We start from the raw sequence: 115,343 nt of genomic DNA, 5'->3' as shown, positions 1-115,343 counted from the left end.
GGTGAGAAATTCACTAGTACTGTTCGAATTGACGACGCTGTACTGACAGAAATCGAAAACCTGTCGGATCTAGCTCCTCTACACAACCCAGCTGGTGCAAAAGGTATCCGTGCTGCAATGACGGCTTACCCATCTCTACCTCAGTTTGCTGTATTTGATACTGCATTCCACCAAACAATGCCACAAAAGGCGTTTACTGGTGCTATTTCTCATGAGCTATACAAAGAGTACGGCATCCGTCGCTACGGTTTCCACGGCACAAGCCACTACTATGTAAGCCGTGAAGCTGCAAAAATGCTAGACAAGCCAATTGAAGAGTCTAACTTCATTACTGTTCACCTTGGTAACGGTGCATCGGTTTGTGCAATCTCTAATGGCGAGAGTGTTGATACTTCTATGGGCTTCACCCCACTTGCTGGTCTAATGATGGGCACGCGTTCTGGTGACCTTGACCCAGGTATCATTGAGTTCCTAATGAAAAAAGGTTGGACTCCAGAGCAAGTATTCGAAACTCTAAACAAAAAATCAGGTTTCTTGGGTGTATCCGGCGTAACTTCAGACGCTCGTGGCATTCTAGAAGCGATGGATGATGGTCACGAAGGTGCTAAGCTAGCATTTGAAGTATTTACTTACCGTGTAGCTAAGTACATCGGTTCTTACATGATTCCACTAAGTTCTTTGGATGCAATTATCTTCACTGGTGGTATCGGTGAAAATGCTCTAGATATCCGTAGCGAAATCCTAACTAACCTAGGCCTACTTGGTTTTGTTGAAGACAGAGCGGGTAACGAAGCTGCACGCTTTGGTGCTGCAGGCCAAATTGCAGAATCTAAGCTTCTAGGTGCGAAAGTACTAGTAGTACCAACGAACGAAGAATTCGTAATTGCTAAGCAGTCTGTTGAATTGCTGTAATCTTTAGCAGATTCTGATTGTAAAAAAGCGAGCCTAGAGCTCGCTTTTTTTCGTTTAGCAACTGATGAATATTAATAACAGTTATTTGTTGTTAGAGCGATAGTCTGGCTGTGTCCAGCAGCGAGGAAGCTCTTCACCTGACATAAATACCAAGTCGGACTTTTTAAACGTTTGAGGATCTTGCTGTTCTTCCCCAGCTTGAAGTCGCCCTTTAACACTATCCCGAAACAAGTTCGTTAAATTTGTCATTTCAACTACGTCGACTAAGTCGCCGCTTTTTCTGTCTTTAAAAAACATCTTATTACCCTTAATCGAGTCGACCCCCTCTAATTATAATGGCTATTGAGAAGTTAGTGATTTTTAACAGCGCCCGTTAGCTTGACTAAGAAACCCCTGTAGCTAGGCTTATCAATGTTTACTACTTAAATCCATGGATTAGCGGAGCCTTTATGCCAAAAACCTCTATAGCAAATAGTGTCAGTGAACTCATTGGAGATACTGACCTTGTCAGAATCAACAGCCTTTCTGATATATCGGGGTGCGAGATCCTTCTCAAGTGTGAGCATCAAAATCCTGGAGGATCAATAAAAGATAGGGCGGCGTTACAGCTTGTCCAAGATGCTATAGAGGAAGGCAAGCTTAAGCCGGGAATGACCATAGTAGAAGGGACCGCAGGCAATACTGGAATAGGACTAGCGCTTGTGGCTAAAGCCTTGGGTTATAAAATGCTGGTGGTAATGCCAAAAGGGCAAGCTCAGGAGAAAGAGCGCATGATAGCGCTGCATGGCGCAGAGTTACTCTTGGTCGATCCTTGTCCTTTTGCCAATCCTGCACACTTCTACCACACAGCTAAGCGTATAGGAGCAGAGAACAAGGACCACTGGTGGGCGGATCAGTTTGAAAATCTTAGCAATTATCGAGCGCATTATTTGAATACTGGGCCGGAAATTTGGAGTCAAACACAAGGTAAGATTGATGCTTTAGTCTCTGTTGTAGGCACTGGTGGCAGTATTGCTGGGAATTCACACTACTTATCTGAAAAACAGCCGAATCTAAAAACCTGGATAGTGGATCCAGACGGTTCTGGTATCTATGCCTATCTGAAAAGCGGGCAATATCAATCGTCAGGAAGTTCCTTCACCGAAGGGATAGGTATTATGCGAGAGGTTGAAAACTTTAGACAAGCGAAAATAAATCATGCTATCACCTTACCTGATCAGGACCTTGTCACTATCTCCAGGCTTGTTGCCGAACATGATGGGATTTTACTGGGAAGCAGTTCGTCACTCAATGTGGCTGGCGCTTTATACGCTGCTGCGAGGATGGGTAAGGGAAACACCATAGTTACGTTCAGTTGTGATCTTGCCGAACGCTCTTATTCGAAGCTTTACAACCCAGAGTTTCTTAAAGAGAAGGGGATAGATTTGAATAAAGAAAACCTAGCTGAAATCTGGGCGCGTTACCAAGCTGATGGGGATCAGAAGGTAGTTAATGTATAGCGGGTCATTTTAGACCCCAAAAGTCGGTTGAACGATTGTTGCTGATTTAGCTGATTGGCATTGAACCTAGGTGGCTCGCTTTTTTTCATCGGTACAGTGTCGCTAAACGCATTGGTTACCTGTACACTGCATTTTTGAAAATTGTGAGAGAAGTCATGTCTAAATTTTTCTATCGTGGTACGCCAGATATTATGAGCAACTACGGAAAAAGTGGTTACAACCCAGAACCTACTCTAAAGCTGGGTAGTGAAGGGGCACCATTGTCTCTTACAGTTGCTAGTGAAGAGCGTAAGCTTGAGGTAGAAGCCTTGGTTAAGCAGAACGACTTGTTTGCTAATATCGAAGTAGACTCGACAGCAGATGAAAACATCGCTGAGTTAGACGCTATGCTCAACAAACCGAAGACTCAACGCTTTGAGAAAACACCTGAGCGTAACGACCCTTGTAGTTGTGGTAGTGGCAAAAAATACAAAAAATGCTGTGGTCGTTAACGACTAAAGAGAATCACATTAAAACCGTCCATTGGACGGTTTTTTTATATTTAGTGACACCATAGCCATCATGTTCGAACCAACACCAGTTAATACAGCTCCACAGAACACATAGGCGATAGAATAAAAAAAGCTGATGGAGTCCATGATATTATCAACTATTGAGTTGCTGTTTTTTCGATCTTGATTACTGGAAGCTCATAGGTAGGTTCGACAAACTCATATTGACCCGCCACAGTTTGCAACTCATAGGATTCATGTTCTTTGGTGATCTTTAAAATGCCGTACGTCGCATTGCAAGTGTGCGAGAATGCGCTGATAGGATTAACACCATTGACCAGTGAAGCGGCAAATACTGCTGACACAAGATCGCCTAAGCCAAGAAGAGGCTCAGTAAACTCGAACTTTGGCCATTCGACTTTAAAGCTGTTGCGTAAAGTCACCATAAGTACGGTATCTAATTCACCAGAAAGAATCTGCAGATCCTTGACGATGACATAGCGTGCACCAAGCTCTAGTATTTTTTCGCAGGCATGGATAACTTGCTCTTGGGTGCTAAATGTCGAGCCAGTTATAACAGCAAGCTCATGCTGGTTAAGCACAACGATATCCGCAATAGGTACAAGGTCGCGAATAACGGCTTCTTTAACATCGTCAGAGATAAGTTGTGTGTTATTAGATAGGTACATTGCTGCGTGGCAGACATACAACGCCGAGCGATTGCGCTTTTTTAGCATGGCGACTGCGAGGTAAAGATCCTCGACTTGCTTTACACTGTCCAAGTATCCAGACACTAGTGCTCCGCAGTGTTCGAGTTCATGGATACTATCCACTCCTTCAATGAGTGTAGCAATCCCTCTTTCTATGCTTTTGTAGTTCGTCCAGTCTTCGTCAGTACGGGGTGCTTTAGCCACTTGTAAGGTGTCTAATTGCAGCACCTCAATGCCCATTCTTTGCATCGGAAAAACAGCAGAACTGTTGCCTACATGACCGTAAACAACTTGGGGCTGTACTGAAATAATATTTGTCATTGTTAAAATAACTCTTAACGGTGTTTGATTATGTTTCAGGAGAGTCTAACGCTACATTAAATGAGTTATGAATACCTTTTGTAGGATGAGAGCATTCATAGTACGTTATGTTAGATAGGAGAGGGGGATAGTCGCATTGCTAAAGTAACCACCTTACAGTTAATGATAAGTGACAATAAGGCGGTTTGAACGTTTACCCAGTTTTTGGAAGACTATTTAAAATCTGGGTTTAGAGAGCCACCTGCTAGATATTTAAGTTCACGCCCGCCATATAGGTCGTACTCAACATCATGAGAGGTGCCGTAGTTACGCACTGTGTAGTTGAAATCTTCACCATTAGTTTCTAGGTTGTTGATTGCATCTTCACCACAGCCAAAGCTAATCGTTACCGTGCCATCCTCATTTTTATCCCACTCATACGAGTTGATTGAGAATCTACTTGTATCAAGCATGTAACCTGCGGCGTCATACAAGGTAATAGACGTGAAATACTTATTGTCTGGCTCTTGGAATGTCGTAGTCTGGCATTGTGAACCATCAAACTGCTTGGTGTTACGATAGATATTTGAAACACCTACTTCTATTGGCATACCACCCCAGCCTTGAGCATTAGAGCGCATTTGGCGGCCATTGTTAGCGTCGGCAGCATCTGAGCTTGCAACGTAAAAGAAATCTTCGTTGGCCTCTAAAAATTCCTTCTTCAGTCTTTCCGTCATCGCTTCGCGTTGAGCTACGTCATAGTTAGGGGCTATGTAACCTTCAGGAGCAAACTCGTGGGTGCCTGAGTAGTCAACATGAAAGCGAGATTGTGCTGCTAATGCGTCGGTCAGATCGCTTTTGTCTTCGACGCCTGCTCTAAAAATAATAAAGGCAAAATCGGTATCGATCTTAACTGAGTATTCACCAGGGCCTACCTTGTACATTGGTGACGCAGAGGTTTCATCGAGAACATGCACTGAAGTATAAACATCCTCAGTACCAAGCTCGTTTTCAAACGGGTCAATGGTGACATGGATATAGCCATCTTTATCCGCATGAGCAATGGCTGACGAATAAAGTGAATCCTGATTCATGCGAACAACCGGGGCTTTGTCGCCTGCAGGCACCAGTATAGGAAGGTGAACTATTGCTTTATCCGCGCCACGCTTATCCCAGTTTCCCATGTATTTAGCAGCGGCTGCTTGGTTATAGTTTTGCTCAGTAACTGCGATTGTGTCCGCTGCCAGTACTTGAGTTGTAAGAGCAGTAGTTGCCAAAAATAGAGACGATACAGCTGTTAGTTTAAATCGTGTTTTCATAATAGCTCCTAGTTTTAATCTGGATTCACATTGTGTTGTTGGAATAAATACTAAAGGCTTGCTTTAAATGCGTCTAACGACTTAAATTAATTATTAATTATGACTGAAGTGAATAATTGGAGTAGCTATGAATCGATCGTTATCTAGGGTGGACCTTAATTTATTAGTAACGCTAGATGTTCTTCTCAAAGAAAAAAACGTGACGCGAGCTGCAGAGGTTTTGTTTGTTTCTCAATCTGCTGTGAGTAGGGCGTTAGCTAGATTAAGGGACACGTTTGAGGATCCGTTGTTTACCAGGGTAGCGTCAGGACTTGTTCCTACGGAGAAAGCTCTTGAGTTAGAAAAGCAACTACTGATTCTTTTGCCTCAAATCAGTGAAGTATTCAGTCAGGAAACCTTTACTCCCCAAACCGCAGATAATGCGTTCGCAGCTTCTCTTCCTGCACTATTATCCAGTGCCTTGATACCTGCGTTAATGAAAGAACTGCATCAAGTAGCACCAAAAGTAAGAATTTCAGAATATGCGGCAAAAGCCAATCCGTACTCTTCCTTGGATCAAGGGCATATCGATTTTGCGATACACTTTGCAGACTCACCTAGCCAGCGTTATGTATCCAAGAAAATAGGTACTCTGAAGCCTCAATTGTTCGTGAGACCAGGCCATCCACTATTAAGTAAAAAGCAGATACTCATTGAGGATACCTTTGCGTACTCCATGGTAGGTATGGTGGTTGAAGAGGATCAATACCATTCATTTACAGCGCCAATTACAAAAATATATAAAGATCTGATGATCGAGAGGTGCCCTATACTCAGAAGCTCCCAAACCCAAGTTCTCATAGATGTGGTTACTGATTCAGATGCCATCCTATTTGGTACTAACTGTTTGAAGGGGTTAAGGGGTTATCAAAGTGACTTTGTAGAGCTCAAATCTAGCCAGATTGAAGGCAATGACGATTACACGGTGCCGGTGCATTTAGTACACCATGAACGAACGCAAAATAGTGCAGCGCATCAATGGATGAATCATTTACTCTCAGAACAAATATCTAAATTGCTAATCTAGTCACTATTACGCCATAGCCCAACTGAGATTCAAATGGCGTTATAGGGTTCTAGTTGGTTTGATTCAGCAAGTGTCTGAATCAAATTAATTTTTCATTGCATAATTATCTAATAGTCGATAATTTGTTTTGTCTTGCTCGCTCGAAAAAGAGACTCGTGTGTGGCGCTTCGGATGCTTTAAGTAAAAACCTAAAGTCTGCCTAAACGGCCATCTGAGTGCCTGTAGTAGAGTGCTAAATCATTGAACGGCAAACGCGATGACAAACATGTAAAAGGATAATTATCACTAATGGATTATGCATTACTCGCTGCATTCATACCGACATTCTTCTTCGTTTCTATAACTCCGGGAATGTGTATGACTTTGGCTCTAACCCTAGGTATGAGCATTGGCTACCGCAAAACGCTATGGATGATGATTGGCGAGTTGGTGGGTGTCGGCGTTGTATCCGTAGCCGCCGTATTAGGTATTGCCGCGGTTATGCTCAAATTTCCTTGGTTATTCGAGATATTAAAGTGGGTGGGCGGTGGATATTTATTTTATATCGGTATAGAAAGTTTCAGATCAAAGGGAAAGTTGGCACTAGATACTAGTGGTAATACTCAGCAGAACATTGAACCTATACCTCTTATATCTCAAGGCTTTATGACAGCGGTTTTAAACCCAAAGGCCTATGCATTTATGATCAGTTTATTGCCTCCGTTCATTAACCAGAGCAAAGACCTCGCTCCTCAATTGATAGTGCTTGTTTCAATTATCCTTTTGTTCGAATTTATCTGTATGTCTATCTACGCAACCGGCGGCCAGTCATTGAAATTGTTACTGAAGAAATCCGATAACGTGAAGGTGATGAATAGAATCAGTGGCGTGCTTATGATGGGCGTTGGTGTCTGGCTGATAATGACTTGATGGTTAATTAAACGCGATTGCTTTGAATGGTGTCAGGCTGTTTGTGAGTTGAGTGATAGATCTCATTAGCCTAACTGCGTCATACGAAAATTTGTGCTAATTTAATCGGTAAATCAACAAAGAATGTGGAAATAAAGATGTCTTCTTCATCAGATTATACTGGCAGTAGCGCTGCTTATGCTCGCAAAGAAGCGGGTTATCGAGACAAAGCCCTTAAACTTTATCCTTGGGTATGTGGTAGTTGTGCAAGAGAGTTTGTGTACTCAAACCTACGTGAATTAACCGTTCATCATAAAGATCACGACCACACCAACAACCCAGAAGATGGCAGTAACTGGGAACTGCTGTGCTTGTATTGTCATGATCATGAGCATTCTAAATACACAGATCATGAGCGCTATGGCGTTGATCCTGTTGCAAGAGCTGACGAACACCATACGGCAACGCATAACCCGTTTGCTGATCTTGCTAAGATGATGAAAAAATAGAAAATTTAGTACTGTTTTCAATAAGGCCTGCGCTTATAACGCAGGCCTTAGTTTTTTAGGCGATATAGTTTCTAAGGTCTTGCTTTACATTTTCGTTTGCAAAGCTTTGCTCAACACTATTTAGATAGATGGCTTTGTAATCCGAGTCAGTAAGCCCAAATAATTCACAGACCTTTTGCACTTCTTTAGTCATAGTCGTGTTGGATACTGTTCTATTGTCGGTATTGATCGTCACTGCTAGGCCCTGCTCGTAAAAGCGTTTTGCCGGATGTGATTCAATGTTTTCCACTGCTTTGGTTTGAACATTACTGCTAGGGCAGGTTTCAAGTCCAACGTGGTTGTCTTTAACCGCATCATAACCACCAGCATGGTTAATGATATGAATGCCGTGTCCGACACGCTCAGCTTTAAGAAGCTCTACAGCATCTTGAACGTTCTGACCATCGCCTTGCTCACCTGCATGTATGGTGACATGAAAGCCTTTGCTTCGTGCATATTCTGTTTCTTCAACGAAATCATGGCAGAAGCCTGATAGCTCAGCGCCAGCCAGATCAAAAGCAACTACACCATTTCCTAGCATCTTAGCGCCTTCATCAATGACTAGGTTGATGTCATCTTTTGGCATGGTACGCAAGATACAAAGTATGTAGTTCCCGCGAATATCATAAGCTTGTTCAGCACGCTGCATTCCCTTGACCACCGATGAGATGATCTGTTCAACAGTCAGGCCTTGGTTGATATGTAGAAGCGGGGCGAAGCGCACTTCTAGGTACTTAACATTTTCTTTAGCGGCATCTTCAAACACTTCATAAGAGATTCTTTCCAGAGCGTCTTGGGTTTGCATTACCTGAAGGGGTAGATCAAAGCGAGTAAGGTATTGCTGAAGGTCAACACAGGTTTCTGGAGCAATCATAAGATCGCGAATTACATCAACATCTTGGCTTGGAATATCAATCTGCTGAATATTCGCAAGGTCAATAATGGTTTCAGGTCGAACACTGCCATCGAGATGGCAATGAAGGTCAATTTTTGGGAGAGAGAAAAAATCCATAAGTCGTCACCTTTATCACGAGAGAGGAACAAATAAAGACAATGACTTCATAATCAAAGGATAGGCCTTTGGTAGAGACTCCCACACCATATCAGAGGGATTATATGAAGCATATTCGTGGCGTGATTCTAGCAACTGATAGGGGCGGTTACAATTGTCAGTCATTCCTGCGAGAAGAAATTATTCAGGTATTAAGCGGGGAAAATAGAGGATTGGCAGTGCCAGATAGGCAAACGTCAAACGCACAAATATTTCTTGATTTCAGTAAAAAAATTACGACCAAATTCAACTTTGCGACGTGTGTCGTTACAAATTGTTTCAAGTCAATGAGATACAAAGACACTATGAATCAATGACTTAATTGTAGTCTTGTATGACAAATACCCAAAAGGGGGTATATTTTTGTGAAATTGATCTCAGTCAATTTCCAAAAGCGGTTCCCTCATACAATCGCGCAAGTTTTTATATTTTTTAAGGAACCGCTATGAGCAAGATGAAGCTAGTTATCATCGGTAACGGCATGGTGGGACACCGTTATATTGAAGACCTTGTTGAGAAAACAGATGTTTCTAACATGGATATTACAGTGTTCTGCGAAGAGCCACGCATCGCCTACGATCGTGTTCACCTATCCTCTTATTTCTCTCACCACACCGCTGATGAACTTTCTCTTGTTAAAGAAGGGTTCTATGAAAAGCACGGTATCAACATTCTGTTGGGCGAGCGTGCTATCAACGTAAACCGTGAAAACCGTATCGTACACTCAAGCACTGGTCGTGAGATCGAATACGACAAGCTTGTCATGGCGACGGGTTCTTTCCCATTTGTTCCACCTATCAAAGGTAATGAGAGCAAAGACTGTTTTGTTTATCGCACAATCGAAGATCTTAAGTCGATTGAAGCTACAGCGAAAAACAGTACTGTTGGTGTTGTGATTGGTGGTGGTCTTCTTGGCCTTGAAGCTGCTGGTGCACTGCGCGCTCTGGGTGTAGAAACTCACGTTGTTGAGTTCGCTCCAAAGTTAATGGCTGAGCAACTTGACCAAGCGGGTGGCAACCAACTTCGTCAAAAAATTGAGCGTATGGGTGTAAATGTTCATACGAGCAAAAACACGCTTGAGATTGCGCCAGAAGGTAAAGAGCTGCGCAATGTGATGCGTTTTGCTGATGGTACTGAGCTTGAGACTGACTTCATCGTATTCTCTGCGGGTATCCGTCCTCAAGACAAACTTGCTCGCCAAATGGGTCTAGATATCGCGCCTCGTGGCGGTATCGCAATCAACAACCATTGCCAAACTTCAGACGAAAGCATCTACGCTATCGGCGAGTGTGCTTCATGGAACGAAACCTTCTTCGGTCTAGTAGCTCCTGGCTACAAGATGGCAACCGTTGCTGTTGACCACGTTGTGGGTAACGACAGCCAGTTTGAAGGCGCAGATATGAGCGCTAAGTTGAAGCTACTGGGCGTTAAAGTAGGCTCAATTGGTGACGCGAATGGTCGTACTCCTGGCTGTAAGAGCTACGTTTACCAAAACGAAGAGCAAGAAGTTTATAAACGTATTATCGTTTCTGAAGACAACAAAAAACTGCTTGGCGCGGTAATGGTGGGTGACACTTCTGACTATGGTGATCTTCTTCAGCTAATGCTGAACGATATGGACCTGCCAGAGCACCCAGATGCATTGATTCTTCCTGCACATGCTGGCGCAGAAAAACCAACGCTAGGTGCAGACGCTCTACCTGAAACTGCTGTTATCTGTTCTTGCTTTGATGTAACTAAGGGCAAGATTGCTCAAGCTGTTGCAGATGGTCACCACACTATTGGTGATGTTAAGGCGGTGACTGGCGCAGGTACTGGTTGTGGCGGTTGTATTCCATTGGTGACATCAGTGCTTAACGCAGAGCTTGCTAAAGCGGGCGTGGAAGTGAAGAGTGATGTCTGTGAGCACTTTGCGTACTCTCGCCAAGAGCTATTTCACCTAATTCGCATCGAAGAGATCAAAACCTTTGACGAGCTTTTAGTTAAGTATGGTAAGGGCTACGGCTGTGAAGTATGTAAGCCGCTTGCTGGTTCTATCTTAGCGTCTTGCTGGGGTGAGCATATCCTGAAGCCAGAATTGGTTAAGCTGCATGATACCAACGACAATTTCCTAGGTAACATCCAAAAAGACGGCACTTATTCAGTCATTCCTCGTATGGCTGGTGGTGAAGTAACACCTCAAGCGCTGGGCGCGCTGGCTAATGTTGCTGCTGAATACGATCTTTACACCAAGATCACTGGCGCTCAGCGCATTGGTCTATTTGGTGCTCAGAAAGATGACCTTCCTGCTATCTGGGGCAAGCTAATTGATGCTGGCTTTGAAACGGGCCAAGCGTATGCAAAAGCACTGCGTATGGCGAAGACGTGTGTGGGTTCTACTTGGTGTCGTTACGGCGTTCAAGACTCTGTGGGCCTAGGCTCAATGATTGAGAACCGCTACAAAGGCATCCGTACCCCTCATAAAATGAAATTTGGTGTGTCTGGTTGTACTCGTGAGTGTGCTGAAGCACAAGGCAAAGACTTGGGCATTATCGCAACTGACGCAGGCTGGAACATGTATGTGTGTGGTAACGGTGGTATGAAACCTCGTCATGCAGACCTACTTGCAACAGATCTAGACCAAGAAACACTGATTAAATACATCGACCGTTTCATGATGTTTTATATCCGTACGGCAGCGCCACTACAACGTACTTCTGTATGGCTTGAAAACCTAGAAGGCGGTGTGGACTACCTACGTGAAGTTATCGTTGAAGACAAACTGAACATCAATGCTCAACTTGAGGCTGATGTTGCTAAATTAGTTGAAGAGTTCCGCTGTGAGTGGACCGACACTATCAATGATGAAAAACAACTGACTCGTTTCTCTCACTTCATTAACTCAGACCTTCGTGATGACAACGTGGTGTTTGTGAGTGAGCGTGACCAACATCGTCCGGCAACCTTCACGGAAAAACACCCTGAAGCAAAAGGCGATATTTTTCACGCAGCCGTTACTGAGTAAGAGGACGTAATCATGAGTTTTGAAAAAGTTTGTAAGATTGACGATATCGTACCGGGAACTGGTGTATGTGCGCTAGTTGCTGGTCAGCAGGTTGCGCTATTCCGACCTTCGGCAGATGAGAAAGTATTTGCTATCTCAAACACGGATCCATTTGCTCAATCTAACGTGTTGTCACGTGGTTTGATTGTTGAGCACAAAGACGAGCTATGGGTTGCTAGTCCATTGAAGAAACAACGCTTCAACTTAAGCACGGGTGTTTGCATGGAAGATGAACGTTTTAACGTTAAATCTTTCAAAGCACGCGTAGTTAAAGGTGCCGTAGAAGTTTCTGCATAAGAGATTTAATAGCGAAAGGGTTCCTTGTTTTCGTTCTTTGTATAAAGAAGTAAGAGCAAGGGCAGGGAGCCTTTGACTATTCAATTTCAACTTTAAACTTTAACTTTTATATGGATAGCAAAATGAATGATCTAAAACCTGCAGAATTTGTGCAAACGATGGTAGACGTTGGTGAAGCCAAGGTGAAAACAAGCACGCGAGATCTTCTTCTCCGTGGCACCATGGCGGGTATCATCCTGTCTCTAGCTGTAGTGGTAGCAATTACTACAATTGTTCAAACTGGCGTGGGCATTGTGGGCGCACTTGTGTTCCCAGTAGGCTTCTGCATCTTGAGTCTAATGGGTTACGACCTTGTGACTGGTGTATTTGGTCTAGCGCCTCTAGCAAAATTTGAAAACCGTAAAGGCATCACTTGGGGTCGTATTATGCGTTGTTGGGGCCTTGTTGGTCTTGGTAACCTAATTGGTTCTTTGATTGTCGCTTTTCTAATTGCCGTTTCACTGACAGGTAACTTCTCTCTAGATCCAAACGCAGTAGTACAGAAGTTCATTGCAGTTTCAACGGCTCGTACTGTTGGCTTTGAGAACATGGGTATGGACGGATGGATTACGTGTTTTGTGCGCGGTATCTTCTGTAACCTTATGGTTTGTCTGGGCGTAATCGGTAACATGACAGCACGTACCGTTGCTGGCAAGATTGCGGCGATGTGGCTACCGATTTTCATCTTCTTTGCTTTGGTATTTGAGCACACAGTAGTAAACATGTTCCTGTTCCCACTAGGTATGATGCTAGGTGCTGACTTTGGTATTGCGACTTGGTTGAACTTTAACCTAATCCCAACCATCCTTGGTAACATCGTTGGTGGTCTGCTATTTACGTGTATTCCGCTGTACTTAACTCACGCTAAAACTGCTCCAGCAATTGATGCTGAAAAGAAAGTAGAAGCTGAGCTAGCAATGCAGCGTTAATTTCAAACATTGCCCTACCTTTGGTGGGGCAATTGTTTATAACAAGTGGTCGATAGCTTCGTTGTTGGTCACTTCTTATAAATAATTGTGTCGCTTTGGAACGAGAGTTCTAAGGCACTTTGCATTAGAGAGCTTTCTATGACGTCTAAATCAATCTCTTCAAATCAAGGTGGATTTGTTTCTTTGGTCGGAGCTGGCCCAGGTGATCCCGATCTTTTGACTGTGAAGGCATTACGTCTGATCCAAAAAGCAGAAGTGATTGTGTATGACCGTTTGGTATCACCTGAAATCATGGAACTCGTTAACTCTGATGCGGAACTTATTTACGTAGGTAAGCGTCTAAATCATCACTGCGTACCGCAAGATCAGATCAATCAAGTATTGGTTGAAAAAGCGCAGCAAGATAAACATGTTGTTCGCCTTAAAGGTGGCGACCCGTTTATCTTTGGTCGTGGTGGTGAAGAACTAGAGAAATTGGCTCTAGAGCAGATCCCATTTGAGGTGGTACCGGGTATTACTGCAGCTGCAGGTTGCACCGCTTATGCCGGGATCCCATTAACCCATAGAGATCATGCGCAAAGCGTTCACTTTATTACCGGTCATCTTAAAAAAGAAGGCATGGATATCGATTGGGCGAGCTTATCCAAGGGAAATACAACATTAGTGTTCTATATGGGCCTAAAAGAAAGCGGTAATATTCAAGATAAGCTAATAACTGCCGGTTTATCGGAAGACACTTCTATTGCAATCATTGAGCGTGGTACCACACCTCAGCAGCGAGTGTTAACTGGAACACTTTCTCAGTTATCGGCAATAGCTCAAGATGCAGAAAGTCCGTCTCTGATTGTAGTAGGCAGCGTAACAAGCCTACATTCACAACTGAGTTGGTTCGAATAAAAATACTTCAAACGATTGGTTGGGGTAGGAGCGCTTATGAAATGGAGCTTATAAGAGTTGCACAATTTAGAATGGTTGTTGTGAGCGAGGTAGTAAATTCGCTTCCAAATGGTGCAAATGATCCTAACTCGATCTATTGTTATAACTGAAAGCTGTAATGAGAGTTTCAGGAAGAAACCTCGAATAGCGCAGTTACGCTTTAGCAAGGAAAGCTAAATATGAGAAAACGAATTCTGGGAGCGACATCGCTTTCAGGTAGTCTAGTGTATTTCCTATTCGGATTAGCACTGGTTACGTCTTTGTCTACCTATCAAGGGTATTCGGCGCCACTGACACACGCGTCGTTTTTTGCCAATAGTTGGCAATGGCTCGCTAGCATTTTATTTTGCTGGGGTTTATTGCTGATTTTCTTTACCAGTGCTCGTCGTACGGTTAGAGCAATATGGTCCTTAGTGATTATTATTGCGGCTCTAGGTATCGGCCGTTTTATTGGTTCACACTCCGTATCCCAACAACAATATCAAGAGCCCAGCATCTCTATCGTTGTCGCGCCGTCACAGATTCAGCAAAATCAAGACCCAATCACCTTACCGCAACCTACAGACCTCAATCAGAGCTACCAACAGGCGGTGATGGAGTCAGGTTGGTATTCGATTTTGGATATTTCTCGACTTCAAAACGATACAGATTTAGTGGAAAGCTACGCCATTATCAAAGACACTAAATCAGCCATATTGAATCATTTATTGCAAACCCAGCAGCAGGTCCATGAGTTAGAGCAGCAACTGTATGACAATGAAGCCAGTGCTCATATGGAAGATAATTATATCGATTCGCAGATTCTCCATTCGAAGCAGCAAAATGAAATGTGGAAAGCCGAGCTTTCGGCTCTTCAAGAAGTGAAAAGTATCATTGAAATGCTAGATCAGAATCGAGATGGGTGGACTATTCAAGACGGGGCCATTGTCTTTTATTCTAATGCGGATAAAAAGCACTTCGAAGATATTGTAGAAAGAATCAAAGTCATTGCTGAACATCAAAGAGCACTCACCGAGTCGGCTAATTAAGCTTCGGTTTCTAATAAAACACGACCAATTTTAACAACCGAGTTGATTAAACCTTGAACATGCTTAAATTCCGTTCTTGCACCTATATAACAAGGTCTGATGGCGAGGTTGCCATTGACCTTGGTGGTGCTGGGCAGATAGTTATTTTCGCGTATCAGTTGTCGATGAAGTTGTTGGTTAAATGTATTCAGGTCCTTTACTTTGGGATCGTTAAACCGAAAGCAGCAAATAGATAACTCTGGATTTCCAAGTAATTCTAGCTGCGCATGCTGACTAACAAGGTTAGCCGTTTCATTTGCCATATCATTGTGGCGCATAATGCGCTCTCGCATTCCTTGTACCCCAATTTCTTTAATCATCGCCCAAACCACAACGCCACGACACGGTGCGCTCAGTTCTACGCTGTAGTCAAAAAAGGGAATGCCAAAGCTATCCAGAGAGTGTTTTAATTGCTGAGATTGAGTTGAGTGATCGTGTTGACTGGCCTCAACGGTGCCTTCCAAATAATCGGCAGGTTCTTGAGTAAATGCACGAGCTAATAATTCTCTATCTCTAACGAAGGTTGCAGCGATACCTACCGATGCTCCAAGCCATTTGTGCGGGTCAGTGATTACCGAGTGTGCAAGTTCTAACCCTTTATATGATTCTTTTAGTCTCTCATCTAAGATACCTGGCAGGCCATAGGCACCGTCAACATGAAACCAAATATTGTGTCTTTTAGCTAGCGTGCCCATCGCAAACAAAGGATCTATAACCCCTCTATTCGTTGTTCCGGCGCTGACTATAATGGCCATGGGCAGTTTTCCTTGTGAGATATCTTTATTTAGCTTTTCCTCGAGATCACTGATTTGTATGCGGCCTTGCGAATCAACGTCAATTGACACCACGGATTTTCGGGCTAGGCCTAGTACACCCATAGAGCGTTGTATTGTGTGATGACATTCTTCGCTAGCGTAAACTCTCACCGGCTTATTTACGCCCTCTGCTGCGACATCGATGCCTAATTTTTCAAATGTAAACTGACGGGCTCCTCCCAAGGCAATTAGATTAGCAACGGATCCACCACTACTGTAAACACCTTTCATATTATTGAGTTGCAACATATCCGCCAGCCAATCTAACGAGAGCTCTTCAAGGTAATTAAACGCCGTACGAGTGTATCGTTGAGGAGAGGCAACAGAGGCTGCGGTGCTCGCTACGGTTGCAATTGTGGTTGCGCCAGTGGTGATATAGGAAGTAAATCCCGGCTTAACAATGGCAGAGCCATTTGGAATAACGGTATGATTGAGCAGTTCTATTACAGGATCAATTCCTAGTCCTTTTTGTGGAACAGTCTCTGATAGTTCTTGTTGCCAAGTTGCTGATGGGCACAATGCGTCTTGATGTTCAAAGCGTAAATACTTATCCAGCGATTTACCAATACGGGTTAAGTAATGCTCAACGTGCTCGGTTTCCGCTTTATCCTGTTTCACATTCTTCGCCTTTTTTGGGGGGCATTAAAGCATGATGCATAGCCAGAGTGCTAAAGGAGTATAAAGAATAGGTTATTTGTGACTAACAAGGCTGATGATTTATTTAATGTCCTGTTCAATGGTGTGAGTAAGTCTAAGCCTCCCTTTAGGGTTAGATTATTTCTCAAACACATTGGAATCAAAGGAGAGATGGCATTTTCTTTCACTTGCTGTCTAAAAAAGCGCATAAAAAATGCCACCATTAACGGTGGCATTGTTGTAGTGTATTCACGATTAGCTATTAATAAACGATGTCGCTGTTATCTCTAGTAATGATTTGTTGAATGGGCGCTGTACCGTCGTAAAACCAAATTTCGGCGAGCAAACTTGTGTACTCCTTAGCGTAGGTGATGGTCAAATCGCCCGTACCGTTATTAAGTGCGCCGTTAGCAATGCGATAAGCGTAGTCTGGTGTAAGTGTCCCATCATTGCTTTCGTTGTATTCGCTATATAAGGATATATAGGCACGTTCAGTGCTAACACCGCTGATATCCACTAGGACATCGACAGACTGTGTTGGATTGTAGTCGAAGTCATCTGGAACGGCTAAATCTTGCATTGAGCGAAGCGGTACTTGTGGACTTGATGAGCCTTCTGCTTCTGCAGTGTCAGAGCTCACGACGGGTTCGTCAACTTGCGCTGCACCTGATGATGAGTCAGAGCCACCACCTCCTCCTCCACACGCTGTCAGCATCAAAACCGCTAGAATGGATGTTGTTTTAGTCAATGTATTCATAATGAAATCCTCTATAGTCCTAGCTTAGTTTGATAGGTCGTAAATTTTTGAGCGATTAGAGCGGTTACGCTTGTGCCATGTGGTTTTTTCTTTACCACCTGATTCTGCATATTCTGCAAACTCAGGGTAGGCATGAACTAGGTCAGTTCGCTCTAGAGGCCATCTCCATTCTTCGGTCATTAATAGCGCCCAAGGTAGATTGTTGTCGGTTTTAAAGTAAGTGCCTTGTTCTGGATTACTTGCATCTACTCCTAGGTTATACATGGCATCACCATTAAATTTCTCGGTAGGTGCATAATCGGCTAAGTGAACTTCCCATTGACGTCCTGGCTGAAACGGCAGCCCTTCACCGTGGTAGTATCCAGGTGTCGCGAAGATGAAGGGGTCATAAGGCATAGCGATAAGGCTACTACGGTCGCTGTTGCTGTCTAGAGTAATATGCAGCTCAAAGCTAAAGTTTTCGTCTTCGACACATTCAATCTGAGTTCTGAAGAACGAACAGGTATTGGTTTTATAGTCTGTAAGATCATTTTCTATAATGAAAATGGCTTCATTACTGTCGAGCTCTAAGCCGTTATTTTCAAGCAAAACACCGTTGTGATATTGACGGGTTAATAGCGCATCTATATCGCTTTGTTGTATACCTTGTAAGCGCACTGCAAAACCATTGTGATAATCAGCGCCAACGGCGGCTAAGCGGCCCTGAACTAAAGATTTCTCTACCTGATTATCACGCAGTACTTCTGTGATTCTGTAGTGCATTACTACATCGTTCATGTCGTAATCGGCTGTATATGGCCAGTTATCTTCATAGGCTAGGGTGGCATAACCGGTTTCGCTTGGGAAATGTCTAATTGTGATTCCAGCAGTTGAGACATTGATAGGGTGATCTTCTACCTCACCTGAGGTTGCGCCCCCAAAGTAATCTAGCCCTTGTTGTTGACTAAATCTAAAGCGCGTCCAGGTGCGTCCATCTACCGCGTTGTAATCTACGGTAAACGGCAACGCGTTTAGACCTGCAGAGAGTTGAACATCTGAAAAAACCTTTTCTCCTTCGTCATCGAAGTCGCCGTCCTGGTTCCAGTCAAACCATGCAGACAGGTAGCCTTGTGTAGAGGCATTGACGCTCACGATTGAGTCTAACCCCGGCTCAATGGCAGTAACAAAGCCAACGCCAGATTCATCTGCAATGCCTGTTGTGTCGTCGCTTAATGGCGCGATAAGCCCATCTTGTTCACCGTCGGGTGCTTGATTGCCTAAATAGGTGACACCATCAAGCTGATGTCGAGGACCGTTGCTCATTAATGTGGTTAAGTAACTGTCTGGAGCGTCACCAAAATCAATCATCGAGTCTTCATCAATCAGCGGGGCGTTGGCACAGCGTGCACCGTCATTTTGAGAAGAAGCAGGCCCGTCAGCAAATTTCACCGCTGGCACATCACCTTCTGCGATTTTTGCCGGATCAGAGAGATCCACGCGATAGATATTGCCATCGTTATTACGTGATACATAGTAGTTGCCGGTCACATCAAAATAACCTGCTCCAAAGGTGCCTGTTACACCAGTATCACCTATAGCCGTAGCTGCTCCCGTTGATGTGTCAAAGCGATAAAGAATGCCACTGCCGTTATCAATACCATAAAGCGATTCGTCACCGGGATGAAATGCAAAGTCAGTCAATTGGATAGTTGCTGTGTTACTGATTTGTTCTACTACAAGATAGGTACTTGGATCATCGTCGAGAGGTGCAAGATCAATCTTAAATAAGCCTTTGCCTTTACGATAAAGAAAATAAACATTATTGAAAACATCACCCACATAAAAGGTGTGGTCAGTAGGCAAACCTACGGTGTTAAGTACTTCTGCTTGAAAGTTATCACCTAGGCGTACAATTTGTTTATTGCCTGTGTCGTAGCCATAGATATATCGGCTCTCGAAGTCAAAGCCAACGGCGTTGATGTTAGTGTTAAGTCCGGTGTCTCCTTGTAACAGCGCTGTCTGGCCAGTGACCAAGTTTACTCCGTATACCTGAACCGGGTTTGCTTGAAACAAGTAGGCTTTACTTGGGCAGGTTTCAAATGCAGCTGCTTTGGTTTCAGGAGCGATGAAGGTCGCTCCTGTTGCAACTAAAATGCCCAAAAGACTTTTGTTGAATCCTTTGCGGTTTGACATGTTGATTTCCCTATACGTTGATGGCCGCAGTAGTAGTGAGTTACTGGCTGGTGTTGTTCGTACTAAAGGTATTCCAAGATGCGTGCCAACTTTAAAGGGCATAAAAGAGGGTAAATATAGATATTGTTGCTTATTTGATTCTCATTTTGAGAAAACCCAGCAAATCCTCACTCTACAATTAAAAAAAAGCCCAGCTAGGTTGGGCAAAAGGAGATTCTTACAACTTAAAATGAAGTAGCTTTCAGGAATTACTGTCCTCTTCCATCAACCATGATGCGCAGCGTTTTAACTGTGATTTGAAAATCAGTGACGAACCAATTACGAACAGAGTTATGAGATAGAGCGTAGCTATGATCGTATCCTACCTTGGATCGCACATCTTCTATAGAGGTATCGTAGCCTTGATTTACTTGGGCAAGTCCAGTAATTCCAGGTAGTACGCCATAGGTACGGTCAGCAAAAAATGGGATCTCTTTTTCTAAGGTTTTGTAAAATACTGGGCGCTCAGGGCGAGGGCCAATTAGCGACATTTCGCCCTTTAGCACGTTAAACAGTTGTGGTAGTTCGTCTAAGCGAGTCTTTCTTAAAAAACGACCTACAGGAGTGATGCGAGGGTCGTGTTTAGTTGCCCACGCCGCGCCTTTGGTCTCTGCATCTTGATACATGGTGCGAAACTTGATGATTTCAAATAGCGCCATTTCATTCGGTGTAGACTTTCCTACTCGTAATTGACGATAGAATAATGGCCCCTTGGAAGTCCCTAGGATGGCAATCGCGATAAATGGCAGCAAAGGTAACATCAAGGTGATACCGATAAGTGAGCCAGTCACATCAAAAAAGCGTTTGCCGAAGGTGATGGTATTGTTCTTTTTAGTTAGCGTGTACATAGCTAATTCCTTTTAAACGAGTAAGTTAGTGACTGTTTTTGATAACAAGATAGCGTAGGCCGCCGATTAGATTGGCGGTATGCCCTAATAAGATGTAGTGGATAAGTCCAAAGGGTTTGAACGACAACAAAGGAGGGCAAACCCAACAGATCAGGCTAGTGGCATAAACCGCTAGCTGTAGATAAAACGCTACCTGAAAAACAGCGTACTGCTGTAATAATGCGCTACTGACAAGGGTGGCAAACATTAGGTATGGCATTAGCAATCTCAGTCCTTTCCCAGAAAAGAAAGCGAAAGCGATGGCTTTAAACTTGGGATGAAACAAGCCAATGAGGGTAATGGCCTGTTGCATGTTCCCCGCCGAGATTCTTAGTCTACGTGCAAAGTCGTCGCTAAGTTGTGTGGGTTGCATTTCTGTAGCGATTACATTGGTGTCGTAATCTGCTAAGTAGCCCTTCTCAACGATACGCATTGGTAAAATAAAATCGTCATTGATGCTGTTAGAAGCTAATGGTTGGAACAGGTGACTGCGAAATACGTAGAATGCGCCGTGTGAACCAATAGAAGTTGCAAGATTTGCTTCTGCGGACTTGATGCTGCTTTGATACTGCCAATATTTCTCTTCCCCTTCACTTCCACAATCAAATAGGGAGTAGGTGCCGTTGACCACACCAACTTGTTCATTTTGAAAGTGGGACTCTGCGATCAACAAGGCGTCGATAGATATCAGCGAAGTAACATCACTGAGTACGGTGAGGTCTGACTGGATCGACTCCATGGCTTCATTGATGATGGCGACCTTGCCTCTATTCTGCTTGTGCTCAACGACTTCGAATAGCGTATCAGCACAAATAGCTTCTTGTATGGTCGCGGTTGCAACATTCACGGTCTGGTCGCTACACCCATCACAGATTATTTTTACCGATAGCTTTTGCGCGGGGTAATCTAATGAGGCAGTGTTGCGGATTTTGTCTGCAATCCATTCTTCTTCATTGTATGCAGGGATAACAATAGTAATAGACGGGCGTTCATTGTCTTGCGCCGTGTGTTGAAAATGACGGCCTGCAACAGTAGCTTCTTGTTTTGCTGTGCGCTTAGCAATGAGTTTAAGTAGTAGCGGGTATCCCACGTGGTGGTAGATGATAAGAAAACTAGCGACAGTAAAAACGGTAATCAGTATTGCGTGATAAGTCGACATAATTAAGCTCCAATATTAGCGAGTTGTTGGTAGCGAGAGACTACGTCACGAATATCGTGTTTTTTAACAACATGGGCTCTAGGTGAGGTGCTAGATGGCTTGAAGGCGTTGATTGCTTCTGCGAGTTTCTTAGAACAGTTTGCTTCTACCAATAACCCGCTATCTGGACACAGGGTTTCGGCAGAGGCGCCAACATCAGTTACCAAGGTAGGCGTTCCACAAGATTGCGCTTCAATGGCGGTTAAAGGAAATCCTTCATGGCGAGAAGGAAGGCAAAACAAATCCAAGCTCTGATAAAACCGAGGCATATCTTCCAATCGGCCGAGAAAAAAGACTCGTTCATTTAGGCCCAAGGAAGCGGTGAGGGTTTTAAGTTTGTCATGTTGCGAACCGTCTCCGGCAATCGCCAGTAGGTAGTGATGAGGTAGCTCGTTGACGGCTTTGATTAAGAGATCATGCCCCTTCACCGATTCTAATCTACCTGCTGTACCTACAATCGTTTTGTCTTTGGGAAGGTTTAACGCTTCTCTAGAGGCTTGTTTTTGTCCCTCCACAAAGCGCAAGGTATCAATGCCATTATGGATGGTTGTGAGTTTTGAGTGGGTGAATAGTTCATCCAGTCGTTTTTCCACTTTAAACGCATCCGCAACAACCATGGGCTGTACCCACATCAATAAAGCACGCTGCAGTTGGCGGTGTTTAAAGCTGTTTAGATGCCATACGTCGTGTTCTGTATGGAGTTTCGATTTGATACCACACTGCTTTGCTGCCAAGCCCGCGTACAGCAGGGGACCAATATGATGAGTATGTACAACGTCGACGTGTAATTCTTTAAATAAAGCGCAAAGATCGGATATCGTCTTAAGACTAAAGGCATCGGGTTTATTGAGGAATACTAACTGTTCTGCAAATGCTTTTAGCTTTGGCCACTTCGCTAGGGCTTGTTCTTTGGTTCCCTGCAAACTGACAATGTAAACGTCGTGGTCGCGACTACTAAAAGAAACGAAGTCCAGTGCCAAGCTCTCTATACCGCCAGGGGAGAGATGTTGAACTACGTGAACGACTGTTTTCATATCCTTGTTCATGACGATTCCTTGTATAAAGTCTTAGAGTGTTACTGGCAATGTTGTTATCTAATGACTGGGTGTTGCAGGAGTCGTGCCAACTTTAAGTGACTGTTTTAACTTTGTTTTCTCAGACTGGAAACAGGATTTCTTACTTTGAGAATCATTTTGAAAGGAAAGGGAGAGTATTTTGAAATGTTGGAGCGGGCGGAAGGGTAAGGCGACGTCCAATGAAAGACAAAAGTAAAATCGACAGGCCAATACCTGTCGATTTTCTACTCATTGATGATATCAAACCGGTTTTATGGGTTAAGCCGCCAATCAAAACCTTCAGGTTTTGATGTGGATTCCGTGTTAGTGACCGCACTGAGCAAAATCTGTGCTTGTTGCGGTGTCAGCGGTTGCTTGTGTTTGTCCTTAGCAAAGGAATAGCTCAGTAGTTGCTTCCAGATCAAGGCAGATTCGCTATCTAGTTTATCGGAAAATGTGCGGTTTCCTGCTATCAGATAAAGGTGGTCGACCGCTTCTGAGAAGCGTTGACCTTCGATGGCTGATTTATACTGCTTAATTTCAGTATTTACGTCGATTTTGGCTGGCGTCTTTTCTTCAGAGTTTGGCCTCGCTCTACGTTTTAAAACGATATCGATACTAAGACCGGCAAAACAGAACAGGCCAAGGAAGTACACGCCGTATTGAGACCCAAACTTGGTAATGTCTGCAACAAGATCATGATCTTCAATGAGCGCGCCACTAGCACCGACTTGAAACTCGATTGGTTCAGTGGTCAGTGTCTTTAGCTGTTTAGCTTCAGTATCCCACCACTTTATTGACTGCGAGGGGATAATTAACTTCCCGGATTCTTGGAATACCACCGTAACGGCTTGGGTCAAAGCCGCAGTATTTCGCTTGCTTAGACGATCAAAGATATTCTCTTTAGCTACTGGTTTTTCGTAGACCTCAACACCGCTAATATCTGGCACCTTTACATCAGGAAGAAGCATCATATGTGAGTTCTTTACCGTTAGTTGGTAGGTTAATACCACAGCTTCACCTACCTCAAAGGCATCACTGATAGGTTTATCCGTTGTCAGTGTAAAATCAGCATTGGTGCCTGTTACAAGTTCGTTAGTCGTCTCCATTGAAGAAGGCTTTTGAACACTAAAGGTTGTTTCTTTTGAAGAAACACTGCCTTTCAATGGACTTCCCGATTCGTTATTAAGCGCTACTGCAACGTCAAAGCTTGGTATTACAAATGTTCCTGCGGTAAGAGGATAGATATACAGCTTGGTTGTTTGTGTATACCACTTTTCGCCATCTAGCATCCGTGCGGAGCGCGTAACTTGCTGGTCGTCGTTTTTTACTACTGCGTTTTTCAAATCGAGGTAGGGCATTACCATTGCATCTTCAAACGGCTGCGTGCTACTCATCTCAACCTCAACCAAAACTTGTTGCTTGGGAACAACGCTTTCGTTTTTAACCTGTACCGAAAGTGTCAATTGCTCGTCATCAATGATCGGCTGAAGCACATTGGCAAAAGAGATATTGCATACCGACAGCAGTATCAACCCCAACGATACTGATGAAAGCCACTTAAAAGCCCAATTCATCGAGTGATTACTCTTGCTCATTCGCGTATTCCTGTTGAAATTTTTGTCGCAAGAACTTTGAAGGATCTTGTCTAACCTGCTTTAACCAAACCTCATTAGAGAGCTCTGCTGGCGTGCCTTCCGAAGCTTCTTCTTCGCTGGTGGCCATGTTTCTGTCATCAATGACTTTCTCGCCTTCTTTTTTATCCAAAGGCGCATTTTTTAACTTTTCGATGGCAGCGTTCATCACTGCTATGTTTTGTTGCATCTCTTGCGATAGTTCAGGGTTTTGACTCAACTCAACATAGAGAGCTTTGGCTTGCTCAAACTGATTTGAATAGGCAAATACGTTCGCTAGCAGGTATTTTGATTTTGCATCGTCACGTCCTTTAAGCAACGCCATAGCACTCTGAAAGTCCCCTGCAAGGTAGGCGCTGTGAGCTTGCCAACTCTCTGAATCAAATGAAGCCTGAGCTTTGGCATATTCCCCTTGCTCGAAGTAAAACTGTCCCTGTTGATCCTTAGTCAGCCAAAAGTCCATAAAGCGTGCTGGGGACATGACTCCCCAAAACGTTATGGCTACTGCAACTATGAGTGTCCATTGCCAACCTGATCTTCCCTTGAACCAGTGGGTGGGAGATTTCTTCTTGGTTACCATTGCAATGTCCATCCTCGTCTAAACCACATTAGTTGAATAGGCAGTAACAAAAACAACAGCGGATAGCCTGAATCAACCCACGGTTGGGCTTTGTCATTTACAGCAAATAAGTTGCTCTGAATATCTCTATACACCTGTTCAACATCTGTTGAGTCATGGGTAAATAGGGTCATTGAGCCGTGCCCAGATTTAGCCAGGCTTTCAAGTTGTTGTATCTGCGTGTTTGATAAACCTTGACCCGCGTCTCGCCCACTGTCTGGGTTTTCTCCCATTGCCCAGACCAATACTTGATGCTCCAAAGAGGAAAACTCTTGTGTCATTTTGTCGATCGCTTTCTGGTCGGTTTTATCGGTGACGATAAGTACGGTCGATGGCACCTTTGACTCAGTTAATAGTTGTACGATCGGTTTAATCACTGATTCTGGTTTACTTTGGTTGTCAGGTAACAAAGTAGGGTCCAGCACATCTAAGAAGTAACGAAACAACTCTCTATCTTTGGTTACGGGCATAGCAACGTGAGAGCTTCCGCCGTAAACCACTAAGCCAGTTTTAGCATCGCCTCTTAGGTCTGCCAACTGGGAGATCTTTTGTTTGGCGCGTTCAAGTCGTGAGGGCTGAATATCCGTTTGCGACATAGAGCCTGATACATCTAACGCGACGATTAACTCAGCATTATCTTCAAAAAACGGTGAAGCTTGTTTTTTCCATGTTGGACCAGCCATCACGATTGTTGATAACACTGAGAAAATCAAAAACAGTTTCAGAGGTGTTAGCCAACTACCGCGCTGTTGATTCAGTGTCAGATGCGCAATGATGTTTGTTGACATCACGGACTGCCACTGAGCAATTAAGTCTTCTTGTTTGGTCATTAGGCGCTGTATCGCGATTAACGGTATCAGAGCTAATAACCACCATGGGCGCATGAAATGGAAATTGCTGATGTCACCCATTAGTCCCCAATCTAATACATTATTCATTTGGACCCTCTTGCGTGCGAGTGAGCACCTCTTTTACACGCTTGTTGCGCCCTGCGTGGCTTGCAAATACAAGCAGTGCAGCTAGCAAATTAAACATGAAACTAATGCCAAATGCCCAGTGATGCAGACTATGACGAGGTCTATGAGTCAATAGTTCGAATTCTTGCTGTTCTAGTTCATCGATAGTGGCGTACGCTTGGTTAAGTTCAGCTCGGTTCATGGCATGAAACATTTGGCCACCTGTAATCTCTGAAACCTTCTCAAGGGTAGGGAGATCCATCTTGTATCGTCCCTCAGTACTTGGGTCACCAATGGCAATGGTATAAATTTTTACTCCATATTTGGCTGCAATTTCGGCAGCTTTTACTGGAGGCATTTTTGAGCTGGTGTCGTCACCATCAGTCAATAAGATCATGACGCGTTGCTTGCTTTGCTCTTGTTCAAATACTGCAATAGAAAGGCCGATAGCATCCCCAAACGCTGTTTGAAACCCTGCATAGCCAAGCTGTACATTTTCCAACAGTGACAACCAAGTCTTAGTATCTTCAGTGAAAGGGGCCTGAACGTATGCGGCATCCGCAAACAAGATAAGCCCTAGTCGATCGTGCTCACGTCCTTTAGCGAAATCACTAAGAACTTGTTTCGCAATGTATAAGCGATCGTGTTTATTGCCTTTATCATCTGTGAAGTCTTTTTCGGACATGGAACCAGATAAGTCCAGTGCAACCATGATCTCTCTAGCTGACTTTTTTTGTTCTATGGGTTCACCCACCCACATAGGCTTTGCTATTGCGGCCACCAAAGACAGGTAACTAATGACGACTAATGCCCATTGGATTTTTCTTCTCTTTAGCAAAGTCGCGCTTTGCGAGGGTTTATCCTCTGAGACAGAAACGAGACGCTCAAAAAATGGTACTTGAAGTGCATTTTTAGATTCCTTATAAGCAGGAAAAAAGCGATAAACCAATAGTGGTAATACGGCTAACAAAAAGGCGAGAGGGTATTCAAATTCAACCATGATTTACCTCATGATGTTGTATCCAATGAGCCACTTGTGCATACAAACCTTGACTCTGATGTTGGTCGATACTTACTTTTGGTGAGTAAGATAATGAAGCCAATAGCCCATTAAACTGTGTTGAAAATTGACTACCTTGGCATTGTTCATCTAACCACTGCTCCCATTGAGATCCGAGTAATGGAGATACTAGGCTGCGCGGGTATGCATCCAGTGCGGTTTTTCGAAGCAAATGAGGTATTTGCTTAACCCCTTCGGAGTGTTTTTGTAGTTTATCTAGTTCAATCAAAGCCATGCGTCGGTAAGCATTGGCTTGATATTGACGGTAAGCAAGGTAGGCGCGATACAAGACTACGCAGATGATGATACCCGCAACAACATACCAACCCGGTGCATTGGGAATCCATGATATGTTTTCTGGTAGCGACGGCTCTGCCAACCCTGACAACATTGAGTTCATACTCATGGGCTTCAGTGTTTCAACGGTGGTACTCATCAGAATTAAGCTCCAAGTGCTTTTCGTAACTGCTGATCCGCAGGTTGAACGGTATTGATATTGATGACCGGAATTCGATATTTTTTGGCGACTCGGGCAAAGTTATCTAGTGTCTCAGTAACATCTTGTGCAAAGCGCTCTTTAAGCTGGGTCTGCTTACCGGTAATGGCTAATTGCATTTCGCCATCGCTGAGTACCATCTTGTCCAGCTCCGCTAGGTTATGCTCTAGGGGATCAGTCACATGGCACAACACGACATCATTGTGTTTACACAAGGTTTTGATTTGCTCTTCGCTTTGTTCGTTGTAGCCATAGCCGTCAGTGATCAAGATGACTAAGGCATCGTGCTTAACCAAACGGGAGGCTTGATGAAACAGTTTGCTAAATGAGTTGCCTTGAGAGTCCTCGGCAATGCCCACCTTCAATTGATGATTCTTAATCACAATCTCATTTAAGATTTTTAATACATGATTCGCACTGCGTTGCGGGGCGATAGGCACTGCAACAGTATCGTTATAAATGATGGCACCAACACGATCTGTCGAGTCAGTGACTTTCCACGCAATCAGAGCGGCGATTTCAGCGGCGATGACCGATTTCATTTTCCCTGTGCTACCAAAAAACATATTGGTTCTTTGGTCAACAAGTAGGTAAACGTTTCGTTCCCGCTCTTCAGAGAATATCTTTACATGCGGCTTACCCGTTCGCATGGTGACTTTCCAATCCATGGTGCGAATGTCGTCACCGATGTGGTAGTGACGCATTTCTTCAAAATTTAAGCCGCGCCCTCTAAGCTTTGATACGTGGCGGCCAGTCAATAGGCTGTTCACGGGCTGAGGTGGCAGAAAATCAAAGCCAGTCGCCTTGTATTTCATTAAACGCAACGACTTCAAATCGGTGTAGATTTGTGGGTCTAATTGCGGATCTATGGAGTTGGATTTGGCCATGTTGTTCTCTCTTACGCTACCGCGACTTGAGATAGAATTTCATCAATAACTCGATCTGAGCTGATACCTTCAGCCAACGCATCGTAGGATAGAATTAAACGGTGTCTAAGGACACCATGTACCACTTCTCTCACATCATCAGGATCAACAAATTCTTTACCCTTTAGCCACGCCATAGCGCGAGCACATTTGTCGAGAGCGATCGTTGCCCTAGGGCTTGAACCTACTGCTATCCAGTTGGCAAGCTCTGAGTCTGGGTATTTCTCTGGTTGACGCGTAGCGACAATGATAGACACCAAGTATTTGAGAACCGCATCGCTGCAGTAGATCTCTTGTATTTCCTCACGTGCTGCAAAAATACAAGCCGGATCGATAGGCTCAGGTTTTTCCGATGAAGGCTTTTCTTCGCCGCGCACCATTTTTATGATTTGCTCTTCCGCATCAGCATCTGGGTAGTCCAGATTGATTTTCATGATAAAACGGTCCATTTGAGCTTCAGGGAGCGGGTAAGTACCTTCTTGTTCAACGGGGTTTTGAGTGGCAAGTACCATGAATAAATCAGGCAACTTATAGGTTTTACCTGCTACGGTTATCTGGCGCTCTTCCATTGCTTCCAATAAAGCAGCTTGTACCTTGGCAGGAGAGCGGTTGATTTCATCGGCGAGTAGTAAATTATTAAATACAGGTCCCGGCTGAAAGGTAAGCGTAGGTTTGCCATCTACGTCTTGATATACCTCAGTACCTGTAACATCAGATGGAAGTAGGTCGGGGGTAAACTGCACACGACCCAGATCAACGGATAAAGCTGAAGCTAACGCCTTAATAGAGCGAGTTTTAGCTGTTCCAGGTAGACCTTCTAATAACACGTTACCGTTAGTAAGTAGGGCGACTAACAGTGTATCGACCATATGCTGTTGGCCGATGACAGACTGCTCCATCTGTTTCTTCAGTTGCATTACTGATTCTAAATTAGAATTCATTTGGTCACTCTCTTAAGATTATATCGTTAATAAATACAATAGGTTAAACATAGTTCGTTCACAGGTGTTATGCTGAATATGTTCGAGAAATATATGCTACCGCTTGTTTAGTTATAAATATAATGACTAATTTGGATAATGTAATATGCTTTATGTGGATATCATGTATGAATGTAAGTCAATAGCTTTGGAAACAGGAATTCGTAAACTGTGAAACGTGAAAGGCACAAATCAAGTCAATCTCAAGGGAAGCGTTCGTTGGTTTGAAGTGTTCAATTTGGATGACATATACAGGAAGCACATCAAGAATAAATCAGGTGTATTTAATCTCGATTTCCGTCACCACATTCCAAGCCAAAAGCTGCGTGATGACTTCCGATTACAGCCTTTGTTAAAAAACGAATAATAGGGGCTAGGTTTTAAGAGCTAGCCCTTAGGCACTGTAATATGCGCCCAGTGCATACCATATATAGAAAACTGTAATTCGATTAAATACCACTATTTGCTTATTCTCTCTTTAGAGAGGCAGTGAGCACTTAGGGATGGAGAGACGGCTTACGCCTATTATCTTTGATTTAGCGGAGTACATAATGAAAAAACTGGCACTAGCAGTATCGATTGGTTTAGGTATCACAGCTCTTCCTAGTTTTGCAGCAACAGAAGTCTCAAGCGAAGCTGATTTCTTTAGCAAAAATGGTGCAATCACTACAACAGATAATTACGCGGTATTTGAAAGTTCACGCCAAATTCTAAAAAACCAGGATCTTGCTGGTATCAATAAATTTCTCCACAAACGCGAACTGACTCCCACAGATCAACAACCTGTTGTTCGAATGAACCGTGATACATACTACTCGATGGCGGTGGTTGATGTTTCTGAAGGTGCGACTATTACGCTTCCTGAAGTTCCAGAGGGTAAGTATCTTTCTTATCAGGTGGTGACTGAAGATCACCGAATCCAAGCGATGGGTTATGGTGCGGGTACATTTGAGCTGAAAACTCATACAGGCAATCATGTTTATATTGTTGTTCGTTTAGACGCAACATTCACAGAGGCAGAAGCTCGTCAGATCCAAGATAAAATGAGTATTGATGCTAACTCAAATAAAATGTTCACAGCAGAACAAGTGAATAAAGCGTCATTTGAGCAGGTAGAGAGTGAGCTAAAATCACAGATGCCAACTATCTTAAAACGTGACGGTAGCCAAGCGTTAACGGGTATGTTTACCGATCCTAACGATGAGTCAAAAGAGCTATATACCGAAGAAAAATACGCAGTTGGCGCAGCGATAGGATGGGGCGGTGCTCAGATGAAAGACAACATCTATGAAGTATCAGGAAACTACCCTGCTAACCAATGTCACCAAGCAACGTTTGAAGATCCAAAGAACCAAGCATTTTGGTCTATCACTGTGTATGACAAAGCAGGGTTTATGTTTAACGACGTAGCAAACCTTAGTTCAAACACAGCAACGCCTAATAAAGATGGCTCATACACAATCAGCTTCGGTTGTGGTGATGATGCGCCAAACAACATTAAAACAGCCAATGATTCTGGTGTATTTAACCTAGGTATTCGTCACTACATGCCTAGCCAAAAAGTAACCGATGGTTACCGCATCTTACCAACAGTTAAGGTTGTAAAATAACCGATTGATTAGATGACGTAGGGCTAATCAATGTTACGCCCCGCTCTTTAAAAGAGCGGGGCTTTTTTTTTAGTTTAAGAGGTCGGTTGGCTTTCTAGAGTTTCGCTGGTGGACTGTTGTTTCGATAGAACAAGATAGACCGCAACTTGCACGAGTATCGCGACTAACACGACTAGGGGTGAAGCGAGAATGCCAGAAACAACGAAACTGATGAATGCAATAGCGCCGTTAACCAGAGCGTAAGGTAGCTGAGTTCTAAAGTGCTCGTATTGATCACAGCCTGCGCCAGTAGAAGAAAGTATGGTGGTTTCTGAAATTGGTGAGCAGTGATCGCCAAATAAACCACCGGATAAAACTGCGCCAATACAGACTAACATAGGTGCATCAATAGCGAAGGCAGTCGGTATCACCAATGGCATTAAGATAGCAAAGGTTCCCCACGATGAACCCGTAGCAAAAGAGATTATTCCAGCTAACAAAAATGCTACTGCAGGCACCAACCAATAAGGAAAACCCGCTTGGGCTTGTTCTGCAATATAGGCGGCGGCGCCCAGTTCTTTACCTACAGAGCTCAGTGCCCATGCAAGTATAAGAATAACTGCTACAGACATCATATTAGACATGCCTTTTAGATACACTTGAATGCCGTCGGACAGCTTTCTTACTTTGTACACTGCCATTAGGCCGATAAGTGTGAATGCGGCAAAAAAGTAGGCAGAAGACAATGCTGCTCTGAACGTAGAACCTGATACTTGTTGGAATGGGAAGCCGTGAGGTATAAGAATAGAGCACAGTACGACAAGCATGACCAGAAGTGGTGCCCATACAAAGCTTGTTTTGGCATTTTCGTGCTCAAAGACATTAAGAGAATCTTCAACCTTACCAAAATCAGAGCCTTGCTTAGCCAGTCTTTCTGCTTGAGCCATTGGACCAAAATCCAGTTTGAAAAAGGACAAGATAGGCACAATCGCTATGGCTAGGAAAGCATAAAACTGGTACGGGATTGCGCCAATAAAGGCATCCCATTCACTCATTCCTACCTCTAGAGCAGCGAACTCTTTTTGAATAAGACTCATGATGTAGACGCCCCAACCAATGAAGGGAATCAAAATAGCCACTGGAGAAGAGGTCGAGTCGATAATAAACGCGAGTTTTTGACGTGAGACTTTAAGTTTATCAAACAGTGGTCTAAATACTGGCCCTGCAATCAATGGGGTACCAAGATCAGAAAAGAAGATAGCAATACCACCAAACCATGTAGCAAGTTGCGCTTGGCATTTATTGGTTACCCACAGTGTCACTCTCTTAGCGAATGCAACACCACCACCAGATTTCTCCATCAAAGCAACGAATCCACCAATGAAAACCAAAAGCAACAGTACGCCCGCATTGTAACTGTCTGTCAGTTGAGGGAGAAGATAGCTTTGCATCAATGCACTAAATGAGTCTAGCGGCCCTTTGTCGATAAAGGTGCCCTCTAACATGGCAACGCCACACACTACGCCAGAGAAGAGCCCAACTACTACGTTTCGAGTTGAGAGCGCTAAGGCTAGGGTGACAATAATTGGGAGAAGGGATATAAATTCAGGCTGTTCCATAGCAAATACCGTAATACATAATCAGTCATTTTGTGTGAATATACATGCACTAAATCTCTATGTATATAACATAGTGCTAATACTTATATATAAGGGTTTTAAGTGTTGTTTTTATGAACGGTAGAGATGCGTTTTGTAACAAATGTAAAGCTTGGCAGATTTGTTAAATAGGCATAGTAGTGGTGGATAGCTTTGCAACAAGTTGGCTTTCTCATTTGTACTCACACGCATAATTAACGAACGCATGAAAGCATGGATTTAGACCAACTTAGCATTATTAAAAAAAGAGCGCTTAATGCTTTAGTTTTGCACTAGGATGAATTAACAACATGATATTAAGGGAAAAATAATGTGGTTACACGAGACACAATTAGAGTCTAAAACGGTCAAGTTAGTGCCTTTGCAATCAGAACATGCTGATGCATTAGTTGCTGCAGCATCCGATGGTGAGCTTTGGAATTTGTGGTATACCTTTGTACCCAGCAAAGAAACGGTGAGTAGCTACATTGAAACCGCTCTGGAGCAACAAGCTTTAGGGTTAGCGCTCCCTTTTATTGTGATTGAGAAGTCTACAGGGGCAGTGATTGGTTCGACGCGATTTTGCAATGCTGATTGTGTGCATCATAGAGTAGAGATTGGTTACACCTGGTATTCAAGCCGTTTTCAAAAAACGTCTATAAATACAGAGTGTAAATTACTACTTCTCTCCCTCGCTTTTGAAACTCTCGAGGCTATTGCTGTGGAGTTTCGCACTAGTTGGTATAACCAAGCTTCAAGGGCTGCAATAGCCCGATTAGGTGCTAAACAAGATGGTGTATTGAGGAATCATCAAACACTACCCAATGGTGGCTATAGAGACACAGTAGTGTTTTCAATACTTAATAGTGAATGGCTGAGTGTAAAAGCTAATCTCGAATATAAGCTATCTCAGTACCAGAATTAATGGGTTTTTAGCGAAATGGGCCATCTTCAAAAATGCCATCAATAAATTTCTCCACTAGAGCGACTTCATTGGTGGCTCGGGCGAAGGTTCTTAGCCCAATAATTTGTATTTGAACGTAACGGGCTAGCTCAATAGGATCTTTTCCTGGAGGGAGCTCTCCTGCATCCATCGCTTTTGTAAGTATTGCCGCTAACTCTGCTTCTACATCCCCTAGTAGTTGCTTAGCCAGTGCTAGTAACTCTGGGTTGTCTGTTTCAGTTAATTCAGCAACAGACTTTACGACCATGCACATGCCACTTGGCGCGGAGTCTCTGCCTTCGATTATGATGGCCTTAATAAATGCTTTTAAGCCGTCAACGTTAGAGTCAGCATTATCCAAGCTTCGGTGTAGGATCTCGCCACTTTCCTCGGAGTAACGTTGAATAGCCTCTTTAAACAAATTATCTTTGCTACCAAATGCGGCATAGATACTACCTGGACGCATATCAAGAGCATCTTGCAGTGCCCGCATTGAAGTGCCGTGATAGCCTTTTTCCCAATAAAGGTCTTTGGCTTTATTGATGACATCATCTCTATCAAAGAGTGCACGTTTGCCCATGGTAATACCTACTGCGTCTAAAATTGTTCACACCGGATTATAGCGGTTAAATTAACGATCGTTCAATATCAATCTAGTGCTTTGCTCAATTCAAGCAAGATCTGCTTATAGTTTTCTACTGGATGGGCACCAGTAACTGCGCTCTCTCTATTAAAGATAACCGTCGGTACGCCGGTGATTCCCATTTGTTGCCATTGAGTTTGTTGGTTCTTAACCTCACTTTTAAGCTCTGGCTTGTCCAACCAAGCCATCCCTTCATCAGCATTCAAACCTACAGCAGCGAGTTCTTGCTTTAGGATAGTGCGGTCAGATACATCTTTTTGTTCACTGAAGAAGGCGTTGAATAGCCTGAGTTTTAGCTGGGTTTGCTTACCATGTTGCTTGGCGTAATCTAAAAGCACGTGAGCCTCTAGGGTATTTACCATCTTCATGTCGTCAAAATAGTTGAATTTAAAGCCGTGTTCAGCGCCGGCCGCAGCGATTCTTTCTCTCGCACTAGCACTATCTTCGGGGCTACTTCCATATTTGCGAGCGATATGCTCTCGAAGGTTTTCACCTTCAACTGGCATATCAGGGTTTAACTCAAACGGTTGCCATTCAATATCAATCTTGTCTTGTAGTTCTAGCTCTTTGATTGCCGCTTGTAGGTTGTTGTAACCAATAATGCACCAAGGACAAACCACGTCCGACACGATATCTAGCTTTATTTTACTACTCATCAACTAATCCTTTTTCGTTTCCGCTATTTTGAACGATCGTTACAAGTAAAAGCATACACCGATGCAGATGAAAGGAAAGAAAAATGTCATTTTATGAGTCCTTGAAACTGCGACGTATTTCTTGATTTTTAGTTGATAGGTTTCTAATGCTCTGAACCGAAAGGAAACATGGTTCTTGTAGAAGTCGAGCTTTTTGTACAGATTGGAATGTAATGAAGGTGGGGTGGTAGACTCATTTGTGCCCCATTCGAAGTTATGCCTGACTAGCTTCTTACTCCATTTAAACATCTTTTGACTTACTTTTCGTAATGTCAGCACTTAGACACAAAATCAGACTTTAAAACACCAGTGAGATCAACACGATTCACGCAGTTTAAGCGTGCTCTGGCGTGTATGGTTAATTTTTATTTCTTTACAATGATATGTTTTGTTTCATCTATATTGGCAATTAACCGGCTGTTTCCGTGAAACATTGCATTTCACCGTAAAACTAAGGGATTGAGCAGTACGGTTGGACTATCGAAGAAGTTCGAGGTTTCCTAGGTGAAAACGTTCTAGGTTTTAACGAGCAGATTTGGGATGAATCTTCTGCAGAACAAGTGACAAAAAATAGTCTCGAATAAAAGGACACTAAGTAACACCTATAGCATCTTACGGGGTGCTTTTACTTATTATAGATAGGAAAAGATACAAAAGTAAGCTGAGTGATATTAGTGTTTTTAATATATAGCTATCAATATAATTGGTTCAAAAAATGGAAAGCCGGAGGGCTTTGTTATTAATAAATTAATTGAGATGAAAGTGATTTTTTAATCAATAATCCTTTTTTACAACGTCGGAGAACAGCAATGAAATATAATTTTTCTACAGCAGCAATTCGCAAGGATACTTATTCTGGGAAATGGGCAGCAATGACCTCTTGGTCCTCTTATGCAAATGATGAAACCTTGCCATTTTGGGTTGCCGATATGGAATTTGAAGTGGCTCCAGAAATTATTAAAGGTATGAAAGCGGAGATTGACCGTTTAACGTTTGGCTATTCTGTACCGACGGCTGAGTATTATGACAAAACACAAGCATGGTTAAAGCGTCGCTACGATTGGACGATCAACTCAGATGATATTCGTGTCGCTTCCGGTACAATCAATGGCATTTCAACGCTGATTAAAATAGCGACTAATGCAGGGCACGGGATAATAATTCAAAGCCCGGTTTACCATAAGTTTGCAGAGTTAGTAACCAAGTATGATCGAATCGTGGTGGATAATCCATTAAAAGAAGAAAACGGAAAGTATGATATGGACTTTGAGCAACTAGAGATGCTTGCAAGTGATCCAAATACGACAATGATGTTACTTTGTTCTCCGCATAACCCGATAGGGCGTGTCTGGACAACTGAAGAGTTAGCCAAAGTCGTTGATATTTGTGGACGTAATAATGTTCTTTTGGTTTCTGATGAAATTCATTCAGATTTAACACGTGTAGGTATTACTCACATACCTACAGCAAAAGCAATTTCTAATCCAAATCATGTTATTACTCTCAACGGTACGGGTAAAACCTTTAACTTAGGTGGTATGCACATTAGTCACACAATTTTCTCAAACGCTAAATTAAAGGCTAAATGGGATACGGAAATCGGGCTGGCACTGCCGAATCCAGTGTCAATGGCTGCTGTTGAGGCCGCTTATACTCAATGTGACCAGTGGGTAGACGAATTACGACAAACCATAGATGGCAACTTAGAGTTTACTAGAGCCTATCTGGCCGAGTGTTTACCTCAAGTTATGATGCAAATGCCAGAAGCGACATACTTTGCTTGGCTTGATTTTCGTGGTTTTGAGTTATCGGACGAAAAACTGGATGAAATTATGATTCAAGAAGCGAATATTTTGTTAGAAGGTGGTGCTGTATTTGGTGCAGGTGGTTCCGGCTGGCAGCGTCTAAACCTCGCATGTACAAAATCTATGTTAGAAGTCGGTTTGGAGCGTATGTGTAAAGCATTTAGCAAATACGCATAAAATAACAAACGAAAATTATATGAAGTAAAAGGCGGTGGTTACCGCCTTTTTTATGGGCCGTTAGAGGTCGCTCAGAATATTTTTTAACGAAGATTGTTGTATTAGTGGCGACGATGTGTCGAAAAAAACCTTCAGCACAAGCTGAAGGTTTTCTTAGGACGAGAACGCTCACTTAAATAGAGTGAGGGACTCAGATTATAACGTGTTCTTGTAAATAACACCGTCTTTCATAATGAGATCTAAGCTTTCTTTAGGCTTAGTCAACAGTGAAATATCTTTTAGTGGGTTGCCGTCAACAATAATCATGTCAGCATAAGCACCTTCTTTGATTACTCCCAAGTCACCGTCTTGGTATGGATTACGAAGGCCAGTTTCTTCTTTTAGCATGCGGCCATTGTTGTAAGTTGCTTGCTTTAATACTTCAACAGGTTCCCAATATTCAGCTCGTACGGCAAACTCGTTATTTGCTTTTTGTTGAACTTCTAGGGGGCCTATAACGTCAGCACCGAACGCAATTTTATCGTATCCAGACTCTTTTAAAATTCTAATTTGGTTTTTCGCACCATCAATAACTTGTTTTGATTTTTGAGCATTTTCTGGACCAACATAAGCGACAATCACTTCCCATGGTAGAGATAACATAGTGAAATATGGAGAAATCCACGCATCTTTTTCCATGATAGCGTCCATGCCTTTTTCTGTCATCAACGTACCGTGTTCAATTGAACGAACACCTGCATCCAAACTACGAATTATTGATTCATCATGATATGCATGCACCATTACATAAGCTTCGTAGTCATCTGCTGCGCGCACAGCTGCTTCAAGCTCTTCTGGTAGATACTGTTTAGAATATAGAGGACCATAACTTGATGACGTACCACCACCGGCCATCACCTTAACTTGAGTAGCGCCCCCACGTAATACTTCTCTAACACAGCGTAGTACTTCATCTTTGCCATCACATATCAGTTCAAAACCTTCAGTAGTTTGTATTTTAGCTGGGGTATTACCCTGAAAATTTGGATGGGGAGTATTAAAACTACGATGATCACCGTGACCAGATGTTTGTGAAATAACTTGGCCAGATGAGTAAATTCTAGGACCGATTACACGGCCATCTTCTACAGCTTTGTGGATGCTGGAAGCAGGTCCGCCTGCGTCACGTACCGTTGTATATCCTCTCATTAACCAGTCTTCAGTTACTTGAGCTGTAGAAATACCCCAGTACATCCAGTCAACATCATCCTTCAATCTATCTAATTGTTCAGGAGCAGCAAGGTGAGTATGAGCATCGATAAGGCCCGGCATTAGAACTTTGCCTTCACCATCAATAATAGTTGCGTCGGCATGAGCGTCACTCTTGTCGGCTTCAATTTTTTTGATTAAGTTATCTTCCACCAATACATTGATTTTCTTAGTGACTCCATCGCTTGTACCGTCCCAAACATGGACATTAACGATCAAAGTTTGAGTGGGTAATTCTGTTTTATCTAGTTCAGCAAAAGCGCCAACTGATAGTACAGATAAACCCATGGAGACTAATATTTTGTTTAATTTCATGAAATCACACCTGTGTTTAATTTAATGATGGACAATCTATTTACGAATGAGTAATCAAAATTATCGACAACTTAATGGTTTAATTCGTGGTTTTTCCTGAAGCCATTCAAATTAACAGTCAACACTATTGTTACTTCTGTCATTACTTAACTTCAACTCTGGTAACTAGTTGTCGTTAACTCTTTTCTATTTTTAACGCTAAAATGCAATTCATCGTGACGGAGATTTGTTGAACTTTATATGTTTTTAAATTGGTTCTACCACTTAAAAGCCTTCTAGGTTGAGACTCCAAGTCTAGCATTGGAGGATTTAGTAAAATTATCTATTTACGCCATAACTGCATGTATTTATTATAAATGGCGATTAAATTAAACGTGGGTCTAAATAGAGTTATTGCAATGTAAGTGATGGCTTGAATCTGCAGAACGAGTTGCAAGTAACTATGGTGACTAGCTTCTATGTACGGGACTTGGTGGTTGCGCTGCCTGTCCTCAATCATGCCTGCTAAAAAAGACTTAGGTCTACTATAGTATGAAAAGGCTACTGGATTGCCATGGAGCCTTTTTCATAAGCATTTCATACAGATGTCAGACTTAAAAGGATTTTCTATTTTGATGGTGGTTGCGAATGATATTGATTAAAAAGTGCCTATTAATAAGTATGTTTATTTTAGTGAGCAGTGTTGTTACTGCTCAAGAAATGAAGGCAATTACTTGGTATGACTTACGTCCTCAATTAGAAACTGTCGAAGACCCCTTTGCAAAACTAGATCCTAATCAACTCTACCTTTTAGGAACAATTTCTCGTTACCGAGAAGAATTAGAAAAAGACAACTTTCAATTATCAGAGAAAACAGTAGCTGAAGTTAAGAAGATTGAAGCAGACTTTATTGAAGCTGGTATTGATGTAGATGAACTTTTTGCAAAGCAACAAATAATCACAGAACAGAGAACAAAACAAGCTACGCTACCCAATGATAAGGTGTTGGGTAAAACACTTCGTATACCGGGCTTTATTACTCCTGTTGAAATGGAAGGGACTAAAGTTACTAAATTTTTCTTAGTACCGTCACCTGGTGCCTGTATCCACACACCACCGCCACCCCCAAATCAAATAGTGTTAGTCTCGTTTCCTGATGGCATAGAATTGAATGGATTAGACACGCCATTTTGGGTAGAAGGGGAATTACTTAATCAAAATGTAACAGCTGATGTCAACTATAGCGATGGTGCCAGTAATGTTGAGTCTGTTTATCAAATGTCTGCGCAAAGTGTGGAGTTGTATAAAATTAATTAATTCATAATTAATGATAAATATTGTTGCTATTAGCTGAGTTGAAAAATAGATTCGACTCAATTGAATAGGCACCGACTCTAACTCATTTCTATCCAAAAATGAGTTTGTTCGATTAATCACTACATAGCTTGAATTGAGTCTTTCCCTGCTTTTTATCATCCGGTTGTTGGCTCTATACTTGGGGAAAAGTCAAAAGACGTGCTGGTGCGAGTTCTTGTAACACGTCTTTGTTCACAGTGAGTTTCAAAAGCTTGTACATCAAATACAAAGGGTAAGTAATTGCATTAAGCTAATTTACCAACGCGATTGAATGTATTGATCAAAATTGCATACTCAATTAGCGCAACATCATAATTATCAGCATCGATAGTTTTGCATCTAACAACCCCTTCAATAACCGCATTTAATTGGTCTTTATTTAATTCAGTTATTTCTTTCTCTGAAAACTTTGCTAATTCTTCGCTGTGCATATCAATACAATAGCTACAGCCGTTTTGTTTTGAGATTTCTAAAGCTACATAAGTCGCAGAAACTGGATCATCACACGCTTTAAGCAAGTCACTGTAGATAGTTCCGAGTTTTTGTTGAATGTTAGATAGTCGCATAATTGTTTCCTCTTGATGAAAATTGAAGGATTGAAACCAGAATAAGGTTCGCCCCGAATGAGCGTGAGTGAGGGCGTTTGATTTCCATCACCTCCTACTTGATGCAGTAAATATAACTCGACCAATACATGACTTAAATGATACGTTGGCTATATTATTTATAGCCATGAGGTTATATATGAACATCCCGTCGCTTTATGATCTAAGTATTTTTATTGCTGTTGCCGAAGCTAAAAGCTTTAGTGAAGCCGCGAGCATTAAAGAAGTCTCTCAACCTGTTGTAAGTCGAACTATTCGAAAGCTAGAGTCGACAGTTAACGCTTCATTATTTAAACGCACGACTCGAAAGGTAAGTTTGACTGCTGAAGGAGAGTGGCTTTTATTACGGGCTAGAGCAATTCAAAGTGAGCACACCGCTATTCTTGAGCAATTTCAGCGTCAAAGCGGAGAAGTGTCCGGGGAATTAATTGTTGATGCCGCCACACCTTTTGCGTTGCATGCCATTATTCCTTTGCTAATGGAATTAGGTGATCGGTATCCAGAGTTAAAAGTCACACTTGTTAGTAGCGAAGAGAGAGCTGAACTCCTAGACACCAAAATAGATATAGCGATTCGAATTGGAGAGCTAGAAGACTCGACAATGAGAGCGCGGAAAGTAGGGGTAACGAATCGAGGGCTCTATGCTTCACCCACTTATATCGAGAAGTATGGTATTCCAAAAACGGTGAAGGAGCTTCGAGATCATCAATTACTTGGGTTCTACCCGTTTACCCGGCTAAACAAGTGGCCATTAGAAGGCGCGCTAGATGGCAATATTATTTCAGAGGTTGCCTCCAACTTGAGTAATAGCGGTGAATCACTAAAACAGATGGCAATCAACCACTTGGGAGTGGCTTGCTTGTCCCGTTTTACTGTTGCTGCAGATATCAAAAATAAACGTTTGGTACCTGTTTTAGAGAAAAAGTGGAAGGATGAAAACATTCCCATTTATGCAGTATTCTACACGAGCAAAAAACAGAGTTTGAAGACCAAGGCTTTCATCGATTTCCTTATTGAACGAATTGAACTTTAACTAATAAAATAGACTACTGATAGAATGCGACTTGAGTTGCATCAATGTGATAAGCGGCCTCAACGTTAGCTGACCCGTCGGACAACACTACATTTTGTTTTGATCTCTGTGTTGATAGTTGCCCGTGCACCCAGACAGGGGTGTAAAGATCAGTGATCTTGAACCCTTGGTCGAACTGCACCAAAACAATTTGGTTCATCGGAGGAGGAGGAGTGTGAATACACGCACCTGCAGTCGGAACCAATAAAAACTCTGTAGAACGCCCACCATTTAGGTCTAATGGTATGAGGTATCCAGCTATCTTCACTTTTTCACCAAGTAAAGTGGAATCGATCATAGTGCTAGCCTTTTTTAGTTTCTCTTGGCGGATCTTAATGATTTCTTCAACATTGATGCCAGAGTCTTCTAAGGTCTTTTGGGCTCGAGAAGCTTGTTGTCGCTGTTCTTCTGTCGGTGAGTTTATTTGAGAAATAGTAATGAGTTGTTGAAACAAGCTCTTGTGCAGAATGCTCAACTGAACAATTGAGTCGGGCATCGTTATTTTTGGTGCTAACATTGACCAGTCTACTTCACGTGTTGCAAAAGCTGGATTAGATAAAAGTATGGCAAGAATAGGAAGAACTAAATGGCGATGCATCGATATTACCCCAGTTTGTAAACAGGCTACAAAGGTATAGCCTGCATTAGTAATCGGAAATTAAAGTTGAATGTTTTCGCGAAGACTATCTTTTCGCTCTGGATAACGTACAGCCAGCCCAGCAAACTTGTCAGTAGACTGGTTATTAAATTTCACAAAAGTACCACCGACCATTACATGAGGTATTCCACGAGGAGGCAGACCGTTTGTTCCTGTCGCGTAGCCTGCCATATCTTTCACCAATGATGGGTCAAATATGGTAATGTCTGCAACTTTCCCAACTTGTATACGTCCTCGTTCATTCATAAATTCAAGTCCAGTTTGTCCTAAAAATTTTGCTGATACGAAACTCAACTGGTTAACTGCGTTCATTAAAGAGATGTCGTGCTCTCGTACTAAACGTAATACCCGACTGTGCGATCCTGCTGTACGAGGATGTCCTTTAAATTTAGAAGGATCGGTGCCCCAGTGGTGTGTCGGATCAGTACTCCACATTGCGTCACTTGCAACCGACATATTTTCTTCTTCTAGCCATTCAGGGAGCCAAGCTTTACGAGAGGGATTAAATACGACTACGGATCTTCCTGGCTCTTTTTTAACAACTTTTTCGTAGTCTTCTCGATCTAAATACTTGTCTTGAACTGGGTCATACATGGTTTCGCTATAACTCATGCCAAATACATCTTCATAATATTTAGGTTGCAATAAGTCGGCTCCAATTGAAGTCGATAATGCCTCGTAGGGGTAATATTCTCCCCATACGATATGCCCTTGAGAACGAGCTGCTTTCATCTTGGTTTCAATTTGTTTCCACCCATAATCATTGTTGTGTGAATAGAGAAGTGGTGCACCTAAAGCCATTGCGTTTGTAAACAGTTCGTCGAAGCCAAGGGGCGCTTCGTTGGGTGTCTTGCTATATCCATGAAATCGCGAATGACCAGAGGTTGGACGTTGGTATTGTGCTGCGATTTTTTGAGCTTCGTACATTTCCTTAGTAGAAACGCCATCTTTGGCATAGCCGACTGTGGTTCCCACGCATAGTGCACCTTGCTGAAGATTTTCATCAAGAATTTTAATGATGGCGCTCAGTTGCTCTTCATTGGCAACGGTCACTGACCAATCGTCAATACCATCTTCGAACCTAGAAGCACCGCGCAACGTAAATAATTCATTAGCATCAACAGGGTCAGTAATAGCCATTTTGTCCATAACCATCATTCGAGCCATTTCATGAGATACGCATGTCCCGTAATTGATAGGCCATTTGCCTTCCTCTCGGTCATACCACTCTCTAATGTTCATAGCACCCACTTCATAATCCATCGCGGTGGTAACGCCATCCATCATAGCCATCTTAATATTGAACTTATTACTAGAGTGTGTGTGGGTATCAATGAAGCCTGGTGCGACAACAAGTCCTTTTACATCGACCGTATTATCACTAGGCAATTCCTGTTTACTGATAGCGACAATCTTTCCATCTCGTATGCCTACGTTTCGAACGCCATCAAATTGACACTCTGGGTCCATAACTCGGCCATTGGATAACACAGTATCAAATCGTTGGTTTTGTACGTTTGTATTGAATTGGCATTGCTCTTCTTTGTTAAAGGTGTACGCAACCTTGTCGAGAGGAGTTGAGTCTGCATTAACAGCGAAAGGCGAAAGTACCGTAGCAAAAATAGATAGAGTGAATTTGTGCATATTAATTCCAATTTGACGAGGAGAGTTGGCCATAGTTTATGCAGTTATCTCAAATCACTATTAGCATTTCACGCCAATTGAGTGTTAGGGATTAGTAGATAGTATTAACCCTCTGCAACAGAAGCATCTTGGGCTATTTCTTACAGCGTAAAAATTGCTTAGATGACCTTTACGTACCTAAGAGTTAAATATGGCGCTAAATGCTAATTAAACTATTTGGTTATTCCGTAGCATCCACTAGACCCTTTCAGCCATTCGGATGAATCAGACAATTCATGATCCGGTGACTGTCTTTTGGATTAAATAACTATTGGAGATCAAATCATGATCAATTTTTTTAACTCGCATCCAATGTTTTCTTTATCTGCAAGTTCTGTATCAAATCAGGTGGCAATGACGTCAGGCTGTTTTGACCCTAACCACGCCAATGTTAGTTCAGTCTATGAGCAAGCAGTGAATACATTTGGCGTGCTAGATAAGCAATTAAAAGAGATGAATTTAACTAAAGATCACATTATCGGTGCCGATGTCTGGCTGCTACTTAGAGCAAAAACAGAAGAAGGCACACCATACATTGCTCCTGAAGACGCCAAGCAACTGAACAAAGCATGGATAGAGTACTTTAACGATCGTCCAAAACCGACAAGTGCAACCGTTGGTGTTGGGTTCATGATTCCCACATTTTTAGTAGAAATTCGCTTTTACCTAGCTAACTGATTGCGTTTCAACTTACCGAATTCAAAGGACAACTGTCATGTCAAAACATCTTTTACGTACTGGTATGAGTAAATTACCGAAAGCAAACCTAGGATTTTTCCCCACTCCGTTACACAAGCTTGACAATATATCTAAAGATATAGGGGTAAACATCTTTATGAAACGCGAAGACTTTTCGGGTCTAGGTATATTTGGGGGGAACAAAATTCGCAAACTGGAATATCTAATGGGTGAAGCGATAAATAAAAACTGTGACACCGTGATTACGTATGGCGCAACCCAGTCAAATCATGCCTTACAAACCATAGCTGCCGCCAATAAGCTCGGATTAAAAGCAGTTGTACTATTGGTAGAGTTTGTTAAACCGAAAGAATTAAAGTCAAACTTTCTGTTGAATCATGTAATGGATGCAGATATTCGAACGATTCCCGTTGGCGATATGAATATTGAAGAAATTACTAAAGAAGTAATGGTTCAAGGTCGTGCGATCGTAGAAGAGTATCAAAGGAGAGGGCATAAAGTATTTGACTGTCCTGTAGGTGGGAATAATGAGTTGGGGTCAATCGGTGCTATTGATACCTACCTTGAAATATCAGAACAAATGCATGGGTACGGCGGAGTCGATTATATTGTTCAAACCACAGGAACTGGCGGATCGTTATCTGGATTGCAGGCCGCACGTACTGTAATGGGCGAAGACAACGCAATCGAGATTATTTCTATATCTGCTGCACCTCGAGAGGATCTAGAGCGCTATTGTTTGGATATTTCAACGATAGCCTCTGGTAGCTTAACTAAGTTAGGGATTGATAAGAACTGTACGCCTTCTCATTTGAAAGTTGATTGCAGTTTTGTTGGTCAGGGTTACGAATTACCTTCAGAAGGTGGAACTAACGCCATTCATTATGTCGCTAAACGCGAAGGAATTACATTAGATCCAACCTATACGGGTAAAGGATTTGACGGGTTACTTCATTACGTCAACTCCGGTGTTATTCCTCAAGGTTCAAATGTGGTTTTCATCCATACAGGTGGCTCTGTAGCGCTTTTCAGTGAATCTGAAATAGTAGGGGAGCTGGGTAATTCAAAGACGTCTAATGCAAATGATGACTAGTTGGTTAAGTTACCAACAGTTTCGTTGAATAGCGGTGTAGTTCGTTATTGCGCGCATAGGTAGGAGGGCTAATAAAGATTTAGCCCTCACTACGGGTCCTCTACTATCTGATTTTCTAAGGTTTCTAAAATGGTAAAACTAATTTCTGGAGCTACGCTGTTTCTGGGATACGCTCTTTTCTCGGCGAGTATGAAGCTTGGCGACTTTTTTATTACGGCTGGTTCATTAGGAGTGGACTCCGTTACGACACTGTCTAATGGGTTGACTATACTTATCGCCTGTAAGCTTTTCAGTACCATAATTGGGTGTGTAATTTTAAACAAAGTCGATAGCTTCAGCGCGTTTAAGGTAGGAACGTTAATGTTCACTGCTGGTGTGGCAATAGTGGGTGTTGGTATAGGAGGGTTAGCTTTCTCTGAGCATATGCTCAGCAAGGCCTTCATAGGCTTAGGTGGTGGTTTTATCTTGGCCACTATTAACCCGTTAACAGCTATGCTCTTTCAAGAGAAGGAACTCAGTATTGTCAGTGGGGCCAACAACGCGGCGCCTAATATAGGAATTACAGCACTAATAGTATCAGCGAGTTTGATTATGACTCAGTTACATTTGCCAATGTATCTGTTTGTAGGCATCGCTTTACTCCTTGTATTAACGATGCTTGGGTTACGCACCAAAGCAAAGCCTATCCGTCGAGATAACGCCCCCTCAAGTGGTGTACTAAATGGGGTGAAATCATTGTTTAACCTCATATTTGCAGCAGCATTTTCAGCTGTCGTAGCATTTTTTACGCTTTGCTTTACTTTTCTTGAACCTGCAATGGTTACTCCATTTTTGTTAGCGGCAATCGCAGGTAGTTTTGTTGGGACAGGATTAGCAACCATCTGCAACTATCGCGTGGTAGCCATTTCAGCATCTTTAGTTGGTGCAGTAGGTGCTGTTATATTTATCAGTTCGGGTAACGCTTACGCGGGTATGATTTGTGGTTTTTCGCTATTCTCTAGTGTCACAAGCTATATGATGCTGGCATTTAAGAGGGAAGGAGTCACGCCTGCAAGCTTAAGTATTACGTTTATGTTGCTTTGGGTGTTTAATGATCTGTTCGTCCTTGTTACTGGGGCTGTTTATGGTCGACTCTCTGCAACAGATGGGGCGACACTCCTAATTGTTTTTGCTGTAATTTACCCTTTACTGACTTTGATTTTAGTCACTGGAAAACAAAAGAACGTGGAACTGATCCCAATTAATCATAGTTAATCAGCCAAAATCTAAGTTTGTTCTTAATCTATGGAGATCAAACGACTATTGGCTTGTATTCATATAAAAAGATGGCAATTCCAATGACTGATGTTGTACCTCTAATAAAGTTAAGCTATGCAAAATCAATTGTAAAAAGATTCCTAGAACTAGATTCTAGCAATTACGCATTGGCAGAAATATCGGAACTTCCGCAAAGTTTTTATGAGTCTGATAAGGGGTTCATTCCAATAGCACCTATCCAAAATTTCTGGCAGTTGCTGGCAGAAAAATATCCTATAGACATTCTCATCTCTAACTTTAATCAAGTTATAGACGAGGTTTTTGTCCCAGACGTCATAGTACACATGAGACCATCACAGAATATTGAAGCAGCACTGAATTATTTTCCATCCGCGATGAAGATGGCAACTGGCTACACTCGAGTCGAATTGGAAAGTGATTCGCTAGGAAATGCTACTCTTCAAAGAGAATTTCCTTTTGGGAGTAGCAAAGAGACGTTATGGAGTGAGTTGTTCACAGTGTTGTGCTTTTGTCGTGTTATCCAAGCATGTGGGTTACCGAATTTTAAGCCTATTAAAATCTGCTTTCATCACACGGAACTGAGTCCTTTATTAGAATCTAGTCATCTAACTGATATCGAACTGATTGGCGGTTACTTCAGGACTGGAGTTGTAGCCTCGAATAGAGACTTGCAGAAAGATTTTAAACCTCAGATTGAAAAATGCCTTTTTTCTAGTGAAGGCAATATAAACTCATTTCAAGAAAGTGTTGTGAGCGTAGTGCAACTCTATATTGGAACTAACGACTCCATTGAAGCTATTGCCAAACTTATAAATATGTCGAAACGAACATTACAGAGAAAATTGAGCCAACAAGGTACGAGTTACAAGGAAGTACGCGAGATTGCAATGGCAAATAAGGCTAAACCAATGCTTAAGCAGGGGATGAGTTTAGCGGATATTTCAGAAGCGTTAGGCTATAACCACATATCCTCTTTCATTCGTGCTTTTAAGCGTGTTACAGGGAGTCCCCCGTCTAAATGGCGAAATGGGTAATCGACATTTAGTTCAAGGTGAAATGATTTTATTTTGAGCAATTGGCTTTGGCTTTTCATCGTTTTTATTAACTTAGAGCAGATAAACCTGACTGCCTGAAATGCACTTTGGTGCATCTAACTTAAAGCGCACAAAAGTAGTTGATTCAGCACTAACTTAACAAGTCCGCCAGAGTGGTTTTTGTCCAGGTGCGCTGTTAAGGATATTTACCGATGTAGAAGCAAGTTGCGAGCAAATTTTGTAATAGAATCATGGTTATCGATGCTATTCATAATTCTGTGCCTGCTAATTTTCCCATACATCAACTAATCCGTGATTTTCTAAATTAGTAAACTCACTAACTCATTTTTCCCATATTCGAGTCAGCCTATTGCTAGCAAGCATCTACTGCTCCTTTTTATGCGTATAATGCTTAGTAGTCACCCAATTGCTCATGGCATACTTATTTAAATGTTCTGGATAGTCATATTAATCATAATCGCGTTGTGCGTCTTCCTGCCGGGCCTGTGGGTCAAGCATGTGATGGAAAAGTACAGACAACCGGCTGATCGCTACCGCAAGCAGGGAAATGGTGGTGAGCTTGCTCGCCACCTGCTGGACAGTTTTGGCTTGGAGAACGTCGATGTAGAGGAGACCCCAGTTGGTGATCACTATGATCCGGTGGCTAAGGCTGTGCGTCTGACTCCGGACAACTATTCTGGATACTCACTAACGGCTGTAACTGTGGCCGCTCATGAAGTGGGGCATGCCATTCAGGATTCACGTGGAGAGCCGTTGTTTCTAGCTAGGCAGAAGCTCGTAAAGACTGCCATGGTCGGCGAGCGTATCGCCGGAATAATGCTAGTGGCAGCTCCTATTGTTCTACTGCTAACCCGCGTGCCGCAAGCGGGAGCGATAACCATAATAATAGGTGTTGTTTCTATGGCATTAAGTACCATGGTGCACTTGTTGACTCTTCCGGTTGAGTTCGATGCCAGTTATGGCAAGGCTCTGCCAATCTTGCAGAAAGGCGGCTACTTGCATGATGGTGACATGGTGCATGCGGAGAAAATTCTCAAGGCGGCGGCACTGACCTATGTCGCTGCCTCGTTGACCAGTTTGTTAAACTTAGGCCGATGGATCGCGGTGCTTCGCCGGTAATGGTTGCTTAATGCCAGAGGTTCAACGAATGCTATGTCATTTGTCCCAAAAAGCCTTATATGCGTATGTACCTATAAAAGATGTGATAGCTTTTAAGCTCTGTAGGGAAGGAGTAGGCAGAGTTAATCGCAAGAGTTCAATACCTAAAAAGCGACGAAAATTTAGTGCAGGTCAAAATGGTTTGATATGGGCTAGGGTACAGTGAAATATGTCTTTTTTGAGGTAGCGATAACAATGGAACGTTGTGGTCAATGTAAGCAGTTCACTAGAACCAGAGAAAATAACAAAGACCTTTGTGGAGCCTGGGAGCAACCCACTTCAGCCAAGAGGCAGGCCTGTGAGTTTTTTATGCCTAAAGGATTTAGTTTCTTTGATAAAGACTCCACTAAGAGCACTCCTAAAGAATAACGAGAAATATTTCTGCTTATTCGATGAGATCAGTGAGTTTACTTTAAAGAAGCTTCAGATTTGAAGCGAATTTGAATTAGTTTAAGGGAGAAGTTTCCTGCTTGCTTGTCCGCGATTAAAAAGCCCATCTTTTTGATATTTTGTGCAGAAAGATCAGGTGCTCCGGATAGGAGTCGTCCCCTAAACACTGCTTGAAAATCGTCGAGATGAAATTCCTTAGTCTGTGTCTGCCCTTTGCTGGTTGAGAACTCATGCTTATAGGTGACGCTGTCACTATTACTCTGTGTTGATAACCTGAGCTGATATGTCCTTCCATCGCCAATGTATACTAACTCTATCCCAATCTTGTCAGATGATAGTGGTAGTATTGACCGGCTAACAGAGCTGAAACCTCCGTTGTTTGCTAATGAAAGCCCCCCTTGAAACAGACTATGAGAACCATCAAAGGTGAGTTGTCCCTGTGAAATGCCTCCCATTACGTTGTCGTTGGTCGCCCGCCACTGTTTATGCTCGCCGTATTGGGTGAAATCAATCATAGTTTCCTCTGAAGCTGTAGCAAAATGACCAATGAACAGACACAAAAATAGGGAGGCGCTTAAGCGAAGCCCTTGCCTAAATCTTGATGCGATGCTGGGAATGGCATTGTAAGAGTCGTTAGGTGGAGTCATTGTAGTGGCTTGTTTGCTGTTAATGTAATGCACCGATTCAGAAACTCTTCATAGCTAGCCGTCTTGTCGTACTCTATCTTCAAAGACCCATGAAACATGAGAGTCACAGTGACATCCTTGAAGCCCAACCAACAGGTGTATCCGTCATAATCATGCCAGGCGTGAAGGTCTGCAAAGTTGTACTTATGGTCTTCTTTTACTCCTGACGAGCGAATGCTTTCAAACACTTTAAGAAAGTCCATAACGGTCAGGCGATTGTCCATTTTCGTTCCTTTAATTGATTCGCAGACGATATTGGGTACTTACGACTGAGTACTGTGTGTCGATCACTAGTGATTAATGAGCCTTGTGGTTAAATACAAATACAGCTGAGCAGTAATAACTAGAAAATGGTTTCCTGTCTATTTTTGATGCAGAAAAGTACGCTGATTAAAATAAACAGAAATGCAAAGTAATAGCAAAACGAAGAAAGTGACGCTAAAAAGTCTAGATGCTGCTCTATTTGCACTTCAGTATAGTTTTGAGACACTAATTTGTAGTAGTAAGCATATAAAACGCCTATTGAACCGTAGCCGAGATTAAACATCAGCCCCTTAAAACTTAATACTGTTGCCCTGTTGTGTGATTCGGTTTTTCTGTTGAGGTGATAGCTGATGAAAATGTTCATCGTCATGATAATGAATATCAGCAGTAGTACGGGAACAACCCCATAAATTGGCCATCCTAAGCTAATCCAGTAGTAGGTCGCTACGGTAGCTAACCCCGCAATCACGAGAAAGGTCTTTGGTTCAACGCTCTCCGCTAATTTTCTGCTTTGCCCAGCCAAAAGTATTTTAAGAACGCTGACTCCTGCACCTATCAAACCAAAATAGATGATAGGAATATCAATAGCACGATAATACTGACTGTTCATGGTTAAGAACATACGTGAGGTGTGCTCAAACAGGCTGTAATAGAGTAATATAAAAAGCACATAAGGAGTTGAAAGTACCCATTGCCCAGTTTTTAGCGTTAACTTTAGGCTTGCTACTGACGTGGCTAGTTTATTGTCATGCCTGGTTAATGCTTTGCTATCTTCTTGCATATTTATCGCGGCATAAATGGCAACCATGGCTACCAATAGAGTTGCAAAAACCGGTATGCGCATGATGTCTTGGGTGGTTTCAGGTTTTGATAGGCCAATAAAATGGTAGATATGAGTCATAAAATCAACATCATACATAGCTGCGCCGACAAGAGTAACGACAATGCCGATACTTGAAGCGATGCGAAGTTGAATTTGTAACACCAGTGGCCATGCTTCTTCTTTGCCATGTTCTTTTAATGTGTCATAAGCCAATGCTTCGTCAGCCCCGCTCGCCAATGCCATGGCTAAACCGCTTAAGATTCTATTAACTAAGAAAACAATGAACACCAAATCAGGGTTGCCAGTGGGCACCACCGCGATCAACCCGATCTCTATAAACATGATCACCGAAGACAGGACTACCAACTTTTTTCGCCCTAATGTGTCGGCAAACGCACCCGATGGAACCTCTGCGAGGACGATAGTCGCGGCCCACACCACGTTGAGCATCGCAAATTGTGAGAGGGTCAATCCGTAGTCTAGAAAGAGTAGGGTAAAGATGGGATAGTAGAAACGTGCAAAGTAACTGCTTCTAAACATCAGGTAGTAGCGCACATTAGGGATTTGAAGAATTTCTCTGAACGTCATGAATCTTCAGCATTTAGGACAACATACCTTTAGGTATATACCTGATTTGGTTTGATGGTAAAGGTGTTGCTTTTAAAATCTTTCCAGATTCAAGGTGAGATACGTGTGAAGCAATATTACGATGAGATTTTCGTTGGTATAAAAAACGTCACTCAGGCTAACCTGAGTCTAACTTTTTGACTGAAAAGTGCCTTGAAAAAGTATGGGTTAAATGTACTTCAAATACTTAATTAGTTTTTAGTTAACGTCGAGGTGGTAGTGAGCATTATTTACACAAGGATGAGGCATGTACATTCCAAATAAGTTCAGACAAGAGAATATAGAACAGTTGCTAGGAGTGGTAGAACAATACCCTTTTGCCACACTCACAGCACAATCAGAAGACGGTATTGAAGCTGTGCATCTACCTTTAATGTTAGAGCAAGTGGATGACAAATTACTTTTGAAAGGACACATAGCAAAAGCAAACCCACTGTGGAAGAAAGTGCATAGCGGATCCAATGTACTTGTTATTTTCCATGGGCCTAATTGTTATATTTCGCCGAATCATTACCCAACTAAATTAGAAAATGGTCGTGCTGTACCTACGTGGAATTATGTTGTAGTTCATGCAAAGGGTGCTATTTCATTTATAAAGGATGTTGATTGGATATACAGCATGATTGATCAATTGACGGCTCAACATGAAGTTAACTCACCTTATCCTTGGTCAATATCTGATGCGCCTGATGGGTTTATTGAGAAAATGTTGCCAGCCATCGTCGGTATTGAAATAAAGCTAAGAGCTATTGAGGGGCAGTGGAAGCTAAGTCAAAATCAACCCGAAGTTAACCAACAAGGGGTTGTAAACGGTTTGTCAGCACTAAATGAACCCTCGGCACTAGAGGTTGCTTCTTGGGTACGAGCACAAGGCAAATGACCGGGACGACAAGAGTTGAAAGATCATTTTTAGCGTATCGCTGGGTTTTATTACCTTGATGCATAGCTGATATACCCATTAATCATTGTTGAATATCTCATATACAGAATATCATTCTCTTTGTTGGGTTGGTTATGATGATTACACGGTTGATATTGTTCGCAGTGTTAAAAGTGAATAAATAGTCAATGAGTTGGTATCGATAGGGTATGGTAAAGTGATTAACTTCGAAGGTAGTGGAAAAAAGGCAGTAAAAGGTTCATATATAAAATCATCAGATAAACCTGTTGATGCCCTTCAGTTGGCAAATGAGATCATATTAGAACTAAAAAGAGATAACTCCCGATATGTGAGAGAAATAGCGAGCATTAAAAAAGAGAATGCGCACTTGCATAGACAGATCTCACAATCTCTATCTCCTTTGCGTTAAGGCAAGTGGGGCTTATCGCACAGAGCTTGATTGTTCACATCGAGCCAAAATATATCTTTCAAAGAGTGATAAAAAAGGCTGAGAACTTAACTGCTCTCAGCCTTTTTTAGTCATAAAATTAGAAAAATCTTATAGCTCTGAGACCGTGGCCCATACCGCTGCCAACATGTCATGGCCGAACGCGACACTGCGCTCTGGAGACCAGCCGTAAAGTTCATCAGCGTGACTGATATGATCTTTAAATGGCATTTCTACTGTGTATGACAAGCATTTAAATTGTTCAGCTACCCAGTTCGAACCAACGGTTAGGTTCGCTTTACCTGGTTCGTCTTTGTCATAGCCAATTTCATCTTGAAATTCTGGTGTGATGGTCAACAAGGCTTGTTTGAAGTGCTTTTCCAGATGAGCAATGCGCTCGTCGTAAGAGGGAATGCCTTCACTACCCGCTACGAAGTTATATGGAATAGCCTCATCACCATGGATATCTAAAAACATATCGACACCGAGTTCCAACATTCGCTCTCTAACAAGAAACACTTCTGGGCTGCGATCCATTGATGGTGTTTGCCACTCACGGTTCAAGTTAACGCCAATCCCGTTAGTACGAAGATGACCTCGAATGCTGCCGTCTGGGTTCATGTTAGGGACAACACGAATAACCACTTTGTCGAGTAGTGAGCGACCAACCGTATCGGTTTCATCTAACAGGCGTTGTAAGAAGCCTTCAATAAACCATTCAGCCATTGTCTCGCCAGGGTGCTGTCGTCCAATTACCCATACATTTTTCTTTTCGGGATTCGGCTCTCCAATAGTCAGTAGGCTGATGTCATTGTTATCTAGCGTGTGGCCTAGTGTCTCTAGCTTGCAAGCAGGGTGTGTTTGCGCGCTGTGCAAAAGATCTTGGTGGCGGTCGTATGAGTAAGGCGCGAAATACGCGAAGTACATAGAATCATGTTCTGGGATGATATCGAAGGTTAATGCATCGCCATCGAACTTAGCAGGAATGCGGAACCATTCTTCACGATCGTAAGAAGCGACTACATCGTAATCATTCCAACCTTCAGGATAAGCCGATGTTGCTAAACCGCTAATGGTAAAATGGTGATTCTGTTGTGCTTCGTTTTCTAGGCGGAAGTGGAACCATTGTGAAATATCGGTTTGGTTGTCGGCTGGAATGGTAAGTTGAATATCATTTGGTGAAGTTGCTGATACAACGTTGATGTTACCACTTTCAAAGTTACTGAAAATTTTCATTTTGATGAGTTTCTCGTGATTGAGGTGCACCTAGACTAGCACAAATTATCAGAGAACTATCACCGTCTCAGAAAACTCTATATTGACCCTAATTAAAACAAAGAAGGGGCACTGTAGGCCCCTTATTTTCGATAAAAGTTGCTTAGGCTTCACTCTTTAAAGGCACCTGATAGACACCATTGTGATTATTAGCCTTGATTGCCCCAAATAGTGAAATAAGTGACGCACAAAACATGATGCCGACCATAGGCCATAGTGATTCTTTACTTAGCAAGGCCGCGAGAGCACTAATGCTCGCAGCGGTAAAAAATTGCGTAGCGCCAATCGCAGCGGATGCGACGCCAGCGCCTTTCCCAAAGTGCTTCAGGAAGCTAGCGTTAGAGTTGGCCATGATCCCACCGTTGGCGGAAATGCTGATAACAAATCCAATGACCGCAAACCACAAGTTGCCGGGGGCAATAATCTGCGAGGCGATTAATGTTGTTGTGCCAAGCACTTGAAGGCCGATAAAGTTAACCAATAACTTTTCTGGGGAATGGTGGCTCAATAGGAATGAATTGATTCGATTTACAATCGCAACACCGATGACATTTACTAAAAAAAGCACAGAAAACAACTCTGGGGTCACACCAAAATGAATCATGTAAGCAAACGCGCCATTTGCAATAAATGTCATTAGCACAGAGAAACTAAAACTTTGAGAGACCATGTATCCCAATGCTTTGGACTCTGTAAACACGTCTTTGTAGCGTACAGAAGTTGTTGATGAAGGGCGTTTCTGGTCTTTTGGTAAAACGCGAGTAGCCATAAAGGCTACCACTAGAGCCAAGCTGCCAGAGATAATAAATATCCAATGCCAGCCTAGTATATTCATAATTGCTGTACCTACAGAAGGGGCAATAGACGGGGCAATCATGCTAATAAGCGCAATGAGCGCGAACAGTTTTGCTGACTCACTGCCTTCTGTGTTATCTCGAATTGTGGCAGGAACACCAACCACCGCAATGCCTCCGCCTAAAGACTGCAAAATACGCCATAACCAAAAACTATGAACATTTGCTGCTAATGCGAGCATGACGCTACAAAATGCAAATATCACTAAGCCAGCCACCATTACCTTCATTCGGCCAAACTTGTCAGATAGCGGGCCACCAATTAACTGGCCTATGGCTAAGCCGAATACATAAATGCTGACCGTAATTGAGATCATCGCTGTATCTACATTCAGCTCTTTGGCAATGCTTGGGATTGCGGGCAAGTAGCTATCGATGGCAAATGGAGTCATCGCAAATACGGCTGCTAGGAGCACAACGAGACTACGGCTAATAGAATTTTTCATTAATACCTCATTTATCTTTCTAGAAAGATAATAGGTGGATTTTATCTTCCTAGCAAGATATATTTCAATGAGTCGCAATCACAGTGAGTTGTCGAAAATGTCTCAACAAGAAAGCCTAGAAACAATTTTGAAGCATGGAAGAACAAACTGGCCTGAGGCGTTCGATAGCTTTAGGCCTACGATCTTGATGATTCATCGAATACACAGCCTTTTAGATGATGATTTAGAAGAGATCATTATTGAGCATGATTTACAAAAGGCCGATTTCGGTATATTGATGACGTTAAGACGTAGCGCTGAACCCTACTGTTTATCTCCGACTGATTTATATCGCTCAATGCTATTTAGTTCAGGAGGATTGACAAAAGTCCTTCGCCGAGTGGAAAAGTCAGGACTAATTGAGCGATTAGAAAACCCGGAAGATGGGCGTAGTAAATTGGTAAAACTGACTGAGCTAGGACGAAAACTCATTGAGCAGGTAGCGTTTACTCTGCATCAACAAGAGCAACGTAAATTAGATATTTTGACGACAGAAGAAAAACAGCAACTAGATAAACTCCTTAGTAAAGTGCTTGGGCATTGGGAGTGAGGGGTTTCTGTGGAACTACGTTACTGACATAAAGCATCTGAGATGATAGTCAGCATTGAAATAGGGTGCCGCTACAAACTGCTATGGCACCCTATTTTATTTATGCTAGATCAACCCACCAATGTAAATGATAGCGCCGTATATGGCCACACCAGCAAGTACTGGTAAGCCAAGGGAGCGTTTCCAATACCAAATTAGTAAGGTAAACAGTGTACCTACGATAGTCGCTATCCAAGATACAACCGAAGGTGTTGCCGGTATCAGTGATGTACCAAACATCGCCGCTATCATAGTGGGCCCCAATACTGATAGCCAGGTCGGAATATTATCCAATGATCCCCCTTGGTTACGACCTTTCATACGTCGCGACATCCACAACATAGGCAAGAGACGCATTGCGAAGGTTCCCGCAGCGATGAGCATCATGACAACCCATAGTGACTTATCCATGATCAGGCTCCTTAGTGAGTGAGGTAGATCTAACGCCATAATAGAGCAGAGCCCCACACAGCGCAGCCAAGGGGATAGCAGCGTTTGGATAGCCAACAAGCTTTAAAATTAGGGCGACCACACTTGTACCTGCAAGTGAAATAGTCCACAGCAAGGTGTTGAATTTCGGCGCGAGTAGCACTAAAAATAATGCGGGTAGCGCAAATGGCAATACTTCACCGAGTAAAGGCCATTGAGCAATAAGTTCAGCACCAGCAATGGCTCCTAATGCAGTGCCGCCAATCCAACTAAACCAGGCCAATAGAGCAGCACCAGCAAACCAACCTAGGCGTTCGCTTGGGGCAAGTTGCGGCAGACGAGTATGTGCCAGAGCGAAGATCTGATCGGTTAAACCATGAAGAAGCGCTATCCACCAGGGACTCTTGGTTAGGTAAGGCGCAATATTAGGGCCATAAACCACATGTCGAGCATTAATCAGAAGCGTCATAACCACCACTAGCCATAGCGGGGCACCAGAGGCAACCATAGCAACAAACAAGAATTGAGACGCTCCTGCGTAGATGAACACCGAGATGGCGATGGTTTCCCAAACACTGAAGCCTGATTGCAATGCAATGACGCCAAAAGAGATCGCAACCGAGATATAACCACCCATTAGGGCTAAGGCATCGGTCGCTCCAGCAATCCAAGGCTTCCATACTGAAGCTTCACTATTTGCGTTCATGAGCACTTTCCTTGTTGGCATAAATGATGGTGACGAGTAGCGTTGCTCCCGCAGTAGTGGTTCGATAAACATGTGACTTGTCGGCTGGGAAGCGATGAAAGTCACCTGCGGCTAAGTGCTTGATATTGTTTTCTTCTCCAGTTTCAATCTCGCCAGATATAACACTGATAGTTTCAACGGTTCCAAGGGAGTGTGCTTTGGAAATTTTGTTGGTATGCGGCGCGCAAGACATCCAATAAGCGTCTACTTGCGGGTCATCAGTTCCTCTTTCAATAAGCTGGACTTGCATGCCATTGTCTTCGATAGGCGTGTTAACAGAGTCAACTAAGCTACCAAAGGAAGTATCTAACTGCATTGCCAAACGCCAGATCGTATCAAGTGTAGGGTTACCACTGCCATTTTCTAGGCGAGATAAATTGGATTTCGCGATACCCGCATCCGAAGCTAATTGAGAAAGTGAGATTCCCTTTGCTAGACGTAATTGCTGAAGGTTGCGTCCCAAAACAACGAGATTTAGCTCATCCATAGACTTTCCTAAAATGTTCCATATATAGAACGTTCTATATAAGGAACGGATGAATGTCAATCAAAAGTTGGTGTTATTTTGTGCATGAGTTTGCTGTACTTAATAGTAGTTAGAGGGGCAAGTAGGGTGTTGATGTTCTTCGAGCGAACTTGGTGGTTATTGTGTGAGTCTCTATCAAAGAGATTTCTATGAGTTGATCACGGGGTAATCACGACTTACGCTTTACTATCATCATGATTTTATAGAGGTTATCTAAATGAAGTCACTGCTAGCAATACTTGGTGTATTCATTTCCACAGAGATTTTTGCAGAATCAAATATTCAGTTTCAAGCTCCGTTAACAAAAGATACGGTTCAGTTTGCTGTTATAGGTGACCTTACTGGCGGAGAAAGAAAAGGAGTCTATTCAGATGCGGTTAATGCGCTTTCGCTTATGCAGCCTGACTTCATTTTATCTGTAGGTGATTTAATTGAGGGAGGCACAGAAGAACTGGCTACGATGAATTCCGAATGGCGAGCATTTGCCGACATTACAAAACGCAGTGAAATCCCGTTTTACCCCGTTGTAGGTAACCATGACATCTCAAATATAAAAATGCGTCGTTGGTGGGAATCGCAAGTCGGGCCTCGCTATTATCATTTTAAACATCAAGATCTGTTGTTCCTGATGTTAGATTCTGAAGATTTCACAGAGCAACGTTTTAGTGAAATTAAAATCTTGCGCAACGAAGCGGTGAATCTGTATAAAACAGAGGGTGAGGAAGCCTTTGCTGAAACAGAGTATGCCAAGTTAAAGGAGCGACAGTTTGGCAAATTAAGCGATGATCAAATTGATTATTTTTTGTCAGTTCTCGAAAATGATGAAGGTGTTAAATGGGTGTTTGTTCTGATGCATAAGCCTTTATGGGGAGATGCATCAAGTGGATTTTCGACACTAGAGACCGCTTTACAAAAGTTTCCATATACCGTGCTGAACGGCCACGAGCATACTTACTATTACGAAAGTAAAAACGCTAGGGACTACATTCAACTAGGGACGACAGGGGGTGCCTTTACACCTTCAAATCGAGGATTTCATATGGATCACATAATGTGGGTATCGGTGTCTGAAGAAGAAGAGCCCAAGTTTATCAATCTAAAGCTTGATGGGTTAGTTGATAAATATGGAAAGCCTATTTTAACCAATGCGAAGAAATAGCTTATTTGTATTAAGCAACGTTTTACAAATTCGATGAATTAAAAATAGTAGGTTGCAAACGGGTCTTGAGTGCCATTAACGAGTAGTGGCATCACTAAAATATGATATTGCATAAAGAGCGCCTAAGCGCTCTTATTCATCCCTTAAGCAGGCTTGTCTCTCATGTAAAGAACTGCACTAACAACAAGGCTTGCGACAGAAATGGCGAACACTGCATAGATATTTAGGATCCATGCGAGTGTGGCTGATAGAAATGAAATGAATGAAAACATTCTACTGAATGACATTACATGACCTAGTTTTTTTCTTTTCATAACGCCTCCCAAAACTGAGTAGGTCGAGACAATAGGGGTCTCGGATTACCTAGTTATCCTCTCAATTTATGTACAATTTAACCTAAAGAAACAGGTAAATTTCTATCAAAAAAGATAGGAGTTTGAACTCGTAGACAGAATTCAACGTGAGTAGAACTCGGCATGAGAACAAGGTCGCTTAAATCGAGTAGTTTGATAGATCGAGTGCTATTGCATTGCCTAATGCTGCCAAGTAATTACTAAGATAGCATGCCTTATTTGATATGTTGGAAACTCACTTTATTCTCTTTTGTGCAGATACAAATTCACAACTAAGCTAATAGAATTCCGTTAGTTCAAACCACAGGGTAAAAATGAACATAACTTCAAAACGTTGCATCAGGCTTTCATCGTCAATACTACTCACCTTATCCTTTGCTGCATGCTCTAACGAGAAACAAGAATACGTGGGTACCGGCAGTATTACTCAAGGCGCAGCTAAGACTCTCGAAAAGAATATTTTTCAGTGTGAGAATGGACGTAGCCGAGTTGCGGGTATTGGTGAGATAACTGATGCACAGGGCAAGGTTTGGACGGTGCCGGCAGACAATAATTTTGCTTCTGGCCCCAAGGCTGTGGATTTATATGAAGAGTGCAGTGGTATTACTCCGAGAAGCATTGCCGAAGTAGATCAGAATTCAGTTCCAGTGGTAATTGTGGACCCAGATGGAGAGGAAGTTACCGGTTATATTTTTGCGGATAACTATTTTGAACTCTATATCAACGGAACACTCGTTGGTGTTGATAGCGTTCCTTTTACGCCGTTCAACTCTAGTATTGTGAAGTTTAAGGTGAGTAAGCCATACACGATAGCCGTCAAGGTGATTGATTGGGAAGAAAACCTTGGATTAGGCTCTGAGAGCAATAGAGGTAAGGCATACCACCCTGGGGACGGGGGCTTTATTGCCAGTTTTAGTGATGGCACCGTCACTAGCAAAGACTGGCAAGCTCAAACCTTTTATACGTCACCCATTTATGACCTTTCATGTTTAAAAGAAGCCAATGGACAACGTTTATCAGACGAGTGCACTACTCAAGGTACTGACAATGGGCAAGATGCTTACGGTGTCCACTGGCAGACACCGAGTAACTGGATGACCAAGGAGTTTGATTCATCGTCTTGGCCTCAGGCAACTCTGTATACGGAAGATGAGATTGGTGTAAATAACAAGAACGCCTATATGAACTTTATCGAGAAGTTCAGCGGCGCGGGCGCAAGTTTTATCTGGTCAACGAATGTTGTTTTGGATAATGAAGTCTTATTGAGATACCAAGTAAAATAGCTCGATTCTTGATTCATTGCATGATTAGTAAGGCCTGAGAGCAAAACAGCTTTCAGGCCTTATTGATTTCATAGCAGGCGGTTTATAGCACCTAAACGGAGATCAGAACGATGAAGGGATTAACTCGCAGCCGCAATCTGCATTGGGATCTCATTTCTGCGTTTAATGATGTATCGAAGCCTTAATAGCATTAGCACAGCCGCAACGGTTAAGCCCAGGAGTATCCCAATCCAAAACCCCGTTTCTCCCATTGGAGGAACTATGTAGTAGGTTAATCCAAGTATCACTCCAAGAGGGAGAGCTAGTCCCCAGTAGGAAGCGATAGCAAGCATCATTGGCACTTTTGTATCTTTGTACCCACGCAGTGCACCGTTGGCAGAGGTTTGTAGGGCGTCACTGAACTGATAAATAGCCGTTAAGGTCAGCAGGGTCGCTGCCGTGGCGGTGATGGTAGGATCTGAAGTGTATAGCCTAATGAGAAACTCAGGGAACAACAGTAGTGTGGCAACAGAGAGTAACGATACCAATCCAGCTACTACAATGCCTATCGTGCTTCGTTCAATTGCGCTAGATTCCTCTTTTTCCCCTAAGGCATGGCCGACACGAATGGTTATGCCAAATGAGATGCTCATAGGGATGACGTAAGTCAGACTCGAGATATTTAGTGCTATTTGCGCAGCAGCAACATTCTCAGCTCCAATACGTCCAATTAAAAGTGCAATGACAGCAAAAATGCTGCCACAAACTGCTATGTTCATTCCAATAGGTAGGCCTAGCTTTAATAGATGGATCATTTCTTTTGATCTTGGCTTAGCGTCTGTAAAACGAATGATGTTCTTATAGTGGTGATGACCTTTTATATAGCTATACAATAACCCAGACATCAACCAATACACCAAGCTTGTCGCATAGCCACAGCCCACAGCCCCAAGTTCAGGAAACCCAAATTTCCCGTAAATGAGAACATAGTTAACAGGGATGTTAATCAGCAGTCCAATTACCGAGACAATCATGGGTACTTTTGTATTGTTCATCCCCTCGCACAGCCCGTTAAGGGTATAAAACAACGCTATACCTGGAACACCAAACGCAAGAGCAAAGGCGTAATCACTGGCAATGGGAATGATTTCAGACGCTACACCTATCCACTCCAATATCGGCTTCGCGTTGGTGAGATAAGTAATGAGCAATACACTTGCGAGCGAGGCAAGCCATACCATTTGAAAGAACTCTACAGAGATCTTTGGGAAGTTTCTAGCACCTCTGTGATAGGCAACAACCGGAGTTAAAGCCATGATGACGCCTCGTAGCAACAACAGCACAGGCACCCAGAGACTGGTCCCTAGCGCAATAGCAGCGAGATCCGCTGGGCTTACTTGACCGGCCATTGTGGTATCGACAAAACCCATAGCTTGGGTCGCGATTTGAGTCAGAATGATAGGGATGGATAGGTGCATCAATGCACCCGATTCACGAGTAAAAAGACGGAAGTTCGTTAACATGAGATGTCTTAACACCAATATAAATGCACCAGTGATGGCAGGATGGCGATGTGCATTTTAGGGTGTGCCCGTTAGGCGGCGCCAATATAAACACGTTATTTATTTGGGTCAAGTTCTGCTGAAATGCAGGCGATTTCTAACGCCAATGCAACTAACATATTCAGTAGCTTCGCTTAAACCAATCATTAAATGTCACTAGTTTTGTTGAAAACTTCATTTCCAATATGCAGTAGGTATTGATTTTTATAGCATTTTGGGTGAGATAGTTGGTAAGGTTTACTGTCCGTATTGAAAATTTAATCACCATTTTTTATTAGTGGTATAGAGTAAATAGACTATTACAGTTGAGGTGTAGATGAATGATATAGCTGTGGAAAACGCACTGGCAAATATGAGGCTAAAATCAAGAGGCGTTAGCTTACCTGCTAGTTACCCTGTCACTATTAACTTTCATCCAGATCGTTTCACCTCAAATAATCAGCCGCTACTACTGGCAATTGCTGAACAGGGTTACTTGAAGTCGCAATTTGAGACGGGCACTAGTAATGGAGGCCTGACAGCGTTTAAAGGAGGGGAGCGCTGGCTATGGGAACAACGTGTGTTTGATGGAGCTTATGATCTTGCACCTAATACTCTCAGGCCAAAATATGGTGCGCTTAACTTTAGAGGTTATGAATTTGGTGCATCACCGCGATTTGGCTCCGCCTATTTCCAACTTAAGCCACATAGCTTTGAGCGCACCACGTTTTGCTATCCAGACAGTTTCTTTGAGCCAGACGACTTTGCTGTATCTGATCGTTTGACACCTTTGATCGAGAAAGCCAGTCAATCGAATGAAGATTTACTTGATGATTACATTGAGGCGCATATACACGGTGTAGTGTCGATTAAAGAAGATGTTGAGTGTCTAGTGCTAGATCCTATCTATAGAAATACCGCTATTGAAAAGTATGCGTTGCTTCTTGGAATCCCCCTTAGATGGCATAAGGGTTATGAGCTTAGTATTGAACAAATGAGTCAGTATCCAGATTATCGTGGTCAGCAATTTATCGATCTAGCCAAACAGATAGCACACAAGGGCATGATTAACACTTTCTTGCTTGGACGCGCTGTTACTCAGCAGGGCTTTAATGAGCAAGATGTGAAGAAAATCTGGCACTACTTAGCAAGATTTGGCTATAGACAACAGTAAGTGCTTTATAAGAAATTATTTAGATTATTGTTTTAGAATCGAGTGAACACAATGTCCAAACAAGTACAGCAGCAAATTGGCAATATCGCACTAGTTGTTGAAAACTATGATGATGCGATTGAATTCTATACTCAAAAGCTTCAATTCGAATTAATAGAAGATACCGACTTGGGCGATGGTAAGCGCTGGGTGCAGGTCGCTCCACCAAACTCAAATGGGACGAACTTGCTTCTAGCTCAAGCCAGCACAGAAGAACAGCTCCAGGCGGTTGGCAACCAAACCGGTGGCCGAGTATTTTTGTTTTTGCAAACCAATGACTTCTGGCGGGATTATCAATTAATGAAGGACAAGGGTGTTACTTTCAATGAAACGCCTCGCGAAGAAGCTTATGGGACAGTAGTGGTATTTCAAGACCTCTATGGTAATAAATGGGATCTACTACAGCTACATAAAGGGTAATATTAATCTTAAAAATCATCAGGTTATTGAATGGTGATTTCCTAGTCGCACCTGTAATTTGTAGTTTGGTTTACGCTGTTGTTTGTGAAACTGCCTCGTACCTCTAAGAATCCTATTTGCTCTCCTTGATATAATCTCAAGTTGAACCAATATTTTGGAGTGATCTAGTGGGACTGGAAGAGATAAAACGTAAGATGCACAGTGGTGAAGTGTACGAGTCGCATGAACAGGCGCTGGTGGACGAACAGCTTGCGTGCATGGAGGCAATGTATGATTACAATCAAACGCGTCCATCAGAAGGTGACAAACGACAACAGATAATGCGTCGATTATTTGCTGAGGTGGGTGACGATTGCTACATCGAACCACCAGTGCGCGCTAATTGGGGTAAGCATACTCATCTTGGAAAACGAGTGTATGCAAATTTCAATCTCACTTTAGTGGATGATACGCATATCTATATTGGCGATTACGTCATGATTGCGCCAAACGTAACGATTGCAACGGCAGGCCATCCCATTGAGCCTGAAAGTCGAAAAAAAGTAGCGCAGTTCAACATTCCAGTTCGGATCGGTAACAATGTCTGGATCGGTGCCGCTTCTGTAATATTGCCTGGGGTGACAATAGGTGAAAATAGCGTGATTGGGGCGGGTAGTGTCGTAACCAAAGATATTCCACCCAACGTGGTTGCCTATGGAAACCCGTGTCGAGTGATACGTGAAATCAGTGAACGCGACAAAGAATATTATTACAAAGAGCTTAAATTCAACTAGTAGCGTTGAGGCAAAAATATGGGATTCCAAGGCACTTCTTTTCGAACAGAAGCGTTTTGTCCATTTATAGATATTAATAGCATTACCAGAGAATCTAAGTGTAAACCTCTGGCATGAATGTTGGTGAGCCTGCAATGAAGGTAACCTAAAGAGTCTGCTACACAATATTGCGTAAAGGTAATTAGCTGATTTATAGGATATTACCGCTAATTGATCAAAATAAGCGCTATCAACACATTATCTAAGTTTAATACTGTGATTTAGTACAGTTATTGCGATTTAAGATGTATACTGTTTATTTATCCAGTTTTAAAAAGGCAAAGATAGCGATTAGACAAGGCGTTATTAATAGGGAGTGCCCTTAGGTCTTGATGATATAGCGGTCTTTGTAAATGTGATTACAGTGGCTAATTTCAATACACATCTTGGAACAGCCGCGCTGACGAGTAGTTTAGCGGCGACAGCCCTGCTATCGGCAGGGCACATTGTACCCATTACTGCACTATGGTTGATACTGTTAGGTACGATAGGTGGGTTACTACCTGATATCGATTCCGATAACTCAACCTCTATGAGTACGCTCTTTCGCTTGTTTGGGGCGCTGACCACATTCAGCTTCGTAGGTCATATCTATTTGACAGTATCCATGCTGGAGCTGATTGTTTATAGCATATTTTGTTATTTATCGATTAGATACAACCTAAAGGCAATGTTAGAGAAGCTTACTGTTCACCGTGGCTCCTGTCATTCTCTGGCGTTTATAGCTATGTCCGGCCTACTTATTGTCTGGTTAGTGTTCTTACTTGGCTATAGTGATGTGACAGCGTGGCTATCTGGCGCCTTTATCTGCTTTGGTGGGGTAGTTCATCTTGTATTGGATGAGTTGTATAGCGTTGATTTGGCCAATAGACGCATAAAGATGTCTTTTGGTACCGCCCTTAAAGTATTTTCCCCGAAAAATCCTTTTATTAGCGCCTGTCAGTGCCTATTGATCGCGGTTTTATATGTGCATGGTCCTGCGTTAGATAATACTTGGCATAAGGTGAGTAATTGGAGCGAATTTCGCTTTAAACCTGATTGGCTAAATAAAGGGGAAGTTGTTCACTTCTTTGATGAAGTTATTACCTCAACTCGTAAGGCGATGAGCCAAAACACAATCTGAAAGGTTACGATTTTTGGTATGACTGTCGTCTAATGGTAAGAATTAGCTCTGCTAAATGAATAGAATAGCCGCATATCAGCAAAGTGCTTAGGATTGAATCTAAACGTCTCAATTTTCACAATGGACGCCTTTGCTCACTGACAATGAGGCAAAATCATGTACGAACTGACACTAATCCTTAGCTTAATGATGGGTGGCACGCAAAGCACAGCTGAACTAGATGTAAACACTCAATTTACGTCTTTAGAAGAATGTAATAAAGAAGGTGCAGCACTCGCGGCCAAATTAAATAAAGCCGATACTGAAGTCATTCAAGTGCAATGTGAACTAGACTAATAAACAAATAACAACGTCAATGGCTTAAATTAAAAGGACAAACCGCGGTTTGTCCTTTTTTATGGGTAAAGGTTTATTGGTATCTAACTATGCTGTGGCGCAATAGCAATAACAGGGATAGAGGTTATTGACTGCGCATCGGCTTTGTTTCGTAGGGTGGTATCAAACAATTCTAAAAGCACAGCAAGACCCACGCCCAACCCTAAACCGCCAACCAAACCCAAAATAAGATAAATGACGGTCGGCCAGTTTGATGGAGAGCTAGGTGTGAAAGGTAAATCAATGATTTTCACGCGTTTATTCTCTTCAAATACACCTAATGCTCCGGTTAATTGAGCCATTTCATATCGTTGGACAAGCTCCTCATACAGTTGGCGCTTCATTTCAACGTCTCTTTGCAGGCTAAAGATTTCTTTTACGTTGTCACCATAGCCTTGGGTTTTCTGTTCTAGCTCCGCGATCATGGTGGTTAATCGAGCCGTTTCTTCGGTGAGTGCTTCAAAGCGACTTTGAACTTGCTGAAGGTTTTGCAATTGACTCATTAGCAACGGCTGAATCGTCGTAAGGTTATTTAGGTTTTGGCTGCTGGCCATATTTCTAAGTTGGTCGGTGTCTAAAGTGGGTTGCGTGGAATTTAGTAACACTTCACGCTCTTGTTCTAAGCGATTTAGCTCTCTTTTCTTGGCTTGTACCGAGCTATGATTCTCTGTGTATCTTGCTTGTAATAGCGTTAAATCACTGCGTATTTCTATAATTTTGTCTTCAATACGACCCACAACAGGGTTAGTGCTGGATAACTGTTGATCTAAGGTGCTGAGACTTCGTTCCACACCAAATAGTTCTGCTTCTTTTTCGGCAAGGCTCTGTTTTAAGACCGCAATGCGAGCGTAACTTTGTGAACGGATCTCGGGGGTTAATGACGAGTGGACGTTAGTGTATTCAGCGAGCTTTTGTTCTGCCTTTTGCAAATCAGAAAAACGTTTTTCTATATGTTCGTTCAAAAAGGTACTTGAGTCGCGAATTGAAGAACGCTCAGGCGCTAACAATTGCTCTATAAAATGGCGACTTACTGATTCAAGAAGCTCTTTCATTCCATAAGGGGAAGATGCGGAGTACTCGATCTTTAGAAGATCTTTACCTTGCTGAACCACGTTAAGATTTGCCGCAATCTTTGCCATCACCTGGTCTTTCTCATAGTCAGAACTGCTTTCATTAATTAGACCCAGTTCTAGTGCTACGGTCGAAAGTACGTGACGACTTTTTAGTAGTGTTTTTACCGCGTTTAAGCGGTCATTCAGCATGGTTGATACCGCAAGGTCCTGAAGAAACGGGTTCATTTTGGCCGTTTCTTGTATAAGCATGCTGGTATGTGCTTTGTACTTTGTCGGGGCCAGTTTGGAAACACCAATGGCCACTACCGGAAGGATAAGAGCCGGCAGCAGTATGACCCAGCGACGTCTCCAAGTACTCACGATTAATCCAGCAATGCGCAGCTTAAGTTCAATCATAATAGCTCCAATAACCAGTCCACGAACTGCGAACGTTGTTGCCAACTTTCGTTTTCAACACTACGACTATGACAAGGGGTGAGACTCTGGTGACGACTTAAGCATTCAATGAGTTGTTTACTGTCTTTAACCATATTCACTTGGTCTTCAAAGTGCTTTAGGGCAGGGAATTTCGTGGTAATAATAGGGGTTCCGCATGCCACGTACTCCATTAGCTTTAATGGACTGCATGCTTTGATTTGGTCATTGAGAATAAAAGGTAAAAGGCTTACGTCCCAATGCTGGGAATAGCCGGGTAGTTCATGATGAGGACGAGGTCCAAGTAAATGAATATTGTCGAGATGGGCAAACGGATTATGGCTTAACTCGTTGTTGCCAATAAATACAAAATTCCAATCGGGCATCGCTTTCGCAGTCTGATTAATCAGATCGTAATCTAGCCAATTAGAAAGGCTGCCATAGAACCCTGCGATAGGTTTGCCCTTAGGAAGATCTTTCGCACGAGGTGCCGGTGTGGAAAAACGTTCGTAATCCACACCGTGTCGTAATAGTTGAGTTTTACAAGCGGGGAAGCGCTGCTGCATGGCTTCACTCGCGGTTAGGATAAGGTTGGCTTTATCGGTAAGCTTGCTTTCATGATTGATGACCGTTTTATGGTCAACGCCCGCCAATGCACCAAAGTCATCACCGCAATAATACACCACAGATGACTCATTGATATGACCACACAAATCAGCGGCTGTTGGCAATGAGGTCCACAGAATTGGATCGTTAAATTCAAGGCGTTCTAATGTCGGTGCTAATTGCGATGTCATCCAAGCTTTAGCAAGCTTTCGTTCCCATGCAAACCTTGGCGCAGGTAGTGTTTTCAGACTGATTACTTTCATGTTATTAGGAATAGTCTCAGCGTTTGCCATCGCCACTTTGCTGTTTCTAGAAAACAGTTTGTTATATACGCGCTTCATATCAGTTGTGGATAGGCGAGGTCTACGCAGGCCAATTGAATTAACCCAAAGAATGCGTCGCTCAGGGTTCAATCGAGTAATGATGTGCTGAGTGCTAGAAGGAAGACCGCCAAAGTCTTCACCAAATACAATAAGATCACGCATGCTCGCCTCCTTGCTCACAATTAGTCTCTTGAGATATATATTTGATTACTTTTGCCGGAACGCCCGCAGCGATGACAAATGGTGGAATGTCTTCTGTGACCACACTGCCTGATGCAATGACAGCGCCTTGGCCTATAGTGACACCTGACTTCACAATGCAGTTTGTACCTAACCAACAGTCGCGCTTTAAAACAATGTCGCCAATCTGATTTATGTCATCAGGTTCGCCCTTAGCTCGCTTTCTTGCATCTAGTGGATGCCCAGAGTAACCAAATAGGTTCGCTCTGCCGGCAATACGCACGTTGTCTTCAATGACCACTTTAGTACCAACGGCGATGGTGGTTTGCCATCCTATACCTACGTTGGAGCCGATGATTAAGCTTGGATTGCTAGTATGAGCACTGGCACTGAATGTGGTTTGTCCCGAGATACGGCAACGATCGCCAACGGTGATAGATAGGGGACCAGACACAAAGGGAATACCTCCGTATAGATACAGTGCTTTACCAGAGTTCTGACAGCGGCCACGAAAAGCTGGTGTTTGGAAAAGAACGCGCAGGATGAAGTTAAAGGTATCTCTGAAACAAATATATAAGGTGTAGATAAGCTTATTCAGTGCTACCGGATACCGGATATCACAAACGCGTATTGCTTTCGCTAGCGAAAAGAGTTTTTTCCCCAATGGGCTTTGGTTGGTTTTAAGTTTTTGTTTTAGCTGATTCGCATCTAATACGTTCATGGCAACGTTCCTTTGTGCATTTAAGTGAAATGATTGTGTCAATTTGCACTATCAATTTCACTTTCCTTATTTGGGTAATACACAGAACGTGCCAAAAATATAACTCAATAAAAACAAACACTTATATTGGTGCTATTTGACATTCTCAATTTGAGAATCGTTTTGAACAATGCTTGAGACACAAATAATTAGTGCAGCAAGTATATAGATTGGCCAGACGAAAGCCTGAGTAAGAAAGGTGCCGGATACGATAGTACCAATTAACCCAGCAAAGACAGCGTTAGCCGAGCTCTCTAGGTACGGGGAAGCAGTGGGTGATGCCTTAATGCAATCAAGAGAGTGTTTGGCTGTGCGAAGCAGTGAGACAATTAATGCGATAAACACAATGAGACCTAAGAACCCAGTTTCTGCCAATACACCAAACCATGTGCTGTGTACTGCGTGATTCAAGCCGTCCCAGTGCGAACTGTAAAAGTAATAGTTAGAATAAAAGTTATTGATTCCTACGCCAGTTAAAGGATTCTCGACTGCCATTTTTGCCGCTGCCTCCCAGGCATACAAGCGGCCCATTGAAGAAGAATCTATCCCTGCCTCCGCAGCGCCCCCAGATGCTCGATCCGAAATTCCCGCTGCTAAGTACAACAAGGCTAAACCAACACTTCCCACGCTAATAAGTAAAACTTTTGATCGAACAGCTTGGTTAATATAAACAGCGTACACCGCTACCATACCAAGTAATCCGCCTCGACTTTGCGTAGCGATTATGGCCATGGAAAGGAGTGCTAAAACCGTAAAGCCCATAAAGCGACTGATTTTTGATTGTCGATTATTGAAGAAAAAACTGGCAGAAAAAGCTAATGGGAACAGCAGTACTAGCGCTAAATCGTTGGGGTCACCTAACATAGAGCCAAGCTGGCGTCCTATCGTTACTCGGGACCCTTCTACTAATCCAATACCGTTCACAGAGTTAAACAGGGCAACACAGGCCACTAGGCAACCTGCGGCTACAATGGTCCAGCATATTTTCGACAACTGTTCCTTAGTGTTGATAATCCAAATGATAGCTAGGGTCATCAACATGATTTTCCAGTAGATCCCTTTAAAGGTTGATAGTGCCTCACCCCGATTTGTCGCAAATGCTAAACCGATAGCAACTAGGGCCCAGAAAATTACGAGCCATTTCATAGAAGGGTGCCAGTAGACTTTAAGCTGCCTGCTAATTAGCGAGTGCCAACACAAAGAGGCTAAGGCGCCAAGAGACAATAACAATGGGATTTTAAATGGCATTAAAACTGGGATGACTTCGTGGATTCTAAAAAAGGAAAACACAACGAATAGGGTTACGAACCAGAACAAGTGCTTTACAACGACTAACACGGCAATAGGCAGTAAACATAGGGCAACCCCAACTGCCGGGTGAGGGATCTTCCACCAGATTAATGCAATAACCAGCGTAACAGCGACGGTTGCAATGACACTCGGTGCGGTAAGTGAGTTGGCGGAATGATTGATTAACCTAGTCATTACACACCCACCTTTTTAGTTTGGGTATGTTTTGGCAACTCTACAGTGTAAGTCGCAAGGAGTAGTACAAATGAACAGGCTAGGGAGCTAAGGCCTTGAAGAGTAGAACCCAGCTGGATAGCGACTAATCCTGCGAGGGTAATCACTGGGTAAACACTTAACCGTAGACTGCGGTATGGCAGAGTGCAGTGGCACTGAGATAACTTGTAGAGTATTAGTGCTTTTATTAGCTGAGCTACCCCTATGCTCAGCATTATGGACCAGATCCCAAAGTGATAGGTAAATCCACACCATATTAAGGTCACTATAGTCGTCCAAAGATTAACGGTTAAGATTGTCTTAGTTTGTTTGCTTTGAAGTAGTCCTAGGTTCAGTAATTCCGCGAACTCTTTGCCTAACACCATGAATAAAGCACCGACCAATAACTCACCCGCAATCGCGTAATCATCAGTTAAGGCAAACTCCAACAGCCATTGCCCGAACAACCCAATGAATAAGGCGAGGATACATACGTACATGATGCCTAGCTCGGTTGTTCTTGCTGCTTTGTAAGGATTACTCTTTGCCACCATAAAGCGCTTTGGCATCCACCACATACCAAAAGGTTGAACGAGAACGCACATAGCTAAAGCAAACTTTGCTGCGACGGCATATTGTCCCACCATTGCTAGAGATTCCCCCTTAAGCATTAACCAGCGCTCAGCGCCATTGAGGCCAAAGGCGACTAAGCCCGATAACATCAGGGGTAATGAATAACGCAGGGTAGTGTTGATAAATTTCGTGTTTGGAAGGGTTATGCTGAGATTGCTAGCATGGATAAGTAACAGTAGTTGAATGAAATGGGCAATAAAACCTGCGGTAAGTACCCCAACGACGCCATAGCCTAATTGCAATAAGGTTAAGACTAGCGCTACTTGAAACAAGCTGGTGGTGATGCAGATTCGGCAAAACGCTTTGACTCTATCTTGCATTCTTAACCAAGCTAAAGATATGGCAATAGCGCCTTCTATGGTCAAAGAGACCCAAAGCACTAACACTGCTTGTCTAGAAATTGCCCATGTTTCCTTCCATTCAAGTGACAACGTCACTATGAAACCTAAGCAGGCGAAAGAAACGGAGACTAGTAAGGTTAAGGTGAATAGGTTACTTGCTGTTCTAAGTCTCTGATTTTTAGTAGTTTGTTCTGCGCAGTATCGGTATAGCGCTTCGTGTAAGCTAGCAGACAATAAAATACCGATGAACGACGCTGTAACGGCAAGTAATTCCAATTCACCTATTTGAACTGGAGATAAAAAGCGTGTAGTGATTGGTAACATGATCAGGGAGAGCCCTTTCATGAAAAACAAAGCAAACGCATAGCCCAGCATCTGTTTTTGAGCATCCGAAATTGCAGCGAGTTTCATTGCTGTTCTCCCGGTTTTATTTCAGAACATTGTTTTAAAGACGCTTCTTTCTCGCTGCTGCCTTGAATCGCATGTGCAATTTCACGGTAGGTATTACTTGCCAGGTACTGTGTTGCTACTTTTTGACCTTGCTTTGCTACTTCTTGGTATTGGTCTAGGTTATCGGCAATGCGAGTCATGGTTTGACTTAAGCTTTGCGCATCATTTGTGGCGTATTTGATGCAGTTTACGTTATGTTGTAACTTCTTGTCCCAGAATGCTTCGTCGCTTGGGATGATAACAATAAGTCCAGCTGCAAGCGCTTCTAGAGTCGATAATCCAAAGGGTTCGTTGATGCTGGTCGAAATATAAATATCTGATTTCGCTCTTATTTCATCTAGATTTTTCGGTTCTTTATGCCATGAAGTATTCGGCAAGTGTGTGTCCACAGTGGATTGCTCCGCCTGTGAATTTTGAGGCTTGATATAGCAGATATTGGTTGTGAACTGTGAGTTGCTTCCTGCAATTTCAATTGCCTGCTTAAGAGTATCTAACCCTTTCCATTTTAAAAGCGATGCTGCCCAATAGAAATTAACAGTGGTTCTGTTACTGGAAAATCTATGAGTAGATGGGTAATCATTTTCATCTAAACCATTGGTAAATTCTCTGAAGCTAATAGGAAGCGCGTCGGTTTCCATGCACAGTAGCAAACTTGGTTTAGCTGATGCCAAGTAGAAAGTTGGATGACCTTGGCTTAGACACCACTTTGAGCTACTACTTTTACCGACAGGGCCATGGATAAGTTGCAGCAAGCCTATGCTGAACATTTTAGAAACCATGTAACCAGAAAAATCAACGCCGGGTCCTGATGCCATAAGCATAGTGCTGGGTTTTTTCATTCTGCTCATCATGACACAAACTGTGAACAGGAAAAAACAAAGAGTTAGGTAGATTTGCTTGGCCCAGTACCCAATTCCTTGAGTTTGAATAGCAAGGCATTCTGGCATGGCTAAAGTTGTCACTTTAATCTTGTTGCTTTTACTCCAACTAAGAGGCGAGGCGCTAAGCACATGAAATACAGTCAGCTCGTCAACTTGCTTAATGGCGAGCTCTGTAGCGACTTTTGAGCCTCCATGATAAGGAATAGGGTCGAAAACGATACAGTGATTAGGCTTCATGAGCTTCCCTTACTGTTTTGCTTTCTGACAAAAATCGCGTTCTAAAGAAAGTGCCAAATGGGCGAAGTAGGGAGCTAAACCATGATGCCCAGGATTGGTTTATGCCATCTTCTATTAATTGACTATAAATAGACTCTATATGACACGTATTCTGTTCAAGTGAAAAACGCTGCTGGGCAACTGCCTTACCTTGAGTTGCCATGACTTGACGAGATGCTGGATTTTGCATGAGCTGACTGACTGCATTAACTATTTGTTGGATCTCGTTATCACCATTTTCGTAAAGTAGTCCTGTTGAGTTGTGCTCTATGACTTCACTTATGCCTCCAACGTTTGGAGCAACGACGGCGAGTTCCGCTAAAGATGCTTCGACTAATACTAATCCAAAGGCCTCACTTCTTGCACCACTAATAAAAAGGTCGCAACCACCAGCAAGCCAAGCATTAACGTTAGATTGTTCACCGACGAGATGAACTCTTGATTGCAGATTGAGTGACTCAATTTGCTTTATTAGATTCAGACGCTCGCTCCCTTCTCCAATAATGATGAGGTGATGCTGTTCCTGGCTACTGTTTAAGAGAGCAAGAGCCTGAATGAGTTTATCGAAGCCTTTACGTTTAATAAGAGAACCTACGCTGATAAGTACCTTAGCGTTGGATGGGATATTTAATAGTTCTCGAACATTAATCGGTTGGCTTAGATCGATATTTGGAACGCCGTTATGAACCACAGTGAGATTTTGCTCTGGATATCCTTCGTCCAATAATGGCGCAGCAACGGCGTGGCTAACTGCTACTAAGCGCTGTGCAGAGTGCAGTGCAAGAGTAAAGCGGTCATGTAGGTTATAAGGGCTATGAAGTTGGCACATCATCGGGATACGTTTAGCTTTGGCTACAAAAGTCATCCACTGACATGGTGCGCCGCTGTTAACATGTATTAGGTTGATATTGTGCTCAGAAATGAGCGTTGAGGCTGTGTTATACAGCTCGAACAACGCCTTTATATTAAAGGCTGACTGTTGAAAATTGATCACTTCAAAGCTTGATGAATGTACTGCAATTCCCTTTACTGTTAATTCACGTACTAGTACTTGATTGTTAGTCCAAACCACAGGTCTGTAACTAGGAGATAGCGAATTAATAAGGTTTAGAAGACACGCTTCACTGCCTCTGATCCAATCCTCGCCGTAGTGCACAATAAGTAGGTTAGTCGTTGGGTGCATTCCTTTTCTCCCTAACAGTTTGAGATGGTGCCTGATAGGAGTACTGCAAATAGAATGCCAGTTTTAAGTGATTGTTTTAACGCAATGTTTAGTATTCGAAGTGTTTATTCTCAAATTGAGAATCAGATTGACTGGCTCTTAGAAGCAGAGGAGGAAGGGATTAGATGCTTGGAATAAAGAGGGAGGATTTGCGGCACGACAGCTTCGGTAGAAAATTGTGACTCAATGGTCTCTTTTGCGTTTTCAGCTAGTGTTTCTCGCTCGCTGTCCGTGGTGTTGAGCCATTCGTCTAGAAATAGAGCGAGTTCTTCTGTGTTGTCAGATATCCAACCATTATGGCCGTGGTCTATTAAGCGCTCTAATGCACCAATGTTAAGTGTTAGTACTGGAATGCCTCGTGACATCGCCTCTAGTGCCGTCATTGGCAGACCTTCATAGCGAGAAGAGATGACCAGTAAACCAATGTCACCCCAGCAGTGATTCATGTTAGCTTGAAATCCTAGAAACCTAACATTGCTAATATTTCGATCTCGAAGGTCATCTATCATAGGGCCATCGCCATACAAATAAAACGCCACTTCAGAGTGCTCCTGAGCTAGATCTAAGAAGCGGTCTGGGCCTTTTTCATGGCTTAAGCGTCCTACAAAAGCAATTCGTTTTCCTGAGCTTTGTATTGAGCCATCTGTTGAAACAAAATTGTTTAGAAATAAGCTCTTTACAGGAAGTCGAGCTTGAATCTCTGGGCTTACACAAAGGCTGTAATCTGATAGAAAAGAACTGTAGCGATCTAGCCAGTCATATAGGCGAACTTTTCCTTTAGGGACTTCTCCTGCGTGATAGGTGCTTATCTGTTTTGTTTGCTCTGTGGTGGTTTTTACAGCGAGTTTGCTGATGATGCTGGCTTTATAACCGTGCGCATGTACGGCTATTGGATTAAATTGGGCAATGGCTTTTCGTAATTGAAAAGTTTGCCTAATTAATGAGTGATGACTTTCTTCATTGATTAACGAGTGGAGATAGCTGTAAGGGATATTGTGTTGTTCGAGCTTGGCTATGATTGCGGATGGCTGTTTAAAACGAGTAACTAGAATGACACGTAAAGGCACTTTATAAAACGCTATTCCTCGCGCTAACTCTAGTACGTGGGTTTCAATGCCACCAAAGGTAAGGCTGTCTAATAACAGCCATACCTCTTGGGGATTAATAGGATCACTCGCTGACTTGTAAGTCATCTTCTGTTTCCCACTGTTGTTTTTTACGATAAACAGTAGATGGGCTTAGCTCAAGCATCACAGCGGCATTTAATACATTGCCATCACATACCTTGATGGCGTTTTGGATCGTTTCTTTTTCAACTTGCCACATAGGTCTTACCGCGAAGGTGTCAGTTCCTTCAGTATTTACTGAGCTAGCAGCTTGTATCGTCTCTACGGGCACAGTTTCTTCCGTGGAAGCTAAGTTCTCGGTGGGTGGTGGTGCCACAATTGCTGGTGGTGATTGTTGAGCAATAACTGCAGGAGATGGCGTTGCTACTGCTACAGGTTTAGCTGGGTTAACTGCGTTAAGAGGCGGGGGAAGTTGGTTTGCTTCAACCTTAGTGCCATCATTGAGAACCACAACGTTTCGCATGATATTTTGCAGTTGCCTAACATTGCCAGGCCAAGGGTAAGCCTTGAGGATTGATTCCACCTCTGCAGATAATCCAGTAAACCCTTTTCCATCTTGCTTTGAGTAAAGCTTCACAAAATGCTTTGCTAGAGTAGCGATATCTTTGTCTCTTTCGCGCAAAGGGGGAAGCTCAATTGGGATTACATGCACTCGATAATAGAGATCTTCACGGAAGCGACCAGCCTCAATCTCTTTCAGAGGATCTTTGTTGGTCGCGCAGATGATTCGCACGTCCGCTTTTAGTTCTTTGCTACCACCTAGCGGGGTGACACTGCCGGTTTGTAAAAAGCGCAGCAGCTTTTTCTGCATCTCAAGTTCCATTTCGCACAATTCGTCGAGGAACAAAGTGCCACCATGGGCTTGCATTGCTGCGCCTTTTCGGTCGGTTGTCGCGCCAGTAAAGGCTCCTTTAACATGCCCAAAGATCTCACTTTCCATTAAGTCTCTTGGGATTGCACCACAGTTAAGGGCGACAAAGGGTTTATCAGCGCGCTTGCTCTGTTTATGTAGGGCTTCTGCACAGACTTCTTTACCGGTACCACTTTCACCGTTAATAAATACGCTAGCCGTGGTAGGGGCTGCAGACTCAATGATCTTGTAAACGGCTTGCATAGGTAAGCTAGAGCCGATAAAACCGTGGAAGTTAGGTCTATCAAACTTAGTCTCTAACTTACTAACCAAACTTTCTAGTTTGGTACGCTTGAGGTGCAGCGCTACTGATGTCTTTAATCTGTCCGCGGTAATTGGCTTTTCGAGAAAATCGTCTGCGCCTTTTTGGATCAGATTTACGGCAGTATTCACCGAACCGTGAGCGGTGGCGATGATCACAGAGCAGGGGATTTCATTTTCCTTTATCCAATCAAGTATCTCCTCCCCGGTGGTGTCGGGAAGCTTGAGATCAAGAATGACCAATTGCGGAGCATGATGCTCTATAAATCGCTTAGCATCCTTGCCTGTCTCTACATGAAAGAGATCGTATGGCTCGTCTTTAACATACTGTTTATAGAGTATGGCTAGTGAGTTAGAGTCCTCGACTAGTAGTACTTTTGGTTCCATCAAACGTCCTTTTAAACCAATGACTTACTAATTTATAGGCTTTCTTTTAGGCTTTGCAACGCTTGTTGCGACTGAATTGCCAAATCTTTGAGTAAGGCACCGTTTTTTGATGCCTCAGAGTAATCTTGTTGCAAACAGGACTGCTCAACCGATTTTGCCATCTTGCCAAGTGCTGCAACGCCTATGGCCAGTGAAGTACCCGCTAGGGTATGTGTTTCAAATTCTAAGGTTTGATAATCTTCTTCGTCTAATGCTTTGTTGATGACCTCTAAGCGTGCGTGTGATTCTTCCAAATAGCTGTCGATGAGGAGTGGAAGGATCTCGATGCTGGTGTCGCTAATAATTTGATCGATAACTGCGTTGTCTATAAGTAGTTGTGATGGCACGACAATGACTTCCTTTTCTTGCTGTATCTGCTCTGCACTTTGCAAAGGCGTAGCTTTGTAAAGAGAGTGTAAAAAGCGTCTTAACATTTAGTATTCCTTTTATCGCCCTATATTTCTAGTTTTTGTTTCACACTATTTACGTGATCACACTGTGTGATTCAGTATTGAGGCGCTTTTAATGATGTTTTTAAGTGGTTGTTTTATAAATGATGGTAAAAATCTACGTCGATTAATTATGCTTTCTAGCTGTTGGGATAGGGTTTGTTGCGAGTATTGGTTGATGATGATCCCACACACATTAGCATTGGCATCGTCAAGATAACTAAGGGCGTTTGACAGTTCTTCTTTAGTCGTTGCGCCACCAGTGACTGTTAATAGCGTAGCTTCACAGGCGTTGGCAATCACAGCACTAGGCAACTCAGATTGACGGCTGTTAAGAGCGCCAGCATCGACTATGATTCGATCGTAATCGCATAACCAATGTTCCATCTTTTGGCTAAGGGCCCTTGGGTCGCGAAAGCCAATTTGTTCGGATTGTGTCGTCGGTACGGAGCATCCTGAAAACAGCTGCATAGTGGATTTGTTTGCAATCCAGTCTTCGCCGGCATCACAAGGTAACAAAGCAGGTTCAAAAGCGGGGTTATCGAGGTTTAGGTCAATGAGTAATGTTCGGTAACCCGCTAGCATGTAATGCTCAGCTAGTGTCGAAGCAAATCGAGTGACACCGCAACCCGGTTTATCACCCGTGATACAGATACTGCGCGTCTTAGCTAATTCAAGTTTAAGGAACGTCTGTTCTAGCTCTGGGTATAGACGGTTAATGCTCATTACAACGCTCCTATTAACACAATGGTAGTCGCTATCTTTAACACATCATCCAGTCCGTTTCGGGCTTTCTCCATCAAACTCTCTCTTTGGTGAGGGATATAGACAGTGTCTCCAGCGCGAATTACCGGCAGTTTTCTAAAGTTGGCTGTTTTGCTGAAATCAACGAGGTCAAATACTCGCGCTTGGCTTTGGCAGCAAGACATGTTTACGACACTGATTTTCTCAAGGTAAGCTTGCTCACTTGGGCCGCCTGCTTCAGCAAGTAAATCTAGGATGGTCATGTTGTCATCAAACACGTAGCGACCTGGGTTATTCACTGCTCCTAGCACGCGAACGGTGGATTCTTTAGAGCGGTCTAGCCAGTTCTTGTCTTTTTCAGGAATATAAATAGTGTCTCCCGTTCTTACTACTGGAAGCAGTGATTCATCGCCTGTTTCAAAGTAAAGAGATAGGTTGAGTTTGCTCACGCGAGAGTAGCTTTTGTCGCGATGTGTGATGCGAATGTTGTGAATGTCTGCTTCGCCCGTTGGGCCATCTGCTGCAGATAAAATGTCTAGAAAATGCATCTCTTTGGTAAAGCGGTAACGACCAGGTGCATTTACTTGACCAAATACATAGATAGACGCTTCGGACTTTTGACGTACCCATTGTGATTTGTTGTCCGACGGGTCTTGAGGTAAGTCATGAACGCGTACAATTGAACCTGCTGAGATAACTGGAAGCTGCGATCTCTTAGCACCATTGCGAATATAGGCATCTAAATCAAATACTTGAACTTTACGTTCGCTATCTACCACTTCAATGGTGGTTGTATCTGCACGCAGTGTAGGGCCGCCTACGTGAGCTAGAAGGTCCATAAGATCCATTTCGTCTGACCATTCGATACGGCCTGGACGAACCACCTCACCAATGATATTCACAGCGCGGTCAGGAGAGACTTTTAACCAAGACTTTTCGTTCATGTCGGTTTTTTCTGGAACGAAGATCGCGTCTCCATTCTCAATCTTTGGTGGACGCACGCCACCAATACCTTCAGTAAACGCGGTAAGGTCAAAGCGGATGACTCTGCCATTAGCTTTGATTAGTCGAATTTGACGTGATTCTGCGAATCGAGTAGGGCCGCCTGCGTTGGCAAGAATATCCATAAATGTAGCGCCAGGCTTGCCTTCGAATGCGCCAGGGGCAGCGACTTCGCCCATTACATAAACCATATTAGCGCCAGATTTGATTTCTTCTTCCATTTTAGGAACGAACACAATTGAACCAGGGTTTAGCTGTGGCAACATAGAGTCGTCACCGCTGTCTAGGTAGCGCTTTAGGTTGAATGTAGTAGGGTTGTTGCCCGAGATAACACGAATTTGCTCAACACTTGCGTAGCGCGTTACGCCACCAGAGCGCATGATGATATCAACAAGATCTGTGTCTGCTTTAAAGCTAAAAGAACCCGGAGCATTCACTTCACCAAATACCTTGATAGCTTTACGTGAGTCTCCGCTGTCGCCAGCATTAGCAAGCTTGGCAGCGTCGAACTCTTGCTCGATGTTGCCCACCATAGGGGAGGCTGGCACAAAGATAGTGTCTAGAGATTTTAGCTTTGGCAAAGTTGAGTCATCGCCTGAATCCAGAAATTTTTTGTAGTTAAATTCTTTGGTTTCGCTACCACGTTTGATATGCAGTTTGTTTAGCTGAGCGCCTGGACGAATGCCGCCTGCCGCATAAAGCGCCATTTGCACTGTTGATGATTCTGGAAGGGTATATTCACCTGGTGAGCGTACATAACCTTGTATCGACAGTAGGATCTGACGTTCTGCTACGTAAATACTAGCGTTTGATAGGTCGCGAAATACTTTACCTAGTGCGTCTTTAACGACTTTTTGCAGTTGGTCTTCCTCATAACCCGCAACATAAGTTGGGCCAACTTCTGGAAGTGAAATTCGGCCTGATTTGTCTACCTGAAAGCCCTTGTTTAGCGACGCTTCCCCAGGAAGGTTAACTTGAACAAGGTCACCAATCTGTACTGGTTTTGCAAAGACAGAAAAGCTGATGCTAACCATTAGAATAAGTAGAGCCTTAAAGATGTTCATAGCCGCCTCCTTGCGCATTAGTAGATACAATATCTATGCTAACGCGACGGTTGGTTAGGCGAATTGCGGGTGTATCGCCTTCGGTAAGGGGTAGGGTTTCGCCTACAGAAAGGGTTTGGATTCGGGCTGTTTCTAATCCGAAAATAACTAGGTAGCGCTCAACTTGCTTGGCGCGACCCATTGCTAGCTTTTCGTTGTACTCAGCACTACCTGCCATATCAGCATGGCCAGTAACACTCAGTTTTAGGTGTCTGTGTTGTTTTAAGATACTGGCCGCTTCTGCAAGATGGCCCATGTATTTTGGGTTTATTTCGGTAGAGCCCACAGCAAATTGATTATCTACGTTAAGTAGGTCAACCAACTGAGTAATGATGGCTTTATCGCTTTGGAAAGACGCATTTTGCGACGGAGGTACACACTCGGTTTCGCTAGTCACATAATCCAGTTGCAGTTCCAGTTTATTAAGGTTCTTTCTCAAGATGACGATGTCATTGGCTGCATCAAGAAGAAGACCGCCCTCCAGCTCTCTTGCAATGCGCTTCTCTTTTGTTTCAGCCTGTACTACCGATGCGGGAAAACACCACTCAGCACCTTGATTGATAAGGCTATCAAGTTGCAAACGTGCTAAATGAAAGTCAAAGCGTAGACCGTGTTCCGGGCCTAATGGTTCTTCAGGAAATACGGGAGAGAAATCAGACATAGCGGTGTATTCACCCATACCGCCTTGGCCCTCGTCTGGGTAACTTGAACAACCAGCCATTACTAATGCTGCTAGTAATGTAGTGCTTGCTTTTAGTTGGTTAGTCCATTTCATTTTTTCTCTCCTGATTCCCATGTAATAACTGTTCACGTCCATGTGAATAGCGATTAGTGCTCAAGTTCTGCTGTTTGAGTTGTTAGTGGAATGGCTTGTCCAATGCGCAGTAGTTCCATCATTTTTTGCGGTTGGCCATGAACATTCTTGATGCTCATGTTGCGATCGCTTTCTACTAGGCGCTTGTATAGGTAAACAATCGCGCCAATGCCTGACGTATCCATGAAATCCACGTGCTCTAAATCAATTTCAATTTGAGGGTGGTTATCGTCGGTTAGTACATCGTCAATGCAAAGTTGTGCTTCCTTGCTTGATTGAGCATTAAAGTCGCCAAATACCGCTAGAGTAAGTAGGTTTTCACTTGATTCAATTTTGCGTAGTTCCATGATTTTCTCTCCGTTTAAGAATCGCTTCAGTGAGCGTACTTAGTAGATAGCAGGAACCGTGCCAAAATATAAATGCATTAAAAACAATCATTTATCTCCCCGTGTCAAAATGAGAAATGGTTTTTCTTAAAATGAGAAAGGAAATTGATTCAGTTAAATTGAATGCAGAATGAAAAAAGGCTCACGTATAGTGAGCCTTGGTGAGCAAATCTTGATGGGTGAAGATTGTTTAGTTATGACACCATTTGACGAGCATGTTTTGAATGTCCGCTGAGCGATAGGGCTTGGTCAGCACGTCATCCATTCCACATTTGAAGCACATTTCTCTTTCTGTAAGAGTAGTACTGGCAGTCAAAGCGATGACGGGCATTTTCATTCCCAAAGCGCGAATCTTTTCTGTAGCCTCAAAGCCGTCCATTTCAGGCATGCGGCAATCCATCAGTATCATGTCATAGGATTTGCTTTGAGAAGCTGTGACCGCTTCTACACCATTATTGGCAATATCCGGTTTGATATTGAGTTTAGAGAGCATCTCATTGATGATTATTTGGTTCATACGAATATCATCAACGACTAGCACAGATAAGTGTTGGGGTAGAAGCTTGTTGAGTTGTTTTGCGGGGTCTTTGGCGGCACTGGCCAATTTCTCTATCTTTATTAGAGGGATATTGCCAATAAACGTGGTGCCAACATTAATCGTGCTCTCTAACTTTATTGAACCCCCCATCAATTGGATTAATTGACTGCATATCGCGAGCCCAAGGCCAGTTCCCTCGAAGTTTCTTTTGCTGGAACGATCCACTTGAGTGAAAGGTTGAAACAGTTTCTCTTGTGCATTTGAGCTGATACCAATTCCTGTATCTTTAACCTGAAATAGCAGTTTGTTATCTTCCCAGTCCAAACTCAAAGACACTGAACCTTTGTCGGTAAACTTTACGGCATTACCAATGAGGTTTACGAAGATTTGTGTAATTCGCTCCATATCTCCTTCTACAGCTTTAGGAACCTTGTCGGAGACATTAATTGTAAAGCTGAGTGACTTTTCCCGAGCCTTAGACTCAAATATGCTAGATATCGTTTTGAGTAGCGATTGAATTTCAAACTTACGCGGGAGCAATGAAAACATATCCGCGTTGATCTTACTGTAGTCGAGCAGATCGTTAATAATCACCCTTAAAAACTCACCAGATTGAGAGAGATTTTCAACTAATTCCTTTTGATGGTTATCAAGCTTGGTATCTTGCAGGAGCTCAGAACTGCCGAGTAAACCGTTAAGAGGAGTGCGCAGTTCATGGTTTATCATGGCGAGAAAGTCACGCGTAGCGCGCTCTGACTGTTCTGCTTTCTTTCTAGATTCTATGTTTCGATAAATAATTTGTTGTCGGTTAACCGCTCTGCACAATAAGTCGGCAATTAACCGCAAAGGCTGCTCGATAAACTGATTATCTTGTTCGGTGTCTTGTATTTTTAGACTGAGTAGCCCTATTCTTTCTCTGTTTACAATTAGTGGGATATCGAGCTCAGAGCCCCTCCATTGTAACTTGAGGCTATTGGGATCAACTTTAATTTCAGAGCCATAAAACGGTTTTTTTAATCCTAAATTAAGGTCGGAGTTTAATTCGAGATAGCAGGCTCTCACCAAGGTGGTATCGCATACCTTACCCACAAGATTTGATAACAATACGTCATCCAAGTGATGGTCTAGAAAAGCGCGACCAAAATAGATAAGTAGGGAGTCTATTTGCTGTTGAAATTCGAGTTTCAGAATGTCTTGCGCAGAGGATTTTTCCAACTGCGCAACGGCTAACTCAAGTTTTTGATTTGATTCAAATAACTCCAGACTTTTCTGTTCTAGCAAAGTCTCAGCTTGCTTTCGAGAGGCCATCTCCCGGGCAAGCTTACGTTCTATCAATTTAATATCCACGTTTTGCTCAGTCATGAACAGGTATCCACCAAATCAAGGTTAATCAACAAGCGTGATATTAAAGCGAACTTCGCTACCGGTATCATTTAAGGGTTTCATTTTAATATCGAGCTTTTGTCCAAAGTGATTAGCGCAGCCTTTTATCAAACCAAGACAAACATGAGACATGCATCTAGCACTCTTGTAGTTCAAAACCAGTTCAGTTTCGCTCTCGGATATGAATTCAAAGGAGGGTGGCGTAGCGTCAGGATAGAGCTTCTTAACCTCGACATGAATATAATCTTCTACGTGGCGAATAAACTCAAAGCTGTTAGTACTATGGGCAAGAGCGGCCTCTGGCGGCATAGTCGCTAATAGCTTCATGAATACTGATTCTCCAAACACTTCTTGTAACTGATCTGCTGGTACATCGGAGGTCTTGCTCAGATTGACGATAAGCTTTACAAGGTCTTTGTGATCATAACTGCCGACAGAGGTGTAAATTCCTTGGTCTTCCGACATTTCCAGTACTTGGTCTAAAACCTCAAGTCCGAAATGATTCTCTACTAGATTCAGAAATTCGGTGAAAATGATTCCCTTCATTTGCTCTCTCTTAACAATTGCGCATTTGTATTAACGATTCTTGTACAAACTCGCTTAAAAAACAATTAGTTCTGTTGTTTTTGTGCTGACCTTAAAAAAGCGAAAGGTTTTGCATAGGTTCGATAGGTTGCGCTTTGGCAACGAAGGGGACTTGTGTGCTTTTGCTGATCAGCTTTAACGCCTGTTCTGGGTCAACCACCCATTGCAGAGCTTCCTTTTCGTTAAATAATAGTGGCATTCGATGATGATAAGAGGCGTACTCATCATTGGGCGCAGTGGTAAGGGTAACAAATTCATCGTTTCCCATTGAAAGGGCTGCCATTAAGAAACCTTGAGAGATGTTGGCTGGAGTGAATTGGAATTTCTGCTTGCCTGATTCCGTGGTGACCCATTCATACCAACCACTGCAGGGCACGATAATTCTATGCTGATTAAAGGCGTCTCTAAATGTCGGCTTGGAGTCGATTGTTTCAGAGCGCGCATTAATAATGAGCTGTTTTGACCATTCTGGTTTCACTCCCCACTGCATTTGTTGTTGGAGAAGCTGCGATTGCTTGGATGAAATCACAGCTACAGATTGGGTAGGTCGCACATCCTGATTTGTCGAGGGGTGAAATTCAAGACCCAGAGACTCTGATATCCACTGTGCTAAAGGATCGTCTGTGATGTTTAATCGTCCACACATTGATTGTCTCTTTCTCCTGAAGGCCATGTTGTTAAGTTAGCATATTTACTGCCGTGTAAGAGTAATGTGAAAGAGAAATACGTTTGTTCAGGTCTTTACTTGATAAGCCTTTTATTAGGAGTACACGGATGCGTTTTTCAATATTAGTCGCCTTGATAGTCCCAAGTGTGTTGCAAGCTCAGGTTTGGACTCACGAAGGAAAACCTGCCTATGTGATAGAGCTCTTTACGTCAGAAGGATGCTCAAGTTGCCCTCCTGCTGATCAGTATCTTTCCCAATATGCAGAAACTGACAAATTGTGGGAAGAGTATATTCCTCTTGCTTACCACGTTGACTATTGGGACTACATAGGTTGGAAAGACCGCTTTGCTCATCCGTCTTATAGTCAAAAACAGAGGCTATATAGAAGCTATGGTGTGGTAGACAGCGTTTATACTCCAGGCTTTGTGGTCAATGGTGCTGAGTGGAAAGGATTTTTCAGTTATCGAACTCGAACGCTACCTGATATTGAAGCGCCTAACACCAAACAACTCCAATTAGAACGTGATAACAATAATTACACCGTCACTTTTAAGGGCGAAGGCCAATATACAGCGCATATTGTCTGGCTCGCTATGGATGAAACAACGCCAGTTAAGCGTGGTGAAAATCGTGGTAAAACCCTCAAGCATGACTTTGTTGTTGTAGAGAAGCAGCAAAAGAGTGGTACAGAAAATTGGGGCTTCGCTTTTAATAGTCGTCAACCGGCGGCAGAAGTAGATGCTGTAGCAGTCTGGTTAACCAAACCTAAAGATTTTGTTCCTGTACAAACCGTTGCGGGTTGGTTAAATAAGCCGTAATTGATAGAAAATTAAAGAGAGTATAGGTTGGTCAAGTAAATGGCATTGTTTTGTCATTTTAGTCTGTTATGGTGAGAAGATATTTACTGTTAACAGACCAAGAGAGACCAAGGATGCAGCCAAAACTTGAACAATATCAGGGTATTATATTTGATATGGATGGCACCCTGATTGATACCATGCCAGCACATGTTGCAGCATGGGAACAGACAGCTAAAGAGTTTGGATTTGATTTCGACCCTAAATGGCTTCATAGCCTAGGCGGTATGCCAAGCCCAAAGATTGTTTTGGAAGTAAACAGACGCTTTGGCTTAGAACTCGATCCATTGCTGGTCTCTAGCTTTAAAATGTCTCAGTTCGCGAGCAATGAAGCTAAAGGTGAGCTGATCGACATTACCCATCAGATATTGTTAGATCAGATGCAATTTAAGAAAGTGGCAATAGGCACAGGGGCACAGCGTGAAAGTGCTCATGATCTATTGAAGGCTAGGGGCGTATTTGACTATTTCGACACGGTAGTGACGGCTACGGAGGTCAATAACCACAAGCCATTCCCTGATACCTTCTTGCAGGCGGCTGAAAATATGCAGTGCCAACCGACGGAATGTGTCGTGTTTGAGGATACTCTTTTGGGTTTGCAAGCCGCGCATGCAGCGGGTATGGATTGTTACCTAGTGACGGATTCTGGTTTTGTATTTAAACCGGTGAACGAGGCAGCTTTTACAGAGTAGGTTGTTGAGTTTTAAATACCGCAAAAAATAGAATTAGAAAGTTAAAGGACTGTCCGTGGACAGTCCTTTTTAGTTTCTATTTTACTTCAAGCAGTTCTACGTCGAAGATTAGCGTTGCAGATGCTGGGATAGGGCCTGTACCGTCTTTGCCATAAGCAAGAGTGCTCGGGATGTATAAGCGGAACTTGTCACCCGCAACCATCAGTTGCAGACCTTCTTGCCAGCCGTGAATTACGCGGTTAAGCGGGAACTCAATCGGCTCACCGCGATCAACAGAGCTATCAAACACTGTGCCGTCAATTAGTGTACCGTGATAGTGAACTTTAACAGTATTAGTTGGCGTTGGGTGCGTTTCGCCTTCACCCTTAACTAACACTTCATATTGAAGACCGCTTTCAGTGGTAATCACTTCATCACGTTGACCATTTTCTTGTAAGAATGCTTGGCCTAGAGCGAAGTTTTCTTGCCCCGTTTTATGTTTTGACCAAATGGTGTAGATCATGAATGCAGCCAAAACAGCTATGATGGCAGGGAATAAAAACTTAGACATTAGTGTCATTATCCTTTTGCAATTAAGTATTTAATAGTGTTAACAATAGATGGCAGGTCGTTGTGAGCTGAAGTGATGACCATATATTTACCGTTGACCACAAAGGTAGGCACAGAGTTGATCATACCTTTGCCAGTAATATCGACCGCTTTAGTCACTTCTTCAAACAATTGTTGTTTTTGCTCATCATCGAGATCATACGGAGAAACCAGTCCGCGTTCTTTATAAGCATCAACGAGTAATTGTGTTCTTTCTTCTGCCGGTAATTCAGCGTTGGCATGATACGCATTAAATAGCGCCGTCATCATACCCACGTCTGGCTTGCCTGCGTCAGATTGCATTGCGGCAGCGTAGTAAAACATAGCTGCTGCTTGAGCACTCTCATTGAAGGTGACGTGCACCTTACCAACAGGCTGACCAATGCCTTCTTCAATTTCAGGAATGAACTTTTCCATTTGCAGGCAGTGCCCACAAGTTAGAGAAAAAACTTCAACCACTGGCTGCTGTACAAGATCACTAATATCGTTTGGCAATTGAGAGTAGTGAGTGTTCAATTGAGGCTCTGGGTTTTCGCTACATGCGGTCAGTAGTAGTAAAGATGCGAAAACTAGGCTAAGTATTTGAGTTATTTTTTTCATAGTCCCTTACGTCTTGTAGTAGGCAGAGGAAGGGTGATGGTTATGCATCACCCTCTGAACTTTATGCTATCTGTCCCAGTAGGCTTCTTCAAGGCTATCTTCACGTTCTGGAAGAGAGCGCGACAAGCGAGGAGAGTGCTGAGTCAGGAGTTCGTAGCTTACTCGGTTTGCATATTTACAAATTTGAGAAAGCGATGAATATGTGAGGAACGTCGCGCTGTGTTTTTCAGACGCTGGAACATTTTTCTTGTGGTAACCATTGGCAGCAATATCATGAAGCAGAGCTGATAATGCTCCGTCACCCGCACCATTAGTGTTTTTGATCTCAAGAGGCCCACCTAGGTAAGGCGCAATATGAGAGTAGACGCGGATAGGGTCCTTACAGTCGGTAAAGCGCATCACACGGCTGTATTCATACTTGTTGAACTCTGGAATATTGCCAGGTAGCAAGGCGAACTCTGTCTCGCGCTTTTTATCGTTCTCGGTATAACCGGCCATGTATAGACCGACAGGACCAGCAGTACAAAGTACTAGGTCTACCCACTCTAGTGCTTTGTCAGCAGCCAAAAGTGGGTCTTTTTCACCGGTAAGTGCTTCACCTTCTTCTTCGTTCATCGCGACAATAGTCACGTTGGCCTTGATGAAATTTTGCCACCAATCTTCGTTACCTTCGATAACGTATTTGGTGCCTAGAGTAAGCACTACAGGTACATTGTTTTCTTTTGCTAACTCGACCGCTCGTTGCACTGCTTTAGGCATTGGGTCTTCTGGTTTACCGCGCATTAGATAAGAAGAGACCACTAGGGCACTGGCTTTCTCGAATACGTTTTCAGGCACACTTTCAGGAAGCAGCTGATTCATGTGACCTTCGTTGATAGCAAAGGTACGTTCGCCGTCATCGGTGATCAATGTGTAGCAACGACCAATAGGGCCGTCAACACGCTGAAGATGATTCAGGTTAACGCGCGATGAGGTACGGCAGAGGTAACGATAAGCATAGCTACCTACATCGATATTTTTAGACATCACGCCCAGTAACACTGACTTGCTGTCGGCTAGGACAGAGTAGTTGTGTAAGGTGTTGCCAATGGTATCACCAGGATGTTCGTGGGTGATCAAGCCTTTTTCAACAAGCTCTTGGTAGAGTTCGTCTGCAACTTCCTGTTCTACAACTAATGAGTGTCCCTTACTCAAAGAATATTTTGTCAAGAATTCATCATCGACTCGAGCTTCAATATCAACAATGGTTTGTCCCACGCCGACAACCGTTGGCCTTGATAGCTTTGGTGTTTGGCGGATCTGATTGACCAATGGGTCGCGAGAATGGGTTGGGAAGTAGTGTTTAGACTTTCTTTGACCAGGAAACTTCATAATGGGGTAATGTAAAAGGAAGATGAGCAGAGTATACCACAGGGTTTACTCTGCATATGAGTGAGGGCGCTTAATTTCTAGGCACTTAAACCCTAACTGACGATTTAAAAAACAACTTCACTGTTTTTCGAAGCAGCATCGCCTACAGTTTGAGGCTTTGTTACGTCATCAGATGCTGATGAATCGGATGCTGGCAAGTTAACTGGAACGCCGTCAGCAGACTGATACGCCAATGTACCCCATAGCGGGACTGTAGACAGGCTATGCTTGAAACTGCCATCCGTCTCTTTAGTTGTATAAGACAAGTAGAGTAGGGTCTGGTTTTCAGCGTCATAAATGCGTCTGACTTTCATCGTTTTGAAGAAAACACTTTTCGATTGCTTAAACACCACTTCGCCAGATTTACTTTTGTCGATTGTGGCGATCATTTCAGGTGTAATATCGCCAGTTTGACGACACGAGATAGAGCTATCACTAGGGTCAGATAAGCTCAGATTTGCTTCAACTGAGGCAATATGACACGTTACCCCTGGAACTTTCTCGTCATCCAAATTCGATATTTTTATATCTTTAAGTGTAAAAAAACCAAGTGATACATCACCGACTTCATTTTTGCCACACCCTGAAAGAGTCAGGGCTAGGAGTGGAACCAATAGGGCGATTTTCTTCATTGCGATTTCCAAGAGAATTTACAGCGTATTGAATAGAGTAGAGTCTAACACATACAGGCAATCTTGTTTAAATAAGCGATTGTTTGATAAAGAATTGTTCATACATAGATCCGTGTGTATCCTTATACAAAATCAAAAATTGAGCATGACTATGAGTAACCTAGCGCCTACCCCCAATGTTGAGCATTTACAGCAGCAGAAGACCCAATGGCTTTTGTCTCAGATAGAGGTGGCTTACCCAACGAGAGAAAGTGTCTTAGGTAAGGCGTGCTATCTGGACCTCATTGAGAAATTTAGCAAGATTGCTTCGCTAGAATGCCCATCTTCAGAATCTACCCCAGTGGCGAATAATACTGAGTGGCTAAGAGCTGATTTTCATAAACTCACTGTTCTGTTTGCGCACTTTATGGCAACGCATAGCGATATACCTGATGCGTCAAGAGAGTATTTACAGGAGTTTTTAGCTCAGATTATTCTTGATGACCAGGGGCCTCACTCATTATGTATAGGGTTTGAAGGTTCTGAGGTTGTTGGAGTATGCATCGTATCAAATACGTCGGATACTTTATTAGTGTCTGACCTGTTACTGAAAAATAGCCTATCAAAAGACCTAGAGATCCGTTCGATCTTGAACCTTTTTGCCACAGAAATAAATCAAGCCGAACAAAACTGCCAATTATTCGTACAAGTATTTGACTACGTTTAGTGATCTAAGTCGTTAAATCACAAACAAACAAGGGCATAGTTAACAGTAAGTAGTACTGCTTTCCCATTGCTAGCAGTTCTTGGTTATAAACATAAATATAATCAAGCAGATGCTATGGAAAGCAAATTAATGAAGTGTGTGATATTTGACTGCGAAGGTACGTTGGTTGATAGCGAGAAGTTATGTTGTCAGGCGTTAGTCAGTGTCTTCAATAGCTATGGCGCACAGCTTAGTATGGATGAAGCGCTTAGCCATTTTAATGGCGGAAAGCTTGCGGATATTCTAGTGGAAACCAGCCAACGTCTTGGCGTTAAAGTCGATATAGACGAACTTGAGCCTCTGTATAGGGAAAAGACTCGGATCTTATTTCAAGACCAACTTAGGCCGTGCAAGAATGCAGTAAAAGTGTTGGATACCCTAAAACAACATGGTATCGAAGTTTGTGTTGTGTCAAATGGCCCTCGTAGTAAGTTAGAATACACTCTTGAAATCAGTGGTTTATCTGATTATTTCAAAGGTGCGATGTTCAGTGCTTTTGACGCAAATAGCTGGAAGCCCGAACCGGACCTAATCCAGTATGCAGCAATGCGAATGGGATTTCGTGCTAAAGAGTGCTTGTTTGTCGATGATACATTGCAAGGTATTCGCGCAGGTGTCGCAGCGAACATTACTACCCTTCATTACCGGCCTAATCCTTTATCTCCGAAATGGAGCGCAGAGGGGGCGATGAGTATCAGTGACCTTAGTGAGGTTCTGCAATATTGCGCGGATGTTCCTCCTCTCGAATATCATATTTAGGCTTAGGCAACGGCCACAAGTCACGTATACTCTTCGACTTAATCTATTGAGATAACGACTAAATATGAATCAAGCCATGTCTAAAAGCCGCGTTGCTATTTTCGCCGATGTACAAAACATCTATTACACAACTCGAGATGCGTATCGTCGTAATTTTGATTACAACGCCTTTTGGGCATTGGCGATGGAATATGGCGATATCGCTTCAGCTCAAGCCTATGCAATAGCAAGTCATGATCCAAAACAGCGACAGTTTCATCATATCCTCCGAGGCATAGGCTTTGAGGTTAAGCTGAAACCTTACATTCAACGCTCGGACGGCAGTGCTAAAGGCGATTGGGATGTGGGGATTACCATTGATATCATGGAAAAAGCGTCTGAGGTGGATACTATAATTCTGCTCTCTGGTGACGGAGACTTTGAATTGTTAGTTAGGCATGTGGCAGAACGTTACAACTGCCATGTTGTTGTGTTGGGTGTGCCTCAACTGACCGCAAACGCTTTAAAAGAGTCAGCTCAAGAATTCATTGCCATACAAGATTCCTTGCTACGATAACCCAGATCATAACGTCATTGTTTTTACCTATCAAATATATAGCCCTTAAGTATTAGTATATTTTTGGGTTTGATCCTACCTTTATATCAAAGCGCAATAGAACCTAGTGTTGATGTTTTAAAGGTGGAAAGACCTAAGCCGTCAATCTAATTCCTATTGCCATTATAAAACGTAAAATCAAGGAGTTAGGTATGACAGGTAAACAAGGTAAATGTCCCGTAATGCATGGAGCGGTTACTTCTCAGCAAAGGTCAGAGAAGCAGTGGTGGCCCAAGGCTCTTAATCTCGATATTCTTCATCAACACGATTCCAAAACCAACCCTCTTGGTCAAGACTTTAGCTACCGAGAGCAACTCAAGTCCCTCGATGTAACCGCTTTAAAAAATGACGTGAAGGCTCTAATGACTACAAGTCAGGATTGGTGGCCGTCAGATTGGGGACACTATGGCGGTCTGATGATTCGCATGGCTTGGCACTCGGCAGGTACCTATCGAATCGCTGATGGGCGCGGTGGTGCGAGTACTGGTAATCAGCGTTTTGCTCCTCTCAACTCTTGGCCAGATAATGCCAACCTTGATAAAGCTCGTCGCTTGCTGTGGCCGATTAAACAAAAGTACGGCAATAAAATAAGTTGGGCTGATTTAATGATCCTTGCCGGTAATATGGCCTATGAATCTATGGGCTTTAAAACCTATGGTTTTGCGTTTGGTCGAGAAGACATCTGGCACCCAGAGAAGGATATTTATTGGGGATCAGAGAAAGAGTGGCTTGCGCCAAGTGGCGCCGAGAGTAGCCGTTATTCAGGAGAGCGCGATCTAGAAAACCCACTTGCTGCGGTAATGATGGGCCTTATCTATGTGAATCCAGAGGGGGTAGATGGCAATCCCGATCCATTGAAAACCGCACAAGATATGCGAGTGACGTTTGCACGAATGGCAATGGATGATGAAGAAACGGTGGCTCTAACCGCTGGTGGTCATACTGTGGGTAAGGCTCATGGTAATGGAGACGCCTCGCTAATAGGTGCAGACCCTGAAGGTGCTGATGTGGTAGAGCAGGGACTTGGTTGGATGAATCATCAATCTCGCAGTGTTGGTCGTGACACCGTCACTAGCGGCATTGAGGGTGCATGGACAACGCATCCGACTCAGTGGGACAACGGGTATTTCCACCTGTTATTCACTTATGACTGGGAGCTGACGAAGAGTCCAGCAGGTGCTTGGCAGTGGGAGCCTGTGAATATTGATGAAGCGGATAAACCAGTCGATGTTGAAGATGACACTATTCGCTACAACCCGATGATGACCGATGCAGATATGGCACTGAAAATCGATCCAGAGTATCGAAAAATTTCAGAGCGTTTTCATAAGGATCCAGAGTACTTCAATGAGGTATTCGCGCGAGCTTGGTTTAAGCTAACGCATAGAGATATGGGGCCTAAGAGTTGTTATTTAGGCCCGGATGTCCCATCCGACGATTTGATTTGGCAAGATCCCATCCCAAGTGGTTCGACTGACTATGATGTGGAGTCTGTAAAATCGAAGATCTTAGAGAGTGGGTTAAGTGTCTCTGAATTAGTGACCACAGCCTGGGACAGCGCAAGAACCTTTAGAGGCTCAGATAAACGAGGTGGAGCAAATGGCGCTCGAATTCGTTTAGCACCACAAAAGGATTGGCAAGGCAATGAGCCTAGTAAGCTTGCTAAGGTATTGGCTGAACTTGAGAAAATCGCCAGTGACTCCGGTGTCAGTATAGCCGATACTATCGTTATCGCGGGTAATGTAGGCGTTGAACAAGCAGCAAAATCTGCGGGTTTCGACATCAAGGTGCCATTTACACCGGGTCGTGGTGATGCGAGTAGTGAGATGACTGATACAGAGTCTTTTGCAGTGCTTGAGCCTGTTGCCGATGGTTTCAGAAACTGGCAAAAACAAGAGTATGTTGTGACATCAGAAGAGCTATTGCTTGATAGAGCCCAGCTAATGGGTCTAACGGCTCCTGAAATGACAGTATTAGTGGGCGGCCTGCGCGTTATTGGTACAAACTATGCGAACAGTTCTCACGGCGTATTCACTGACAATGTGGGCGCGTTAAGTAACGACTTTTTTGTCAATCTCACTGACATGAACTATGTTTGGAAACCGAGACAAGATGGGCTCTATGAGCTTCGTGATAGAAGTAGTGGCGATACTAAGTGGACAGCAACACGAGTTGATTTAGTGTTTGGCTCTAACTCCGTACTGAGATCTTATGCTGAGGTGTACGCGCAAGACGACAGTAAAGAGAGGTTTGTAGAAGATTTCGTAGCGGCTTGGGTCAAAGTCATGAATGCGGACAGGTTCGACCTACTATAAGCTAGACCTAGTACAACCAAGAAACAAAGCCTCATAGTGAAACCGCTATGGGGCTTTAATTTCTTTTAGGCTAAAGGCTTGTGTTGCCTTGAATAAAACTTATAAATAACCGCAATAACAAAACAGGCGGTAGCAGGAACTAATAGAGACATAAATTGATACTTCGCGTACAACAGCACACCTGCTGTTCCGCCAGATATAAAGCCCAATATTATGTAGATAAACAGTTTTGCTTTTCGTTTATCCAGCGGTTCCCCTCTAAACAGCTTACCTAGCATTATCCCCAAGTCGGTAAAAATACCAGTAACGTGAGTGGTTCTAACTATGGCACCGCTGTAGGTAGTCGCCATAGCGTTTTGCAATCCACAGGCCGCTGAAGCAAAGTACAATCCAGAGAAGTTGTCAGATGAAAGAAGCCCAAGTGCGATAAACAAGAACAGAGACTCTATAAAAAGTACCGAGTCATAATGCCTTCCTAGCTTCAACGTAGAGCCATGAAGCAAGTATCCAGCGATTGATGAGCCGAACATAAACGAAAGCAACACAGCTAACAAATTTAGTACATGACTAAAAGAGCTATTGATAAAGCTAATACCGAGCAGTGTTGCCGTTCCAGACAAGTGTGAAACAGACTGGTGCTCAAAGCCTAGTAAGCCAATTGAATTAACAAAGCCTGCTACCAACGCCAGAATGAAAGCACCCACTTCCACCCATTTTGGTAATCGAGAAATCACAATCTAATTCCTGGTTAAATATCTTTGGAAAACGACAAAGGGAAGTGCTGGACAATCGCCAACACTTCAAGAGTCAAAACCGATTTGTGAGAGGGTTCTAGCTTGCTGAAGACTCTTGGTCTTTTAGCTCTTGCTCGATAGAAACTTCTGCTTGCTCCGCTTCAAGTTCCATCTTTGCACGCTCTGCCTTTGAAATGTACTTTGGCTTATTAGAGCTATGAAGCTTAGAGTTTTGCTTCTTAATTTTCTTCTTAAGGATCTGATTGATTTTCTTCTTGCGGTTCATTTTTTAACCTTGCTTAGCTTAACGGGGCTAAGACTATCACATTCTATCGATTTTGGTGATGTAAAGCGGGGAATTAACTATAGCTAACCGTTATTTGTGCCCTTTGAATGAAGTATACTCATTGGACCAATAATGATTTGTAACAAAGCAGGGTGTATGGCGAACAAGTTTGCAGAAATCTCTGGTTGGGGAAAGTGTCTTCCACCAACCGTATTGACTAACGATGATCTTAGTACGTTTCTTGATACCTCAGATGAGTGGATCAAGCCACGAACGGGTATATCAGCAAGACGAATCAGTCATGTACAAACCTCAGATCTTGCGACAGTTGCTGCTCAGCAAGCGATTGATTGCGCGGGTATTCAAGCAAGCGACCTTGATCTTATCATTGTCGCGACATGCTCACCTGATACCTTAATCCCTAACATCGCATCAAAGGTACAAAACAATCTCAGAGCCTTCCAAGCCGCTGCGTTTGACTTAAATGCTGCCTGTACTGGATTTGTATACGGTCTAGAAACTGCAACACGTATGATTCAAGCTGGTGCCTACAAGCATGTATTGGTCATTGGTGCAGAACGACTCAGTTTTTTCATCGACTGGACTCAACGTGATACGGCCGTGCTATTTGGTGATGGTGCTGGTGCCGTGGTGCTTTCCGAAACAGAGCAAGAAGTCGGTTTACTGCAAAGTAAGTTAGGCTGTGACTCTGAGGGGAGAGACATTCTAGCAGTACCAAGCTTTGGTACCTCAATGGAAAGGTTTGCCACCGACAATGGTTATTTTGAGTTTAACTTTGTAGGGCGTGAAATATTTAAACGAGCAGTAAAAGGCATGGGAAGTGCTGCTCAACACGTTTTGACGGAAGCTCAATTACCCACCTCGAAGATTGATCTTGTGATTCCTCACCAAGCGAATGTTCGAATTATTCAAACGCTTTGTGATTTGGCGGGTATTGAACAAGAAAAAGCCTTTATTAATATCCAAAACTACGGCAATACATCGGCTGCAACTGTGCCTATTGCTATCTGCGAGGCGGCAGAGCAGGGCGCAATCAAGCCAGGGGCTGAGATCTTAACGGCTGCCTTCGGTGCTGGACTTACTTGGGGAGCAGGTAGAATTCGTTGGGGTCAGCGTGTCACGCCAATAAGAGAAAGTGAAGCTGCGTTGCCAGCAAGTGATAAAACCGCTCTAGAGCTTCTTGAGCAGGCTATAGAACATTGCAAGAACAACCCAACTCGCGGTTAGTTTCTATGACCTATATTTTTAGCTATTGCGTATGAAGAGTATTGTTGCTCACTGGTGGTAGAGGAAAATATGGGTCAATTTACGCTGTTCTACGATGGTACGTGTCCATTGTGCGTTAAGGAAATGACGTCTCTTAAAAAACACGACAAGTCAAATCAACTACTGTTGGTCGATATACACGATCAACACTTCACCGATTATCCCTATATAGATGCCAAACAAGCGTCTGTAATGCTGCATGCATTGAATGAAGAAGGCAAACTGTTACTTGGTTTGGATGTAACCTATCAGGCGTGGAGTAGAGTAGGAAAGGGATGGTTGTACGCGCCTACGCGTTGGAGACTCTTGCGTCCTTTGTGTGACAAAGTCTATCTATGGTTTGCCAAAAACCGCTATTCAATATCCCGCTTGCTGACCGGTTCTTCTCGCTGTGAAAGCTGCAGGCTTAGATAGAATAAGACCGAGACACACGGGGGAGCGCTCGGCCTTTATCTTCTGATAACTGTCAGCTTACGCTGTCAGTTATAGTTTTGTGAAGCTTAGCGTTTCAAGCATCAGTCCACGTTTAACAAAGTTAATGTGAACTTCATAAGTTCCTGCTTCAAGCTTAACGGTCAAACCGTCAACGTCTACACTCTTGCCATCTGTACCATTCACAGGGAACGACATGCTGAACAAGCCATTTAAGTGCATGCTACAAGATGACTGAGCCAATGAATTTCTATCGTAATGCGCGACTGCTGAACAGTGATATTCACCTGCAGTTTCGATCTTGATAATCTTGGTCACGTTTTCAGCTGTGTTTAGCTCAATTGGCTGTTCAACAGAAATTGCACCTTCACTGATCTGTGCTTGTGGAGCAAACGGCTTGATAGGCTCGTACTTCTTAAGCGGACGAGACATCACCGGCGCATCCATAATGAAGCGACAAATGTTCATCGCGCTACGCTGCAACTCACCTATGGTCAGAGTACCGTCTTCTACCGCTTGAATAGTATTGTCACCCATACCATTTGTTTCAGCTGTGTCGTTCTCAACAACCATGTATAGATCGTTTTGAGCTCGAACCATGAACGAAGTAAAGGTTTTAGACTCTTCTCCTGCAAGAACACAGTCATTCATCTTCGCCCACCAATCGGTCATAACAATACCACTGTAACCCCACTCGCCGCGGAGGATGGTAGTATTTAGGTCGTAGTTTGACGCTGCCCAGTGACCATTGATTGGGTTATAAGACGTCATGATAGTGGTTGCATCACCAAGCTTAACTGCCATTTCAAATGGCTTAAGGTGGATTTCACGCAGTGCACGCTGAGACATTGCGCTGTCTGAATCTACGCGCGCTGTTTCCTGGTCGTTTGCTGCAAAGTGCTTGATAGTACCTGAAACACCAGCAACCTTAAGACCACGAGTTTGCGCAGCTGCCATGATACCCGTCATGAACGGATCTTCTGAGAAGTACTCAAAATTACGGCCATTGAGCGGATGGCGATGAATGTTGATGCCAGGGCCAAGCAGGGTGTCGATAAGGTTTGCTTGCATCTCTTCGCCCACAAGCTTAAACAGTTCATGGTTAAGAGGTGTATTCCATGTACAAGCTAGCAAAGTACCGATTGGAACCTGAGAGGCTTTATGTCCGCTATCCATACGGATACCAGAAGGACCATCTGCAGCAGCTGCCGTTGGGATACCCAATTCAAACAAGCTATCGCTTACGCCGCCAAATGCAGCCGCTGTTCCCGGAGTTACCTTAGGGCTACACATACCTTCGCCGCGCACGATAGTTGCTAGCTGCTCAAGGCTAAGCTGTGCAATGAACTCTTCTAGAGTTACTCGGCCTTCTTTAACATCAGCTAAGCGTATGCCTTTGTCACCCGTAATTTCATAGGTGGTAGGCATGTTTGCTTCAATGCGTTCAGCTAGAGACACAGTACGTTGTGGCACGCCTTCATAGGCTTTCTCGTAAAGACCGTTGCCCGCGAGTGCACCAGGCTTAAGGCGATCAAACTCTTGGATCGCCGCCATCGCTTCTTCAAGTTGCTCAACAACTAACAGTTCTGTTAGCTCAACTTTCGCATCAATAGGTGTTGCTTGACGGACACTTTCACCTAGGTAGAACTGGTATGTGCCAGCTTCAAGTACGTATGCGTGAGCATTGCCTGAAATACCATTGTCATCAAATGAAGCCAGTGCGCTCAATGCAACCGAGATGGTCACAGTGTCACTTTCTCCAGCATCCAACTCGCAAGTTTTACCAAAACCAGCTAGTACGCGAGCAGGTTTGCCTAGCTTACCTTGAGGCGCTTCGACATAAAGCTGAATGACTTCCTTAGCTTTGTGTTGTGAGCCCGTGTTGGTGACCTTAACGTCAAACGTTAAGATTTGCTCGATGCCTTCACCTTCAACTTTGAAAGAGGTGCACTCACGCTCAAAGCTAGTGTAAGAAAGGCCATGACCAAACGGATATTGAACAGCTTCTTTGTTGAAGGTTTCAAAGTAGCGGTAACCTACATAGATGTCTTCTTGATATTGGTTACATACCTTGCTGCCGAAATTAGCATCAGAAGGGTAGTCTGATAATTTGTAGGCGATAGTATTGGTTAGGCGCCCGCTTGGAGAGATGTCGCCCGATAATACGTCAGCAAGTGCGTGTCCACCTTCCATACCTGCAGCCCAGCTATACAGAACTGCAGTGATTGAATCTTTGTGATCAACGGTTTCTAACCAAGACATGTCCATAATGTTGGTAACGTTCATTACAATGATCACGTTATCAAAGAACGCATTAACCTTGTTTACCATGGCAAGTTCAAGGTCAGTTAGCTTATAGCTTCCTGCTTCGTTTGCGTTGTCTTGGTCTTCACCAGCGGTACGGCCGATAAAGACTACGGCTTTGTTTGATTTAGCTGCTGCAGCCTTAACAATGTCGTCTGACAGAGGCATTTCATGTTGGAACCACGGTTCTGCTGCCCAACCGCCGCCGCCATCGTCAAATGGGTTTTCTGCAATCCAGTCTTGGTAAACAGTGACCAGTTCTTCATTGATGGTAACGCTTTTATTTGTACGTAAGCCTTCTAACGCGTTTACTGCGTAAGGTACGTTTACGGCGCCACCGGAACCTGTGCCACTTCTATAGGTGTCAATCTGACAACGACCAAATAGAGAAACGGTATCTTCCGAGGATAGGGGAAGCGTATTTTGACGATTCTCTAGTAATACAATGCCTTCACCAGCAGCCTGACGACTGACTGGAACTAAGTTTTTCTGTGCAATGCGTATTTGTTCTGTTTGCATAAAGTTATCCGATAAACCTATTAATGGGCCAAATTTTAGAACACTTTGAATTGGTGCAACCTAGAAAGAAAGCGCTTTCTTTTTGCATGAAAAGAAAATGTTCCACGTTAATATTTCCCCCCATGATGAATTATCTGGAAGGTTTTGTTGATTTGTTGGCAGTGTAAATAACAAAACTGAGCTTGTGCGTAAGAAATATCAATAGTGTGAAATCATTCTCATTATGCGTACTGATAAGGGGATCTTGCTCTCGTAATTACTCAGATAAAAGTGGAATTTATTCTTAACTCATCAACGAATAAAACCATGAGAAAAGGGGTGTTTATTGGAGCGATGAATAAATTGGCAATCAAAGAAGCTTAAAAGCAGCATTGAAAAGCGCTTCTACTCGTATTGTCACAAGATGAAGCGCTTTGGATCCTAGAGAAACGAACGTAGAGAAACAAACGTTAGCGTTTGGCTGTCGTCAAAGATGACTACGCGTTTGCTGTCGTATAGGTTTTGAACCCTCCAATCAGGTTTCTGGCTTTGAACCCATTGTTAACCAGTTGGCGATAGGCAACGTTGCCGCGTAAACCAACTTGGCAGTAAACCACGATCTCTTTGTCTTTTGGCAATTCATGCATTCTATGGCGAAGCTGATCTACTGGAATATTGATATCACCTTGTATGTGGTTGCCATCTTTTCGCTCTGCTGGATTTCTAACATCGAGTAAGACTTGATCATCCGATAGGTTATCGACCTGATCAAAGTGAATTGGAGTCGAATCACCCTTAACTATGTTGTTGGCAACAAATGCGGCTTGGTTGATGACGTCTTTAGCACTTCCGTAAGGGGGAGCATAAGTCAGTTCAAGATGTTGAAGTTGGTCAACTGTCATGCCCGCACGTTGAGCAACAGCCATCACATCAATTCGTTTATCAACGCCGTCTTTACCGGTCGCTTGCGCACCTAAGATCTTTCCTGTCGTAGGATCAAATAGCATTTTGAAGGAGACAATCTCAGCTCCTGGGTAGTAACTTGCGTGGCTAGCGGTATGTACATACACTTTTTCGTAATTGATTCCCTCACGTAAAAGCTGCTTCTCATTTTTACCTGTAGAAGCGATGGCTAGGTCAAAAACTTTACAAATTGCTGTGCCTTGTGTTCCTTGATAGGTTTCTTGTCTACCCAACATATTGTCCGCAGCCATTCTGCCTTGCCTATTGGCAGGGCCCGCTAGAGGTACCAGTGTTTGGTTGCCCGTAACAAAATCTGTCTCTTCTATTGCGTCACCTACAGCATAAATATAAGGGTCACTAGTTTGCATCGATTCATTGGTATGGATACCACCTAGCTGGCCGATCTTAAGTCTCGCTTGTTCAGCGAGTCTGGTTTCAGGTTTAACGCCAATCGCCATAATGAGAATGTCTGTTGCGAGCTCTTCACCACTGTTAAGTTTTAGTTTCAACGAACCTTGTAGATGTTGGTGGTGCTCAGCTTCACCTGCTTCTGTGTTTGCAATATGTTGATTAGGTATGTGCTCAACAGACTGAAGTGCAACGCCTAGCTTTAGGTCAATGCCTTTGTCTAAAATTTCTGTATGTACAAAGCCTGCCATTTCACGATCTACGGGCGTCATGACTTGATCTGCCATTTCTATCAGCGTGGTTTTGATGCCGAGTTGATGAAAGGCTTCCATCATCTCCAGACCTATAAAACCACCGCCAACAACGGTTGCATGCTCTGCTTTGTTCATCTTTAGGGTATTGATGATGCGGTCCATATCAGGAATATTTCGCAAAGAGTGGGTTAACGGATTATTCAGTCCTTCGATAGGGGGAACAATAGGGCCGGCGCCAGGGCTTAGGAGCAAGAAATCATAACTTTCTATGTACTCGGTGCCATCAAGCAAATTCTTTACGGTGACGGTTTTTTCTTGACGCTGAATAGCAACAACTTCGTTCATCACTCGTACATCAACGTTAAATCGAGCTAGGAAACTTTCTGGAGTTTGCAATAGAAGCTTGCTTCGGTCGGTGATGTCGCCACCGATGTGATAAGGAAGTCCACAGTTGGCAAAAGAAACAAATTCGCCTCGTTCAAACATGATGATTTCTGCATCTTCGCTTAATCGACGTGCTCTCGCAGCAGCAGATGCGCCACCAGCAACACCGCCTACGATTAGGATCTTAGTCATTGTTGTTACTCCAAATATGTATTCAATTTGTTGGCTGTGATTACTTTACCACTTCAATAAGTAAATTCTAATATTATCGCATCTAAATTTGCAAGTGCTAATTTAGTATTGACTAATAAATAAAGTAATTTAAACTATCTGCAGTCATATGAATGAATGATTGATAGGTATGAAGCTTGATAGAAATTAACCAAAGCAATGTGCCGTCAAATGAATCAGATCTTCATGAGATAAAAGCCAAAGCGGATAATGTAGCGTCTGTTTTGAAGGTATTGTCCCATGCTGAACGTTTGATGGTTGTGTGCCAACTTATTGAGGGCGAAAGAGGGGTATCAGAACTCCAGAAAGGCTCTCTACTCAATCAATCGGCATTGTCTCAGCATCTAAAGGTGTTGAGAGACAACGAACTTGTGCAAGTAAGAAAAGAATCGCAAAAGGTGTTTTATTCGCTTAAAAACAAGCAAGTAGAGCAACTAATTCAGTCGTTATATCAAATTTACTGTTAATTGAGGGAGAAGATTATGGAGTTTACAATTCCTTGGTCCTCGTTATTTGGGGGAATGCTTTTAGGCGTTTCTGCATCGTTATTACTGCTCTTTAACGGCAAGATTGCCGGTATTAGCGGCATTGTCTCTGGTCTTATGAAGAATGAGTCAGGAGATAGAGGCTGGCGCTGGTTGTTTGTCATTGGCATGATAGCTGGTGGCGTTTTGGGCGCTAATGCATTTGGCGCGTACATTCCTACGCAGTACGACACTAACGTACTGCTGTTACTACTCGGCGGGTTGTTTGTCGGTATAGGCACTAAAGTGGGTAATGGATGCACATCAGGTCATGGCATCTGCGGAATTGGTCGGTTATCTAAGCGCTCAATCATCGCAACGTGTGTATTCATGCTGGTTTCCGGTATTACTGTGTTTGTTCGTTTGCATTTAGTGGGGTAGAGGCATGTTCAAGTTTATCTCGATTGTTGCGGGTATCCTGTTTGGTCTGGGTATGGCGGTTTCAGGAATGGTCGATCCGGTAAAGGTAATTGGATTCTTAGATGTCGCAGGCAACTGGGATCCTAGTCTTGCATTCGTAATGGGCGGCGGATTAGGTGTCTTCCTGCCGGTTTACTTTTTGGTGATAAAAAAGCAACCAAAACCCATATCCGCTGAGACATTTTCAGTATCGAAAAATCAACTTATCGATAGACGTTTGCTAATAGGTGCAGGATTGTTCGGTATCGGCTGGGGTTTAGTTGGTATTTGCCCTGGGCCCGTTGTTTCATCACTAGGTGCTGGTAATTTTCAAGCCTGGTTATTTTTAGTTGCAATGCTTGCTGGTTTCTACATTGGCGGACGCGTTACTCGCACTTCTAATTGAATCATTAATTTTCTATTGGTATCGATAGATAAAAGCGCCCTCGATTGAGGGCGTTTTTATAATAACTATTTAATGGAGAACGACACGGGACAGTGATCACTTAGCTGATAATTAATGACATCGTTTTTTGAGAAAATGCCTTGAGTTGGCTGAGAGAATGCCAAATCCGAACTTACAACGACATGATCAATAAGGTTACGGAATTTATGCGTTTGCCTAGGGTTCTTATTGGAACGAACTACACACTTAGCATTGGTGTATGCAGATGCGAGGGCTGCACTGTTTGTACCGTGTGTCAGTATCTCCCATAACCAATCGCCCCTGTATGCAAGGTTATGGTTGAAGTCACCCATGATGATAAAAGAATCTCCGTTACTTTGTCTTTGTTTAATCCACTGATTGAGCTTTGCTCCTTGCTGCTCTAGGAGCTTACACGACCGATTGTTGCGTTTGGCTCCCTGACAGCCGGCTTTAAGATGGACAGAAAGTACATGCACATTTGGTTTGTTAGCACTTCTTTTAATCTCGATATAGCTAGCAAAACGAAGCTTACCATTGTGAGTCGTGTTTAAATCTATATCTGGGTGGTTATGAACTTGAACTGTATTGCGTATAGCAAACCCAGTGTATTGGTTGATATCGTTAAACTGTCGATGAGCATTTTTAGCAAGCGCACGATCAGATAAAATAATCTGGTAATCTTCCCCTACAACTTGCTTGATAGCTTTAGCACTATCAACTTCTTGAAAAGCAAGAATGTCTGCATCGGTTTTATGAAAGTAGCGAGACAAGCGTGAAAAGTCATCGAGGCTTCTGTCACTTTCAGAGTATTGTGGATAACTCTGCGTAGACAACCAGGCGATGTTCCATGTTGTGAGGTTTATAGGGGTTGCATATGCAACGCTTGGCAACACGACAAACAGCAATATTGCCCATGCAAATGCAAGTGATTTTTTTAGTTTTTTTATCATCTAAATCCGTTATTCCTTTCCATTGCCCATTCCAAAGGCACTTCAAAAATTGCAAGTTATTCTGAAAAAATTATGCGATTTTTTTTGTTATGAGGACAAGATCATTTATTCAAAAAAGATCGGTCTCAAAATCGCTCACTCAACCCTTATATTGATCCAGATCAAAAACATTGAGTGGCGGTTCTCGTTAAATACGCCCACAATATGTAGTGTGTAAAATAAATATAACTACCCTATATAGTGTATCTGTGTATATGCTGTGGGTAAGGAGAAAATGTGAAACCAGTTGTGCTAAAAAGAGACGGATCTCTCGCCCCATTTACCAAGGATCGTATTGTTGCAGCAATAAAAAGCGCTGCATCTCACACAGATGAAGACTTAGCGAACTATGCCGAGGGCGTAGCTGTATCTGTTGAGCAACAACTGGTAGATAGCCAAGAAGTGGATATCCAACAAATCCAAACCCTAATCGAGAACGAACTCATGCAGGGGCCTTATAAAGGACTGGCACGTTCGTACATCGAATACCGTCATGACCGCGATATGGCTCGTGAGAAGAAGAGTGTCTTGAACCAAGAGATTCAGGGCCTAATCGAGCAGTCAAATGCTGATCTTCTTAACGAAAACGCTAACAAAGACGGTAAGGTGATCCCAACTCAGCGCGATCTCCTAGCTGGTATTGTAGCTAAACACTACGCAAAAACGCACATTTTACCTCGTGACATCGTTCAAGCACACGAAGATGGTGATATTCACTACCACGATCTTGATTATGCACCGTTTTTCCCAATGTTTAACTGCATGCTAATCGACCTTAAAGGCATGCTAACACACGGCTTTAAAATGGGTAATGCAGAGATTGATACACCTAAATCAATCTCGACAGCAACCGCGGTGACAGCTCAAATTATTGCACAGGTTGCTAGCCATATTTACGGTGGTACAACCATTAACCGTATTGATGAAGTCTTAGAGCCTTATGTAACTTGTAGCTATGAAAAACATCTTGCAGTTGCTAAAGAGTGGGATATTCACAACCCTGAAGAATTTGCACGCTCTCGTACAGAGAAAGAGTGTTACGACGCTTTTCAATCTCTAGAGTACGAGGTCAATACGTTGCATACAGCAAACGGTCAAACTCCTTTTGTTACTTTCGGCTTTGGTCTTGGCTCTACGTGGGCATCAAAGCTGATTCAAACGTCTATTTTGAAAAACCGTATTGCTGGCCTTGGTAAGAACAAAAAGACCGCGGTCTTCCCTAAATTGGTGTTCGCGATTCAAGATGGCCTAAACCACAAGCCTTCTGATCCTAACTACGATATTAAACAATTAGCTCTTGAATGTGCGTCTAAGCGCATGTACCCAGATATCTTAAACTACGACAAAGTAGTAGAAGTAACAGGTTCATTCAAAACGCCTATGGGCTGTCGTAGTTTCTTGAACGTTTACGAAGAAAACGGCGAGATGATCCATGAAGGTCGTAACAACCTAGGTGTTGTTAGCCTTAACTTGCCACGTATTGCATTGCAAGCTGGTGGCAGTGAAGAGCGATTCTATGAGTTACTAGACGAGAAACTAGTAACAGCACGTCGCGCTTTAGAAACTCGTATCACTCGACTAGAAAACGTTAAAGCTCGTGTAGCGCCAATTTTGTATATGGAAGGAGCGTGTGGTGTTCGACTAAATCCAGATGATTCAGTCGCTGAAATCTTCAAAAATGGCCGTGCATCAATTTCTCTAGGTTACATTGGTATCCACGAAACCATTAATGCATTGTTCGGTACTGAAGAGCATGTATTTGATGAGTCTCGCTTACGTGAGAAAGCGTTAAACATCGTGGCTTACCTAAAAGAGAACGTAGAGCGTTGGACAGAAGAAACAGGTTATGGCTTTAGCTTGTACGGCACGCCTAGTGAAAACTTATGTAGCCGTTTCTGCCGCGTGGATACCAAAGAATTTGGTGTGATTAAAGGCGTAACAGACAAGGGTTACTACACCAATAGTTTCCACCTAGATGTCGAAAAGAAAGTAAACCCATACGACAAGATTGATTTTGAGATGCCATACCCGCTGATTTCTACGGGTGGCTTTATTTGTTACGGTGAATTTCCGAACATGCAGCGCAATATTGAAGCGCTAGAAAATGTTTGGGATTACTCGTACAGCCGAGTTCCATATTACGGCACTAATACACCTATCGATGAGTGCTATGAGTGCGGTTATACCGGTGAGTTCGAATGTACGAGTAAGGGTTTTACCTGCCCATCTTGTGGCAATCACGATTCTTCAAAGGTGTCAGTAACACGCCGCGTGTGTGGTTACTTGGGTAGTCCTGATGCACGTCCGTTCAACTTCGGTAAACAAGAAGAAGTTAAGCGACGCGTGAAACACCTATAATTAACGAGATTGATTGGACAAAGAGTAGGGCATTGATGAATTACCATAACTATTATCCTGTAGATGTAGTGAACGGACCGGGTACGCGCTGTACCTTGTTTGTTTCTGGTTGCATTCATCAGTGCCGTGGTTGTTACAACCAATCGACATGGTCTCCAAGCTCTGGCCATCTCTATACCAAGGAGATGGAGGATCAGATTATTACTGATCTTAATGACACGAGAATTAAACGCAGAGGGTTGTCTCTTTCTGGAGGCGATCCACTATTTCCAGGCAATGTAGAGTCTGTGTTTAATTTGGTTAAGCGCGTTAAAGAGGAATGTCCAGGAAAGGATATTTGGCTTTGGACAGGTTATTTGCTGTCAGAGCTTTCCCCTGAGCAACAGCAGGTCGTTGATTTCGTCGATGTGCTAATCGATGGAAAATACGAGAAAGACTTTGCTGATGTGCGTCTAGAATGGCGTGGCAGTTCTAATCAAGTGATTCATCGTTTCGATCTAAAGTAATCCCCTTTTGAGGCGTATCTCCTGCGTCTTCACTTCTAGTTGTGTAAAAAATAATCACGAAACAGCATTGCCGTTTAATAACTGTTTCGATTTCTTTCGGCAAGTGATAACGTGAGTGTATCCAAATGAATTTCAAAGGGTTGTGACTTTCATGTTCTCCAATCTACCAACACCTCAACAGGATCCAATCCTGTCTTTATCTTTAGCTTACAGACAAGACCAACGTGATAAAAAAATCGATTTAGGTATCGGTGTTTATCGAAATAGTGACGGTGTAACACCAATCATGGAGTCGATACAAAAGGCTGAACAGATCGTTCTAAATAGTCAAGGTACCAAGGCATACGTCGGTATGGCGGGTGATGAAGAATTTAATGCTGCTGCATTAAATCTTGTTCTGCCTGATGCCGCTATCGCAGAACGCGCGATATCAGTACAAACTCCGGGGGCAAGTGGTGGCCTGCGCATGTTGGCAGAGCTTATTGCCTTCTCAAATCCGGGTGCGACTGTTTGGTTAAGTAATCCAAGTTATGTGAACCATCAACCAGTAATGGAAGCCGCTGGTCTTAAAGTGAAGCATTACCGCTACTTTGATCCAAGCACTAAGCAAGTCGATGTGAATGCCATGCTAGATGACTTAAGCAAAGCTGGTGCTAAAGACGTTGTGCTTCTTCATGGCTGTTGTCACAACCCAACGGGTGCAGATTTAACTCAAGAAGCGTGGAAACAAGTGACGTTACTTGCTCAAAAGAATGGCTTCCTGCCATTTATTGATATTGCGTACCAAGGTTTTGGTGACGGTTTAGAGCAAGATGCGTTCGGTGTTCAACATATGGCAGCTAATCTTCCTGAGTTGCTAGTGACAAGTTCTTGCTCTAAAAACTTTGGTTTGTATCGAGAGCGCACGGGTAGTGCGATCGTGGTAGCAGATCAGCAAAGCCATGCGACGAATGCGCGCGGTAAGCTATTACAGATGGCAAGATCAACTTATACTATGCCTCCTGCGCATGGCGCGTCTATAGTTAAAACTGTGTTGTTAGACAATGAGTTAAAGTCGTCTTGGATAAGCGAACTTGAACAGATGCGCTTACGACTTGTTAGCCTAAGAGAGCAGCTGTGTTTAGACCTTGTCGAGAAAACGAATTCTGATGACTTTGAGTTTATTAAACAGCACAAAGGTATGTTCAGCGTACTTGGTTTTTCCGCGCAGCAGATGACCAGACTTCGTGAAGAGTTTGCTGTGTATGGTGTGAATGATGGCCGCATCAACATTGCCGGTTTGCGGGAACAAGATTTAACCTACGTAGCATCAGCTATTGCTGCGGTTCGATAATAATAAGTAACTTAAATTAACAGGGTGGATTGGATGAAACATTGGAAAATTTTAAGTGTTGCTTTGTTTGCTGGCTCTTTGGTCGCATGTTCAAGCACACCACAAGAAAGTGGTGAAGAAGAAATAAAGTTTGAACAGCCAGTCATGGAGCAAGAGACAGAAGAAGCAGTAGAAGAAGTCATAGAAAAAGAAGAACCGGAAGCGGTTGAAGAAGAGAAAGAGGCCGAACCGGCACCAGCTCCGACCAAAACAGCGGATGGTAAACTTATTCTTGGTGAACAAGAGTGGTTGTTCTTCCCTGAATTCAAAGCAACCGTGAAAGCACGTGTTGATTCAGGTGCTACCACATCTTCTCTGTCAGCGGTTGAAGTTAAACAGTTTGAGCGTGACGGCAAAAAGTGGGTGAAATTCAAACCAGCCCACGATGGTAAGGTAGGTAAAGAGATCAGTCTACCAATCGAACGTTTTGCTCAGGTGAAGCAGTCAAACTCAGACGAAGCAGACAAACGTCCGGTTGTCGCGGTTTGGATTCAGCTTTCAGAGCTGAAGGAAAAAACAGAGTTTACTTTGGTGGACCGCTCGCACTTAGATTTTCCTGTGTTACTTGGACGTAGTTTCGTACGCGATGTCGCCATTGTTGATGTCAGCCGTAAATACGTACAACCAAAAATCACTAAATAACAGGCACTATTAGGTGCCCTTTGTCGGGCACCTATTTATTAAGAACCTTATGCCCCGTATTCTATTACCACTTTTACTGCTTTTTTCTTCATTGTCATTCGCAAGCTCAAACCAAACCGTGTATGTCTATGCAGCATCGTCTATGACGCAGGTTGTTGAAAGGCTTGCTAGTACTGCCTCAACACAAGGGATAAAAGTAAAAGGGGTTTATGGCTCGTCGTCTTCACTGGCAAGACAGATCTCTAGAGGCGCACCTGCTGATATCTTTATATCCGCCAATACACAATGGATGAGTTATTTAGAAGAGCAGATTGAAGGTGTTAAACCCTCGATTACCATTGCAGGTAACCAGCTTGTTCTAGTATCAGGAAAAGAAGGCGTCACATTGGATAAGTTAGACGAGCTGTCTAATTGGAATCAGGTACTAGATGGTCAGCGTTTAGCCATCGGTGAAACGAATACCGTGCCTGTAGGGATCTACGCAAAACAAGCCTTACAAAATCTAGATGTATGGCAGTCATTATCAAAACACACAGCGCCAATGAAAAATACTCGAGCTGTGCTTGCTATGGTGGAGAGACAACAAGTACCCGCGGGCATTGTCTATCTCACTGATGCAAACCAGTCACAGCAGGTTCATATAGTCTCGGATATACCCACAGAACTCTACGAGCCTATTCAATACCCTGCATTGTTGCTGTCTGATAAAAGTAACGCCAAGCAGGTATATAAGGCCCTTTATAGCAAAGACATGAGTCAGTATTTGCTAGAGTTAGGGTTTACCCCGTTAACTCATTAGGGAAGGTGTGATGCTCACCGAGTTAGAAATTACAGCCCTAGCACTTAGTCTGAAAGTCGCTTTGGTGGCTAGTATTGGTATTTTGCCCATTGGAATTGCGCTGGCCTGGCTATTGGCTAAGAAAGAGTTCTATGGAAAAAGCCTCATCGATGGGCTGATTCACTTGCCATTAGTTCTTCCTCCTGTGGTCATTGGGTATGTGTTGCTGATCTTGTTTGGTAAGCAAGGCCCTTTGGGCAAATGGCTCGAACATTATCTTGGACTGGACTTCTCGTTCAGCTGGAGAGGTGCTGCTTTAGCATCGGCGGTGGTTGCTCTGCCTTTAATGGTAAGGGCGATTCGACTAAGTATTTTGTCGGTTGACAGCAAGCTTGAAGACGCTGCAATGACATTAGGGGCAAATCCATGGAAGGTATTCCAGCGAGTCACGCTTCCTTTGATCATGCCAGGCGTAATTTCTGGATTTGTATTAGCCTTTGCGCGCAGCTTAGGTGAGTTTGGTGCAACCATTACTTTTGTGTCTAATATCCCCGGTGAAACGCAGACTATTCCCCTTGCTATGTTTAGCTTTCTTGAAACGCCAGGTGCTGAATTTGAAGCAATGAGACTGTGTATTTTAGCTGTGGTGATTGCACTGGTTTCGTTATTTATTAGTGAATGGATGTCTCGCCGATCTCAACAGAAATTGGGCTTAGCTGGATGACATTACTATTCTCATTTCAACATCAGTTTGATAATCAATCCTTTGATATACAGGGAAATATACCGTCTTCGGGGGTTACCGCCGTATTTGGCCGCTCCGGCAGCGGTAAATCTACTCTCCTCAACGTGTTATGCGGGCTGTTAACGCCAAAAACAGGTGAAGTTAGATTTAGAGAGTCGCGCTTGCTAGATACAAAGCGCAGTATCAATGTGCCTGTCTGGAAACGAAAAATAGCCGTTGTCTTTCAAGACGCGCGCTTGTTCCCGCATCTCTCTATCCTTGATAATCTATTTTTTGGTTCGCCTAACAAGTTACAAAATGGGCGATTTAAAGAGCTAACGACGCTGCTTGGTATCGAACATTTGTTAGATTCTAAACCAAACAAGCTCAGTGGTGGAGAAAGGCAGCGGGTAGCCATTGCACGGGCATTGTTAAGTGAGCCTGACTTACTGCTGATGGATGAACCCTTGGCGAGTCTAGATTTACCTCGTAAAAGGGAGGTGATGCAGTATCTCAATCAGTTGACAGATAAAATCGACATTCCAATCGTTTATGTAACCCATAGCCTCGAAGAGGTCATGCACTTAGCCGATTATTTACTGGTTCTAGAATCAGGAAAGGTGGCTGATTTTGGTACGGTAGAAAAAGTGTGGAATGGGGATTCCCTTAGCTTATGGCAAGAGGGCGAACAGCACAGTGCGTTGTTGACTGCCAAAGTGTCGGAAAGGCACCCCGATTATGCCATGAGAAAAATGAAGGTAGCGGGGCATACACTGTGGGTTCCAGACCAAGAGTTTAATGACAAACAGAATGAATGTATGCGCATAAGGATTGATGCAAAAGATGTATCAGTGACGCTGTCACCTGTTGTTGGTAGTTCAATTCGAAATGTGATTCCGGTTGAAGTTATTGATATTGAAGAATTAAATGATCATTCGAGCCTGTTAACTTTAGCATTGAATGAAGAGTTAGCCTTGAAATCTATACTCACTCGATGGGCTACCGAGGAGTTGAAATTGCACCAAGGCAGTAAAGTTTATGCTCAGATCAAAGGGGTGAGTTTTACACAGCAGAATCTGGCAACGCATTAACCCTGCAGTCATGCTCATTAATGAACTATTTTAAGCAATAAAAAAACTCGAGCAGACTTAACTACTCGAGTTCATTTTAAGCGATAGGTTATTAGTCTTTTAGAAAGACGCTATTGAAATCACGCTTAAGGATAGGGTCACGGCGAGCTTTCTTCATTTGCTTGACCATGTCCTTGATACAGTTGAAAAGAACTTGGTCTAACAATTGTGCTTTGTAAGCGTTAGTTTGTTCTTCTGTCATGTTTTCAGGGATGTTAAGAGTAGGGAACTCCTCTAGGAGTCCAACACCAGCAAAAGCTTGGCTAACTGAAGTTAGAGCATGAAACTGCTCAAAGTTGTCTACTACATTTTGTGCACTGGCTGGCAGTTCTTCCCACGCTTTGCGTACTTCTGCTTCACCGGCCTCATGTATAGAAACAACCATTTGGAACATTTGCTCAGGCACTTCATCAAACTCGATGACCTGACGCAATTCCGCTGATACTTCACTTAGATCGATGGTTTGATCTTCAATTATTTCTGACATAAGGGCATACCTTGTTTTAATGGTAAGGCTATCGTAAAAAGTTACCTAAAAATGTCAAACTAAAAACACGTATTGGGTGATGAATGCTCAATAAATAAGGGGTTTGAGGTCCTAGGTGTTGATTAATTGAACGTTTAGAAAATAATTTACTTTTGGCTTTTATGTTTACCTTTGAAGTGATTGAACTCGGGACGTAATATACTAGTCTGTAAAGTAATTCTCTGTATTGGTTAACGAAAACTCATTTCTGCATAGGTTAATGAATAAAGCTGCAAAGATAACCAATTTTCCAGAGTTATGGAGCAACTAAACACAATCAAATGGAGTTGATTTGAAACAGTACGCACTCATAACGTTAGTGTTGCTAGGCAGTGGGCATGTGTGTGCTAGCGATACCTTACAAAAAGTACTTGAGCAGAATTTTGCAACAGCTGTTTTGTTGAGTGATAGTGATGCGATTACATTCGGTTTTCAGGATTTTGATCCCAATCGGTTCATCACTGACAATGACAATATAGGAAGCGAAGAAGCTCTAGAGTTGCGAAAAACCATCAGTATTTACACCATTCCCTACACCTATGAACTGCCCGATCTCTCTGTTTCTAACAACAACATTCTAAAGCAAAATATTACTTTTATCGGTTCTTATTTGTCGACAAAACGCGATGTTGCCATTGGCGATGACCCTCTGGAACCACAAGATTCATCGAAAGATGAAACCTTCACTTTTGCTACAAAGTATTGGGTAAGTTACCCCCTAAATGAAAATTGGAGTATTAACACTGGTCTGGGGGCGAACTTGATGTATTTCCGAAATGACTATACCTATAGGAACAGCTTTACGCTTTTTTTAAGAGAAGCTCTGGATGGTAACGCTGTTAATACGGATGCTTGGGCGCTAACCATCAAACCAAGCGTTGAGCTTCACTATGCCCAACATAAAGAGTGGGGGCATTGGGAGGCATTTACCGAGATGAAATATTTTAACGGAGTCGGTTGGGGAGAAGCAAACGACGGCAATGTGGGTAACCCGGAAGGTTGGTATTGGATAAACGGCGTTAAAGGTTTTTATGACATTACCCATTGGGGTGGCTACGGGCAGACGTTATACAGCAGCCTTCGTCGTATTGATTTAGGTGCGGACCTTCAACAACCCCTAGGGACGACCAACTACTATGAGTGGAGTCTAGGTTGGCTTGTGTCACCGCCTTTTTGGAAAGATTATTTTGATAATGTTGGTATTGGTATCAACTTAAATTATGGCAGTACCCTAAAGGGAGGAACCATCGTACTCCTCTTTAACGAGAAATAACCCTCTCGTTTAACTCTTCTTTGTGAGTCTGTTTTATGTAGGCTTTATGTTGCATACCTGTGACTTATATCTTTCATGTATTTGTTCGGTAAGTTAACAACACTTCTAAATCAGGTACGAGTAGTATCAGCTTCAAATTATTGAGATTAATGCTCGCCTTTAAACCACGTTTAACATAGATTTAGTATCAGTAAGTCTAAGATTTATGGAGAGTTTATGGGATGGTTTAGTCGTCTGTTTGGTTCATCTGAGAGTCCAAAACAGGCAGTTGTCGAGCCAGTAGAATACAAAGGGTATTTGATCTACGCAGAGTCTATTGCAGAGGGGGGTCAATATCGTATTGCTGGTCGCATAACAACGGGTGAGGGTGACTCGCTCAAGACCCACCGCTTTATTCGTTCAGACTTGCTTGGCAGTGAAGGTGATGCCAACGAGTTGATGCTTAAGAAAGCTCAGATGTTCATCGATCAAATGGGTGAAAGCATCTTCAACAACTAATTTCAGACTAGCTAGTCTGATGAGTGCTCTGTAAGGCAATGATGTGTTGTTTTTTTACAGATATTGATGATATTTTTTCTAAATTGGTTATTCAGCTTGAAACCTTTCACTGGTGATCCAAGGAAGATTTTTTTATTTTTGTTTTTTTATTTTGTGCCAATAGTAGGGAATAGCTATGCAAATTGGTGTGCCTAGAGAAAGCCTCGCGGGTGAAACACGCGTAGCTGCAACGCCTAAAACGGTAGAGCAGCTGATAAAACTGGGATTTGACGTCTCAATAGAAGGGGAAGCAGGGGCGTTAGCCAGCTTCGACAATCAAGCGTTTGAAAGTGCAGGAGCGACAATTGTTGATCATGCTACTGTTTGGAACGCAGATCTTATTCTGAAAGTAAATGCGCCTTCTGATGAAGAAATAGCGCTTATCAAGGATGGAGCAAGCCTGATTAGCTTTGTATGGCCAGCGCAAAATCCTGAGTTGATGGAAAAGCTTTCGAGCAAGAATATCAATGTGATGGCGATGGATGCGGTTCCTCGTATTTCACGTGCTCAAGCATTAGATGCACTGAGCTCAATGGCAAACATCGCAGGTTACCGAGCTGTGGTTGAAGCTGCCCATGAATTTGGTCGTTTCTTCACTGGCCAAATTACGGCAGCGGGTAAAGTTCCGCCTGCCAAAGTCTTGGTCGCAGGTGCGGGTGTAGCAGGTCTTGCTGCTATCGGCGCTGCAGGTAGCCTTGGCGCTATCGTACGCTCATTTGATGTTCGTCCTGAAGTAAAAGAGCAAGTTGAATCTATGGGTGCAGAGTTCTTGGAAGTAGACTTCCAAGAAGATACTGGCGCTGGTGACGGCTATGCAAAAGAAATGTCAGACGAA

Annotated in this window: 111 protein-coding genes, 1 pseudogene and 1 riboswitch (2 of these 113 cut by a window edge); of the genes and pseudogenes, 51 read left to right on the top strand and 61 right to left on the bottom strand. The window is 43.1% G+C overall.

The annotated features are described in order from the left end of the window. Positions 1 to 912, top strand: the 3' portion of a protein-coding gene (locus OCU46_RS20185) for an acetate/propionate family kinase (RefSeq protein ID WP_141269019.1). The gene continues 282 nt to the left of window position 1, outside the view; the window shows 912 of its 1,194 coding nt (coding positions 283–1,194); its start codon lies off the left edge, out of view; it ends in the stop codon at positions 910 to 912. Between the two features lie 81 nt (positions 913 to 993). On the opposite strand, the gene OCU46_RS20180 is transcribed toward OCU46_RS20185, so the two are convergent. Next, positions 994 to 1,209, bottom strand: coding sequence for an acetyltransferase (locus tag OCU46_RS20180; protein WP_141269021.1), 216 nt, complete (start codon positions 1,207 to 1,209; stop codon positions 994 to 996). 152 nt (positions 1,210 to 1,361) lie between these two features. On the opposite strand from OCU46_RS20180, the gene OCU46_RS20175 reads away from it, so the two are divergent. Together OCU46_RS20175 and OCU46_RS20170 are read left to right on the top strand one after the other, a co-directional pair. Continuing rightward, positions 1,362 to 2,411 (top strand): cysteine synthase A, encoded by a 1,050-nt coding sequence (locus OCU46_RS20175; RefSeq protein ID WP_141269022.1) that lies wholly within the window; start codon positions 1,362 to 1,364, stop codon positions 2,409 to 2,411. Positions 2,412 to 2,566: 155 nt separating this feature from the next. Next, positions 2,567 to 2,902 (top strand): PBPRA1643 family SWIM/SEC-C metal-binding motif protein, encoded by a 336-nt coding sequence (locus tag OCU46_RS20170; RefSeq protein ID WP_141269024.1) that lies wholly within the window; start codon positions 2,567 to 2,569, stop codon positions 2,900 to 2,902. A gap of 158 nt (positions 2,903 to 3,060) precedes the next feature. Here the strand turns inward: OCU46_RS20170 and pdxY are convergent, their stop codons facing one another. Further along, the gene (gene pdxY / locus OCU46_RS20165) at positions 3,061 to 3,933 is read right to left on the bottom strand and encodes a pyridoxal kinase (RefSeq protein ID WP_141269026.1); all 873 of its coding nucleotides are present in this window, start codon (positions 3,931 to 3,933) and stop codon (positions 3,061 to 3,063) included. A gap of 212 nt (positions 3,934 to 4,145) precedes the next feature. Beyond that, positions 4,146 to 5,231, bottom strand: a complete 1,086-nt coding sequence (locus OCU46_RS20160) for a DUF1214 domain-containing protein (RefSeq protein ID WP_141269028.1) — start codon at positions 5,229 to 5,231, stop codon at positions 4,146 to 4,148. A 127-nt stretch (positions 5,232 to 5,358) separates the two neighbouring features. Here OCU46_RS20160 and OCU46_RS20155 point away from each other — a divergent pair, with 127 nt between their 5' ends. From OCU46_RS20155 to OCU46_RS20145, 3 genes are all read left to right on the top strand, one after another. After that, positions 5,359 to 6,297, top strand: a complete 939-nt coding sequence (locus OCU46_RS20155; RefSeq protein ID WP_141269030.1) for a LysR family transcriptional regulator — start codon at positions 5,359 to 5,361, stop codon at positions 6,295 to 6,297. Positions 6,298 to 6,585: 288 nt separating this feature from the next. After that, positions 6,586 to 7,206: a LysE family translocator gene (locus OCU46_RS20150; protein ID WP_141269032.1), complete on the top strand. Its 621-nt coding sequence runs from the start codon at positions 6,586 to 6,588 to the stop codon at positions 7,204 to 7,206. Between the two features lie 137 nt (positions 7,207 to 7,343). Further along, a complete protein-coding gene (locus OCU46_RS20145) occupies positions 7,344 to 7,694 on the top strand; it encodes a YajD family HNH nuclease (protein WP_141269034.1) in 351 nt (116 codons plus the stop codon). Between the two features lie 55 nt (positions 7,695 to 7,749). On the opposite strand, the gene add is transcribed toward OCU46_RS20145, so the two are convergent. Continuing rightward, on the bottom strand, positions 7,750 to 8,745 hold the full coding sequence (gene add, locus OCU46_RS20140; RefSeq protein WP_141269036.1) for an adenosine deaminase: 996 nt from the start codon (positions 8,743 to 8,745) through the stop codon (positions 7,750 to 7,752). A gap of 30 nt (positions 8,746 to 8,775) precedes the next feature. Further along, positions 8,776 to 8,873, bottom strand: a riboswitch (purine riboswitch). Between the two features lie 356 nt (positions 8,874 to 9,229). On the opposite strand from add, the gene nirB reads away from it, so the two are divergent. From nirB to OCU46_RS20115, 5 genes are all read left to right on the top strand, one after another. After that, a complete protein-coding gene (nirB, locus tag OCU46_RS20135) occupies positions 9,230 to 11,788 on the top strand; it encodes a nitrite reductase large subunit NirB (protein ID WP_141269038.1) in 2,559 nt (852 codons plus the stop codon). A 12-nt stretch (positions 11,789 to 11,800) separates the two neighbouring features. Continuing rightward, positions 11,801 to 12,124 carry a nitrite reductase small subunit NirD gene (gene nirD, locus OCU46_RS20130; protein WP_119009150.1) on the top strand — a complete coding sequence of 108 codons (324 nt, stop codon included), beginning with the start codon at positions 11,801 to 11,803 and terminating at the stop codon, positions 12,122 to 12,124. Positions 12,125 to 12,246: 122 nt separating this feature from the next. After that, a complete protein-coding gene (locus OCU46_RS20125) occupies positions 12,247 to 13,092 on the top strand; it encodes a formate/nitrite transporter family protein (protein WP_141269040.1) in 846 nt (281 codons plus the stop codon). A 138-nt stretch (positions 13,093 to 13,230) separates the two neighbouring features. Beyond that, the gene (gene cobA, locus OCU46_RS20120; RefSeq protein WP_141269042.1) at positions 13,231 to 13,989 is read left to right on the top strand and encodes a uroporphyrinogen-III C-methyltransferase; all 759 of its coding nucleotides are present in this window, start codon (positions 13,231 to 13,233) and stop codon (positions 13,987 to 13,989) included. A 218-nt stretch (positions 13,990 to 14,207) separates the two neighbouring features. Then, entirely contained in the window at positions 14,208 to 15,056 is an 849-nt protein-coding gene (locus OCU46_RS20115) for a hypothetical protein (protein WP_141269044.1), read from the top strand. Here OCU46_RS20115 and OCU46_RS20110 read toward each other — a convergent pair. The 13 genes from OCU46_RS20110 to OCU46_RS20050 all read right to left on the bottom strand — a co-directional run bounded on the left by OCU46_RS20110 (position 15,053) and on the right by OCU46_RS20050 (position 29,286). Further along, entirely contained in the window at positions 15,053 to 16,528 is a 1,476-nt protein-coding gene (locus OCU46_RS20110; protein ID WP_141269046.1) for a pyridoxal phosphate-dependent decarboxylase family protein, read from the bottom strand. The two genes, OCU46_RS20115 and OCU46_RS20110, sit on opposite strands and share 4 nt — an antisense overlap. Before the next feature lie 280 nt (positions 16,529 to 16,808). After that, a complete protein-coding gene (locus OCU46_RS20105) occupies positions 16,809 to 17,303 on the bottom strand; it encodes a hypothetical protein (protein WP_141269048.1) in 495 nt (164 codons plus the stop codon). Between the two features lie 24 nt (positions 17,304 to 17,327). Beyond that, positions 17,328 to 19,475: an LruC domain-containing protein gene (locus OCU46_RS20100; protein WP_141269050.1), complete on the bottom strand. Its 2,148-nt coding sequence runs from the start codon at positions 19,473 to 19,475 to the stop codon at positions 17,328 to 17,330. 248 nt (positions 19,476 to 19,723) lie between these two features. Then, entirely contained in the window at positions 19,724 to 20,362 is a 639-nt protein-coding gene (locus tag OCU46_RS20095) for a sugar transferase (protein ID WP_141269052.1), read from the bottom strand. A 25-nt stretch (positions 20,363 to 20,387) separates the two neighbouring features. Beyond that, positions 20,388 to 21,560 (bottom strand): glycosyltransferase family 2 protein, encoded by a 1,173-nt coding sequence (locus OCU46_RS20090; RefSeq protein WP_141269054.1) that lies wholly within the window; start codon positions 21,558 to 21,560, stop codon positions 20,388 to 20,390. 2 nt (positions 21,561 to 21,562) lie between these two features. After that, a complete protein-coding gene (locus OCU46_RS20085) occupies positions 21,563 to 22,645 on the bottom strand; it encodes a glycosyltransferase (RefSeq protein WP_141269056.1) in 1,083 nt (360 codons plus the stop codon). Positions 22,646 to 22,926: 281 nt separating this feature from the next. After that, positions 22,927 to 24,252: a BatD family protein gene (locus OCU46_RS20080; RefSeq protein WP_141269058.1), complete on the bottom strand. Its 1,326-nt coding sequence runs from the start codon at positions 24,250 to 24,252 to the stop codon at positions 22,927 to 22,929. Continuing rightward, positions 24,239 to 24,868, bottom strand: a complete 630-nt coding sequence (locus tag OCU46_RS20075) for a hypothetical protein (RefSeq protein ID WP_141269060.1) — start codon at positions 24,866 to 24,868, stop codon at positions 24,239 to 24,241. Before OCU46_RS20075 ends, OCU46_RS20080 begins: the two co-directional genes overlap by 14 nt. Then, positions 24,862 to 25,845, bottom strand: coding sequence for a VWA domain-containing protein (locus OCU46_RS20070; protein ID WP_141269062.1), 984 nt, complete (start codon positions 25,843 to 25,845; stop codon positions 24,862 to 24,864). The genes OCU46_RS20075 and OCU46_RS20070 overlap by 7 nt, the downstream gene beginning before the upstream one ends. Beyond that, positions 25,838 to 26,863 (bottom strand): vWA domain-containing protein, encoded by a 1,026-nt coding sequence (locus OCU46_RS20065; RefSeq protein ID WP_141269064.1) that lies wholly within the window; start codon positions 26,861 to 26,863, stop codon positions 25,838 to 25,840. The genes OCU46_RS20070 and OCU46_RS20065 overlap by 8 nt, the downstream gene beginning before the upstream one ends. Next, complete coding sequence (locus OCU46_RS20060) at positions 26,856 to 27,359, bottom strand: DUF4381 domain-containing protein (protein WP_141269066.1); 504 nt, start codon at positions 27,357 to 27,359, stop codon at positions 26,856 to 26,858. The genes OCU46_RS20065 and OCU46_RS20060 overlap by 8 nt, the downstream gene beginning before the upstream one ends. Before the next feature lie 5 nt (positions 27,360 to 27,364). After that, positions 27,365 to 28,306, bottom strand: a complete 942-nt coding sequence (locus OCU46_RS20055; RefSeq protein ID WP_141269068.1) for a DUF58 domain-containing protein — start codon at positions 28,304 to 28,306, stop codon at positions 27,365 to 27,367. Positions 28,307 to 28,317: 11 nt separating this feature from the next. Beyond that, entirely contained in the window at positions 28,318 to 29,286 is a 969-nt protein-coding gene (locus tag OCU46_RS20050) for an AAA family ATPase (RefSeq protein WP_141269070.1), read from the bottom strand. Between the two features lie 590 nt (positions 29,287 to 29,876). Between OCU46_RS20050 and OCU46_RS20045 the strand changes: the two genes are divergently transcribed. Further along, positions 29,877 to 30,935, top strand: a complete 1,059-nt coding sequence (locus OCU46_RS20045) for a DUF1254 domain-containing protein (RefSeq protein WP_141269072.1) — start codon at positions 29,877 to 29,879, stop codon at positions 30,933 to 30,935. 74 nt (positions 30,936 to 31,009) lie between these two features. Here OCU46_RS20045 and OCU46_RS20040 read toward each other — a convergent pair whose 3' ends face one another. Beyond that, positions 31,010 to 32,533, bottom strand: a complete 1,524-nt coding sequence (locus OCU46_RS20040) for a Na+/H+ antiporter NhaC family protein (protein ID WP_141269074.1) — start codon at positions 32,531 to 32,533, stop codon at positions 31,010 to 31,012. Between the two features lie 349 nt (positions 32,534 to 32,882). On the opposite strand from OCU46_RS20040, the gene OCU46_RS20035 reads away from it, so the two are divergent. Beyond that, complete coding sequence (locus tag OCU46_RS20035; RefSeq protein WP_141269076.1) at positions 32,883 to 33,476, top strand: GNAT family N-acetyltransferase; 594 nt, start codon at positions 32,883 to 32,885, stop codon at positions 33,474 to 33,476. Between the two features lie 7 nt (positions 33,477 to 33,483). On the opposite strand, the gene OCU46_RS20030 is transcribed toward OCU46_RS20035, so the two are convergent. Together OCU46_RS20030 and OCU46_RS20025 are read right to left on the bottom strand one after the other, a co-directional pair. Beyond that, complete coding sequence (locus tag OCU46_RS20030; protein ID WP_141269077.1) at positions 33,484 to 34,074, bottom strand: TetR/AcrR family transcriptional regulator; 591 nt, start codon at positions 34,072 to 34,074, stop codon at positions 33,484 to 33,486. 68 nt (positions 34,075 to 34,142) lie between these two features. Then, the gene (locus tag OCU46_RS20025) at positions 34,143 to 34,793 is read right to left on the bottom strand and encodes a DsbA family oxidoreductase (protein ID WP_141269079.1); all 651 of its coding nucleotides are present in this window, start codon (positions 34,791 to 34,793) and stop codon (positions 34,143 to 34,145) included. An 848-nt stretch (positions 34,794 to 35,641) separates the two neighbouring features. On the opposite strand from OCU46_RS20025, the gene OCU46_RS20020 reads away from it, so the two are divergent. Further along, positions 35,642 to 36,814, top strand: a complete 1,173-nt coding sequence (locus OCU46_RS20020; RefSeq protein WP_141269080.1) for a MalY/PatB family protein — start codon at positions 35,642 to 35,644, stop codon at positions 36,812 to 36,814. A 195-nt stretch (positions 36,815 to 37,009) separates the two neighbouring features. Here the strand turns inward: OCU46_RS20020 and OCU46_RS20015 are convergent, their stop codons facing one another. After that, the gene (locus OCU46_RS20015) at positions 37,010 to 38,377 is read right to left on the bottom strand and encodes a metal-dependent hydrolase family protein (RefSeq protein ID WP_141269082.1); all 1,368 of its coding nucleotides are present in this window, start codon (positions 38,375 to 38,377) and stop codon (positions 37,010 to 37,012) included. A gap of 627 nt (positions 38,378 to 39,004) precedes the next feature. On the opposite strand from OCU46_RS20015, the gene OCU46_RS20010 reads away from it, so the two are divergent. Then, on the top strand, positions 39,005 to 39,673 hold the full coding sequence (locus OCU46_RS20010; protein ID WP_141269084.1) for a DUF3299 domain-containing protein: 669 nt from the start codon (positions 39,005 to 39,007) through the stop codon (positions 39,671 to 39,673). A 284-nt stretch (positions 39,674 to 39,957) separates the two neighbouring features. Here the strand turns inward: OCU46_RS20010 and OCU46_RS20005 are convergent, their stop codons facing one another. Then, positions 39,958 to 40,278 (bottom strand): carboxymuconolactone decarboxylase family protein, encoded by a 321-nt coding sequence (locus OCU46_RS20005; protein WP_141269086.1) that lies wholly within the window; start codon positions 40,276 to 40,278, stop codon positions 39,958 to 39,960. A gap of 67 nt (positions 40,279 to 40,345) precedes the next feature. Between OCU46_RS20005 and OCU46_RS20000 the strand changes: the two genes are divergently transcribed. Then, positions 40,346 to 41,350: a LysR substrate-binding domain-containing protein gene (locus tag OCU46_RS20000; RefSeq protein WP_141269088.1), complete on the top strand. Its 1,005-nt coding sequence runs from the start codon at positions 40,346 to 40,348 to the stop codon at positions 41,348 to 41,350. 13 nt (positions 41,351 to 41,363) lie between these two features. Here OCU46_RS20000 and OCU46_RS19995 read toward each other — a convergent pair whose 3' ends face one another. Together OCU46_RS19995 and OCU46_RS19990 are read right to left on the bottom strand one after the other, a co-directional pair. Continuing rightward, on the bottom strand, positions 41,364 to 41,987 hold the full coding sequence (locus tag OCU46_RS19995) for a DUF3299 domain-containing protein (RefSeq protein WP_141269090.1): 624 nt from the start codon (positions 41,985 to 41,987) through the stop codon (positions 41,364 to 41,366). A gap of 60 nt (positions 41,988 to 42,047) precedes the next feature. Further along, positions 42,048 to 43,691 carry an amidohydrolase family protein gene (locus OCU46_RS19990; protein ID WP_167495329.1) on the bottom strand — a complete coding sequence of 548 codons (1,644 nt, stop codon included), beginning with the start codon at positions 43,689 to 43,691 and terminating at the stop codon, positions 42,048 to 42,050. Between the two features lie 324 nt (positions 43,692 to 44,015). Here OCU46_RS19990 and OCU46_RS19985 point away from each other — a divergent pair, with 324 nt between their 5' ends. The 5 genes from OCU46_RS19985 (at position 44,016) to OCU46_RS19965 (ending at position 48,974) form a co-directional block, all read left to right on the top strand. Beyond that, positions 44,016 to 44,408, top strand: a complete 393-nt coding sequence (locus OCU46_RS19985) for a RidA family protein (protein ID WP_141269094.1) — start codon at positions 44,016 to 44,018, stop codon at positions 44,406 to 44,408. A 37-nt stretch (positions 44,409 to 44,445) separates the two neighbouring features. Further along, complete coding sequence (locus OCU46_RS19980; protein ID WP_141269096.1) at positions 44,446 to 45,522, top strand: 1-aminocyclopropane-1-carboxylate deaminase/D-cysteine desulfhydrase; 1,077 nt, start codon at positions 44,446 to 44,448, stop codon at positions 45,520 to 45,522. 129 nt (positions 45,523 to 45,651) lie between these two features. Beyond that, complete coding sequence (locus OCU46_RS19975; protein ID WP_141269098.1) at positions 45,652 to 46,776, top strand: hypothetical protein; 1,125 nt, start codon at positions 45,652 to 45,654, stop codon at positions 46,774 to 46,776. An 83-nt stretch (positions 46,777 to 46,859) separates the two neighbouring features. Further along, a complete protein-coding gene (locus OCU46_RS19970; RefSeq protein ID WP_167495330.1) occupies positions 46,860 to 47,834 on the top strand; it encodes a helix-turn-helix domain-containing protein in 975 nt (324 codons plus the stop codon). A 450-nt stretch (positions 47,835 to 48,284) separates the two neighbouring features. Continuing rightward, a complete protein-coding gene (locus tag OCU46_RS19965; protein WP_141269102.1) occupies positions 48,285 to 48,974 on the top strand; it encodes a zinc metallopeptidase in 690 nt (229 codons plus the stop codon). A 446-nt stretch (positions 48,975 to 49,420) separates the two neighbouring features. Here OCU46_RS19965 and OCU46_RS19960 read toward each other — a convergent pair whose 3' ends face one another. The 3 genes from OCU46_RS19960 to OCU46_RS19950 all read right to left on the bottom strand — a co-directional run bounded on the left by OCU46_RS19960 (position 49,421) and on the right by OCU46_RS19950 (position 51,764). Continuing rightward, positions 49,421 to 49,918 carry a CIA30 family protein gene (locus tag OCU46_RS19960; protein WP_141269104.1) on the bottom strand — a complete coding sequence of 166 codons (498 nt, stop codon included), beginning with the start codon at positions 49,916 to 49,918 and terminating at the stop codon, positions 49,421 to 49,423. A gap of 128 nt (positions 49,919 to 50,046) precedes the next feature. Then, positions 50,047 to 50,313, bottom strand: a complete 267-nt coding sequence (locus tag OCU46_RS19955; RefSeq protein ID WP_141269106.1) for a DUF3081 family protein — start codon at positions 50,311 to 50,313, stop codon at positions 50,047 to 50,049. Between the two features lie 119 nt (positions 50,314 to 50,432). Beyond that, complete coding sequence (locus OCU46_RS19950; protein WP_141269108.1) at positions 50,433 to 51,764, bottom strand: MFS transporter; 1,332 nt, start codon at positions 51,762 to 51,764, stop codon at positions 50,433 to 50,435. A gap of 286 nt (positions 51,765 to 52,050) precedes the next feature. Between OCU46_RS19950 and OCU46_RS19945 the strand changes: the two genes are divergently transcribed. Next, positions 52,051 to 52,683, top strand: a complete 633-nt coding sequence (locus tag OCU46_RS19945) for an FMN-binding negative transcriptional regulator (protein WP_141269110.1) — start codon at positions 52,051 to 52,053, stop codon at positions 52,681 to 52,683. 559 nt (positions 52,684 to 53,242) lie between these two features. Here OCU46_RS19945 and OCU46_RS19940 read toward each other — a convergent pair. Both OCU46_RS19940 and OCU46_RS19935 read right to left on the bottom strand, forming a co-directional pair. After that, positions 53,243 to 54,367, bottom strand: coding sequence for a M14 family metallopeptidase (locus tag OCU46_RS19940; protein WP_141269112.1), 1,125 nt, complete (start codon positions 54,365 to 54,367; stop codon positions 53,243 to 53,245). A 142-nt stretch (positions 54,368 to 54,509) separates the two neighbouring features. Further along, positions 54,510 to 55,706 carry a multidrug effflux MFS transporter gene (locus OCU46_RS19935; protein ID WP_141269114.1) on the bottom strand — a complete coding sequence of 399 codons (1,197 nt, stop codon included), beginning with the start codon at positions 55,704 to 55,706 and terminating at the stop codon, positions 54,510 to 54,512. A 67-nt stretch (positions 55,707 to 55,773) separates the two neighbouring features. Here OCU46_RS19935 and OCU46_RS19930 point away from each other — a divergent pair, with 67 nt between their 5' ends. Next, positions 55,774 to 56,295 carry a MarR family winged helix-turn-helix transcriptional regulator gene (locus tag OCU46_RS19930; protein ID WP_244311337.1) on the top strand — a complete coding sequence of 174 codons (522 nt, stop codon included), beginning with the start codon at positions 55,774 to 55,776 and terminating at the stop codon, positions 56,293 to 56,295. Between the two features lie 105 nt (positions 56,296 to 56,400). Here OCU46_RS19930 and OCU46_RS19925 read toward each other — a convergent pair whose 3' ends face one another. From OCU46_RS19925 to OCU46_RS19915, 3 genes are read right to left on the bottom strand one after another with little or no spacing between them, the layout of a single operon-like run. Further along, positions 56,401 to 56,745: an AzlD domain-containing protein gene (locus OCU46_RS19925; RefSeq protein ID WP_141269116.1), complete on the bottom strand. Its 345-nt coding sequence runs from the start codon at positions 56,743 to 56,745 to the stop codon at positions 56,401 to 56,403. Beyond that, a complete protein-coding gene (locus OCU46_RS19920) occupies positions 56,738 to 57,469 on the bottom strand; it encodes an AzlC family ABC transporter permease (RefSeq protein ID WP_141269118.1) in 732 nt (243 codons plus the stop codon). Before OCU46_RS19920 ends, OCU46_RS19925 begins: the two co-directional genes overlap by 8 nt. Continuing rightward, positions 57,456 to 57,995, bottom strand: a complete 540-nt coding sequence (locus OCU46_RS19915) for a helix-turn-helix domain-containing protein (protein WP_141269120.1) — start codon at positions 57,993 to 57,995, stop codon at positions 57,456 to 57,458. The genes OCU46_RS19920 and OCU46_RS19915 overlap by 14 nt, the downstream gene beginning before the upstream one ends. Positions 57,996 to 58,251: 256 nt before the next feature. Here OCU46_RS19915 and OCU46_RS19910 point away from each other — a divergent pair, with 256 nt between their 5' ends. Then, on the top strand, positions 58,252 to 59,193 hold the full coding sequence (locus OCU46_RS19910; protein WP_141269122.1) for a metallophosphoesterase family protein: 942 nt from the start codon (positions 58,252 to 58,254) through the stop codon (positions 59,191 to 59,193). A 143-nt stretch (positions 59,194 to 59,336) separates the two neighbouring features. On the opposite strand, the gene OCU46_RS19905 is transcribed toward OCU46_RS19910, so the two are convergent. Then, positions 59,337 to 59,507, bottom strand: a complete 171-nt coding sequence (locus OCU46_RS19905; protein ID WP_167495331.1) for a hypothetical protein — start codon at positions 59,505 to 59,507, stop codon at positions 59,337 to 59,339. 353 nt (positions 59,508 to 59,860) lie between these two features. Here OCU46_RS19905 and OCU46_RS19900 point away from each other — a divergent pair, with 353 nt between their 5' ends. Next, a complete protein-coding gene (locus OCU46_RS19900) occupies positions 59,861 to 60,829 on the top strand; it encodes a hypothetical protein (RefSeq protein WP_141269124.1) in 969 nt (322 codons plus the stop codon). Positions 60,830 to 60,948: 119 nt separating this feature from the next. Here OCU46_RS19900 and OCU46_RS19895 read toward each other — a convergent pair whose 3' ends face one another. After that, complete coding sequence (locus OCU46_RS19895) at positions 60,949 to 62,331, bottom strand: MATE family efflux transporter (RefSeq protein WP_141269125.1); 1,383 nt, start codon at positions 62,329 to 62,331, stop codon at positions 60,949 to 60,951. Between the two features lie 355 nt (positions 62,332 to 62,686). Here OCU46_RS19895 and OCU46_RS19890 point away from each other — a divergent pair, with 355 nt between their 5' ends. The 5 genes from OCU46_RS19890 to OCU46_RS19870 all read left to right on the top strand — a co-directional run bounded on the left by OCU46_RS19890 (position 62,687) and on the right by OCU46_RS19870 (position 66,253). After that, complete coding sequence (locus OCU46_RS19890) at positions 62,687 to 63,523, top strand: DUF3626 domain-containing protein (RefSeq protein WP_141269127.1); 837 nt, start codon at positions 62,687 to 62,689, stop codon at positions 63,521 to 63,523. A gap of 51 nt (positions 63,524 to 63,574) precedes the next feature. Next, positions 63,575 to 63,982: a VOC family protein gene (locus OCU46_RS19885; RefSeq protein ID WP_141269129.1), complete on the top strand. Its 408-nt coding sequence runs from the start codon at positions 63,575 to 63,577 to the stop codon at positions 63,980 to 63,982. 194 nt (positions 63,983 to 64,176) lie between these two features. Beyond that, complete coding sequence (locus OCU46_RS19880) at positions 64,177 to 64,755, top strand: sugar O-acetyltransferase (protein WP_167495336.1); 579 nt, start codon at positions 64,177 to 64,179, stop codon at positions 64,753 to 64,755. A 403-nt stretch (positions 64,756 to 65,158) separates the two neighbouring features. Then, positions 65,159 to 65,917, top strand: coding sequence for a metal-dependent hydrolase (locus OCU46_RS19875; RefSeq protein WP_141269133.1), 759 nt, complete (start codon positions 65,159 to 65,161; stop codon positions 65,915 to 65,917). 156 nt (positions 65,918 to 66,073) lie between these two features. Next, a complete protein-coding gene (locus OCU46_RS19870) occupies positions 66,074 to 66,253 on the top strand; it encodes a hypothetical protein (protein WP_141269135.1) in 180 nt (59 codons plus the stop codon). 83 nt (positions 66,254 to 66,336) lie between these two features. Here OCU46_RS19870 and OCU46_RS19865 read toward each other — a convergent pair whose 3' ends face one another. The 17 genes from OCU46_RS19865 to OCU46_RS19785 form a co-directional block, all read right to left on the bottom strand. Then, positions 66,337 to 67,761 (bottom strand): GumC family protein, encoded by a 1,425-nt coding sequence (locus tag OCU46_RS19865; RefSeq protein ID WP_141269137.1) that lies wholly within the window; start codon positions 67,759 to 67,761, stop codon positions 66,337 to 66,339. Continuing rightward, positions 67,758 to 68,870 (bottom strand): glycosyltransferase, encoded by a 1,113-nt coding sequence (locus OCU46_RS19860; RefSeq protein ID WP_141269139.1) that lies wholly within the window; start codon positions 68,868 to 68,870, stop codon positions 67,758 to 67,760. The genes OCU46_RS19865 and OCU46_RS19860 overlap by 4 nt, the downstream gene beginning before the upstream one ends. Beyond that, positions 68,863 to 69,609, bottom strand: coding sequence for an acyltransferase (locus OCU46_RS19855; RefSeq protein ID WP_141269141.1), 747 nt, complete (start codon positions 69,607 to 69,609; stop codon positions 68,863 to 68,865). The genes OCU46_RS19860 and OCU46_RS19855 overlap by 8 nt, the downstream gene beginning before the upstream one ends. Before the next feature lie 132 nt (positions 69,610 to 69,741). Further along, entirely contained in the window at positions 69,742 to 71,133 is a 1,392-nt protein-coding gene (locus OCU46_RS19850; protein WP_141269143.1) for an O-antigen ligase family protein, read from the bottom strand. After that, a complete protein-coding gene (locus OCU46_RS19845; protein ID WP_141269145.1) occupies positions 71,133 to 72,536 on the bottom strand; it encodes a lipopolysaccharide biosynthesis protein in 1,404 nt (467 codons plus the stop codon). The genes OCU46_RS19850 and OCU46_RS19845 overlap by 1 nt, the downstream gene beginning before the upstream one ends. Beyond that, positions 72,533 to 73,693: a glycosyltransferase gene (locus tag OCU46_RS19840; protein WP_141269147.1), complete on the bottom strand. Its 1,161-nt coding sequence runs from the start codon at positions 73,691 to 73,693 to the stop codon at positions 72,533 to 72,535. The genes OCU46_RS19845 and OCU46_RS19840 overlap by 4 nt, the downstream gene beginning before the upstream one ends. Continuing rightward, positions 73,683 to 74,915 carry a glycosyltransferase gene (locus OCU46_RS19835; protein ID WP_141269149.1) on the bottom strand — a complete coding sequence of 411 codons (1,233 nt, stop codon included), beginning with the start codon at positions 74,913 to 74,915 and terminating at the stop codon, positions 73,683 to 73,685. Before OCU46_RS19835 ends, OCU46_RS19840 begins: the two co-directional genes overlap by 11 nt. Positions 74,916 to 75,037: 122 nt before the next feature. Continuing rightward, positions 75,038 to 76,147: a glycosyltransferase family 4 protein gene (locus OCU46_RS19830; RefSeq protein ID WP_141269151.1), complete on the bottom strand. Its 1,110-nt coding sequence runs from the start codon at positions 76,145 to 76,147 to the stop codon at positions 75,038 to 75,040. Continuing rightward, positions 76,125 to 77,639, bottom strand: a complete 1,515-nt coding sequence (locus OCU46_RS19825; RefSeq protein WP_141269153.1) for a sigma-54-dependent transcriptional regulator — start codon at positions 77,637 to 77,639, stop codon at positions 76,125 to 76,127. Before OCU46_RS19825 ends, OCU46_RS19830 begins: the two co-directional genes overlap by 23 nt. Before the next feature lie 32 nt (positions 77,640 to 77,671). Beyond that, complete coding sequence (locus OCU46_RS19820) at positions 77,672 to 78,112, bottom strand: Hpt domain-containing protein (RefSeq protein WP_141269155.1); 441 nt, start codon at positions 78,110 to 78,112, stop codon at positions 77,672 to 77,674. Between the two features lie 57 nt (positions 78,113 to 78,169). Beyond that, the gene (locus tag OCU46_RS19815; protein WP_141269156.1) at positions 78,170 to 78,853 is read right to left on the bottom strand and encodes a CpsD/CapB family tyrosine-protein kinase; all 684 of its coding nucleotides are present in this window, start codon (positions 78,851 to 78,853) and stop codon (positions 78,170 to 78,172) included. Continuing rightward, positions 78,853 to 80,937, bottom strand: coding sequence for an SLBB domain-containing protein (locus tag OCU46_RS19810; protein WP_141269158.1), 2,085 nt, complete (start codon positions 80,935 to 80,937; stop codon positions 78,853 to 78,855). Before OCU46_RS19810 ends, OCU46_RS19815 begins: the two co-directional genes overlap by 1 nt. Further along, positions 80,924 to 81,751, bottom strand: a complete 828-nt coding sequence (locus tag OCU46_RS19805; RefSeq protein WP_141269160.1) for an OmpA family protein — start codon at positions 81,749 to 81,751, stop codon at positions 80,924 to 80,926. The genes OCU46_RS19810 and OCU46_RS19805 overlap by 14 nt, the downstream gene beginning before the upstream one ends. Positions 81,752 to 81,804: 53 nt before the next feature. Further along, positions 81,805 to 82,137: an STAS domain-containing protein gene (locus tag OCU46_RS19800; protein ID WP_141269162.1), complete on the bottom strand. Its 333-nt coding sequence runs from the start codon at positions 82,135 to 82,137 to the stop codon at positions 81,805 to 81,807. Positions 82,138 to 82,366: 229 nt separating this feature from the next. After that, a complete protein-coding gene (locus tag OCU46_RS19795) occupies positions 82,367 to 84,076 on the bottom strand; it encodes an ATP-binding protein (RefSeq protein ID WP_141269164.1) in 1,710 nt (569 codons plus the stop codon). Positions 84,077 to 84,100: 24 nt separating this feature from the next. Then, positions 84,101 to 84,643: a heme NO-binding domain-containing protein gene (locus OCU46_RS19790; protein WP_141269166.1), complete on the bottom strand. Its 543-nt coding sequence runs from the start codon at positions 84,641 to 84,643 to the stop codon at positions 84,101 to 84,103. 91 nt (positions 84,644 to 84,734) lie between these two features. After that, on the bottom strand, positions 84,735 to 85,328 hold the full coding sequence (locus OCU46_RS19785) for an SOS response-associated peptidase (protein ID WP_141269168.1): 594 nt from the start codon (positions 85,326 to 85,328) through the stop codon (positions 84,735 to 84,737). A 128-nt stretch (positions 85,329 to 85,456) separates the two neighbouring features. Between OCU46_RS19785 and OCU46_RS19780 the strand changes: the two genes are divergently transcribed. Together OCU46_RS19780 and OCU46_RS19775 are read left to right on the top strand one after the other, a co-directional pair. Next, positions 85,457 to 86,167 carry a DUF1223 domain-containing protein gene (locus OCU46_RS19780; RefSeq protein ID WP_141269170.1) on the top strand — a complete coding sequence of 237 codons (711 nt, stop codon included), beginning with the start codon at positions 85,457 to 85,459 and terminating at the stop codon, positions 86,165 to 86,167. A gap of 113 nt (positions 86,168 to 86,280) precedes the next feature. Next, a complete protein-coding gene (locus tag OCU46_RS19775) occupies positions 86,281 to 86,898 on the top strand; it encodes a beta-phosphoglucomutase family hydrolase (protein ID WP_141269171.1) in 618 nt (205 codons plus the stop codon). 76 nt (positions 86,899 to 86,974) lie between these two features. Here the strand turns inward: OCU46_RS19775 and OCU46_RS19770 are convergent, their stop codons facing one another. From OCU46_RS19770 to OCU46_RS19755, 4 genes and pseudogenes are all read right to left on the bottom strand, one after another. Further along, positions 86,975 to 87,448 carry a BamJ family beta-barrel-assembly machinery protein gene (locus tag OCU46_RS19770; protein WP_141269173.1) on the bottom strand — a complete coding sequence of 158 codons (474 nt, stop codon included), beginning with the start codon at positions 87,446 to 87,448 and terminating at the stop codon, positions 86,975 to 86,977. 8 nt (positions 87,449 to 87,456) lie between these two features. Then, the gene (locus tag OCU46_RS19765) at positions 87,457 to 88,086 is read right to left on the bottom strand and encodes a thioredoxin domain-containing protein (RefSeq protein WP_141269175.1); all 630 of its coding nucleotides are present in this window, start codon (positions 88,084 to 88,086) and stop codon (positions 87,457 to 87,459) included. Between the two features lie 66 nt (positions 88,087 to 88,152). Then, positions 88,153 to 89,457, bottom strand: coding sequence for an inosine/guanosine kinase (locus tag OCU46_RS19760; protein WP_141269177.1), 1,305 nt, complete (start codon positions 89,455 to 89,457; stop codon positions 88,153 to 88,155). 197 nt (positions 89,458 to 89,654) lie between these two features. After that, a pseudogene (locus OCU46_RS19755) lies at positions 89,655 to 90,128 on the bottom strand (CreA family protein); the annotation flags it as partial. Between the two features lie 151 nt (positions 90,129 to 90,279). Between OCU46_RS19755 and OCU46_RS19750 the strand changes: the two are divergent. From OCU46_RS19750 to katG, 4 genes are all read left to right on the top strand, one after another. Next, positions 90,280 to 90,834 carry a hypothetical protein gene (locus OCU46_RS19750; RefSeq protein WP_141269179.1) on the top strand — a complete coding sequence of 185 codons (555 nt, stop codon included), beginning with the start codon at positions 90,280 to 90,282 and terminating at the stop codon, positions 90,832 to 90,834. A 114-nt stretch (positions 90,835 to 90,948) separates the two neighbouring features. Further along, positions 90,949 to 91,632, top strand: coding sequence for an HAD-IA family hydrolase (locus tag OCU46_RS19745; RefSeq protein WP_141269181.1), 684 nt, complete (start codon positions 90,949 to 90,951; stop codon positions 91,630 to 91,632). 64 nt (positions 91,633 to 91,696) lie between these two features. Further along, on the top strand, positions 91,697 to 92,188 hold the full coding sequence (locus OCU46_RS19740) for a LabA-like NYN domain-containing protein (protein ID WP_141269183.1): 492 nt from the start codon (positions 91,697 to 91,699) through the stop codon (positions 92,186 to 92,188). A 191-nt stretch (positions 92,189 to 92,379) separates the two neighbouring features. Further along, positions 92,380 to 94,542 carry a catalase/peroxidase HPI gene (gene katG / locus OCU46_RS19735; protein ID WP_141269185.1) on the top strand — a complete coding sequence of 721 codons (2,163 nt, stop codon included), beginning with the start codon at positions 92,380 to 92,382 and terminating at the stop codon, positions 94,540 to 94,542. Positions 94,543 to 94,607: 65 nt separating this feature from the next. On the opposite strand, the gene OCU46_RS19730 is transcribed toward katG, so the two are convergent. Both OCU46_RS19730 and OCU46_RS19725 read right to left on the bottom strand, forming a co-directional pair. Then, complete coding sequence (locus OCU46_RS19730) at positions 94,608 to 95,276, bottom strand: YoaK family protein (protein WP_141269187.1); 669 nt, start codon at positions 95,274 to 95,276, stop codon at positions 94,608 to 94,610. A gap of 97 nt (positions 95,277 to 95,373) precedes the next feature. After that, entirely contained in the window at positions 95,374 to 95,562 is a 189-nt protein-coding gene (locus OCU46_RS19725; protein WP_141269189.1) for a DUF2986 domain-containing protein, read from the bottom strand. A 156-nt stretch (positions 95,563 to 95,718) separates the two neighbouring features. Here OCU46_RS19725 and OCU46_RS19720 point away from each other — a divergent pair, with 156 nt between their 5' ends. Continuing rightward, positions 95,719 to 96,810 carry a ketoacyl-ACP synthase III gene (locus OCU46_RS19720; protein ID WP_141269337.1) on the top strand — a complete coding sequence of 364 codons (1,092 nt, stop codon included), beginning with the start codon at positions 95,719 to 95,721 and terminating at the stop codon, positions 96,808 to 96,810. Between the two features lie 69 nt (positions 96,811 to 96,879). After that, the gene (locus tag OCU46_RS19715) at positions 96,880 to 97,263 is read left to right on the top strand and encodes a thiol-disulfide oxidoreductase DCC family protein (protein ID WP_141269191.1); all 384 of its coding nucleotides are present in this window, start codon (positions 96,880 to 96,882) and stop codon (positions 97,261 to 97,263) included. A gap of 69 nt (positions 97,264 to 97,332) precedes the next feature. On the opposite strand, the gene OCU46_RS19710 is transcribed toward OCU46_RS19715, so the two are convergent. Both OCU46_RS19710 and OCU46_RS19705 read right to left on the bottom strand, forming a co-directional pair. Next, complete coding sequence (locus OCU46_RS19710; RefSeq protein ID WP_141269193.1) at positions 97,333 to 100,104, bottom strand: glycoside hydrolase family 3 protein; 2,772 nt, start codon at positions 100,102 to 100,104, stop codon at positions 97,333 to 97,335. A 476-nt stretch (positions 100,105 to 100,580) separates the two neighbouring features. Next, positions 100,581 to 102,284: an FAD-dependent oxidoreductase gene (locus OCU46_RS19705; protein WP_141269195.1), complete on the bottom strand. Its 1,704-nt coding sequence runs from the start codon at positions 102,282 to 102,284 to the stop codon at positions 100,581 to 100,583. 176 nt (positions 102,285 to 102,460) lie between these two features. On the opposite strand from OCU46_RS19705, the gene OCU46_RS19700 reads away from it, so the two are divergent. From OCU46_RS19700 to OCU46_RS19690, 3 genes are read left to right on the top strand one after another with little or no spacing between them, the layout of a single operon-like run. Then, positions 102,461 to 102,790, top strand: coding sequence for an ArsR/SmtB family transcription factor (locus tag OCU46_RS19700; protein ID WP_371858828.1), 330 nt, complete (start codon positions 102,461 to 102,463; stop codon positions 102,788 to 102,790). Positions 102,791 to 102,805: 15 nt separating this feature from the next. Next, positions 102,806 to 103,228 (top strand): YeeE/YedE family protein, encoded by a 423-nt coding sequence (locus OCU46_RS19695; RefSeq protein ID WP_141269197.1) that lies wholly within the window; start codon positions 102,806 to 102,808, stop codon positions 103,226 to 103,228. 4 nt (positions 103,229 to 103,232) lie between these two features. Then, positions 103,233 to 103,652 carry a YeeE/YedE family protein gene (locus OCU46_RS19690; RefSeq protein ID WP_141269199.1) on the top strand — a complete coding sequence of 140 codons (420 nt, stop codon included), beginning with the start codon at positions 103,233 to 103,235 and terminating at the stop codon, positions 103,650 to 103,652. A gap of 65 nt (positions 103,653 to 103,717) precedes the next feature. Here the strand turns inward: OCU46_RS19690 and OCU46_RS19685 are convergent, their stop codons facing one another. Then, a complete protein-coding gene (locus OCU46_RS19685; protein ID WP_141269201.1) occupies positions 103,718 to 104,623 on the bottom strand; it encodes an endonuclease/exonuclease/phosphatase family protein in 906 nt (301 codons plus the stop codon). A gap of 276 nt (positions 104,624 to 104,899) precedes the next feature. Here OCU46_RS19685 and nrdD point away from each other — a divergent pair, with 276 nt between their 5' ends. The 7 genes from nrdD (at position 104,900) to modC (ending at position 112,133) form a co-directional block, all read left to right on the top strand. Continuing rightward, positions 104,900 to 107,020, top strand: coding sequence for an anaerobic ribonucleoside-triphosphate reductase (nrdD, locus tag OCU46_RS19680; RefSeq protein WP_141269203.1), 2,121 nt, complete (start codon positions 104,900 to 104,902; stop codon positions 107,018 to 107,020). Between the two features lie 35 nt (positions 107,021 to 107,055). Further along, entirely contained in the window at positions 107,056 to 107,526 is a 471-nt protein-coding gene (gene nrdG / locus OCU46_RS19675; protein ID WP_141269205.1) for an anaerobic ribonucleoside-triphosphate reductase-activating protein, read from the top strand. A gap of 151 nt (positions 107,527 to 107,677) precedes the next feature. Further along, a complete protein-coding gene (locus OCU46_RS19670) occupies positions 107,678 to 108,859 on the top strand; it encodes an amino acid aminotransferase (RefSeq protein WP_141269207.1) in 1,182 nt (393 codons plus the stop codon). 33 nt (positions 108,860 to 108,892) lie between these two features. Further along, positions 108,893 to 109,540, top strand: coding sequence for an ATP-dependent zinc protease family protein (locus OCU46_RS19665; protein WP_141269209.1), 648 nt, complete (start codon positions 108,893 to 108,895; stop codon positions 109,538 to 109,540). Between the two features lie 49 nt (positions 109,541 to 109,589). Next, positions 109,590 to 110,339 (top strand): molybdate ABC transporter substrate-binding protein, encoded by a 750-nt coding sequence (gene modA, locus OCU46_RS19660; protein WP_141269211.1) that lies wholly within the window; start codon positions 109,590 to 109,592, stop codon positions 110,337 to 110,339. 7 nt (positions 110,340 to 110,346) lie between these two features. Beyond that, positions 110,347 to 111,042 carry a molybdate ABC transporter permease subunit gene (modB, locus tag OCU46_RS19655; protein WP_167495332.1) on the top strand — a complete coding sequence of 232 codons (696 nt, stop codon included), beginning with the start codon at positions 110,347 to 110,349 and terminating at the stop codon, positions 111,040 to 111,042. Beyond that, positions 111,039 to 112,133 (top strand): molybdenum ABC transporter ATP-binding protein, encoded by a 1,095-nt coding sequence (gene modC / locus OCU46_RS19650; RefSeq protein ID WP_141269215.1) that lies wholly within the window; start codon positions 111,039 to 111,041, stop codon positions 112,131 to 112,133. The genes modB and modC overlap by 4 nt, the downstream gene beginning before the upstream one ends. Positions 112,134 to 112,224: 91 nt before the next feature. Here modC and OCU46_RS19645 read toward each other — a convergent pair whose 3' ends face one another. Further along, the gene (locus OCU46_RS19645; protein ID WP_141269217.1) at positions 112,225 to 112,659 is read right to left on the bottom strand and encodes a DUF3069 domain-containing protein; all 435 of its coding nucleotides are present in this window, start codon (positions 112,657 to 112,659) and stop codon (positions 112,225 to 112,227) included. 331 nt (positions 112,660 to 112,990) lie between these two features. Here OCU46_RS19645 and OCU46_RS19640 point away from each other — a divergent pair, with 331 nt between their 5' ends. The 3 genes from OCU46_RS19640 to pntA all read left to right on the top strand — a co-directional run. Then, complete coding sequence (locus tag OCU46_RS19640; protein ID WP_141269219.1) at positions 112,991 to 113,971, top strand: Solitary outer membrane autotransporter beta-barrel domain; 981 nt, start codon at positions 112,991 to 112,993, stop codon at positions 113,969 to 113,971. Between the two features lie 216 nt (positions 113,972 to 114,187). Beyond that, entirely contained in the window at positions 114,188 to 114,469 is a 282-nt protein-coding gene (locus OCU46_RS19635; protein WP_141269221.1) for an HlyU family transcriptional regulator, read from the top strand. Between the two features lie 175 nt (positions 114,470 to 114,644). After that, positions 114,645 to 115,343: the 5' portion of a Re/Si-specific NAD(P)(+) transhydrogenase subunit alpha gene (gene pntA, locus OCU46_RS19630; RefSeq protein ID WP_141269223.1), read on the top strand. Its footprint extends 840 nt past the window's final position; only the first 699 of its 1,539 coding nucleotides appear in the window; its start codon is at positions 114,645 to 114,647; its stop codon lies beyond the right edge, outside the window.

Source organism: Vibrio comitans (assembly GCA_024346835.1).
Lineage (GTDB): Bacteria > Pseudomonadota > Gammaproteobacteria > Enterobacterales > Vibrionaceae > Vibrio > Vibrio comitans.
Note: the sequence above shows the minus strand (reverse complement) of the source record. Positions and strands in the feature narration are given on the sequence as shown.

Coding starts and splice junctions, on each gene's coding strand:
- OCU46_RS19835 (WP_141269149.1), bottom strand. CDS start 74,915: ATGCACCCAACGACTAACCTACTTATTGTGCACTACGGCGAGGATTGG.
- OCU46_RS19725 (WP_141269189.1), bottom strand. CDS start 95,562: ATGAACCGCAAGAAGAAAATCAATCAGATCCTTAAGAAGAAAATTAAG.
- OCU46_RS19965 (WP_141269102.1), top strand. CDS start 48,285: ATGTTCTGGATAGTCATATTAATCATAATCGCGTTGTGCGTCTTCCTG.
- OCU46_RS19665 (WP_141269209.1), top strand. CDS start 108,893: ATGAAACATTGGAAAATTTTAAGTGTTGCTTTGTTTGCTGGCTCTTTG.
- OCU46_RS20180 (WP_141269021.1), bottom strand. CDS start 1,209: ATGTTTTTTAAAGACAGAAAAAGCGGCGACTTAGTCGACGTAGTTGAA.
- OCU46_RS19775 (WP_141269171.1), top strand. CDS start 86,281: ATGCAGCCAAAACTTGAACAATATCAGGGTATTATATTTGATATGGAT.
- OCU46_RS20085 (WP_141269056.1), bottom strand. CDS start 22,645: ATGAACAAGGATATGAAAACAGTCGTTCACGTAGTTCAACATCTCTCC.
- OCU46_RS20025 (WP_141269079.1), bottom strand. CDS start 34,793: ATGAGTAGTAAAATAAAGCTAGATATCGTGTCGGACGTGGTTTGTCCT.
- OCU46_RS20050 (WP_141269070.1), bottom strand. CDS start 29,286: ATGAATTCTAATTTAGAATCAGTAATGCAACTGAAGAAACAGATGGAG.
- OCU46_RS20090 (WP_141269054.1), bottom strand. CDS start 21,560: ATGTCGACTTATCACGCAATACTGATTACCGTTTTTACTGTCGCTAGT.
- OCU46_RS20020 (WP_141269080.1), top strand. CDS start 35,642: ATGAAATATAATTTTTCTACAGCAGCAATTCGCAAGGATACTTATTCT.
- OCU46_RS19695 (WP_141269197.1), top strand. CDS start 102,806: ATGGAGTTTACAATTCCTTGGTCCTCGTTATTTGGGGGAATGCTTTTA.
- OCU46_RS19990 (WP_167495329.1), bottom strand. CDS start 43,691: ATGCACAAATTCACTCTATCTATTTTTGCTACGGTACTTTCGCCTTTC.
- OCU46_RS19765 (WP_141269175.1), bottom strand. CDS start 88,086: ATGAAAAAAATAACTCAAATACTTAGCCTAGTTTTCGCATCTTTACTA.
- OCU46_RS19690 (WP_141269199.1), top strand. CDS start 103,233: ATGTTCAAGTTTATCTCGATTGTTGCGGGTATCCTGTTTGGTCTGGGT.
- OCU46_RS19960 (WP_141269104.1), bottom strand. CDS start 49,918: ATGATTGATTTCACCCAATACGGCGAGCATAAACAGTGGCGGGCGACC.
- OCU46_RS20055 (WP_141269068.1), bottom strand. CDS start 28,306: ATGGCCAAATCCAACTCCATAGATCCGCAATTAGACCCACAAATCTAC.
- OCU46_RS19815 (WP_141269156.1), bottom strand. CDS start 78,853: ATGAGCATTAACCGTCTATACCCAGAGCTAGAACAGACGTTCCTTAAA.
- OCU46_RS19785 (WP_141269168.1), bottom strand. CDS start 85,328: ATGTGTGGACGATTAAACATCACAGACGATCCTTTAGCACAGTGGATA.
- OCU46_RS19950 (WP_141269108.1), bottom strand. CDS start 51,764: ATGACGTTCAGAGAAATTCTTCAAATCCCTAATGTGCGCTACTACCTG.
- OCU46_RS19905 (WP_167495331.1), bottom strand. CDS start 59,507: ATGAAAAGAAAAAAACTAGGTCATGTAATGTCATTCAGTAGAATGTTT.
- OCU46_RS19915 (WP_141269120.1), bottom strand. CDS start 57,995: ATGGATGAGCTAAATCTCGTTGTTTTGGGACGCAACCTTCAGCAATTA.
- OCU46_RS19885 (WP_141269129.1), top strand. CDS start 63,575: ATGTCCAAACAAGTACAGCAGCAAATTGGCAATATCGCACTAGTTGTT.
- OCU46_RS19975 (WP_141269098.1), top strand. CDS start 45,652: ATGGTAAAACTAATTTCTGGAGCTACGCTGTTTCTGGGATACGCTCTT.
- OCU46_RS19840 (WP_141269147.1), bottom strand. CDS start 73,693: ATGAAGCCTAATCACTGTATCGTTTTCGACCCTATTCCTTATCATGGA.
- OCU46_RS19880 (WP_167495336.1), top strand. CDS start 64,177: ATGCACAGTGGTGAAGTGTACGAGTCGCATGAACAGGCGCTGGTGGAC.
- OCU46_RS20105 (WP_141269048.1), bottom strand. CDS start 17,303: ATGAATACATTGACTAAAACAACATCCATTCTAGCGGTTTTGATGCTG.
- OCU46_RS19750 (WP_141269179.1), top strand. CDS start 90,280: ATGAGTAACCTAGCGCCTACCCCCAATGTTGAGCATTTACAGCAGCAG.
- OCU46_RS19870 (WP_141269135.1), top strand. CDS start 66,074: ATGTACGAACTGACACTAATCCTTAGCTTAATGATGGGTGGCACGCAA.
- OCU46_RS19980 (WP_141269096.1), top strand. CDS start 44,446: ATGTCAAAACATCTTTTACGTACTGGTATGAGTAAATTACCGAAAGCA.
- nirD (WP_119009150.1), top strand. CDS start 11,801: ATGAGTTTTGAAAAAGTTTGTAAGATTGACGATATCGTACCGGGAACT.
- OCU46_RS20155 (WP_141269030.1), top strand. CDS start 5,359: ATGAATCGATCGTTATCTAGGGTGGACCTTAATTTATTAGTAACGCTA.
- OCU46_RS19945 (WP_141269110.1), top strand. CDS start 52,051: ATGTACATTCCAAATAAGTTCAGACAAGAGAATATAGAACAGTTGCTA.
- cobA (WP_141269042.1), top strand. CDS start 13,231: ATGACGTCTAAATCAATCTCTTCAAATCAAGGTGGATTTGTTTCTTTG.
- OCU46_RS20065 (WP_141269064.1), bottom strand. CDS start 26,863: ATGGTTGAATTTGAATACCCTCTCGCCTTTTTGTTAGCCGTATTACCA.
- katG (WP_141269185.1), top strand. CDS start 92,380: ATGACAGGTAAACAAGGTAAATGTCCCGTAATGCATGGAGCGGTTACT.
- OCU46_RS19720 (WP_141269337.1), top strand. CDS start 95,719: ATGGCGAACAAGTTTGCAGAAATCTCTGGTTGGGGAAAGTGTCTTCCA.
- OCU46_RS19820 (WP_141269155.1), bottom strand. CDS start 78,112: ATGTTAAGACGCTTTTTACACTCTCTTTACAAAGCTACGCCTTTGCAA.
- OCU46_RS19930 (WP_244311337.1), top strand. CDS start 55,774: ATGAGTCGCAATCACAGTGAGTTGTCGAAAATGTCTCAACAAGAAAGC.
- OCU46_RS20015 (WP_141269082.1), bottom strand. CDS start 38,377: ATGAAATTAAACAAAATATTAGTCTCCATGGGTTTATCTGTACTATCA.
- OCU46_RS20075 (WP_141269060.1), bottom strand. CDS start 24,868: ATGGTAACCAAGAAGAAATCTCCCACCCACTGGTTCAAGGGAAGATCA.
- pdxY (WP_141269026.1), bottom strand. CDS start 3,933: ATGACAAATATTATTTCAGTACAGCCCCAAGTTGTTTACGGTCATGTA.
- OCU46_RS19645 (WP_141269217.1), bottom strand. CDS start 112,659: ATGTCAGAAATAATTGAAGATCAAACCATCGATCTAAGTGAAGTATCA.
- OCU46_RS20070 (WP_141269062.1), bottom strand. CDS start 25,845: ATGAATAATGTATTAGATTGGGGACTAATGGGTGACATCAGCAATTTC.
- OCU46_RS19900 (WP_141269124.1), top strand. CDS start 59,861: ATGAACATAACTTCAAAACGTTGCATCAGGCTTTCATCGTCAATACTA.
- OCU46_RS20170 (WP_141269024.1), top strand. CDS start 2,567: ATGTCTAAATTTTTCTATCGTGGTACGCCAGATATTATGAGCAACTAC.
- OCU46_RS19910 (WP_141269122.1), top strand. CDS start 58,252: ATGAAGTCACTGCTAGCAATACTTGGTGTATTCATTTCCACAGAGATT.
- OCU46_RS19685 (WP_141269201.1), bottom strand. CDS start 104,623: ATGATAAAAAAACTAAAAAAATCACTTGCATTTGCATGGGCAATATTG.
- OCU46_RS20115 (WP_141269044.1), top strand. CDS start 14,208: ATGAGAAAACGAATTCTGGGAGCGACATCGCTTTCAGGTAGTCTAGTG.
- OCU46_RS19865 (WP_141269137.1), bottom strand. CDS start 67,761: ATGATTGAACTTAAGCTGCGCATTGCTGGATTAATCGTGAGTACTTGG.
- nrdG (WP_141269205.1), top strand. CDS start 107,056: ATGAATTACCATAACTATTATCCTGTAGATGTAGTGAACGGACCGGGT.
- OCU46_RS19805 (WP_141269160.1), bottom strand. CDS start 81,751: ATGAAATGGACTAACCAACTAAAAGCAAGCACTACATTACTAGCAGCA.
- OCU46_RS19635 (WP_141269221.1), top strand. CDS start 114,188: ATGGGATGGTTTAGTCGTCTGTTTGGTTCATCTGAGAGTCCAAAACAG.
- OCU46_RS19935 (WP_141269114.1), bottom strand. CDS start 55,706: ATGAAAAATTCTATTAGCCGTAGTCTCGTTGTGCTCCTAGCAGCCGTA.
- OCU46_RS19940 (WP_141269112.1), bottom strand. CDS start 54,367: ATGAAAATTTTCAGTAACTTTGAAAGTGGTAACATCAACGTTGTATCA.
- OCU46_RS19710 (WP_141269193.1), bottom strand. CDS start 100,104: ATGCAAACAGAACAAATACGCATTGCACAGAAAAACTTAGTTCCAGTC.
- OCU46_RS19825 (WP_141269153.1), bottom strand. CDS start 77,639: ATGGAACCAAAAGTACTACTAGTCGAGGACTCTAACTCACTAGCCATA.
- OCU46_RS19795 (WP_141269164.1), bottom strand. CDS start 84,076: ATGACTGAGCAAAACGTGGATATTAAATTGATAGAACGTAAGCTTGCC.
- OCU46_RS19845 (WP_141269145.1), bottom strand. CDS start 72,536: ATGAAACTCGCTGCAATTTCGGATGCTCAAAAACAGATGCTGGGCTAT.
- OCU46_RS19970 (WP_167495330.1), top strand. CDS start 46,860: ATGACTGATGTTGTACCTCTAATAAAGTTAAGCTATGCAAAATCAATT.
- OCU46_RS20010 (WP_141269084.1), top strand. CDS start 39,005: ATGATATTGATTAAAAAGTGCCTATTAATAAGTATGTTTATTTTAGTG.
- OCU46_RS20160 (WP_141269028.1), bottom strand. CDS start 5,231: ATGAAAACACGATTTAAACTAACAGCTGTATCGTCTCTATTTTTGGCA.
- OCU46_RS20095 (WP_141269052.1), bottom strand. CDS start 20,362: ATGTACACGCTAACTAAAAAGAACAATACCATCACCTTCGGCAAACGC.
- OCU46_RS19800 (WP_141269162.1), bottom strand. CDS start 82,137: ATGGAACTACGCAAAATTGAATCAAGTGAAAACCTACTTACTCTAGCG.
- OCU46_RS19850 (WP_141269143.1), bottom strand. CDS start 71,133: ATGACTAGGTTAATCAATCATTCCGCCAACTCACTTACCGCACCGAGT.
- OCU46_RS19780 (WP_141269170.1), top strand. CDS start 85,457: ATGCGTTTTTCAATATTAGTCGCCTTGATAGTCCCAAGTGTGTTGCAA.
- OCU46_RS20145 (WP_141269034.1), top strand. CDS start 7,344: ATGTCTTCTTCATCAGATTATACTGGCAGTAGCGCTGCTTATGCTCGC.
- OCU46_RS19860 (WP_141269139.1), bottom strand. CDS start 68,870: ATGCGTGATCTTATTGTATTTGGTGAAGACTTTGGCGGTCTTCCTTCT.
- OCU46_RS19985 (WP_141269094.1), top strand. CDS start 44,016: ATGATCAATTTTTTTAACTCGCATCCAATGTTTTCTTTATCTGCAAGT.
- modA (WP_141269211.1), top strand. CDS start 109,590: ATGCCCCGTATTCTATTACCACTTTTACTGCTTTTTTCTTCATTGTCA.
- OCU46_RS20125 (WP_141269040.1), top strand. CDS start 12,247: ATGAATGATCTAAAACCTGCAGAATTTGTGCAAACGATGGTAGACGTT.
- OCU46_RS20100 (WP_141269050.1), bottom strand. CDS start 19,475: ATGTCAAACCGCAAAGGATTCAACAAAAGTCTTTTGGGCATTTTAGTT.
- OCU46_RS20040 (WP_141269074.1), bottom strand. CDS start 32,533: ATGGAACAGCCTGAATTTATATCCCTTCTCCCAATTATTGTCACCCTA.
- OCU46_RS19925 (WP_141269116.1), bottom strand. CDS start 56,745: ATGGATAAGTCACTATGGGTTGTCATGATGCTCATCGCTGCGGGAACC.
- OCU46_RS19740 (WP_141269183.1), top strand. CDS start 91,697: ATGAATCAAGCCATGTCTAAAAGCCGCGTTGCTATTTTCGCCGATGTA.
- OCU46_RS19855 (WP_141269141.1), bottom strand. CDS start 69,609: ATGAACGTATTAGATGCGAATCAGCTAAAACAAAAACTTAAAACCAAC.
- add (WP_141269036.1), bottom strand. CDS start 8,745: ATGGATTTTTTCTCTCTCCCAAAAATTGACCTTCATTGCCATCTCGAT.
- OCU46_RS19770 (WP_141269173.1), bottom strand. CDS start 87,448: ATGTCTAAGTTTTTATTCCCTGCCATCATAGCTGTTTTGGCTGCATTC.
- OCU46_RS20080 (WP_141269058.1), bottom strand. CDS start 24,252: ATGAGCAAGAGTAATCACTCGATGAATTGGGCTTTTAAGTGGCTTTCA.
- OCU46_RS19955 (WP_141269106.1), bottom strand. CDS start 50,313: ATGGACAATCGCCTGACCGTTATGGACTTTCTTAAAGTGTTTGAAAGC.
- OCU46_RS19920 (WP_141269118.1), bottom strand. CDS start 57,469: ATGAACGCAAATAGTGAAGCTTCAGTATGGAAGCCTTGGATTGCTGGA.
- OCU46_RS19790 (WP_141269166.1), bottom strand. CDS start 84,643: ATGAAGGGAATCATTTTCACCGAATTTCTGAATCTAGTAGAGAATCAT.
- OCU46_RS19995 (WP_141269090.1), bottom strand. CDS start 41,987: ATGCATCGCCATTTAGTTCTTCCTATTCTTGCCATACTTTTATCTAAT.
- modC (WP_141269215.1), top strand. CDS start 111,039: ATGACATTACTATTCTCATTTCAACATCAGTTTGATAATCAATCCTTT.
- OCU46_RS20030 (WP_141269077.1), bottom strand. CDS start 34,074: ATGGGCAAACGTGCACTCTTTGATAGAGATGATGTCATCAATAAAGCC.
- OCU46_RS20005 (WP_141269086.1), bottom strand. CDS start 40,278: ATGCGACTATCTAACATTCAACAAAAACTCGGAACTATCTACAGTGAC.
- OCU46_RS20060 (WP_141269066.1), bottom strand. CDS start 27,359: ATGAGTACCACCGTTGAAACACTGAAGCCCATGAGTATGAACTCAATG.
- OCU46_RS19890 (WP_141269127.1), top strand. CDS start 62,687: ATGAATGATATAGCTGTGGAAAACGCACTGGCAAATATGAGGCTAAAA.
- OCU46_RS19705 (WP_141269195.1), bottom strand. CDS start 102,284: ATGACTAAGATCCTAATCGTAGGCGGTGTTGCTGGTGGCGCATCTGCT.
- OCU46_RS19810 (WP_141269158.1), bottom strand. CDS start 80,937: ATGAACATCTTTAAGGCTCTACTTATTCTAATGGTTAGCATCAGCTTT.
- OCU46_RS19670 (WP_141269207.1), top strand. CDS start 107,678: ATGTTCTCCAATCTACCAACACCTCAACAGGATCCAATCCTGTCTTTA.
- OCU46_RS20175 (WP_141269022.1), top strand. CDS start 1,362: ATGCCAAAAACCTCTATAGCAAATAGTGTCAGTGAACTCATTGGAGAT.
- OCU46_RS19830 (WP_141269151.1), bottom strand. CDS start 76,147: ATGACTTACAAGTCAGCGAGTGATCCTATTAATCCCCAAGAGGTATGG.
- OCU46_RS20150 (WP_141269032.1), top strand. CDS start 6,586: ATGGATTATGCATTACTCGCTGCATTCATACCGACATTCTTCTTCGTT.
- OCU46_RS19760 (WP_141269177.1), bottom strand. CDS start 89,457: ATGAAGTTTCCTGGTCAAAGAAAGTCTAAACACTACTTCCCAACCCAT.
- OCU46_RS19745 (WP_141269181.1), top strand. CDS start 90,949: ATGGAAAGCAAATTAATGAAGTGTGTGATATTTGACTGCGAAGGTACG.
- nirB (WP_141269038.1), top strand. CDS start 9,230: ATGAGCAAGATGAAGCTAGTTATCATCGGTAACGGCATGGTGGGACAC.
- OCU46_RS20045 (WP_141269072.1), top strand. CDS start 29,877: ATGAAAAAACTGGCACTAGCAGTATCGATTGGTTTAGGTATCACAGCT.
- OCU46_RS19715 (WP_141269191.1), top strand. CDS start 96,880: ATGGGTCAATTTACGCTGTTCTACGATGGTACGTGTCCATTGTGCGTT.
- OCU46_RS20035 (WP_141269076.1), top strand. CDS start 32,883: ATGTGGTTACACGAGACACAATTAGAGTCTAAAACGGTCAAGTTAGTG.
- OCU46_RS19895 (WP_141269125.1), bottom strand. CDS start 62,331: ATGTTAACGAACTTCCGTCTTTTTACTCGTGAATCGGGTGCATTGATG.